This window comes from Longimycelium tulufanense (assembly GCF_014645795.1).
In the GTDB taxonomy this organism is placed as follows: Bacteria; Actinomycetota; Actinomycetes; order Mycobacteriales; family Pseudonocardiaceae; genus Longimycelium; species Longimycelium tulufanense.
Genome location: NZ_BMMK01000003.1, coordinates 204,050 through 314,318 on the forward strand (window position 1 = coordinate 204,050; position 110,269 = coordinate 314,318).

Consider the following 110,269-nt stretch of genomic DNA (forward strand, 5'->3'; position numbering starts at 1 on the left):
TAAGCCCCGCATGGCACAAGTCGTGCCGAAGCGGATCCAGCGGGGGAGCGTGCGTTGAAGCTGCTCCGCATGGTGGCCTCACCGCCGTCCGGGACTCCAAGAACCCCGACGGCCCCATCCTCTCCTTCTCCCCCGGCGCCTTCTCGTCCTTCCTCCATCACATCCGGGCTGGGCGGCTCGATCTTCATTGAGCCTCAGCCCAACTTCTCATCCGCCATCGTGTGGTGGGGTACGTGCTCGGCGGGGATCGTTCCGAGCCTTCCCGCCTGGTAGTCCTCGACCGCCTGGATGATCTCTGCGCGGGTGTTCATCACGAACGGCCCGTACCGCGCGATCGGTTCCCGGATCGGCAACCCGCCCAGCACAAGCACTTCCCAGCCCCGCGCATTCGCCTGCGGCTGCGTGTCCGCTGCCCGCAACGTCACCGCTTCTCCCCCACCGAACACCGCAAGCTCGTGCGCATCCAGCGGCCGCCCCTCCACACCAACGGTTCCGCGCCCGGACAACGCATACACCAGCGCGTTGAAGTCCCTCGGCCACGGCAGCGCGAGCCGCGCCCCAGGGCTGACCGTCGCATGCAGGTACGTGATCGGTGTCCAGGTCACACCCGGCCCCTGGTGTCCCGCCAAGTCCCCGGCGATCAACCGCACCAGGGCGCCACCATCATCACTCGACAGCAGCTTCACGTCCCGCGGCCCGATGTCCTGGTAGCGCGGCGGCGTCATCTTCATTTCCTTGGGCAGGTTCACCCAGAGCTGCACGCCGTGGAACAGGCCACCTTTCACCACCAGTTCCTGCGGTGGCATCTCGTTGTGCAGGATGCCGGCTCCCGCCGTCATCCACTGCGTCCCACCGTCCGTGATCACGCCACCGCCACCGATGGAGTCGGTGTGCTCCATCGCGCCATCGATCATGTACGTGACCGTAGCAGGAACGGGTCCGCCAACGACAGGTCCATGCCGGGGAACGGACGATGTACCAGGAAGCCCTCACCCTCGAAGTACTGGCGGGCCTGCACCACCTTGTGCACCGACCGCCACTCCGTTCCGGTGTCGGCCAGGCCGGGCAGGCGCGGCAGGGCGAGGGTGTCGGCGGTCACCGCGGGCATGGTTGCCTCCAGCGCTCCGGGGCCGTGCGGCTACGGCCCACTTGTCAGCGGACAACCTTATTGAAGGTTCAATTATTCCCGCGACGCGTGCCATGGTCGGGGTCACCGGGACCAGCTGGGCCGCCCAGCCGCCGCAGTCCACCGCGACGATGTCGGCCCCGCGGTCCTGCCGCGGGTTCGTGGCGGGCCCCGCGTGGAGGCGACCTGCTACAACGAGTCGGACGACCCGCTCTGGGCCCGCCTGGTGGTGCGCTGCAGTGCTGGGACCGTTGCCGTGACCCCGTGGACGCGAATACCCGCCCACGACTCCGCAACCTTGGGCGCCGAGCGCCCGAACGGAACCCCGGTCTCGATCAGCATCACCTTCCAGCAGGGCTGACGCTGGGACGTCCCTGTCGGCCCGGTGTCAGGCTGCCGCGGGGTAGCAGCGTGCGTCGAGGTAGCGGCGCACGACGAGATCAACGACGCGGGAGTGCGCGCCGAGCGGGTCGGCGACCGCGTCGGCCCGGGCACCGAGCAGTACCCGATGGAACACGCCGGGTGCGAGCAGCCACGAGGCGATCAGCACCCGGTCGTAGCGCTTCCGGGCGTCGGCCACCGCCTTACCCACCTCGGGCTCGACGGTCGTGACGAACGCCGTCCGCACCGCATCTCCGAGGCGGGCCGACAGCAGGGCCGCCGCCCGCCGCACGTCCGCCACCGCGCGCGGGTCGGCCGAGCCGGCCGCGGCCAGCACCACCCCGTCGCCCGGTCGCCATCCGGCCGCGAGCAGCCGCTCGTGCGCGGCCGCCACCAGCAGCGGGTGCGGGCCGAGGCCCGGCGTCACCAGCGCATCCGGTCGCGCACTCTCCGCGACCTGGTTCGGGACGTCGACCCGCACGTGGTAGCCGGCCGCCAGGAAGGCCGGGACAACCACCGCGGGCCCGTTGAGCTCGCGCAGCACCTCGCCGACCGTGGGCCTGGCCACGTCCGCATAGGCCACGCGCACCGGTACCGAGTTCAGCCGCTCGCGCACCGCGGCCGCGACCCGGCGGATCACCATTCCGCCCGCCGGGTTCCGGGAGCCGTGTGCCACCAGCACCAACGTCATTCGTCCATCCCCCGTCCCGTCGCCGTTTCCACCGCGAGCCGGTAGCCCCGCTTGACCACCGTCTGCACCAACCTGGGCTCACCCAGCGCCGACCGGAGCCGGCCGATCGCCGTCTCCACGGCGTGTACGTCGAAGTCGGCATCGCGCCCGGAGTTGCCACGCAGCGCCGCGAGCAGTGCGGTGCGGGGCGCGACCCGGCCAGCCTTTGCGGCCAGCACACGCAGCACGGCCATCGGTGCGGGCGCCACGGGACGCAGTTCACCGTCGATCACGGCTGCGTGTCCGCGCACCTCGAAGTCGTGTCCCGCAACGCGCAGTCGCGTCGCCCGCTCGGGCAGCAGCTCCACCACCTTGCGGGCGAGGGCACCGATGCGGCCGCGCTCCGGCCAGACCGTCGGAATTCCCGCGGCCTGCAGCGGTCCGGCGGTGACGGTGCCGACGCAGGCGGCGAGCACACCGGACCGGAACGCGGCGACGAGGCGCTGGTAGCGGTCGGTCTCCTCGGCGCGGGCAAGCATGTTGGCGGCGGCCGGTGCGCTGGTGAAGGTGACCGCGTCGACCTGGCCGAGCAGCGTGGCGTCGATCAGCCTGTCCAGCGGCCCCGGATCCTCCGGTCCCAGCCAGCGGTAGACGGGCACCTCCACGACGTCGGCGCCGGCGGCGCGCAACGGTTCGACGAACTCCGGCAGCGGTGCGCCGTGCAGCTGCACCGCGATCCTGCGGCCTGCCACTCCTCCGGTACCCATGAGGTGTTCCAGGACCTCAGAGGAACACTCCGAGTCGGGCGACCATGCTTCGACGAGTCCCGCGGCACGCACCGCGCCCTTGGCCTTCGGCCCGCGCGCGTACACGGTGGCGGTGGACAGCCGCTGGACGAGGGAACGTCCCACACCCCATCCCTCGGCCGCCTCCATCCAGCCGCGGAACCCGATGCCGGTGGTGGCGACGACGATGTCGACAGGCTCGGCGAGCACCGCGCGGGTGGCGGTGAGCAGGTCGGTGTCGTCGGCGAGCGGGATGATCCGGATCGCTGGCGCGTGCAGCACGCTGGCGCCGCGTCGTTCCAGTAGTGCCCCCAGCTCGTCGGCGCGACGCGCCGCGGTGACACCGACGGTGTAGCCGGTCAGTGGCTGCACCGCCGGAGTTGCCGTGCGGGTCGCGCCGGTCACCTGCCGGCCACCTCCACCATGCCGTCCGCGACGCGCACCGGGTAGGTGGGGATGCACGTCTCGGGGTTGTCGAGACACTGTCCGGTGCGCAGGTCGAACGCCTGCTTGTGCATGGGCGAGGCGACCATGGGTACGCCACCGCGGTCGCCGACGATCCCGCGCGCCAAGACCATCGCCTGGCTGAACGGGTCCAAATTGGACACCGCGTACGCCGTTCCGTCCGCCACGCGGAACAACGCGATCTGCGTGCCGTCGGGCAGCAGCGCCGCGACGCCGTTCTCCGGCTCCAGCGCGGCATACTGGCACACCGGTGTCCATGTCAGGTTCTCGGCTACAGCGGTCACTGCTTCACCTCCGCGACCTCGTTCGTCTGCCCGACCGTCGGCACGGGCAGCAGGACCGGCACCTTCTGTCCCCGCTCCTCGCGGAAGGAGATGCTCGGGTCGGGTATCCCGGGCGCGTTGACGAAGGAGGTGAAGCGGGACAGCTTCTCCGGGTCCTCCAACACACCGCGCCATTCGTCGCTGTAGTTAGCCACGTGCTCGGACATGGCTTCCTCCAACTCCGCGCAGATGCCGAGGCTGTCGTCGACGATCACCTCGCGCAGGTGGTCCAGGCCGCCTTCGAGCGACTCCAGCCAGGTCGACGTGCGCTGCAACCGGTCCGCGGTGCGGATGTAGAACATCAGGAACCGGTCGATGAGCCGGATGAGCGTTTCCTTCTCCACATCGGACACGAGCAGGTCGGCGTGGCGGGGCCGGAAGCCGCCGTTGCCGGCGACGTAGAGGTTCCAGCCCTCCTCCGTGGCGATCACGCCGAAGTCCTTGCCACGCGCCTCGGCGCACTCGCGTGCGCATCCCGACACCGCGGCCTTGATCTTGTGCGGTGAGCGCAGGCCGCGGTAGCGCAGTTCCAGTTCGATGGCCAGGCCCACCGAGTCCTGGACGCCGTAGCGGCACCAGGTGCTGCCCACGCAGGACTTCACGGTGCGCAGCGCCTTGCCGTAGGCGTGTCCGGACTCGAAGCCGGCGTCGACCAGCCGTCGCCAGATGTGGGGGAGCTGGTCGACGGTCGCACCGAACATGTCGATGCGCTGCGCGCCGGTGATCTTGGTGTAGAGCCCGAAGTCCCGAGCTACCTCGGCGATCACCAGCAGCTTCTCGGGGGTGATCTCGCCGCCCGGGACGCGCGGGATCACCGAGTAGGTTCCGTTGCGCTGCATGTTGGCCAGGAACCGGTCGTTGGTGTCCTGCAGTGTCGCCTGCTCGCCCTCCAGCACGTGCCCGGCGCCGAGCGAGGCGAGGATCGAGGCGACCGCGGGCTTGCAGATGTCGCAGCCGCGGCCCCGGCCGTGCTTCTCCACCAGTTCGCTGAAGGTGCGCACGCGGGTGGCGCGAATGATCTCGAAGAGTTCGGCGCGCGAGTACTCGAAGTGCTCGCAGATCGCCTTGGACTGCTCCACGCCGCAGGACGAGAGCAGCTGCTTGAGCATCGGCACGCAGGATCCGCACGTCGTGCCGGCCTTGGTGCAAGCCTTGATCCCGGCGACGTCGGTGCAGCCGCCCACCACGATCGCGTCCTTGATCGTGCCCTTGGTGACGGCGTTGCAGGAGCAGACCTGCCCCTCGTCGGGGAGGGCGTCCACGCCGATGCCGGTGCCGGCGCTGCCGGCGGGGGCGATCAGGGCGCCGGGATCGGTCGGCAGCGCCTGCCCGACCAGGGGGCGCAGCGTGGCGTAGGAGGTGGCGTCGCCGACGAGAATGCCGCCGAGCAGGGTGCCGGCGTCGTCGGAGATGACGAGCTTCTTGTAGCAGCCGGAGACCGGGTCGTTGTGCACGACCTCGAGCGCGCCCCCGGTGCTGGCGTGTGCGTCGCCGAAGCTGGCCACGTCGACGCCGAGCAGCTTGAGCTTGGTGGACATGTCGGCGCCGGGGAAGGTGGCGGTGCCGCCGAGCAGCTGGTCGGCGACCACCTCGGCCATGGCGTAGCCCGGCCCGACCAGGCCGTAGCAGCGGCCGTGCACCGCGGCGACCTCGCCGATGGCGTACACGTTGGGGTCGCAGGTACGGCAGGCGTCGTCCACCAGCACGCCACCGCGCTCCCCCACGTCGAGGCCGCAGGCGCGGGCCAGGTCGTCGCGGGGGCGCACGCCGGCGGAGAACACCACCATGCCCGTGGTCAGCTCGGTGTCGTCGGACAACACCACGCGTAGGCCGTCGGGCGCCTCGGCGATCTCCTTGGTGGAGACTCCACAGTGGACGCTGGGGCCGAGGTCCTCGACGAGCCGGCGGAGCAGTGCGCCGCCGCCCTCGTCCACCTGCAGCGGCATCAGCCGCGGTGCCATCTCGACGATGTGCGTGTCCAGGCCGAGCTGACGGAGGACGTTCGCGGCTTCCAGCCCCAGCAGGCCGCCGCCGACGACCACACCGACGCCGCCGCCCTCGGCCGCGGCGCGGATGTCGTCGAGATCTTCCACCGTGCGGTAGGTGAAGCAGCCGGGCAGCTCGTGGCCGGGCACGGGAGGCACGAACGGGCGTGACCCGGTGGCCAGCACCAGCGCGTCGTAGCCGCGGACCAGGCCGCTGGCCGTGGTGACGGTGCGTGCGTCGCGGTCCACCGCGACCACCGGGTCGCCCAGGTGCAGCTCGACCAGGTCATCGCCGGCATGGTCGGCGTTCTCCAGGGCGAGCTTCCCGGCGTCCCAGTGGTCGACGTAGGAGGAGAGCGCGACACGATCGTAGGCCGGCCGCGGTTCTTCGGCGAGGACCACGACCCGCCAGGTCCCCGCGGTGTCCCGGTCGCGCAGCGCCTGCACGAGCCGGTGTCCCACCATGCCGTGTCCGACGACGACGAGTGTGCGCGTCATCCACTTCCCTCCCTTGCTCAGTCCGAATGCTGCGTTGCCGGCGTGTCACCGCCTTCACCTCGGTGTGACAGCGGTGTTACGACCTCCGCACCCGCTGTCCGGGTGATGCGTGCGTCGGCCGTTCGGCCGTGTCCGGTGGGTCACACCTGGGCGTGGGCGAGGCTCGGCACGCGCGCGACCAGAACCCGACGCCGCAGGTAGAACCACCAGGTCACGCCGATGCTGACCAGGTAGACCGCGAGGAACGCCCACAGTGCGGGCGCGATCGTTCCCAGGTTCACGTGCGAGATGCGGAACACCTGGTTGATGAGGAACCCACCGAACGCCCCGATGGCGCCCGCGATCCCGATGACGGCGGCCGAGTGCCGCTTGGCGACCGGCACCACGCTGTCCGGGTCGCGGCCCTCCTCCAGTGCTCGCGCGCGGGCCTGGGCGCCGAAGATGGCCGGAATCATGCGGTAGGTGGAGCCGTTGCCGACGCCGGACATCACGAACAGCCACAGGAAGGAGCCGAGGAACACCGGGAACGAGTGCGTGTCCAGGCCCACCAGGACACCGACCGCGCCGATGGCCATGCCGGCGAACGTCAGCAGGGTGACCCGACCACCCCCGAGCCGGTCCGACAGCCAACCGCCCAGCGGACGCGTGACAGAGCCGATCAGGGCGCCGGCAAAGGCGAGAAAGCCCAACTTCACCAGCAACGGGATGTTCACCAGCTCGGGGAAGTTGCTCTTGATGAGCAACGGCAGCGCGAACGAGTAGCCGATGAACGAGCCGAAGGTGCCGATGTAGAGGAACGACATCACCCAGGTGTGCTTGTTGGACAGCGCGGTGACGTAGGAGCGGCGGTCCGTCTTGGCGACGGTGAGGCTGTCCATGAAGAACCACGCGCACACGCCGGCGAGGATCACGAAGGGCATCCACATCATGCCGGCGTACGCCAGGTGCACCCCGCCGCCGATGGAGATGACCAGTGGCACCAGGAGCTGGGTGACGGCGACGCCGATGTTGCCACCGGCCGCGTTGAGGCCGAGCGCGAAACCCTTCTTCCCTTCGGGGAAGAAGAAGGAGATGTTGGCCATCGACGAGGAGAAGTTGCCGCCGCCAAGGCCGGCGGTGGCCGCCGCCAGCAGGAAGAACCAGTACGGGGTGCTGGTGTCCTGGACGGCGACGATCAGCAGCAGGCACGGAATCAACAGCAGGCTGGCACTGATGGTGGTCCACGCCCGGCCGCCGAACCGCGGCACCGCGAAGGTGTAGGGGATGCGCAACGCCGAGCCGACCAGGTTCGGCAGGGAGATCAACCAGAACAGCTGGTCGGCGCTGAAGTCGAAGCCGGCCGGGTTCAGGCTGACCACGACCATGCTCCACAGGATCCAGACGTTGAATCCCAGGTGCTCGGCAAGGACCGAGAAGAACAGGTTGCGGTGGGCGACGCGGCGGCCGGTGCGCTGCCAGAACTCGGGGTCCTCGGGTCGCCAGTCGTCGATCCAGCGGCCACGCCGGGCCGCTGGCGCGGTTGCCGGAGTCGGGTCCAACTCGAGCGTGCTGCTCATCGATGACCTCCGGGGACTACAGGGGAACTGGGGCGAAACGGTAGGGAGGGCGCATTACCCGGGAGTGCCGTCGCGTGACGTGGGCGGGAACTCCTGCTCACCTGGTCGGCCGCCCACCGTGAGAACGAGCCTTGCTGGCCGAAGCGGGGTCGTATCCGCGCCCGAACGCGACGCTCGCCTGCCGCCTGACGGGCGACAGATGCGCGTCCCTGTGTCGTGTGGTGGTTCGTTCGTGTCATATGGCGGTTCGAAACATGCGTCATCGGCGTCGGAAATGCCCATCACTGCGGCAGAAACGTGGAACGTGACCAACATCGGTGGCGGTCTCGGCGTCATCTCGGGTGCGTCACACCCGCATGAGGCGGGAGCGAGGGCGTCGTGGCGGTGGATCCCGGTGGCCCGCGCATCCGGATGTGGTGTCTTCACTTGTGGTGGGAGAGAGCCACCGGGCCGGGTGCTCCCTCAGCGGACCCGACCCGGCGGGGTCAGGAGGCGGTGCGCCCGGCGGTCGCGGCGTCCTGGTCCGGGTCGACCTCGGCGAGCCACTGGGCGATCCCGCACACCGCCTCGCGGCAGCTTCCGCAGCCGGTGCTGGCCCTGGTGGCGTCGGCCAGTGCGCTCACGCTGCGGGCTCCGGCCCGCCACGCGGTCATCAGCTGCCCCTTGCTGACGGTGTTACATCGACAGATCACCGCGGAGGAGGGCAGGTCTGCCGGGGAGGCGCCGGTCGCGCCGCTGGGCAGCGCACGGCCCAGCAGGAGCGCCAACCTGTCGGACGGCGCGGGCATCCCGCGGTCGTAGAGCTGGGTGACCATCGCCGCGGCGTCGGGCGTGCCCAGCATGATCGCACCGGTGACCTTGTCGTCACGGAGGACGAGCTTGGCATAGCGGCCGCGCGCCGGGTCCTCCAGCCGCACCACTTCGGCGTCCGGGTCGTCCAACTCGGCGTGCACCTCGCCGAGCGCGGCCAGGTCGATGTCGCGGGCCTTCAGCCTCGTGACGACGGGGGTACCGGTGTAGCGGGCCGCGGAATCGGCGCCGGTGAGCAGGTCGGCGACCACCGCCGCCTGCTCCCATCCCGGCTGCACGAGGCCGGAGATCGTGCCGGGATGCTGGGCGCAGTCGCCGATCGCGTGGATGCGGGGGTCGGACGTGCGCAGGGCGTCGTCGACGACCACGCCGCGGTCGATGGTCAGGCCGGCGTCGCCGGCGAGCCCGGTCTCGGCACGGACACCGGCGGAGACGACCACCAGGTCGGCGGGAACGTGGCTGCCGTCGGCCAGCTTCAGGCCGTCGCCGGGCACGTAACCGCTGGCGAGCACGTTGAGCCGGAACTCGATGCCGAGCTGGGCGAGGGTGCGGGCGAGCACCCGGCCGGCCGCCGGGTCGAGCTGGCGTTCCATGAGGTGCCCGACGGGGTGCACCACGGTGACCCGGTTGCCGCGGCCGGCGAGTCCGCGGGCGGCCTCCAGGCCGAGCAGGCCACCCCCGAGCACCGCCACCGGTGCGCCGGGGCGGGCCGTGGCGAGAATGCGTTCGCAGTCGTCGAGGGTGCGGAACGCCACGACTCCCGGCGCCGGCTCGCCGTTCTCGTCGCACAACCCCTCGGTCGGTGGGAGCCAGGCGCGGCTTCCGGTGGCCAGGACGACGGCGTCGTAGGGCAGTACGTCGCCGTCGGCCAGCGTGACGGTGCGCACCACGCGGTCGATGCGGCTCACCCGGGTGCCGGTTCGTACCGTCACCCCGTACCGATCCGCCCATGCACCGTCGTGGAGCGTGACCGCGTCCGTCGCCATCGCGCCGGCCAACACGCTGGAGAGCAGCACCCGGTTGTACGCGGCATGTGTCTCCTCGCCAACGATGGTGAGGGACACGCGCTCGCCGGCGGGGTCGCGCCGTCGCACCTCCTCGGCGAAACGGGCGCCAGCCATGCCATAGCCGATGACGACGACCTGTTGGGGACGCATCAACTCTCCTCCCCGGGGGCCGGCTCCAGGCGCACGGCACACACCTTGAATTCCGGCATCCGGCTAATCGGGTCGAGTGCGGGGTTGGTGACGAGGTTCGCGCGCTGGTCGCCGGCGAAGTGGAACGGCAGGAACACCGTGTCCAGCCGCATCGACGGCACCACGCGCACGCGCGCCACGGCGGTGCCACGCCGCGAGACGACGCGGGACAGCTGTCCCTCGGCGAGCCCGGCGCGGGCGGCGGTGTCCGGGTGGACTTCGACGTAGGACTCGGGAACGGCCTTGGCCAGTTCGGCGACACGCCGGGTCTGCGCGCCCGACTGGTAGTGCTGCAACACGCGACCAGTCGTGGCGAGCAGCGGGAAGTCGGCGTCGGGTGGTTCGGCGGGACCGCGGTGGTTCACCGCGGCGAACCGGGCGCGCCCGTCGGGGTGGGCGAAGCGGTCCAGGAAAAGTCGTGGCGTGCCGGGGTGGTCGACCGCGGGCACCGGCCAGTGCAGTTGCTCGCCGTCGCGCAGTCGTTCCCAGCTCACGCCGGAGTAGTCGGCCACCCCACCCGCGGAGGCACGCCGAAGTTCCTCGAACACCGTCTCGGCGTCGGTCGGGAAGCGTTCCGCGGGCTGGCCAAGACGGGTTGCCAGACCGTGCAGCACATCCAGGTCGCTGCGCACACCCTGGGGAGGTTCAATCGCCCGTTCCCGCAATAGGATGCGACCCTCAAGGTTGGTGAGGGTGCCGTCTTCCTCGGCCCACTGCGTCACCGGAAGTACCACGTCGGCGAGTTCCGCGGTCTCCGACAGCACAAAATCCGCCACCACCAGCAGATCCAGTGCGGCCAGGCGTTCGGCGACATGTGCCGCGCGTGGCGCGGAGACCACCGGATTGCTGCCGAACACCAGCAACGCGCGCGGGCCGTCCGCGCCGCCGAGGGCGTCGAGCAACTCGTAGGCGGAGCGGCCGGGGCCGGGCAGCTCCGCGGGGTCGACACCCCACACGGCCGCGACGTGCTCCCGTGCGGCCGGGTCGTCGATCTTGCGGTAGCCGGGGAGCTGGTCCGCCTTCTGGCCGTGCTCCCGCCCGCCCTGGCCATTGCCCTGGCCGGTCAGGCATCCGTAGCCGGATCCGGGTCGGCCGGGCAGGCCGAGCGCGAGTGCCAGGTTGATCCATGCCGAGGCGGTGTCGGCACCGCTGGCGTGCTGTTCGGCGCCGCGCGCGGTGAGGACGTAGGCGTTGTGGGCGCGAGCCAGAAGTCGTACCGCGGCACGCTGATCCGCTGCCGACACACCGGTGACGCGTTCGACGCGCTCCGGCCACCACTGCGCGGCGATGCGCCACATCTCCTCGAAACCGTTGGTACGCGCGGAAATGTAATCGTGGTCCAGGTGGCCGTCTGCGACCACGGCGTGGAGCATGCCCAGCGCCAGCGCGAGGTCGGTGCCGGGTGCGGGCTGAAGGTGCAGCGCAGCCTGTTCGGCGGTTGCGGTACGGCGTGGGTCGATCACCACCAGCCCGCCGAGATCGACGGCGCGCCGCAGGTGTTGGCTGAAGGGCGGCATGGTCTCGGCGACGTTGCCGCCAACCAGCAGCACGGCGTCGGCGTCGTCGAGGTCGGTCACCGGGAACGGGAGCCCGCGATCGATCCCGAACACCCGGATTCCCGCGGCTGCGGCCGAGGACATGCAGAACCGGCCGTTGTAGTCGACCTGCGAGGTGCGCAGCGCGACGCGGGCGAACTTGCCGAGCGCGTAGGTCTTCTCGTTGGTCAGGCCGCCACCGCCGAACAACGCGACGGCGTCGAGTCCGCGCTGTCGCTGGATGTCACGGATCCGTTCCGTGACGTAGTCGAGGGCCTCGTCCCACGACACCGGGTGCGGGGGCGCCTCCCGGCTCCGGCGCAGCAGCGGTTGCGTGAGGCGTCCCGGGGTGGTCAGCACGGCGGCCGAGGTCCACCCCTTCTGGCACAACCCGCCGCGGTTCGTGGGAAAGTCGCGGGGCTGGACAACGACGGAGCCACCTTCGGACGAGAGGTTCATCCCGCATTGCAAGGCGCAATAAGGGCAATGTGTCTTGGTGATCGTTAACGCAGACGTCGTCAACGGCTCCGCCATAACACCTACCTCCCACTCCCAGCGTGCACGCACGCGCTTCCGACGCCAGATCTTGAGCGCTACATCACGTAGTCGGGCGTGTACACAGAGGCACGAAAACGACATGCAGGGAGTAACTTCCGGCCCCGCTCAGTGACGTTAGGGCCGGGCTGTTACCCCGAAGTGGCGGTCTGTTTCGTCCGTGCGAACTTGCCCGCGCAACGATGTACGCCGTCGGTGAGTCGGTGTACGGGTCGGTGCGTCAGAGCAGCGGGGCGATCGTCTGGTAGGCCCGCTGCAGGCCCTCCAGGGACTCCGGGGTGGCCATGGGGTGTAGGGCGTTCACGGCGAGCCGGAACAACATCGCGCGCAGCAGCACCTGCGGCCAGTCGGCCAGGTGCTGCCACCGCTCGACAAGGCCGGTGTCCGCGCCACCCCAGGCCAGCGAGTCGACCGCGACGACCGCGGCGGCCCATTCGGCCGGGCGCCAGTAGGGGGTGAAGTCGATGATGCCGGGGGCGGTGTCCCCGGCGAAGAGCACGTTGCCGAACAGGTCGCCGTGCACGACCTGGGGCTGCAGCCCGATCGGCTTGCGGAGCACGGACAGCATCTCGAACAGCCGGCCGCCCTTGGTCGGGTCCAGCGGCTCGTCGTCCTCGTCCCAGGCCAACCGGTCGGCCACCGAGAACACGTCGCGGCGCGCGTCGACGAACCGGGGGCGTTGCAGGTCGGCCGTGGCCCCGTGCAGCCGCAGCGAGACGGCGATGACCTCGTCGTGCCGGGGTTCCGGGCGGCCCTCCAGGTGCCGGGTCGCCGACCAACCGGCCACCACCCACCGGCCGTCGGTGGACCGCAGCGGGCGGGCCAGCCGCAGGTCCGGCACGCGTAACGCGTCCAGGGTCTGCGCGATCCAGGCCGCCTCCGCGGGGTTGCTGGCCGGCCGGAGCACCACCTCCCCGCACAGCCACGCCGGCCCGCCGTCGAGCGGCTCGGGCTCGACGCCACGCACGCCGAACGCCGCGCACACGTGTGACGGGGGTGGTTCCGGTCTATGGCTCACGGCTGGGGACGGTACCGCCTGCCAGGCGCGGAACGCGGTATCCCAGGCCGAAGAACCCTCACCTCTACCCGAGCGGAGCCACAAAAGCCCTGCTCCGATGGGTTGCCGAAGCAGGGCGTCACCGGATCGCCCGCCCTCACCCGGCCTTCGCCGGCACCGACTCCCTCATCGCGTTCGCACTGCTCGACTGGATGGTCCGCTGCTGCCGGGCGCTGAGGTACCGGCGCGGAGCACCGCGCGCTCGGCGGGAAGGCCCAAGAACCGGGGCCCTTCGGACTGTGGTCCGAAGGGCCCCGGGTGGCGCGGGTTTCGTCAGTGTGGGTTGGTCAGTAGGTCGGCAGGCTCTGGTCGACCTCGCGGGCCCAGCCGAGCACGCCACCGCCCACGTGCACGGCATCGGCGAAACCGGCCCGGTGCAGTGCGGCCAGCGCCTCGGCCGAGCGCTGCCCCGACTTGCAGTGCAGCACGATCGGCCTGTCCTGCGGCAGCTCCGGCAACGCGACGCCGGACAGGATGCGGTCCTTGGGGATCAGCACCGAACCGGGGATCCTGACGATCTCGTACTCGTGCGGCTCCCGGACGTCGACGAGCAGGAAGTTCTCGTTCCGGTCGAACTTCTGCTTCAGCTCCAGCGGGGTGATGGTGTGCCCGGCGGCCGCCTGCTGCGCCCCGTCCGAGACGACGCCGCAGAACGCCTCGTAGTCGATGAGCTCCTGGACCGGCTCGCCCTCCGGGTCCTTGCGGATGCGGATGGTGCGGTAGCTCATCTCCAGCGCGTCGTACACCATCAGCCGGCCGAGCAGGGTCTCGCCGATGCCGGTGATCAGCTTGACCGCCTCGGTCACCATGATCGACCCGATCGAGGCGCACAGTACGCCGAGCACGCCGCCCTCGGCACAGGAGGGCACCATCCCGGGCGGGGGCGGCTCCGGGTACAGGTCGCGGTACTGCGGCCCGTGCTCGGCCCAGAACACGCTGGCCTGCCCCTCGAACCGGAAGATCGAGCCCCACACGTACGGCTTGCCCAGCAGCACGCAGGCGTCGTTCACCAGGTAGCGGGTGGCGAAGTTGTCCGTGCCGTCGAGGATCAGGTCGTAGTCACCGAAGACGTCGAGCACGTTCGACGAGTCCAGGCGCAGCTGGTGCAGATTGACCTTGACGTACGGGTTGACCTCGGCGATCGCGTCCCGCGCCGACTCGGCCTTGGGCCGGCCCAGGTCGGACTGGCCGTGGATGACCTGTCGCTGCAGGTTGGACTCGTCGACCACGTCGAACTCGACGATGCCCAGTGTGCCCACGCCCGCGGCGGCCAGGTACAGCAACGCCGGGCTGCCCAACCCGCCGGCGCCGACCACCAGCACCCTGGCGTTCTTCAGCCGCTTCTGCCCGTCCACCCCCACGTCCGGGATGATCAGATGGCGGCTGTACCGGGCGACCTCCTCCTTGGTCAGCTCCGCGGCGGGCTCCACGAGCGGCGGCAGCGGCATCTGCGCTCCTCCTCGTCACGACGGCGAACTCCCAGTCTCCCGCAACGAACAACGTCGCTGGCCATCGCGGTCTTCCCCGCTCCCAATCCCTGGAACGGCCCTGGTCAAAGCGCCTGCACAGGGGCGGGCACGGGCAACACCCCGCACGGCGCCCGCACCGGGTGCACCCCCGGGCGCGTTGGAGCTGCCGGCGAGGCGTCAACCGGCCTTGGCAGTCGGATACGGCCAGGCGTTGGCCTTGCACACCTTGCCGTCGGCCGTGACGCCACCGTCGGTGCCCAGCGTGGCCAGGTAGTCGTTGGAGACGCCCCAGCTCTGCTGCATCATGATCGGCGCCAGCCCGCCGTTCTCGCCGCACGGCTTGTGGCCGAACCCGAGGCCGTGCCCGACCTCATGGTTGATCACATACTGCTTGTACTCGACGTAGGAGCCCTGGAACGCCACCGCGCCACGCACCCACCGAGCGATGTTGATGACCACGCGGCGCGACACCGGGTCGTAGCAGGATCCCTCGAACGGGATCTCGAAGCCGCAGATGTCCCGGGTCGTCATCTGCGACGTGAGGCTGATCCGCAGGTCCGGCTCCCCGGAGTCGACCCGCTGGAACCCGTGCTGCTCGTCCGCGATCCAGCTCCGCGGGTCCCGCAGGATGTTGTCGACGTCCCGGCCGAAGGTCTCCGGGCCGCCGGTGACCTCGACGCCGCGCTCCACCTCGACGGTGTAGCGGAACAGCTTGGGGCCGCCGAAGCGCTCACTGGAGCCCGGCACCACGTCCCACTTCTTCTCGCCGCGCTCGGTGAACCTGCCTCCGGGCGGCAGTTCCGCGGCCGCCTTGGCCTCGGCGAACTTCTGCGGATCGGGGTTGGGCACGCCGGGTGCGCGGCTGGTCGGGCCGGTGTTGGCGAGGTTGCCCACCCCGGTCACCGAGGACCCGTCGGTGGGCTGCTCGGTCCCCTTGAGCACCGCGAGCGCGGTGACCACGACGAGCACGGGGAGCGCGTAGACGCGCCAGCCGTAGGTGGCGAGCAGGCCCTTCTTCCGCTCTCGGGACGCCTCTTCCCGCCGTCTGTGGGCGAGGGGATCCCAGGAGGCGGCTAACGGCTCGGCGTCGGTGCGCCGGGAGCCGCGCTGGTACCGCGCCTCACCGCGCCGTCGGGTGACGTGCCGGCTGCTCGCGGCCGCGCCCGTGGACGACGTGGATGCACGCTTGGCTACTGCCTCACGAGGTCCCTGCGGCGTCCGGGTCACGCGCTTCAGGGTGCCACAGCACCCGTTCGGACTCTGTCAACGCCACGTCACCACGTTCCGCGATCAACGGCCGCCAGCATCCCCAGCACGGCCCGGGCCACGGTCCGGGGACGTTCCATCTGAGCGACATGCCCGGTTCGGGGCAACACGAGCAGGCGGGCGCGCGGGATCAGGCGCGCGGTGCGCGGTGCCTTGCGCACGCTGACGACCCGATCTTCGGTGCCCCAGATCACCAGCGTGGGCGTCCTCACCCGGGGCAGGGCGCGCCACAGCGACTCCGCCCGCGGCGCGAGCCACGACCGGATGAGGCCGAGCGTGGTCTGCAGCAGGGCCGGGCCGGCCCAGGGCATGGCGTAGCGCTCCGCGTACTCCCGGCTGGCCTCGGCGACGCGATGTTCGGGCACGTCGTCGGGGTTGGCGAAGCACAGCCGTAGCATCTGCTCGACGCGTTCCCGCGGGGTGACGGCGGCGAGCAGCTCCCGGTAGCGCCGGCCGAGCGGGCCGGGCAACGCCGCCAGCGGGAACCGGCGGTCCGACAGCCGGGCGGGGAACGGCCGAAGGTCGGGCACGGCGGGTGACACCAGGGTCAGGGTGCGCACCAGCTCGGGGCGCCGGGCGGCGGCCAGGATCGCCACGGTGCCGCCGAAGGAGTTGCCGAGCAGGTGCACCGGACCGCGGGCCGGACGCGCCTCGCGCAGTCCCTCCAGGAAGCGCACCAGCACGTCGATGTGGGAGGCCAGCGAGAAGTCGTGCCCGTCGACCGGCGGGGTGCGGCCGAAGCCGGGCAGGTCGACGGCGATGCCGGCGCACCGCACGGCGAGCTGGCCGGCCAGGTCGGTCCAGTTCGTGGCCGAGCCGGCGAGGCCGTGCACGTAGACGGCGGTCTCGGTGTCGGGGCCCGGCGTCCGGCGCACGTGGAGGCAGACTCCGCCGCAGGTGTGGAAGTGACCGGGCCACGCCGGTGTGGTCGCGTCGACCGGGGGCAACGGACCCTGGAAGAAGGGCACCCTGGTGAGCGGGGCCCGTTCCGGCGGCGCCCCGGGGTCGCGGGCAGGCTGCGTCAGGGTCATGTCTCACAGCATGCTCCGGGCGGCCCGACCCCGCCGGTGAGCAGGGGCACGGAACCACGAAGTCGGGAACACTACTACCAGCGAGTAAGGTCATGGAACCCGGCCGGGTGCCGCGGCGCGGCCACCCGGCGGGACGACGTGGCTGGAGGCAGCAGCGATGACGGAGACGGCACAGCAGGGCACCGGACCGGTGGGACGCGGGGTGCGGTTGCCGCGGACAGCGCGGCGCGCCCAGCTCCTCACCGCGGCCCAGGAGGTCTTCGTGGCCAACGGCTACCACGCCGCGGCCATGGACGAGATCGCCGAGCGGGCCGGGGTCAGTAAGCCGGTGCTCTACCAGCACTTCCCCGGGAAGCTGGAGCTGTACCTGGCGCTGCTGGAGACACACGTCGACCAGCTCACCCGGCAGGTGCGGGAGGCGATCGAGTCCACCCACGACAACAAGCAGCGGGTGCACGCGGCGGTGGCCGCCTACTTCGACTTCGTGGCCGACGGCCAGGCGTTCCGGTTGGTCTTCGAGTCCGACCTGCGCAGTGAGCCGGCGGTGCAGGAGGCGGTGCAGCGCTCCACCTCCGCGGCCATCGAGGCGATCACCGAGACGATCACCGCCGACGCCGGCCTGGACGAGGAACGGGCCCGCCTGCTGGCGGTCGGGCTGGTCGGGCTCAGCCAGGTCACGGCGCGGTTCTGGCTGGACGCCGGCCGGCAGGTGCCCAGGGACGAGGCGATCTCGCTGATCTCGACGCTGGCGTGGAAGGGCATCGGCGGGGGTTTCCCGCTGCAGCCGCACTGATCTCCCGGCGGGGAGCGTCCCCGCCGGGAGATCGGGTGTGCGGTGCCGGGCCAGGGCCCGCTACTCGCCGGCCGCGACTGCCTTGCGTCGCCCGGTCCGGCGCTTTGTTGTGCTCTTCCGGGTGGTACCCGCCGCTTCGGACCCGGCCCGCCGGACCATCGTCGCCAACTCGTCGGCCAGCTGCCGCGACCGCTCGTAGGGCAGCATGTGGCCCGCGCCGCCACAGATCCGCAGCTCCGCCCCGGGGATGGCGGCGGCGATCACCCGGGAGTGCCCCGGCGGGGTGAGCCGGTCCTGTCCCCCGGCGAACACGACCGTGGGAATCCCGGCGAAGGTCGCCAGCGCGGCCCGTCGCTCGTGCTCGTCGAACGCCCTCCTGATCTCGGCGTAGGTGCTGGGCTGGCAGGAGGCGACCTGCTCGGCCGCCTCGGCCAGGTCGTAGCGGCCCGGGCGCTCGCCGAACAGCAGCCACCGCAGGAGGGGACGCAGCGGCGCGGACCGGCGGAACAACACCGAGCCGCGGGACCGCCCGATCAGCCGGGTCACCCGCCGCTCCACGGCGACCACGATCCGGCCGACGATCCCGGGCAGGCCGAGGGTGATGCCGGTCAGGCCGCCGCTGGAGGTGTTGACCAGTAACACCCCCGCGACCCGCGAGAACAGCTCCGGGTGCTGCTCGGCCAGGGCCATCAGGGCCATCCCGCCCATGGAGTGGCCGACCAGCACGACCGGACCGGTGGGTGCCTCGGCCTCGATCAGCTCCGCGAGGTCCTCGGCGACCCGCGCGATGCTGGCCGAGCCCCGGGGCGTGGGCCGGGAACGCCCGTGCCCCCGGTTGTCGGGCCGCACCACGCGCACCGCGCCCCCAGCACCGGCGAGGAGTTCGTCGGTGACCCGCCGCCAGGTGTCGCCGGTGAGTGCCCAGCCGTGCAGCAGGAACACGGTGACCGGCGCGTCGGCCGGGCCGGTGCTCGTGACGTGCAGCTCGGCACCGTCGGAGGTGCGGAACCGCGCCCCGGTCACGGAATCAACAGCGACTTGCGCCATAGCTTCACCACGGACTTTCCGATCATCCCGAGCTCGTCGAGGTAGGCCATCAGCCGTTCCCCGCCCCACCGCATCGTCTGCTGCCAGTGCGGGTTCGCCAGTGCCATGCGCAGCCCGTCCCGTGGGTCAAGTCCCAGGGGCCGGAAGGTGTCGAGCGGGAGGAAGGCCCGCGACACGTAGAAGGCGACCACGGCGGTGATTGCCCGGTGCAGTGCCAGCTCGGCCTTGCCCGCCTGCTCGATCGACCGCACGATCTCCTCGCGGGCGTAGCGGACGTGCCGGGCCTCCTCCACCACGTGGATGCGGTTGACCATGCGCATCATCGGCTGCACCCGGTCGTCGTTCATCGCCGCTCGCTGGAACCTGTCGACGATCTCCTCGCCGAGGAGGGTGGCAGCGTACATCGAGGGGCCCCAACCCACGGCCTTGAGCAGGTTACCCAGCTCGCGGGGCACGAATGGCGGCTTGTAGTGCGGGGTGCCGAGCTTTTCCATCATGCGGCCGAACATCACGATGTGCCGGCACTCGTCGGCGACCTCGGTCAGCACGTACTGCGGCTGCCGCTGGCGCGGGTCCACCCGGTACACGTGCCGGAGCAGCAGCTGCATGAGGATGCTCTCGAACCAGATGCCGCTGCTGGCCACCCCGGCGACGAAGTGCCTGGAGTGCTCGATCCGCTGCTCCGGCGTGGCCCGCTCCCACCAGGACGTGCCGTAGAGCGGCAGGCGCTCGGGCACGAAGTAGAACTTGTCGTCCGCAAGGGGGGCGTTCCAGTCGAGGTCGAGCTCGGGGTCGTAGGAGTTCTTGGCCGAGGAGGCGAGCAACCGTTCTGCGGTGCGCTCCCCGTCGGCCAGGTGTGCTGCTTGTGCGGTCATGGCCCGGTCACCTACTCGATGTCCGTTCAGGGGGAGGGAATTCCCGATTTCGTTCGGGGGAAGGGTTTCGTTGCGCCGCCCGCAGCATCTGCTGGGCGAGCGGCACCGAGTCGTAGTGGCCGCGGGAGACGTCGTAGCGGTGTCGCAGAAGGACAATGCGGTCCGCGCTCTTGGGGAACATGCGTGCGAGGCGGATGCAGGCACCGCCCCACCACGTGGTTCCGGTGTCGCGGGGTGGCCGGTGGGCAGCCAGCGTCCGAACGAGGGTGTTGACGACGTGCTTCTCGCGTTCGGCGGGCACCTTGCCTTCCAGCGACAGCCCGGCCCGCCGGCTGGCGTCGTGGATGGGGGTGCGGACGTACCCCGGGTACACGGTGGTGACCTTCAGCCGCTTGCCGTACTCGATGCGCAGGCAGTCCGCGTAGGCGGAGAGGCCGCGCTTGGTCACGACGTAGGCGGAGGCGAAGGGCACCGTGACGAAGGCGAGGCCGGAGGAGACGAACACGGCGCGGGGGTCGCGGGAACGCAGCAGCTCCGGGAGGGCCGCCGCGGTGATGCGCCAGCCACCGAGCAGGTTGACCTCGACCGTGCGGCGCACCGCATCGTCGACCGGACCACCGCTGTCGGCGGGGAGCCCGATCCCGGCGTTGCTCACCACCGCGTCCAAGCCGCCGAGCCGTTCCACGGCGGCGGCGACGCCCTCCCGCACCGACTCCTCGTCGGTGATGTCGCAGGGAATGACATCGCCCACCGGGGCCACGTCGAGCCCGGCAACGTGGGCCCCACGTTGCCGGAGTGCGGCCGAAGCGGCCGCGCCGAAGGCTCCGGCGGCGCCCGTGATGAGAATTCGACAGCCGACCAGGGACCGTTCTCCCATCGCACCTCCTCCACGGTCGGTGGGTGCACCGACCGATCGGGTGTTATTGGGTATCTGTTACCTTAAGTAACAGGTACTCGTGGTAGCGTGCGTCACATGGGGCGATCTGTCAAGACGCAACCGGGTGAGGGCGGCGACCGGTCGGACGCGCGCAAGGAACGCTGGCGGGCGCACCGGGAAGCGCGCCGGGCGGAGTTCGTCGACGCGACGATGTGCGCCATCAAGAAGCACGGCGCCGACGTCGGCATGGACGAGATCGCCGCCGAGGCCGGCGTGAGCAAGCCGGTGCTCTACCGGCACTTCGCGGACAAGGCGGACCTCTACCTCGCGGTCGCCCAGCGCGGCACCGACGTCCTCATGGAACGGATGGCCCCCGCGCTGGATGCGTTGGCCCACGACAAGGTCACGCCACGGCAGTGGATCCGCGGCACCGTCGACACCTACCTCGCGCTGATCGAGCAATACCCCGAGATGTACCGGTTCGTGGTCCGCGGCCAGTTCGTCGACCGGCCGCCGGACCGTGACCTGGTGGCCGAGGACAAGCGGGCTCTGGCCAGCGCGATCGCCCGGATCTTCGGCGACTATCTGCGTGCCTTCGGCATGGACTCCGGTGGCGCCGAGGTCTGGGGCCACGGCGTGGTCGGCCTGGTGCAGGGCGCGGGTGACTGGTGGCTGGACCGGCAGTCGATGAGCCGGGAGGCGGTCACCGACTACCTGACACAGATCATCTGGGCCGCCATCGAGGGCGTGTTGCGGTCCAGCGGCCTGCACCTGGAACCGGATCAACCGTTCGAGGAGGGCGTTGCCCGGGCGCTCGCCGAACGGCCCGTGCTGCGTGTCGTCTCCGACGCCGACCAGGCCGGCACCGGGACCACGAGCAGCGGCGGCTGACCTTCCTTTCGCCGCGACAGGGCCGTTCCGACCGCACTCCGCCGGCCAGCGGGCCGTACATCGTGTCCACCGACGAGCAAGGACGAGGAGCTGCCGATGAGCGAGGGTCACGAGCACCACGAGGAGGAGTTCGCCGGGCCCGCCACCCTGGTGGCCCAGGACGCCGAGGTGACCGCCCAGGTGCGCCTACGCGGTTTCTTCCAGCCGATCGACGGGCGTTTCCACTGGTACGGGCGGGTCTCGGCGGATCCGGCCGTGGTGGAGCTAGCCGGCAAGGGTATGCGCAAGATCCTGGTGCGGACCGCCGGCGGCGAGGCCGAGGCGGTGCTGAGCGAGCCCGACACCTGGGGTCGCTACCGGATCACCGGGGTGGGCCGCCCGCCCTTCCCGGTGGAGACCGACATCCCGGATGGTGCCGAGTAAGGCCGCTGTCGCAGATCTCCTCACGCCTTCGAGATAGCCCGAGAGGGTGACCGGCGCGGTGACAAGCGTCTCGCTCGGGACCGCGCGAACCCCGGACGTGACGGGGCGGCTCCGGCTGAAGACGAAGGAGCCGCCGGGGCACCCTGGCCCGGCGGCTCCTCGTCGTCTGCTGTGCCGACCCGCGGGCGGCTCAGCTACCGACGGCGAACCCGATGGGTCGCCGGTCGGCCGGCGCGATCTCCACGTAGGCGACCTTGGCGGCCGGCACCATGTAGCGTCGGCCCTTCTCGTCGACCAGGGTCAGCAGGCCCTGTGGGCTGCGCAGCGCGTCGTTGACCAGCGCCTCGACCTCGTCCGGCGCCTGACCGCTCGATACGACGAGCTCGCGCGGGCTGTCCGCGACGCCGATCTTGACCTCCACCCGGACCTCCGGTCAGCTCGAACAAACTGATGGCTGCTCGTCAGGCTAGCCGAGCAGGGCCGGGCATCCGGCGCCGACGGCTCCGCCGTGGGCGAACGCCGGCGCCCGGCGCACCGTCGTCAGCCCAAACCCAATGCCTGCATGCGCCTGCCGTGCAGGCTCTGCATGCGCTTGAACAGCGCGGCGATCCCGGCGAGGTCGCCCGAGCCGCTGATGATCAGCTCGGCCAGCCCGTCCCGCTCGGCCACCACGTGCTGGGCCTGGGTGAGCGCCTCGCCGAACAGCCGGCGACCCCACAGCGTCAGCCGGTCCCGCACCTTGCGGTCGGCGCAGGCCGCCCGCACCTCGCGCTCGGCGAACGCGGAGTGCCCGGTGTCGGCCAGCACGGTGAGCACCAGCTCCCGTGTCTCCGGGTCGAGCCACTCGGCGACCTCGCGGTAGAAGTCGGCGGCCAGCCCGTCGCCCACATACGCCTTGACCAGCGACTCCAGCCACGACTTCGGTGCGGTGGAGGTGTGGAAGGCGTCGATCGGCCGCACGAACGGGGCCATCGCCTGCTCGACCGGCACCCCGCGCTCGGCCAAGTGCCGCTCCAGCAGCCCATAGTGCCCCATCTCGGCCGCGGCCATGCTGGCCAGCGCGGCCCGCCCGGCCAGCGTCGGCGCGCTGCGCGCGTCCTCGGCCAACCGGTCGAACGCCGACAGCTCCCCGTAGGCCAGCACTCCGAGCAGGTCGATGACACCCTCGCTGACGGCCGTAGGCCGCTGCTCCGCCTCGCTCATGTTGCGGAGCGTATCCGCCCGCCGCTCGACGCGGCCCCGGCGGAGGGACATCCCGGCAGGTAGACTGCGCTCCGATGCCCCAATCACCGGCCAGTAGCACGGTGAGCGCCATCCGCCCGCGCGTCATTGCGGCGGGCCGGCGTCGCCGGACCTGACCGGAAGGAGGCATCGGCGTCGCCGAGACGACCGCGGCCGGAACCCCGGCCCGCCCGTGGCGTGGCCCCGAGAGCCGCCCCGCCAGCAGCCGCGATGCCGCAGTAGACGTAGACGAGGGTGCGCGCACCGCTACATCGGCCCTCCCGCGCGCCGCCGGGACACCCGTGTCCGCGGGGCGGAGGCGTGGTCGAGCGCCCGTCAGGGCGTGCGCGCTGGTACGAGAGAGGCGATCACCCTGACCGTCAGCCACACCCATCCGGATTCCCTCGACCCCCGCTCGCTGGATCACAGCGAGGCCGGGCTGGTCGACGACACCGACACATCCGAACCGTTGCACGCGGCCGCCCCGGTCACGCCGGAGGCGCCGACCTTCGCCGAGCTGGGCGTGCGGCCGGAGATCGTGCGCGCGCTGGCCGACGCCGGCATCGAGCGCACGTTCGCCATCCAGCAGCTCACCCTGCCCCTCGCCCTGCGCGGTGAGGACGTCATCGGGCAGGCCCGCACCGGGACCGGCAAGACCCTGGGCTTCGGCGCCCCGCTGCTGCACCGCATCACCACCCCCGGTGACGGCGTCCCGCAGGCGCTCGTGGTGGTGCCGACGCGCGAGCTGTGCCTGCAGGTCAGCCACGACATCACCGACGCCGGCAAGTACCTGGGGGTGCGCGTGCTCGCCGTGTACGGCGGCCGCCCCTACGAGCCGCAGATCGAGGCGCTGCGGGCCGGCGTGGACGTCGTGGTCGGCACCCCGGGCCGGCTACTGGACCTGGCCGAGCAGCGGCACCTGGTGCTGGGCAAGACCTCGATCCTGGTGCTCGACGAGGCCGACGAGATGCTCGACCTGGGCTTCCTGCCCGACGTCGAGCGAATCCTGCGGATGGTGCCCGACCAGCGGCAGACGATGTTGTTCTCGGCCACCATGCCGGGCCCGATCATCACCCTGGCCCGCACCTTCCTGACCCGGCCGACGCACATCCGGGCCGAGGAGCCACACAGCGGCGCGGTGCACGAGCGCACCCAGCAGTTCGTCTACCGGGCGCACGCCCTGGACAAGATGGAGCTGGTCGCCCGCGTGCTGCAGGCCGAGGACCGCGGCCTGACCATGATCTTCACCCGGACCAAGCGCACCGCGCAGAAGATCAGCGACGACCTGACCGAGCGCGGCTTCGCGGCCGGCGCGGTGCACGGCGACCTGGGCCAGACCGCCCGGGAACAGGCGTTGCGGGCCTTCCGCTCCGGCAAGGTCGACGTGCTCGTGTGTACCGACGTCGCGGCCCGCGGCATCGACGTCGAGGACGTGACGCACGTCATCAACTACCAGTGCCCGGAGGACGAGAAGACCTACGTGCACCGGATCGGCCGGACCGGCCGGGCCGGCAAGACCGGCGTGGCGGTCACCCTGGTCGACTGGGACGAGGAAGCGCGCTGGAAGCTGATCAACGACGCGCTGGGGTTGGACCAGCCGGATCCGGTGGAGACCTACTCCACTTCCGAGCACCTGTTCGCCGACCTGGGCATCTCGCACGACGCCACCGGCCGGCTGCCGCTGGCCAAGCGAACCCGGGCCGGGCTGTCCGCCGAGCCGGTGGAGGAGGACGAGCCGCGCAAGGGCCGGCGGCGCCAGCGCAGCCGGGCTCGCGCCGGCAACGGCGTCCAGGCACCGGCGCGCCAGGCACGGGCCCAGGGCTCCGACGAGGAGCAGCCGGCCCGCCGGCGGCGCCGGCGGCGCACGCGGGACGGCGGCGAGGCCGCGGCCCAGCCCGCCGAGGGCCGGCAGGACGGCGGCCAGGGCGGGGACGGCCAGCGGCCCCGGCGGCAGCGGCGGCGCCGCACCCGGGCCGGGCAGGAGGCGCCGAGCGGCAGCGCCCGGGCCGGTGACGGCGGCGGTCAGGACGCCGGTTCCGGCGGCCCCACCTGATCCCCACAGCGCGGCTGGGATGATGGCGCCCGTGGTTCGACCCGAGCGCCGGAAGAAGGCCGACCTGATCGCGGTGGTGTTGATCATCGTGACGGTGCTGGCGGCGGGGACGACGTTGTGGTGGCGCAGCGACGCGCGCGCGACGACGTTGCAGACCGGTCCGAGCGGGCTGGTCGCGCCGCCCCCGCCAGCGGCGATGCCGCCGACGCTGGCCGAGGTGTGGCGGGCCCCGAGCGGGGCGACCCCGGCACCGGTGGTCGTGGGACCGACCGTGGTCACCGGCGATCAGGGCGAGGTGGTCGGCCGGGACCCGCTGACCGGGGACGTGCGCTGGCGCTACTCCCGCGGCCTCGGACTGTGCACGGTCGGTGCGGCGTGGGGCAAGGCGCTGGCCGTCTACCACAAGTCCCGGAACTGTAGCGAGGTCACCGCGTTGGACGGGGTGACCGGCGAGCGGGGCGCGCAGCGCAACGGCGACGCGGAGCTGGGCACCCGGCTGCTCGACGACGGCGTGCACGTCACGGCCACCGGGCACGAGCTGATCGAGGTGTGGCGCTCGGACCTGGTGCGCACGCTGCAGTACGGCGAGGTGCCGGCGGTGGTCAACCCGAACAAGCAGCCGCGGCCGGAGTGCTCCTACGGGTCGATGGCGGTGACGAACAACCGTCTGGGTGTGGTCGAGCGCTGCCCCGGGGAAACAGGTGACCGGCTGACGATCCTCAAGCCCAACCCGAAGAAGTCCGAAGAGCCCGAGGAGCTGGGCAGCACCCTGGTGGGTGAGCGGGGCTCCCGGCTGGTGGCGCTCAGCGGTGAGCTGGCCGCGGTGCTCACCCCGAATCCGCCGCGGTTGGCGGTGTTCGGCGACGCCGGGGACCAGGTCGGCGAGTACCCGCTGGACATCCCGGCCGACGAGGCGTCGGGCGACCCGCCGGGCCGGGTGGTGTCGACGGCCGTGGGCACCGGGGTCGTCTACTGGTTCACCGGGTCCCGGACCATCGCCCTGGCCGCGTCCGATCTCCATCCGATGTGGACGGTGGAACGGACGTTGGGTCCGGGCACCGTCTTCGCCGGGCGGCTGGTGCTTCCGGTGCCCGGGGGTCTGGCGGTGCACGACGCCACCACGGGCGCACGGATCGGGGAGATCCCGGTGGATCGGGGCGGCTACGACGGTCCGATCGAGCTCGGCTCCCTCGGACCGGTGCTGTTGGAACAGCGGGGCGCGATGTTGGTCGGGCTCCGCTGAAGTTGAGCAGCGCCACACTGTCCGGGCGCTCCGCTGGCGGTTGTGCTGCGGCACACTCGGAAGACGTGAGCCTTCCCTCGTCGCAGATCTCGCCGCACCGGGCGTCCCGGGTGGAACTGTCGGGTCGCTGGGGGCCGCTGGCCGCGCTGCACCGGCCGGCACGTGCGACGGGCAACGAGGACGGGACCGACGACGGCGGGACGAACCTCGGGGCGGTGGCCCTGCTGGTGCCGGGCTACACCGGTTCCAAGGAGGACTTCGCCCCGTTGCTGGACCCGTTGGCCGAGGCCGGGATCGAGGTGCTCGCGGTCGACCTGCCCGGGCAGTACGAGTCGGCGGGTCCGGCCGACGAGCCGGCCTACCTGCCGGGTCCGCTGGGCGCGACACTGGTGCCCCTGGTCGAGGCGCTGGCGGGTGGGAACGGCCTGCCCGGCCGGGCGGCCTTCGGGCCGCGGCCGGTGATCCTGGTCGGCCACTCCTACGGCGGGCTGGTCGCCCGGGGCGCGGTGCTGGCCGGGGCACCGGCGTCCGGCCTGGTGTTGCTGGATTCGGGGCCGGGGCAGTTGCCCGACGGCGAGCGCCGGCAGGCACTGGAGCTGGCCGAGCCGTTGCTGCGCGCCCAGGGGATCGAGGCGGTGCAGCGGCTTCGCGAGGCGCGCGAGGCGGCCCACCCGCGGTGGGCGAGACTGCCGCTGGAGCTCAAGGACTTCTACCGGCGGCGTTTCCTGGCCTCCCATCCCGCGGCGTTACTGGGGATGGCGCACGGCCTGCGGTCCGAGCCGGACCGGGTGGAGGCGTTGGCGGACCGGTTGCGTGCTCGCGGGGTTCCGTGCCTGGTGGCCTGTGGCGCGGAGGACGACGCGTGGTCGGTGGCGGCGCAACGGGAGATGGCGGAGCGCCTCGGCGCCGATTTCGCGGTCATTCCGGGTGCGGCGCACTCCCCCAACGTGGAGAACCCGGAGGGCCTGCTCGCCACTCTGCTTCCCACACTGCGTTCCTGGCTGGCCTGACGCGAAGCACAACACGTTGGTGTGCGGGCAACCGTGGGCGTGCGACCCGCCTGCGGGCGTCTAGCGGTACCAGCCGAGCCAGAGGACGGCGGCCGTGATCGCGACGACGACGAGAGCACCGAGCCAGCCGAACGCACCACGACGCCGGTCGAAGACGCGCTGTGCGACCACCGCCACGGTGGCACCGGCGAGATGACCGAACACCACTTCCCAGCCGGGACCGATGCTGCCGTTGTGGATGGCGTAGAACTGCGCGGCCACCAGGAATGTGGCGAGCACGCCGAGACCCAGCGCGAGCGAGCCGGTGAGCCCGCGCAGCCAACGCCCGCGTCTCGGACGGTCCGGGCGGGGCTGGGGTTCGGCCTTCGGTTCGTCCACTGTGGTCGTCCCGTGCACTTACCGCTCCAACCGGATCATGGGGCCAGCAACGCCCACGGTTCCAACTCGGGTGACGCCTGCCGGCCCTCCGCACAGTGTTGCCGGAAGTCGCACCACGCGCAGTGCCGGCCGGTGCGGGGCGGGAACAGCACGTCGGGGTCGCCCCCGGCGGCCAGCGTGTCGGTGGCCAGTTGCAGGTCGTCGGCGGCCTCCTCGGCCCGACGCAGGTGGCGGGCCAGCGACTCCTCGGTGTGCTCCCAGGTCAGTACCCGGCCGGTCGGAAGGTGGTGCAGCTCGACCCGCCGGCAGGGGCGACGCAACGTACGGCGGGCGGCCAGCGCGTACAGCGCCAACGCCTGGGAGCCGCGGGCGTCGTCGACGGTGAGCGCGTGCCGGCCGGTCTTGTAGTCCACCACGACCAGCTCACCGTCGCGGTCGTCGATGCGGTCCACCCGGCCCTCGGCGATGATGCGGCCGGCCGGGGTCGACACCCAGCGCTCCAGCCCGACCGGTTCGTCACCGGTGTCCAGCTCGGCCACGTAGTCGGTCACCCAGTCCTGGGCCCGCTCCCGGTGCTCGGCGGCCTGCTGGGGGTCCCGGAACCCGTCGTTCTTCCAGTGCCGGCGCACGAGGGCGGCCGCCGCGTCCGGGGTGCGGCGCTCCGCTGGCAGGTCGAACAGGGCACGCAGGGCGTTGTGCACGACGGCACCCAGGGTGTTGTGCGCCCACGCCCCACCGCGGCTCGGCGCCGGCCGGTCCAGGTAGGCCATCCGGTAGCGGCGCTGGCAGTCGGCCCAGGTGGCGAGCCGGGCAGGGGTGACCCGCACCAGCTTGCGCGGCATGCCTTCCAGGCCGAGCTGACCTTCCACGGCATCCACCGTACGCATCCCGTCCCTCATAACGAACAGCAGGTGTTCCTCCTACCTGAGAGGACGTGTGAGCTGCGTTCGGGTGGCCTGGAGCGGCCAAGACGAAGCCCCAAGGGCGACCCGGAGGTTCTCTGTGACCTAACCGAACGGCAACGCGGGGGCGGGAGCGTACGCTGCCATGGGCAAGCACGACAAGCCGTGTCCCGCCTGCAACGGACAGGGATGGGTGTGGGGCACCATCATCGACAGGGAAACAGGATCTCGGAACCCTCATCGTGAACCGTGCCCCGGCTGTGGAGGGACGGGAAGGGGATAGAGTGAAGTTCAGCCAAGCCGACCGGTGCTCCTATCACCATTACCGCCCGATCCTGGCACAGGAGATGGCGGACGCGTTGGCAACGGAGTCTCTACGGCGCCTGGAACCCGTGTGGTGTCCGATCAGCGGAGGTTGGCACATCTGGGCGCCGGAACTGGAACGGGGAACCATCACGAGCCTGGACCGACTGTAGGGCACAGACCCCGAACAAGAGCGAAGCCCCCGGTCTCGGGGGCTTGCTGCTGAGCTGACAAGGTTCTTACGTCAGTGTCGGTCGAGCCGACCGGACTTCACCGCGCCCACGAACGCCGCGAACGCGGCCCGGCGTAACCGCAGCACCGGACCGGTACGGTTCTTGCTATCCCGGATCACGGCACCGTCCGGGGGTAAGCCCGCCACTTCAACACATGTACCCGTGTTGACGGTACGACTACTCAGACGCCATCGCGTTTGCTTCACAGGGACTCCAAGTAGGTGACTCGGTTGGCGATCCAACCCAGGGTGTCGGGCAATTCCATAGACGTCGTCAGAAGCTGGTCGATGCGCTCCTGGAACGAGGCAACGTCTTTCGGGCGATGGAAGAACAAGCTTGAAATCTGGTTCTCAGAGGTTGCAATCGGATCATCACTCTCGAAGGTGATCACAGCGAACTGCCCTTCGAGAAGTGGATTCCAGTCTGACTCCTGCGACACGAGACGAAGTGTGATGTTCGGCTGCTGCCCCCACTTCAACAGAAACCGCAGCTGGTCAATCATCACGGACTTACCACCTATCACCGCCCGCAAGGCAGCCTCACCGATGATAGCGGTGAAATGAAGTGAGTTTCGATGGAGTACATCACGTCGACCCACGCGCATCGCGACACGCGTTTCCACCTCGGTACGCTTCATGCCGCTGGCGGTCATCATGGATCGTGCGTAGTCCGCCGTTTGCAGTAGTCCGGGCACTATCAGCGGAGTGACCTCGGTGATCGTGCGGGCCCTGCGTTCGAAGTCCATCAAGGCAACGAGCTGTTGCGGCGGCGCCGGCATTCCGACCGCAATCCAGTGCGGACCGTCTGTCGACTGCGCGAGATCGAGCAGCTCCTCGCGTCGCGCGCCGTCAACCTCCAGCGCGTCCAGGCAACGCACCACGTCTTCCAGCCTGGGCGAGCGCTCGCCGGTCTCCCACTTGCCGATGGTGCTGAACGTTGTCCCCATCTTCTGCGCCAGATCTCGGAGACTGAGCCCAGCTTCCTTGCGTACGCGGCGAAGTTGGGCGCCCAGCGCGCGTGCCCGTGGCGTTCCGCTCATGCGATACAGCGTAGGAGCTGATCACAGCGCCGTAGCTCGCACCTGATCAGGGGATGGCAGCGTTGTAGACGATACATCTAATGTCGCCGTCTACGCACCTTCCTTGGAAGGCGTCCGAGCCATCGACCGTCGAGGTGATGATCTTGAACCATCTTCCCTGGTCAGTCATGTTGCATCCGCATCGGGTGAGCTACTACCGCGTCGTTCGGGTGCGCCGGGTGCTCGTCGCGGTGGAGGATGTCGACGACTACGGCTTCTATCTGGGCTGGAACCGCAAGCGGGAACCCGTCTCCCACACGGCGGAGCCCTACGCCGCCGCGTTGTTGGAGGACCACCTGGCCGCACGGTCGTGGCCGCACCGGCCGAAGTCCGGCGAACGCTGGCGCGTGGTGGTGGAGCGGATCCGGGATGGTGACCTTGAGTGGCTCTGCGAAGCCGCTGTCTCCGTGCAGGTCATCAACGAGCGGATCGCAACCCACCTCAATCACGTCCACGGCAGGGCATGCCGCTGCGGCAGGACGGAGGCCGCGTCGTGATGACCATTCTGTTCTTCGGTGTCCTTCTGGCCCTCACCGGCGCCGTCTGGATCTACCTGTCGTATCACTACGCGACCGCTTCGCCGGCCGGCAGACACGCGCCGGGACGCAACAAGGTGCCCGTGTCCGAACTGGTCCGACGATCGGGGGTCACGGCATGAACGCGCACCCAACCGCTCTGGACGGCTCAGCCGATGAGCAGACGGTCCGGGTGGACACGGTCCAGCAAGCGTTCGAACTGTTCCGGGTGGGTGGTCTCCGCTCCGATGGCGGTCGTCTTGTTGTCGCCGTGGTAGTCGCTGGAGCCCGTGACCACGAGGTCGAGTTCCTCGGCGAGCGCACGGAGTTCCGCACGGCTGGCCGCGTCGTGGTCGGGGTGGTCGACCTCCAGTCCCGCCAGGCCGTGGGCGGACAGCTCGGCGATGACCTCCGCGGTCACCACCGGGCCGCGGGCACGGGCGAAAGCGTGTGCCAGCACGGTTGCGCCGCCCGCCGCGTTGATCATGTCGATCGCGCGGTGCACCGGGGTGTCGGTGCGGCCGAGGTAGTACGGCCCACCGCTGGCCAGATAGCGCTCGAACGCCTCGTCCACAGTGGACACGACGCCGGCCTCGAGCAACGCACGGGCCAGGTGCGGACGGCCGGCCGTCGCCGTCGGGGGCAACTCGGCCATCAGCTGGTCGACGTCGATGGGGAACCCGTCGTTCGCCATGCGCTCGGCCATCCGGCGCAGCCTGGTACGCCGCTCGGCCTGCAGCCGGATCTGCTCGGCCACCACCGCCGGCGACTCCGGGTCGAACAGGTAGGCGAGCAGGTGCACCGGGACCTCGCCGCCACGGCCGTCCGGGGCGAGACAGGACAGCTCCGCCCCGGGCACCAGCCGCAGCCCCGCGGGCAGCGCGGCGGCGGCCTCGGCCCAGCCCGCGGTGGTGTCGTGGTCGGTCAGGGCGATGACGTCCAGGCCGCCGTCCGCGGCCGTACGGACCACCTCGGCGGGCGTCTCGGTCCCGTCCGAGGCGGTCGAGTGGACGTGCAGGTCGATGCGCACTCTTCCAGTGTGCGGGACGAGCGGACGATGGCGCCGTGGCGCACTGATCTCCGCCGATGTTGATGAGAGGCAGGTCATGTCCGGCTGCTCGTGGGCTGACGCGGCCCGACCCGCTGTCCGGGCACCGGCAGCACGGCAGCCACCCCGGACGCCTCCTCGAGCGCTCACGAACATGGCCCTGCCGGTGCACGGCAGGGCCGACTTCCGAACGCGGCGTCAGCCGGCGGCGGCCTTCTTGGCCTTCAGCATCGAGAACCGCTCCGCCTGCTTCTTCTTGTCGCCGAACACCAGCTCGGAGATCGCGTCGTAGACCTCCTCGGGGTTCGGCAAATACTCGATCTTGTTGAGTGCCTGGATCTGCCCGGCCGACTCCACCACCAGCGTGCCGTAGCCGAACAGGCGGCCCATCAGGCTGCGTTCGTAGGTGAGGTCGGTGACCTTGGTGACCGGCATCATCGCCACCTTCGTGGTGAAGACGCCGCTGGTCAGCATGAACCGCTTGTCCGTGACCACGATGCGCTCCACCCACCACTCCAGCACGAAGTAGGAGAACCGCAGCACCACGAACAACGCCGCGTACCAGAGCAGGTTCTGCAGGACCCACGCCCCGGGCGGCAACAGGTAGGAGATCATCACGGCGCCGGCCAGCAGGGCGACCGCCTCGAAGATGTCCCACAGCATGCTCGCCCAGTGCCGGCGCACCCGGATGACCCGCCGCTCCGTGGGGAGCAGGTACTCGTCCGGATCCCGGGGTGCGAACACGGCCCCTCAGCCCCTCCGGGTTGTCGTCAGAACAGCGACCGCACGAACGTGATCAACGCCTCGGCCGCCTCCTTGAGGGTACTCAGGATGTTGTTGACCAGGTCGGCGGACTGCGTCGGCTGGGTGATCAGGAAGAACAGCAGGAGGGCGATCCCGGCCCACGTGAGAATCTTCTTCAGGTTCACGATGACCAACCCCGTCCCTTACCTGCGCCGTGCTGGCGCCTGCGTGATGTTTGTACCGCACTGAACCGCTGGACGGCAGCTTTGTACCGCACTTGGGGCAGCGCGCGTCGAGCCCCCGACCGGCGCGTTACCGTGAGTAGCCATGACGGGGAGTGAGCACCTGATCATACGGTGCGTGGGCGCCGTCGTCTTCGACCCGGCGGGCCGGTTACTGCTGGTACTGCGGGGACGCGAGCCCGGTCGGGGGCTGTGGTCACTGCCCGGCGGACGGGTGGAGCCGGGCGAGTCGGACGCCGCCGCGGTAGCCCGGGAGGTTCACGAGGAGACCGGACTGACGGTCACGGTCGGCGCGCCGCTGGGCAGCGTACGCCGGCCCGCCCCCACCGGTACATACCTGATCGTCGACTATCGGGCGGAGGTCACCGGTGGTGCACTCCGTCCGGGGGATGACGCGGACGAGGTTCGGTGGGCCGACCATGTGATCTTCGATGCACTCGATCAGGGTGATCTCCTCACGGAGGGTCTCGGCGAGACGTTGCGGGCCTGGGGCTGCACACCTCACCCCCGTCACCCGTGAGATCGACCGAATCCGCAGGTCAGGCCGCTACTATCGGCCACTGGACAGCCCGGTCCAGGCGTTGTCCGAGCAGCCCGGTTCGAGCGAGTAATCGCACCTCCGGGCGATCACCTGTCTAGTGGACAAGACCGGCTACGCCCACGCAAAGTCCACCCGGTGGGGTGGCCAGGTCGGACCGCCTCGGCGGCACGTGGTCGAGCCCGCACCGACGGGCCTCGTGGCACATCCACCACAACGGTTGCTCCGCATCGATCCCGGCCAGGATGGCGACGAGGGCGTCGCGCCCCGCGGAGTCGAGGTAGGCCAGCGCGCGGAAACCGGGGTGCCGGCCGGGCCGGCACCCCGGTTTCCGTGGCAGCGAGCGGGTCAGGACTTGGGGGTGGGGCGTCCGGGCTGCTCACCGCCACGGGTCTCGCCGTAGCTGCGCTTGGGGACCATCACCTTGCGCCGGAAGACACACACCACGGTGCCGTCCTGCTTGTAGCCACGGGTCTCCACGTAGACGACGCCGCGATCGTCCTTGGACTTCGACGGCGTCGTGTCCAGCACCTCGGTCTCGCCGTAGATGGTGTCGCCGTGGAAGGTCGGGGCGATGTGCCTGAGCGACTCGACCTCCAGGTTGGCGATGGCCTTGCCGGAGACGTCCGGCACGGACATGCCCAACAGCAGCGAGTAGATGTAGTTGCCGACCACCACGTTCCTGCCGAAGTCCGTGGTCTCCTCGGCGTAGTGCGCGTCCATGTGGAGCGGGTGGTGGTTCATCGTGAGGAGACAGAAGAGGTGGTCGTCGTACTCGGTGACCGTCTTGCCAGGCCAGTGCTTGTAGACCGCGCCGACCTCGAACTCCTCGTAGTAACGCCCGAACTGCACCCTGACCTCCTGCGAATGTGACCGGCACCCCGTCGGCCGGGCAGGACATCTTGGACCTGTTCCGAGTAATCTCGACAACCGGTCTGTGAGCGACTCCACCCGTCCGTGGGTCCGGCTCGAGGAGGTGAGGAACGCGGTGGGTAGTGCCGATAGTGCGCCTCCTGGCAGTAGTACCCGCGTCCTCGCCGGAGGGACCGAGCGGATCCGCTAGGCCCCGCGGTACCGGCCGGGACGCCTCCGCGACGCCGGAGCGTCCGCTCCGGCGTGTCGTTTGCCCGGAGACGACCGTCTGGAGGCTCGAGATGCCGTCGCTGCCCAACCTCGGCCTGCGTGGCCGCGCCCGTAGCAACGGGCGCCCCATGCCGCCCATCCGCGTCCCGCTGTCGGCCTACGTGGTCGACTGCGCGGTGTACGTGGACGGTCGCCGGTTGCCGGGGCGGTTCAGCCACTCCGAGGCGGTCCGCACGGTCCGGGACCGGGGCGAGGGGTTCGTCTGGATCGGCCTGCACGAGCCGGACTCGGTGCAGATCAAGGGTGTGGCGGACACGTTCGGCCTACACGAGCTGGCGGTGGAGGACGCCGTCCACGCGCACCAGAGACCGAAGCTGGAGCGCTACGACGACACGCTTTTCATGGTGTTGAAGACGGTCAGCTACGTCGGCGCCGAGGACCCCACGATCGCCAGCGAGCTGGTGGAGACCGGCGAGATCATGGTGTTCGTCGGCAAGGACTTCGTGGTGACCGTCCGGCACGGCAAGCACTCCGGGCTGGCGCGGGTGCGGCGGCACCTGGAGGCCGATCCGGAACAGCTGAAGCTGGGACCGGCCGCGGTGCTGCACGCCATCGCCGACCAGGTCGTCGACACCTACCTGGAGGTGACGCAGCAGGTGGAGGAGGACGTCGACCGGGCCGAGGCCGACGTCTTCGCCAAGCGCAGCCACCTGTCGATGGAGCAGCTCTACACGTTGAAGCGCGAGGTACTGGCCTTCCGGCGCGCCGTGCAGCCGCTGGCGCAACCGTTGCGCCGGCTGGCCGAGGGCTACACGCCGATGGTGCCGGCGAACGTGCGCTCGTACTTCCGGAACGTGGAGGACCACCTGACGGCGGTGGCCGAGCGGGTGACCGGCTTCAACGAGCTGGTGGACACGCTGATCGACGCGGCGGTGGCCAAGATCAACCTCCGCGCGAACACGGACATGCGCAAGATCTCGTCGTGGGTGGCGATCATCTCGGTGCCGACCATGATCGCCGGAATCTACGGGATGAACTTCCCCAACATGCCGGAGATTCACATGAAGTACGGCTACCCGGTGGTGCTGATCGTCATCCTCATCGCGTGCGTAACGCTCTACCGAATATTCCGACGTAACCGTTGGCTGTGACGCGCCGCACAGCCCATGACAGCCGCCCCCTACCCACCCCAGCCCAGCACGACGGGAGGTCGTTCGACGTGGCTCGCCTGCTCACCAACCTGCGATTCTGGGTCCTGACGGTGTGTGTCGCCTGGGTGACCGCCGTTATCGTGATGATCCACAACCAGCAGCCCTGACGACGCCGGCCAGCCACGGGACGGGTCCGACCATCCGGGCACAAGATCACCCGATGGTGTAGATCCTTGCTGCACTGTTCCTGGCAGCAAGCGAACCATCCGCCTGAAGTCCCTTGCCGTTCTCGGTGCGATGATCGGTTCGCTCCGCACCCTGACGCCCACCGCTTCCGCCCGCGAGGTCGGTGGGCCGAGCCTTGCTGCCGCCGGGGGTCAACGACGACATCGTGGCCAACGGCCACGCCTCAACGGTCGCGGCTGGATCTCCTGCCCCAGCAACCCTTATGTCGGTGAGTTCTTCTTCGGTGTCCAAGTGCAGCGCAGCCGCTGGTACGGCGGGGAGACAAGCCCAGCAGAGCTGCTACTTCGCAACCGGAGATGCCTTCGACACCCAGTGGTTCGTGTCCTGACAACTGCTCGGGCACCGAGCGGCATGACCCCGGGTCGGGGTGTACACGAAGAAGACGCGTCAGCAGACCTTCAGCAGGACCGGGTACGCCAGCCAGATCCCAAGGCTGCTGACCGAGGGCTCGTGGTGGCGCTGTTGCGCCGCCACGAGCCGTCAGAGGTCTTCCTCGTCGTTGCCGACACGCCAGCTCACCGAGCTGATCCCGGGTTCCAGCGACAGCCGGCTCACCGCCTGCTCCAGTTGCCCGGAGTCCTGGCCGTGCCCGGTCAGCCGCGCGGTCACCGCAACCTTTCCCGTGTTGTCGATGTCAGCACTGTCCAAGGCGTGCAAAGAGAATCCGCCCGCGGTGAGTGACTGCACGACCAACGCACGGATGTGCGCCTCGTCCGCATCCCGCCCCACCGCACGGAACCGGTAGTGCCGCGGGTTGTTGGTGCGTCCGGTCTCCCGCCGATCCACCTGCCGCGCCACGGACCTCAACAGCACGTTGGCGAGCACGATCGCTGCCGCACCCAACACCGCCACCGTGAAGTACCCGCCACCGGACATCACACCGACCCCGGCTGTGCCCCAGATCGTCGCGGCAGTGTTGAGGCCACGCAGGTTTCCCCGGTCCCGGATGATCACGCCGGCCCCGAGGAAACCCACACCGGAGACCACATACGACGCGATCCGGGTCGGGCTGTTGTCGTTCGGGATGAGCACGCTGAACATGACGAACAACGCTGCTCCCGTACACACCAGGGCGTTGGTGCGCAGGCCCGCCATGCGGGAACGCCACTGCCGCTCGAAGCCGATCGCGGCGCCGAGCACCAACGCCACCCCGAGCCGGGCGGCGGCCTCCCACCACGCCAGCGCCATGCTCACCCCTCCTTCGTGTCCCCCAGCACCAGCGAGTCACCGAGCACGAGCTCGGAGTCGACGGCGTCGTGGTCGAACAGCTCGCCGTAGCGGCCCCAGTCGACGGCGATGGCCAGCTGCCGGTTGGCCTCGGCGTCGGAGAACCCGCCGCTGAGCAGGTCGCGGAAGAAGGAGTCGCGCAGCCGTCCGTTGCGGCTCCGCCGCAGTGCCCGGCAGATCACCCGGACCAGCGGGGCGTGCCGTAGCGCGAGCCGGGCGAACAGTTCCTTGCTGGTGGGGATGTCGGCGCTGGCCCACCGGAGTCCCTCGGCCGTCAGGTAGACATCGGCGTCGGCAACCTCCAGCAGCCCCAACAGGGCCGCCGCGTCCACCAGTGGCATCAGGTCGTCGACCTCGAAGGTCAGCTCGGCGGCGACCACCGGCAGATCGGCCTTGCCGCCCCGGGCCGCCAGCAGCTCCACCAGACCGGCCATACCGCCCACGCTGGCCGGCGGGAGCGGCCGGTTGAGCGGGGTGGCCTCCGGCTGCACCGCGGGGTCGGCGCCGGTCAGCTCGGCGTAGATCTGGTCGACCAGGGCCTGGAAGCCGGCGCTGCGGCGGTCCCGCGGCCGCGGCAGGCCGATCGTCAGCTCCGCCTTGATCCGACCCGGGTTCGCGCCCAGCACCACGACCCGGTCGGCGAGCAGCACGGCCTCCTCGATGTTGTGCGTGACCAGGCAGATCGACCGGGTCGGGAAGTCCTCGCTGCCCCACAGCGAGGTCAGCTCGGTGCGCAGGTTCTCCGCGGTGAGCACGTCCAGCGCGCTGAACGGCTCGTCCATCAGCAACGCCTCGGGCTCCAGCACGAGCGCGCGGGCGAAGCCGACCCGCTGCCGCATCCCGCCGGACAGCTCCTTGGGGTAGGCGTTGGCGAAGCCGTCCAGGCCGATCAGGTCGATCACCCGCTCGGCGCGACGGCGCCGCACGTCCGGGTCGAGACCGCGGGCGCGCAGGCCGAGCTCGACGTTCTCCTGCACGGTGAGCCAGGGCAGCAGGGCGAAGCTCTGGAACACCACGGCCGTGCCGGGGTTGGAGCCGGTGAGCGGCTCGTCGCGGTAGCGGACGATGCCGTCGCTCGGCGGGATCAGGCCGGCGATCGTGCGCAGCAGCGTCGACTTGCCCGAGCCGGACTTGCCGAGCAGGGCGACGATCTCCCCCTCGCGCAGCTGCAGGTTGATGTTGTCCAGCACGCGCAGCGGCTCGCCGCCGCGCACGGCGAACTCCTTGCTGACGCCCTCGACGCTGACGATGGTGCGGCCGGTGCTGACGGCGGTGGTCATCTGGACCAGGGTCATGACTGTCCTCCCTGGAGGGTTGGGGCGGCTGGCTAGAGGGCGAAGCGGGTGTGGGCCCAGCGTTGGAGCGGCCGCCACACCAGCCGGTTGAGGGCGACGACGAAGGCGCTCATGACGACGACGCCGACGAAGATCCGGGGGTAGAGGCCGGCCTCGGTGGCGGCGGTGATGTAGGCGCCGAGTCCGGTGGCGTGCAGGGTCGTGTCCCCGTAGTCGGCCACCTCGGCCACGATCGAGGCGTTCCAGGCGCCGCCGGCGGCGGTCAGCCCACCGGTCACGTAGGCGGGAAGCACCGCCGGGAGTACCAGGTACCGCCAGCGCTGCGCCGGGGACAGGCCCAGGTCGACGACCGCCTCGCGCAGGTCGGTCGGGATCGCGCTGGCGCCGGCGATGACGTTGAACAGGATGTACCACTGGGCACCGAGGCTCATCAGCGCGATGCCGCCCCAGTCCAGGCTCACGTGCGTGGCCAGCAACAGCGCCGTGGCGAACGGGAACAGGAAGTTCGCCGGGAAGCTGGCCAGCACCTGGACCACGGGCTGGGCGAACCGGGTCACCCTGGGGTTCATCCCGATCCAGACCCCCAGCGGTACCCAGACCAGCGAGGCGAGGGCGAGCACGATCAGCACCCGGCCGAAGGTGACCAGGCCGAGGGCGCTGGCGTGCACGACCTCCGACCAGCCGACGGTGGTTGTGACGTAGTCCAGCGCCCACCAGGTGCCCGGCACGAGCACGGCCAGCAGCGCCACGCCGAGCACCGTGTCTCCGGCAACGCGGCGGCCGCGCGGGGCGGGCCAGCGGGCGCTGGTGCGGCCGAGCACCCGCCCGGCCCGGTCCAGCGCCTCACCGAGTGGGCGCAGGGCCTGGGCCAGCCGGCGCGGCAGCCGGGAGCGGCGCAGCAGGTCGAGTACGACGCTGCGGGGCGCCTGGTCGGCCTCGGCCTCCTCGACCCGGAACCGCTCCGCCCAGGCGGTGAGCGGCCGGGCGAACAGGGTGTTGACCGCGAGGATCACCAGCACCATCACGGCGATGGCCAGCAGCACCCGGTCCATCCGGGCCTCGCGGGTGGCCAGCAGGACGTAGCTGCCCAGGCCGGGCAGCGTGTATTCCTTGTTGGCCAACGTGATCGCCTCGGAGGCGGACAGGAAGAACCAGCCGCCGGCCAGGCTCATCAACGCGTTCCAGGTCAACGGGATGACGGTGCTCGGTGCGTCCACCTTCACGAACCGCTGCCAGCGGGTGAGGCCCATCATGCGGGCGGCCTCGTCCAACTCACGGGGTTGGGTGGTCAGGGCCTGGTAGACGGCGAAGGCCATGTTCCACGCCTGCGAGGTGAAGATGGCGAACACCGAGGCGGCCTCCAGGCCCAGCGTGGAGCCGGGGAACAGCCCGATGAAGAAGGTGACGGTCACCGACAGGAAGCCCAGGATCGGGACCGACTGCAGGATGTCCAAGGCCGGTACCAACAGCTTCTCCGCGCGGCGCGACCGGGCGGCCGCGATGCCGACGGCGAAAGCGAAGATGGTGGAGAAGACCAGGGCCACGAACATGCGCAGCATCGAGCGCCCGGCGTAGTAGGGCAGGTTGGCCGGGTCGGTGTTGATGGCGCTGCTGGTCTCCCCGGCGGTGATCGGGGCGGTGGTTCCCGCGGCCAGCTCGACGAAGACCCACAGCAGCACCAGAACCCCGACCGCGACGACCACGTCGGCGAGGACGGTGCGTGCGGGCCTGGTGGGCGCGGCACGCCGAATCAAGGGCAGCACGTTTCTTCCTCCCTGTTCCAACAGGGTCGGCGGCGCGCGTTGTGGAGACATACGGGACAGGAGAACGCAATTCCCCTGTGCCATATGAGTGCACAACGCCGACACGAACGCAGCACTAATCACCGGAGTCGCGACGGCGAACATCCGGAACGGATAAATGCGGCGATCCGACCGAAACGGTCAGGTTAGACGGGGCGCGGAGCGCGCCAGAAAGTTGTCTCAGCGACAACTACTGGGAGGATCGCCAAGAGTCACAGCGATCACCTCCCATCGTGCTCGGCACAATTCCTGCGCCACAATAGCACCGGCCGCCGCACGCCATTTGGGGGAAGTGGCCGGCGTCTCAGCATCGGCCTTTGTGGCGGGTCCACGGACGACCCGGATCGACTCAGGTCCAGGGCCGCACGTCCCAGCTGAACGGGATGCCGTGGCCCCCGCCGCTGCCCAGGTAGAGCGAGTGGCCGGCCGGCCACAGCCGCAGCAGCAGGTCGAAGCGCCACCGCGACGGCCCCTGCCCGCCCGCGGTGCGCCGGGGCTCGTACACCAGCAGCGCCAGCGGGGCTTCGGGGGTGGCCTTGGTCGCGGCGGCGGCGAGGACGGCACGGCCACGAGCCCGGTCGCCGGGCGACACGTACTGCCACACGATCGAGTGCCACACGACGGTGAGCAGCCCGGGCCGGCGCTCGGCGAGCCGGCGGGCCAGCCAGCTCGGGCCGGGGGCCGCGGCCACCCGCACCGGGTTGGTGGCGGCCAGCCGCAGCGCGGCCTGCAGCCGGCGCCAGCGGTCCAGCATGTCCGGCCAGACGAAGGACGACAGGTGCAGCCGGCCGTCTTCGGTGGTGATGTCCACCGGGTTGGCGTCACAGCCGGCGCGCTCGATTACACGCAGCGGCGCGTCGAGGTCGGCCGGGGGTAGGCCGGCCCACTCGGTGGGCAGCCGCAGCGGACTGTCCGGGTCGCCGAGCGTACGGCCGCCGGGCAGTTCCAGCGCCACCCGGTCGGGGCGGAGGTTGAGACCGCCGCTGGCGCCGACCTCGAGGAGCCGGATGGGGAACGGCTCGGCGTGGCCGGCGGCCTCGGCCGCGCGCTGCGCGGCCACCAGCAGGCCGCCGTGGAGCGGGGCCATCCGGCCCGGCTCGTTGGTTTGCACGACCGTGGCGCGGACACGGCGGCGCAGGACGTCGACGTGCTGGTGGAGCACGGGTTCGGTGTCCGTCCACAGCTCGTCCAGTACCGGGGTGCCGCCGACGGTGGGATAGTGCCGGGCCAGGCGGGGGGCGCGGCCCTCCAGGACCAGGCGGTGCACGGCCCCGGCGAATCGCAGGCCGGGAACGCTCCCGCCGCGGTCCCGTTCGGTGCCGGCCATCACCTCCGCCGTGACGCCGCCGGCCTGCAGATCCTCGGCGGCCGCGGACAACAGCACATGGGTGAGCGGGCTTCCGGCGGCGGCATTCCGCGCTGCGTCGCGGAAGAGTTCCGGAAGCTCGCAGAGCGCTGCGAGCACGCTTCCGACGCTAACCCTCCGTCGGGCGGCACGGGCACCCCCCGGGTGGCTTAACTAGGTCACACGACTACCTGACACGACCGCATATCGAACGACAGCCCGCATGCGGCGAAGCCCCGACTCGGGTGAGCCCGCATCACCCGGTTCCACGCGGCCCGGCACCCGCCGCTCGGCGGCTGTAGCGCTCCCGCTGGACGCGCCCCCGCCCACCCGGGTCTGCGCAGCCCACGGCGAGCCTACTGAGGTGCGAAAACGCGAAGCAAGAACGAGATCGTGAACTGTGGACAGATCCTGGGGCTGTGGATAGCTGGGCTTGTCCGCCCGGCAAACCACGCCTCCTCCCTCGGTTGCCCGCCGTCCACTCGGGCCTCGAGTTCAGCCCGTTCCAGGTTTTCCGCGTTGCTGTTTTCCCAAGCCACCGGCATCGGATCCACACTCGAGTCCAGACGTTGGAAGCGGATTCGGTTGGCGTATGTCCTGGAGCTTGAGCAAAGGTGCCCGCCTGCCACACAGCCAGATTCCGCCATCCGACGAGAACTCGGCGTCGATTGCCCCCTGACACTCCACATCTCATGGCCACCTGCCGCGAGATCATCGGGATGAGTTGCGTGCAGTTGGACCGCGTCGTCGCTGACGCATTACTCGCCAAAATTCTCACGTCGGCTTGGTAAGGCGCGTGCGGGTGCTGTCGGCCTACCCTCGACTTCATGGCCCGGGTGCTCGCGGTGTCGGACGAGGTCGTCGAGCAGCTGTGGACCGACAAGGTCCGCGAGCTCGACGTCGACCTCGTCCTGGCCGCCGGCGACCTGCCCTTCGACTACCTGGAGTTCCTGGTCGACGCCCTGGACCGGCCCGGGGTGCTCGTCCCCGGCAACCACGACCCGGACCTGACCGGCTACCGGAACGTGCGCGGGCTGTGGACCCGGGCCGGGATGCCCGCCCGCTGGCCCGGTCCGCGCGGCTGGGTCGACGCCGACGGTCGGGTGGTGGAGGTCGGCGGACTGCGCATCGCCGGCTTGGGCGGCTCGATCCGTTACCGGCAGGGCCCGAACCAGTGGACCGAACGCCAGCAGGCCCGCCGGGTGCGCCGACTTGTCCGGCGCTCCGGATGGCGGCGGCCGCAGGGCCGACGGGGCATCGACGTGCTCCTCACCCACTCCCCGCCGCGACACTGCGGCGACCGCGAGGATCCGGCGCACCAAGGCTTCGAATGCCTGCACCAGGCCGTACAACGACTGCGGCCACGCGTCCTGCTGCACGGGCACATCCACCCGCACGGCGAGGAGACACCCGACCGCGCCCTGCACGACACGTTGGTGCTGAACACCGTCGGCTACCGGCTGTTGGAGATCACGCCGGCGACTACGGAGGTGACCGGTGCGCGGTGACACCGGCTTCCCGTGGGCCGACGCGGAAAGCGACTTCCTCCGGGCCCGACGCCGGCAGGTCCTCTCCAGGCTGGCCGCCTGGCTGCGCCGGGTACCCGACGACGTCAACATCATGCTGCCGTTCGACGAGGTGGTCACCGCGCTCGGCCGCACCGGGGAGAAACGGCTCGGGCTCCAGGTCATCCGGCTGGACACCATCGTCGGCAGCGTGGACCGCACCCGGGACTTCGACCGCCGCTTCCGCCCGACCTCGACACGGGTACGGGAACGCTGGCAGCGGCTGGCGCTGGCGGAGCGTCGGGGCGAGTCGATCCCGCCGATCGACGTCTATCGCGTGGGCGAACTGCACTTCGTGAAGGACGGGCACCATCGTGTCTCGGTTGCACATGCGTTGCGGCGCAAGACGATTGACGCCTATGTCACCGAGGTGTTGACGAGAATCGACGCACACGGCATCCGGTTTCGCGGGGACCTGATCGTCAAGGACCTGCGCCGTATCTTCCTGGAGCGCGTCCCGTTGCCCGGGCAGGCGCGGGCAGCGGTCGTCTTCGGCGATCCGTGGAACTACGCGGAGCTGGGTGAGTCGGTGGAGGCCTGGGGATTCCGGTTGATGCAGGATGAGCGCAGGTTCCTCGATCGCGTCACGGTCGCCGAGCGCTGGTACGTCGAGGAGTACCAACCCGTGGTGCGGATGCTGCACCAGGCCGACCTCATCGGTCATCGCACGGAGGCCGAGGCGTACCTGTGGGTGGTGTGCGAGCGGTACCGGCTGATCCGCACACACCGCTGGGACGACGAAATCATCAGTGCGCTACGAGCACGCCGTTGACGCCTCACGTTTTCCGCTGCGGCGGAAGCGGTTTGGCGTTGTCCATCACGCGTTGCGCGTGCATGTCGAGCATCCGCGTGCCCGCCTGCTGCGAATAGCCCAGCACAACCGCCCAGAGCAGGAGGGCCGGCCTGGTTTGCGGGCTGATCGCCGTGCCCACGATGTCCGCGCCGAGGGCGAGCAGGCCGACGACGGCGAGTGTCGAGCCGAGCAGAACTTTGATCACGCCCTGGTAGCCGCCGAGGCGGTAGGAGGTGAGGCTGGGCCGTTGCCGCGCCAGCATCACCACCACGCCGACCACCGACCCGAGAATGCCGAGTAGCTGCACCAACCAGACGTCGTGCCGGCTGGGGCCGCCCGGCCCGCTCGGGCAGATGGTGTGGTCCGGCCCCACGCACAACGGAAGCAGGCCGGGCCGCAGCATGCTGAGCACGCCCACCAGCACGTTGAGCAGTACCAGGGCGAAGGACGCCAGTACGAGCTTGTTGCGTAACGCGCGGACGGCGTTGTGCGCGTCGTCCGCGGCGTCGAACGAGGCGCGTAGCGCGGCCTCCACCACCGCCCGCACGCTCACTACAGGCTGCTCGTCGAGGTTCAGCTCTTCCAGGGCGCGGCGGCGCATGTCGTTGGGGGGCAGGTGCTTGGCGACCCGTTGCCGGAGGTCGACGAGCCGGCCGGCGAGGTCCGGGCTGGCCGCGAGCAGGCGTGCCTCGGCGTCGTGCAGCGCGCGCCAGCACCGCTCGATGTGCCAGCCGGACCACCAGGCGCCCAGCCGCCGCCGGCCCCGGGTTGCCGCTGCCTGCTCGAGGGTGCGGCGGACCACCTCCAGCGCGCCGGAGACGGCGAGGTCGGTACCGCCCTGCCGCATGTGCTCGGCGGACAGGACGCGCAGCCGGTCCTCCACGGTCAACCGCCAGTCGGTGGTGACCCGGCTCCGCTTGCGGGCCCGCTCCTGCCGTCCGGGCGCCGCGGGACCGGCCGGTCTGGTGGCCGCGCCGGTCACCGGCGTGGCCGGCGGCTCGGGGGCTCGTGGCGGGCTGGGGGGTGGCTCGGGTGCGGTCGTGGTGGCGGTGGGCTCGGACGGACTCGACGGGACACCATTGCTGGACACGACACCCCTTCGTCAGCCGGTCTGCCGCGACCCGCCGATGATGGCACCTGCCGCAACCTGCCGGGGCCGGATTCGGTGATCTACCCGGCCGGGTGGTGGGGTCCGGGTTACGGCAGCCCAGCGGCCGTCCCGCTGCCCGACCCGGTTACCGGTGTCCGGCGGGCCGCACGCGACGCAGGATCACTCCATGGAGCAGTACCGGACCGCCCGGAGGGTCGGAAACGGCTCGGCTCCGCGGTTCGACTGGCGCTGCCATCCCCCGACGCCCCGCTCGGGACCTGGGCAATTGTGATCAAGGTGGGCCGTCCCGGCCCGCTGACGAACATCAGGTGGGCTCACGTCGCCAGAATCTTGGACCGGAGTCCTGGAAAGGGCACCGGTTCCGGGTTGCTCACCGAGATCCCCAGGTCTCGCCCGTGTCATCGACGCCGGGCTTCGGGCTGCCCCGTGTCGTCCAGTGCCGCACCGCTCAGCCGCCCTGATAGGTCAGGTTGCGTCCGCTGTTCGGGTCGAACAGCTGCACCTGGTCCGGGTCGAACCACACCTCGACCCGCTCGCCCTCCCGCGCCTGCGAGGCGGCCGACAGCCGGGTGACGAGCTGTCCGCCGCCGGAGGGCAGGTCGGTTACCCCGGCGTCGGCCGCCAGCTCCTCCAGCTGCGCCGAGCTGGCCCGCTCCCCACCGAGCGAGAAGTAGGCGTACTTGTCCGAACCCATCGACTCCAGCACGTCCACCTGTCCGCGGTAGACCGCGCCGCCGGCCCGCGCGTGCTCCTCGACCAGCGCCGCGTCCTCGAAGTGCTCCGGCCGCACGCCCATGATCACGTCGCGGGGCGCCTCGGCCTGCTCCAGCAACCGCCGGACGCGGTCGGTCAGCGGCAGCTCACCCAGTTCCGTGTGCAGGCGGTCCCCCTCGACCCTGGCGGGCAGGAAGTTCATCGCGGGCGAGCCGATGAAGCCGGCCACGAACAGGTTGGCGGGGTGCTCGTAGAGGAACTGGGGAGCGCCCACCTGCTGCACCTCACCGCCCCGCAGCACCACGACCCGGTCGCCGAGTGTCATTGCCTCGGTCTGGTCGTGCGTGACGTAGACGGTTGTGGTGCCGAGGTTCTTCTGCAGGCGGGACACCTCGGTGCGCATCTGCACCCGCAGCTTGGCGTCCAGGTTGGACAGCGGCTCGTCCATGAGGAACGCCTTGGGGCTGCGTACGATCGCCCGCCCCATCGCCACCCGCTGCCGCTGCCCGCCGGAGAGGTTGGCGGGCCTGCGGTCCAGGTGTTGGGTCAGGTCCAGGATGCGCGCGGCCTCCTCCACCTTGCGGTTGACCGTCTGCTTGTCGAGCTTGGCCAACCGCAGCGGAAAGGCCATGTTCTCCCGCACGGTCATGTGCGGGTAGAGCGCGTAGGACTGGAACACCATCGCGATGTCGCGGTCCTTGGGCGCCCGGTCGTTCATTCGCTCGCCACCGATACGCAGTTCCCCGGAGGTGATGTCCTCCAGTCCCGCGATCATGTTGAGCGTGGTGGACTTCCCGCAGCCCGAGGGGCCGACCAGGATGATGAACTCGCCGTCGGCGATCTCGACGTCCACCTCCCGGACGGCCAACGCGCCGTCCGGGTACCGCTTGGTCACCTTGTCCAGCACGATGTCGGCCATTGGCTTCACCCCTTGACAGCGCCGGACGTCAGGCCGGCGACGATACGGCGCTGGAAGAACAGCACGAACACGATGATCGGGATCGTGATCACCACGGCGGCCGCGGAGATGGTCCCGGTCGGGTCCTCGAACTGGGAGGCTCCGGTGAAGAACGACAGCGCCGCCGGCACGGTCCGCGCCCGTTCGGTTGAGGTCAGCGAGATCGCGAACAGGAAGTCGTTCCAGGCGAAGATGAACACCAGGATCGCGGTGGTGAACACACCGGGCGCGGCCAGCGGCGCGATCACCTTGAGGAACGCCTGGGCCGGGGTGGCCCCGTCCATCTTGGCCGCCTTCTCCAGCTCCCACGGGATCTCCCGGAAGAACGCCGAGAGCGTGTAGATCGCCAGCGGCAGGGCGAACGTGATGTAGGGCAGGATCAGGCCCGGCCAGGTGTCGAACAGCCCGAGGGCGCGCTCGATGTCGAACAACGGCGAGACCAGTGACACCTGCGGGAACATCGCGATCAGCAGCGAGACGCCGATCAGGGCGCGCTTGCCGGGAAAGTCGAGCCGAGCGACGGCGTAGGCCGCCATGGTGCCGAGAACGACCGCGATCAGGGTGGCGATCAGCGCGATGCCGATGGAGTTCACCAGGGCACGGACGAACTCGGTCGTCGTGAAGATCTCCTGGTAGTTGTCCAGTGTCCACTCACGGGGGACGAAGTTGCCGTCGGTGATCGTGCCCTTGGTCTTGAACGACAATGACACGATCCAGAGCACCGGCACCAGCGCGTAAACCACGACGACCACGTCGAGCAGCGCCCACTTCGCCTTGCGGGCAGGGGTTTCCGCCCCACCGATGACGGCCATCAACGCCTCCCCTCCCGGTCACTGCCCGGCGCCGCCGTACCGAACACCTTGATGAAGACGAACGCGATCACCGCCACCGCAAGGAAGATCAGTACCGACATGGTCGCGCCGATCCCGAGGTTCAACCCGCGAATCAGGTTGTTGTAGGTCAGGATCGAGACCGAGGACGTACCCTGTGCTCCACCGGTGAGCACGAAGATGTTGTCGAAGATGCGGAACGCATCCAGGGTGCGGAACAGCAGCGCCACCAGGATCGCCGGCTTCATCACCGGGATCATCACTTTGGTGAACCGCTGCCAGGCGTTGGCTCCGTCCATCGCCGCGGCGCGCAACAGCTCGTCGGGCACCAGCGCCAGTCCTGCCATCAACAGCAGTGCCATGAACGGGGTCGTCTTCCACACCTCGGCCAGCGCGATGATGGCCAGCGAGGCGAACCGGTCGGTGAGCGGAGCCTCCCCCTGGGCGAATGTCTCGGCCAGGTAGCCGGTGTTCGGGCTCCAGGCGAAACGCCAGCTGAATGCGGCGACGACGGTGACGATTCCGTACGGCACCAGGGTCACCGTCCGTACCAGGCCACGGCCGACGAGTGCGCGGTGCATGATCATCGCGAGTGCCATTCCCAGTACCAGCTCGACCGCCACCGTGACCACGGTGAGTCCGACAGTGACCCAGAACGCCTGCCACCAGTACTGGTTGCTCAGCACGATCACGTAGTTCTGGAGCCCGACGAACTCACGTTGCGCCGGGAAACGCAGGTCGTATCGCTGCAGGGAAAGCCAGACCGAGTAGGCGATCGGGTAGCCGGTCACCGCGACCATCACCAGGGCCGCGGGGGCACACAGCAGCCAGGCCAGGCGGCGCTCGGCGCGCTTGCCCGCACTGGGTTTCCGGCCAGTTCTCCCCCGAGCCTCCTCGGCCGCCGAGGGTGTGCGGACGATGCTCACGGCAACACCCCCTTGGATTCCAGGGCATCCTGGAGCTCGGTGCGCATCCGCGCGGCGGTGCGCTCCGGGTCTATCGCGCTCGGCGGTGAGAGAAGGGTGGACAGCACGGTCGACACGTTCTGGTAGGCCGGTGTCACCGGGCGCAGCGCGGCGTCCTTCAGCTCCTCCCGGATGGTTTCCTTCATCGGGTATGCCTCGGCGATCTCGGGCTCGTCATACACCGATTCGATCGTGGGCGGGACGCCGTCCTTGACCGCGGAGAACTTCTGGTGCTCCGGATTGCGAAGGCACAGGGCGGCCTCGAACGCCTCGCCGGGGTGCCGGGAGTAGGAGCTGATCGCGTAGTTGGCGCCGCCGATGGTGGCGCGTCCGGGCTGGCCGGGGTCGACTCCCGGCAGCCGCGCCCACTTCATGTTCCTGAAGACGTCCGGGTTGCCGGCCTTTGTCGCGGGGTGGACGAACGGCCAGTTGATCTGGAAGGCACCGTCGCCGGCCTGGAAGGCCAGGCGGACACCGTCCTCCTTGTGATTCTCCAGTGCGGGGTTGGTGACCCCGGAGGTGGCGAAGTCCTTGAGCACGCGCAACGCCCGTACGGCGCCGTCGTCGACCACGGCCCGCGTGCCGTCCTCGGAGACGATTCGACCACCGGCAGAGGCGACGAGGTTGTTGTAGTTGACGACGAGGCCCTCGTACTGGGCGCCCGTGATCAGGATCGCGCTCGGCTTGCCCTGTTCGGCGAGCCGTTGCGCCACCTGGATCATCTCCGACCAGGTGCGTGGTGGCTGGTCCACCAGGTCGGAGCGGTACCACAGCAGTTGGACGTTGGTGTTCTTGGTGACGGCGTAGACCTTGCCGTGCCACCGGGCGGATTCCAGCGGTCCGGGGAGGACGTCCCGCGCGGCCGCCGCCTTCGTCTCCCCGGTCCACTCCCGGATCCAGCCGGCCTCGGCGAACTCCGCGGTCCAGGTGGTGTCGAGCCCGAGGACGTCCAGTTCGGTGTCCCGGGCGGCCAGCCGACGCACCAGTTGCTCCCGCTGGCCGTCGGCGTCCCGCGGCAGCTTGTGGTAGACGATCCGGTACCGCCCGGCCGCCTCCCGGTTGCAGTCGTCGACCACGGTCTGCAGGTTCTGTTCGGGCGCGTGGTAGAGGTTGATCGTGGGCGGCCCGGAATCCTGGGCCCCGCACGCCGCCAAGGCCGGCGCGGCGAGCAACGCGACCCCCAGCAGCGCTCCTCTTCGTCGCCCCCTGCGCGCGGGGCACTCCATCGCTGTCCAGCCTCCTTCCCGGGCGCCGCCGGGAACGAGCCGCGGCGGGCCGCACGACGCGCGCCGCCACCGGCGCGTCGCTCCTGCCCCGACCGGGGGAAGTACCGCTGTGCGGTGGGACACACCCCGGCCGGTGGACCGAACCTAAGACGCTTGATCAGCGCCCGCAACCGGTTCCGGCAATCAGCCGGACCACTCGGCGTTGCAGTCCGGTCACAGCCGGAGAGCGCGGCGCGGCGCTCAGCTCTGCCCCGGTGGTCGCATCGCGAGCCGGGCGAGCATGTCGCGGCCGCGCTCGGCGTTGCGCGGCTGGCACAGCACGTCGTAGCGGCCGGCCACGAGCTGGCTGGCCGAGCTGAAGTCACGCACGCCGCGTGCCGAGGCGTAGCCGGCCGCGGCGAAGATGATCCCGAACACCACGCCGACGGCCAGGCCGACCAGGATCGGACCGAAGGTCGGACCGGGCGTGCCGCTGAACAGGCTGAGCAGGACGCCGACGAACAGGCCGAACCAGGCGCCGGAGGCGGCACCGGTGCCCAGCACGCGCCCCCAGCTGAGCCGGCCGGTGACCCGCTCGACGAGCATCAGGTCGACGCCGACGATCGTGACGTCCTGGACCGGGAAGTTGTTGTCGGCGAGGTGATCGACGGCGCGTTGTGCCTCCTCGTAACGGCTGTAGGAGCCGATCGGCCAGCCGGTGGGCGGGGTCGGCAGGCGCGGCGGGCCGGCGGCCGGCCGGTTCGGGCCGGTGAACGGGCTCGACACTTCCATCACCTCCGGGGGCTACCCCCATCCTGCCAACGACGTCGATCGGTGGCAGCGCCAACCCGGCAAACCGGACGGAGCGCCGGGTACCGGGACGTTCACGCCCCTGTGTACCCGGCGCTCCGTCGAGGTGATCAACCGCGTTGCCGGTACTCCCGCAGCAGGCCCCGGCTGATGATCATCTTCTGGATCTCGCTGGTGCCCTCGCCGATGAGCAGGAAGGGTGCCTCCCGCATGAGGCGCTCGATCTCGTACTCCTTGGAGTAGCCGTAGCCGCCGTGGATGCGGAACGCGTCCTGGGTGACCTCGGCGCAGTACTCGGAGGCCAGCAGCTTGGCCATGCCGGCCTCGACGTCGTTGCGCTGGCCGGAGTCCTTCAGCCGGGCGGCGTTGACCATCATCAGGTGCGCGGCCTCGACCTTGGTGGCCATCTCGGCGAGCTTGAAGGCAACGGCCTGGTGTTCGGCGATGGCCTTGCCGAAGGTCCTGCGCTGCTGGGCGTAGGCCACGGCGAGCTCGAAGGCCCGGATCGCGATACCGCAGGCGCGGGCGGCCACGTTGACCCGGCCAACCTCGACGCCGTCCATCATGTGCCGGAAGCCACGGCCGGGGACGCCGCCGAGGACGGCGTCCGCGCCGATGCGGTAGCCGTCGAGCACCAGTTCGGTGGTGTCGACGCCCTTGTAGCCCATCTTCTCGATCTTGCCGGGGACGATCAGTCCCGGGGCAACCTCGCCGTAGCCGACCGGCTTCTCCACCAGAAAGGTGGTCAGGTTCTCGTGTGCCTTCTCCGCGCCCTCGTCGGTACGGACCAGCAGCGCGACCAGGTTGGCGGTGCCGCCGTTGGTCAGCCACATCTTCTGGCCGTCGACGACGTAGTCGTCGCCGTCCCGCTTGGCCCGCGTCTTGATGGCGGCCACGTCGGAGCCCAGGTCGGGCTCGGACATGGAGAAGGCACCGCGCAGCTCGCCGGTGGCCATCCGGGGCAGGAAGTGCGCCTTCTGTTCGTCGGTGCCGTGCCTGCCGATCATGTAGGCGGTGATGAAGTGGGTGTTGATCACGCCGGAGACGCTCATCCAGCCGCGGGCGATCTCCTCGACGACCAGCGCGTAGGTGAGCAGGGACTCGCCGAGCCCGCCGTACTCCTCGTCGATGGTGAGGCCGAACAGCCCCATCTCCTTCATGCCCTCGACGATGTCGGTGGGGTAGGCGTCGGCCTTCTCCAGCGCCTGGGCGTGCGGGATGACCTCCTTCTCCACGAAGTCGTGGACGGTGGCGAGGATCTCCTGCTGCACATCGGTGAGACCGGCAGTCCGGGCGAGCCGGGCCATTACGCGCTCCCCTTTCGTCGCGTGGCGCCGCCGGGCCACGGGCGGCGCGGGCCCGGCGCTGGGTTACCGGCGAGTATCTGCCACTCCAAGGCCGTAGGGAAGGCTCCCGGACGGTTGAGGCGCAGGTCACGGGCGGTGGCCAAGGCCCCGACCGAGGGTAGGAGCACCAAGCGCCGGTGGGACGGCCCCCTCCCTCCCGGGGGCTGACGCCCCGCGTCCAGCGTAGTGAGTGGCGAAACAGCAGGTCAAAGCGCTGTCCACAGGGTCGGGGGCTTATCCACACCAGATCAGAAAGCCTTGACAAGCGGCCGGGAAGGCCGGTGGGTGGCGCTGCCCGGCGGCCGGGGGCTCCCCCGGGACGCGCCACCCGCGTTGAATTGCTCGTCTCCGGGCTTCGCTGCGCACCTTGTCACCGCGTCGCGACGCTCGCTTCGCCCGTCACCGAGCGTGGCCGGTTCAGCTCGCGACCAGTTCCAGGCTGTAGCCGCAATGCCGGCAGGTCGCGGCGAAGACGTGAACCTGCTCGCCGCAACCGTCGCAGGGGCGCAGGCTGCGCTCCAGCAGGTCGTCGGGGCGGCGTCGGGGGAAGAGGCGAAGGGCGCGACGCAACGCGCCCACGGGATGTTCGGGGTTGGACATGGCGAGCAGCCTGACCCGAAACCACATCCCGGTGACAACTCGACGAATGGTGGTGTGCATGATCTCACCACCCGTTTTGACAAGACGCGTTTCGCCGATGGCGGACAGTAGTTCGATCAGTGACGCTACCCACTGATTCGCACTGTGTGTAACGCGAGCTCGGCGACCATGTACGGGTTGTCACCGCAACACGCTCCGCAACGTCGGCGCCACTGTCTACCAGCAGGCTATTTCGCTCGGTGAAAATCTGACGAGCCCCGGTCGGCACGGGGGTGCAACTTGCTCGCCCACAAACTCCGCGTGAAATATGCCGCCAATTCCGACATTCCCTCTCGCCTCATCCGGAACGATCAAGCAGAATCGTCGTCACGAACCCAGGCCGCGTCCCCCTGGACCTGTGGAGGCACGGTGACGCAGATCGCGATGTCGCCGGAGCACGGGCGCCCGAAACACGCGCAGTCAGACATCCCCTTCGCTTGGAAGCCGGTGGCGCCGGTCGCGGCCGCCGTCGGGCTCGTCCTGGCACTGACCATCACGCGGTACGGCTACGACGGTGACGAGATCTATTTCGTGGCCGCCGGCCATCACCTGGACTGGGGTTATGTCGACCAACCCCCGCTGCTTCCCCTCCTCGCCGGGATGCTGGACGCGCTGGCCCCGGGGAACCTGGTCGTATTGCGCATTCCAGCGATCTTGTTGACCGTCGCCGGGGTGTTCCTGACCGCGGCGATCGCGCGAGAATTCGGCGCACAGGCCAGGGCACAGGTGATCGCGGCAGCAACCTATGCCGTCTCACCGTTCATGCTCTATTTCGGCCACTCCTTCACCACAACAACCGTCAACGTCTTCCTGACGGCACTCGTCACGTGGCTGCTGGTCCGCTGGACACGCCTGCGACACGACGTCCTGCTGCTCTGGGCGGGCCTGGCCACCGCGGTCGCGCTGCTGGCCAAGTACCTGATCGTGTCATTCTGGGCGATCGCGATCACCAGCGTGCTCGTCGTGGGTCCGCGGGACCTGCTCCGGCGACCCCGGCTGTGGGTCGGCGGGGCGGTGGCCCTGCTGGCCGCGGCGCCAAGCCTCATCTGGCAAGCCGACCACGGCTGGCCTCAGTTCTCCATGACCAAGGCGATCGCGCTCGAGCAACAGACGTACTTCTACGGGCGACTGGGTTTCGTGCCGATGGTGCTGGTGAACGCCGGCCTGCTGGTGGGTGCGGTCCTGTTCTGCTACGGGCTGTGGCGGCTGCTGAGGGCCCCCCGATTGCGGCCTTACCGGTTCCTCGGCTGGACGTTCGTCGGACTGCTGGTCGTCTTCCTGTGGACCAACGGACGGGCGTCCTACCTCATGGGCGTGCTCCCGGTGCTGTGGGCGGTCGCCGCCGCGGAGATCCAGGTCCGCAAGCCGGCGATGTGGTGGCGCTGGGCGCCGACCTGGCCCGTCTACGCCCTGACCGGTGTGCTGTCGGTGGTCGGAGCACTGCCGGTGTTGCCGGTGTCCACCGCGGCCCAGACCGGAAGCCTCGCGCTCCTACAGGACGGGTGGCCGAGCCTGGTCGAGACCGTGAGCAAGGCGTACCACACGCTTCCTGTCTCGGCCACCGACAAGATCGTGCTCGTCGGCGAGACCTACCAGTACGCCGCCGTTCTCGACCAACTCGGCCCACGGCACGGGCTTCCCCCCGTCTATGGCGGGCATCGCGGGTACTGGTACTTCGGTCGGCCATCCGACGACACCAACGCCGTGATGGTTGTCGGCGGTGACGGATCCGCGCTACGCAAGCACTTCGCGCAGGTGCAACTCCTGGCGCAGTACAACGATGGCAAGCCGTCGCCGAACCCGGCGTTGGGCGCGCCCAGGGTCTGGCTGTGCACCGGTCCACTCCAACCCTGGCCCCAGCTCTGGGAGGACTTCTACCACCTCAACCTTCCGCCCGAGCTACTCCACCGCACGCCAGCGGAGCGGCGCAGCTGACCCCGTGCCGGATCACGACCAGGCGGACAAACGAACGAAACGCGCCCGCAGGATGTTCGTGAACCATGTAACTCCCTGGAACATCGGCGAAATTCTGGTGGCGGAACGTGTCGTACCCGACCCCAGATGCCCCCAGAACCGGAACAGCCAAACAGACTCGGATCGGCATCCCCCGACAAGATCGTGGAGAAGCGGTGCACCTACCGGTGGAGTCGCAGAGCGCGGAACCGACAGTCCCACCGTTCGCATGGAAGTCCGTGTCGCTGGTGGCGGCGGCGGTCGCTGCACTCCTGCTGGGGGTTGTCACGCGTTACGGCTACGACGGTGACGAAACCTATTTCTTGGTGGCGGGGCATCACGTGGACTGGAGTTATGTCGACCAGCCCCCGTTACTTCCCCTCCTCGCCAGGGCGCTGGACTCCCTCTTCGGCGGCGGTCTCATCGCGTTGCGGCTGCCCGGGATCCTTCTGGGCGCCGGTGGAGTGTTGCTGACCGCGTCGATCGCACGTGAGCTCGGTGGCGGCCGCCGGGCACAGGTGATCGCCGCGGCGTCGTCCGCGGTGTCCCCGTTCATGCTGTACAACGACCACGTCCTGACCACCATGACGGTCGACGTGTTCCTGTGGACGCTCATCACGTGGTTGCTGGTTCGCTGGGTGCGTGTGCGGCGCGACGGCCTGTTGTTGTGGGCAGGGCTGGCCACGGCCGTTGCCATGCAGGGCAAGTACCTGATCGCCTCGTTCTGGCCGGTCGTGATCGCCAGTGCGCTCGTGGTCGGACCACGGGAGCTGGTGCGTCGTCCGTTGCTGTGGGCCGGTGCCGCCGTGACGGTGCTCACCGCGGCACCCAGCCTGATCTGGCAGGCCCGGCACGGGTGGCCCCAGCTGGCGATGACCACGGTCATCGCCGGGGAGCAGGAGGCGCTCTTCGGCGGCCACGCGCGACTGTGGTTCGTGCCCTTCGTGCTGGTGAGCGCCGGTCTCGTGGTGGGCACCGTGCTGTTCGGCCACGGCCTGTGGCGGCTGCTGCGGTCCGACCGCCTGCGCCCGTACCGCTTCCTCGGCTGGGCGTTCCTGGGGCTGCTCGCCCTCCTGCTGTGGAGCGACGGCCGAACCGCGTACGCGGGCGGTATGTACCCGCTGTTCTGGGCCGTCTCCGCGGTGGAGCTGCAGTTGCGGGAGCCCGCGCGGTGGTGGCGCTGGGTGCCGACGTGGCCGGTCTTCGCCCTCACCGCTCTGCTTTCCGCACATGCGGTTCTTCCGGTGTTCCCCGTGTCCGAGGCGGCGAAGGCGGGGAACCTCTCACTGCTTCAGGCGGGGTGGCCGAAGCTCGCCGACACGGTGAGCGACGCGTACCACGCGCTGCCCGCCCCGACGCGTCATCACCTCGTGCTGATCGGTGAGACCTACGAGTACGCCAGCGTTCTCGACCGGTTTGGTCCCCGGCACGGGCTTCCCCCCGTCTACAGCGGCCATCGCGGATACTGGTACTTCGGAAGGCCGGCCGACGACGTCAATGCGGTCCTGGTCGTTGGGGGCGACGAGGGTTTCCTGCGTCAGAACTTCGCCGACACTCGGCCGGTAGCCCAGTTCGACGACGGCCGGAGACCACCCAACCCGGTCCTGGCGGCGCCGAAGGTCTGGCTCTGCACGGGACCACGAGAACCGTGGTCCCGGCTCTGGCCGAAGTTCTACCACCTCCGCAACCCCCCTGAGATCACCGAGCGGGTCTGACGGCACGCCGGCAGCCCACGCGCCGGTCTGGTGACCCACGCCGTACGTCCGGCCTGGTCACCGATCACCGCCGCGGTGCGCAGTCCACCAGCGGACCCCAGTCCTGGTCGTCGGGGTCCTCGGCGATCTGGCGGCGCTGCAAGGCGCCGTCCACACCGTCGGGTGTGGTGTCGTCGCCCGGTGAGGCGTCCGCGGGCAGCGGTGGGACGACAATGGTGAGCAGCCGCGGGTTGACGCGGTAGGTGTCGTTTCCGAGGTGTTGGACGTGGCCGAGATCGACGAGCTCGCGCAGCCATGCCTGGACCTCCTCGACCTCCTCGAGCACGGCGTCCGGGGCGAGCAGTCCCTGGGCGGTCACCGGGGACAGGTCGTCGGAGCGGTTCACGAGGGTCATCAGGACGCCCTGGGCGCCGAGGGAGAGCGTGCCGGGCGGTAGGGGAGCGATCTGGACGATCGAGCCGTCCCGGCGTTCGATCCGCAAGGGCGCGATGTCGGTCATGGCCAGATGCTGGCGGGCCGCCCCCGCCCCGCGCTCCTGCTACGGCCCAATGCTCACCGGACGAGTGAACCGCCGTGTTGGTTCGGCTGCCTGGCCGCGCTACCTGGCCGAGTTGTCCGGCCGGGGTTCTCCGGTCTCGGTGGGGGTAGGGAAAATCGCAGGCCGTGGCCGCATGTCGGACCGCGCGGGTCAGGCCGAGACCTCGTGCCGCTCGGCCACTTCGGACTCGGCCGGGCTCCCGGCGGCGGGCGGGAGGACGTCAACCACGCTGACCAGCACGGACACCACGTAGCTGGCGGCCACGCTGGCGATCACCAACCACCAGCCCGCCGGCACGCCCAGTCCGGACAGCACGAGGGCACCGCCGAGGTAGGTCCCGAGGACACCGAGCACGGCCATGACGCGTGCCCACCCGCGCATCCAGAAAGCGGCAATCCAGGTGAGCACGCCGGCGACCACGGTCACGGCCAGTGGTCCGAGCACGAGATCCCAGAAGGCCCCGAGGAATCCCAGGATGATGACGACGACGGCGAGAAAGGCGAACCACACCGGCCGGCGCCGCCCGCCCGTGGGCACCCTTCGCGGAAGCACGAGCCGGCCACGGGCCAGCGCGAGAACCCCGGTAACCACGGCCAGTACCGCGATCACGGCGCGCCAGGCGTCCCATTGCGTCTGCTCGCCGGAGAACACCAGCAACAGTGGTGACCATGCGGAGCCTATGTCCGCATTGGACCATCCCGTACCGAGGAGCGTGGCGAGTGCCGTCGCCACGACGAACAGCAACCGTTCCGGAGCGGTGAGGGCAAGCATCGTGGTGAGCCACAACGGCTTTGTTCCGGTCATCGCCACCCGGACCGCCACCGGCAGGGGTGTCCAGCCATCCGGCTTCACCGCTCGGTAAGCAACGAGCCCGAGCCGCATGCCCATCCGGGTCAACCGACCTTCGCCGAGATCAGGCAAGCGTTGCCGGCTGACCTCGTACCGCTGTACCGCGGCCCGCAGCGGCTCGGGTGGTTCCGGCGCCGGCCGAATCGGCTCGGGATCGGAGCCCAGGCCAACCGCCCCGACGTAGGGCAGTTCGACAGCCGCGATGCCCCAGTGGATGCGCTCGGTGAGGGACGCCTTGGTTTCGGTGAGCGGATGGTCGCCATCCGGCTGTTCGAACAACGCGCGTAGCTCAGCCCGAACCTGGTCGACGCGGCTTTCCCAACGCCGCAGGAAGAAGTCGCTCCACTGCTGGGCATCCGCGCCGGTACCCAGTTCGTCGTCGGCGAGCGGCCTGGTCACGATGTCAGCCACCGCGGCCAGCACGTCCTCCGCCGATCGTCCACTGTGGAACCTATGGAGCCGCTGCGGGTCGATGAGCAGCGCCACCAGGCTGGCCGTCGCGTCGAGCCGGCCCCACATCCAGTCGTTGGCCCGCCACTTCGCCGACAGGAAGGCGCCGAAGCCGTCCAGGTCGACGCCGCGCAGCTTGTCCCGCGGGGTGAGCGTTCCGTCCTTGCCCCGCAACGCATCGAAAGGCAGGTCGGTACGGCCGTCACTCGCCACGCGAAGGAAGGCGATACGACCGTTGGTTGGGTCACCGAGCAGGAGCGGGGCGGTGAGCGTCAGCAGCTGGCTCAACAGCCGCGGGCGTTGCTCGGGCTCGGCCGACTCCAGCATCGCGTGGCCGATCAGCTCCGGGTTGCGCGCGGGATCCACCATCGACCCCAGCCGGATGTCGTGCACCGGACGTTCGAGCACCGCCTCCGCGAGCTCGTTCATCAGTTCCCACAACCGTTGCCAGGCGGCGTGCACGGCGTCGACGGGCCCGGGCCGGTGGGACGCCGCCTCGGCCCGCAGGGCGTTCGCCAGGTTGATCAGCCCCTGCTGGAACTCGCTGTCCGAGCCGTCGCGGAGCGCCTCGGCCAACGGTTCCCGCACCCGTTCGCCAAGTGCGTGTTGCCGCCTCCGGCGCTCGGCTATGACGCCGTCGGCCCAGTCCGCGATCCCGGCGGGGTCGTGCACCGGATGCTCGACGGCGGCTGACCACCAGCGTTGGTCCACATATTCGGCGAGCACCGACACCACCTGCTGGAGTCGGTAGAGCCGGCCCTTGACCGTGCCTATGCGACCCAGCCGGGGCGGTTCCGCCCACCGTTCCAGTTCCCTGGCCCAGCGCAGGCAGAACTCGACCGCCTCGGCGGCCGTGCAGACGCCGGTGAAGACCCGCTCCGGTTCGGCCCGTGCCGCGCCGGAAAGCCGGTCGGCCAACCGTTCGGGCAGGATGCTGCGCGCGGCGGCCGACCAGCCGGCGAGAGGGTCGGCCGGTATCGGTTCGAACAGCGGCCCGGGGGCACGGAGGTAGGGCTGGGTGAGCAGGGTCAAGGCGGTCTCGGCGTCGACGCGGGCCCGCACCTCGGCGTGCTCGGTGCGAACCTCGTCGACGAGTTCGGCGAGCCGGGCGGGACGGTCGGCCGGCCCGACCGCGACCAGCGGTGCGAACAACGCCGCGGCTCGCAGCTCCCGCCGGCTGACGTCCTGGTTGTAGGCGGCCAGCTCGTCGATGTCGGCCAGCAGGCTCTCCTGGTCCAGCCGCGCCCGCAACGCCCGTAGGCCCGTGGGGATCGCGCGCGGACGGGCCTGCGGGGCTGGTGGCGCGCTCGGTCCCAGGCTCGGGTCCGGGTTGAGGTAGAGCAGCCAGCGCTCGGTCGGGGTGTCCGCCGGCGCTTCGGCCACCGCGCGAATCGCCGCGCCGACCGGGATGTTGTCCAGCACGCCGCCGTCGACCACGTGGAATGGTGGCGCGTCTTCCGCCCCGGTCTCGGAGAACACCCCGGTCATGTCGACGGCGTCCGGTGGTGGGTCGGGTCGCGAGTGGACGGTCGCGGGTTCGAACGCCACCGGGAAGGAGGCGGTGGCACGCCCCGCGAGGGCGAGCTGGTGCAGCGTGCGCGCGGCGGTGTTGCGGGGCGCGAACCCGGAGAGCGGGTCACCCGGCTGGCCGCGATGCCGGAACCGGAACCAGGCACGACGACGCACCTCGTGCAACGCGCCCAACCGGTCGTCCCGACGAACCACGGAAACCCCGTCCAGCAACGTGGCGCTGAGCCCCAGATCCAGTCGGCGCGCAGCGGTGGGCGGGTGCTCCGGCGCGGCGGCGACGAGCCGGATCAGCTCGGCGCCCAGCCGTTCCTGGAAGTAGTCGTCTCCGGCGAGGATCGAGGCGGGGCGAGGGAACAGCCGCGGCGGACGGGTGGCGAGCAGGCCCGGGACCGGGCGGGACATCGCTTCCAGGTCGGCCAGCCGGACCCACACGTCCCGCATTGCCGTGAACGGGAACCCGTAGACCAGGCTGGCCGCGAACAACGTGCCGTTGACGCCTCCCGCCGACGCGCCGGTGAGCACGTCGACGCGCACCTTGTTGTAGCCGGCCAGGTCGGCCAGTGCGGCCCAGGGGTGTGCCGAGCCGGTCCCGGCGGTCCGGCGCAGCTGGTCGATCTCGGCCAGCGCGCCACTGATCCACACCGCAAGGCTCGATCCGCCGCGCATGGACAGTGCCAGGCGGAGTTCCTGCCGGTTCCAGCCGGGGGCCACGGGTGTGGCGCGAAAGGGATCCACGCCCTACAAGGTGGACTCGCGCCGGTGGGCAACGGCCCACCGGCGCGAGGAAAGAAATCTGAAAGAAAGCAGAAATCACCCTGTCGGCGGCAGCGCGCCGCCTCCGTTTCACTCCTCGGGAGGCGTCCAGCGGTTGGTGCGCCGCATCCCGGCGGCGCGCCCTTTACCGGCGATCACGAGCGCCATCTTCCGCGACGCCTCGTCGATCATCTCGTCCCCGAGCATCGCGGCACCGCGCTTGCCGCCCGCCTCCGAGGTGAACCACTCGTAGGCGTCGAGGATGTTCTCGGCGTGGTCGTAGTCCTCCTGCCGCGGGCTGTACACCTCGTTGCAGGCGTCGATCTGGCCGGGGTGCAGGCACCACTTGCCGTCGAAGCCCAGCGCCGCGGAGCGGCCGGCCACCCGGCGGAACCCGTCGATGTCGCGGATCTGCAGGTAGGGGCCGTCGATCGCCTGGACGTCGGTGGCGCGGGCCGCCATCAGGATGCGCATGAGGATGTGGTGGTAGGCGTCGCCGACGTCGTAGCCGGGCGGCTGCTCCCCCACCACCAGCGACTTCATGTTGATGGAGGCCATGAAGTCGGCGGGGCCGAAGATGATGGTCTCGATGCGGGGCGAGGCGGTGGCGATGGCGTCCACGTTGACCAGGCCGCGGGCGTTCTCGATCTGCGCCTCGATGCCGATGCGGCCGACCTCGTGGCCCATGGTCTTCTCGATCTGGGTGAGCAGGATGTCCAGGGCGTGTACCTGCTCGGCGGTCTGCACCTTCGGCAGCATGATGCAGTCGAGGTTGGCGCCGGCGCCCTCGACCACCTCGACGACGTCCCGGTAGGTCCACTCGGTGGTCCAGTCGTTGACCCGGACCACGCGGACCTTCTCGCCCCAGCCGCCCTCGTTGAGCGCGGCCACGATGGTCTTGCGGGCCTCCGGCTTGGCCAGCGGCGCGCAGGCGTCCTCCAGGTCGAGGAAGACCTGGTCGGCGGGGAGCCCGCGGGCCTTGTCGATCATCTTCGGGCTGGAGCCCGGGACCGCGAGGCAGGAGCGGCGGGGGCGCTGGCGGTCGACCACGTTCGGGACCTCCCTGTCCTGGTGCCGGCCGTGCGGCGCGGGGCCGGGCCGAACCGTACCGACGAGTAACCGATGATGCGGCGAATGCTGGCACGGTCGGTCCGCACCCGCTATCCGCTGAGGTGACTTTCACAGCCTCGCACCGACAGCGCACGGCAAACGTGTCGGGCACCGACCGGCCGCCGCCGTCGCGCTGGCGCTGCGGCCGCCCGTGCGATTCTGGTCGGGTGGAGACGTCTCGTGTGCTCGACGCGGCGCTACGCAAGGCCGGGGCGGTGTGGGTCGTGGTCGACGAGCATCCCGCGCGTCTGGTGTGGACGGTGTGGCGGGCCGGGGCCCTGTGGGTGGCGGTCGGGCCGGACGAGCAGGAGGTTCCCGGGCTCTCCGACGGCGTGCGTTGCCAGGTGACGCTGCGCTCTCCCACGACGCACTCGCACCTGCTCGACGTGCCGGCCGTGGCGCACCGGGTCGAGCCGGACGAGGAGACCATGGCCGCGCTGGCCGCGGCCCGGCTCAACGCGTCGCCCCGGTGGGCCGAGGTCTACCGCCTCGACCCGGCCTGACCGGCGCACCCGAGCCCGACAGGACTACCCGGTCCCGATGCCGACCGGGCAGCGTGAGCGGGCACACACGACCAACCGCACAAACCGGGCGAGAAACGCCAACAGCAACGGAAACTTGAGCTGGTGGCCCCGTCCCGGTCGTGTCCCGCCGGCGCAACCGGATACCGGATGCTGCAGACGCCGGCTCGGAGCGGCTGGCGGGGAAACGGTCCAGCCGGAGGCATCACGTGCGGCGGGAGTGCTCACACAAGGGCCGCTACCGGACGAGTCCGCCCGGGACCGGGCCTCCCATCAGGCGACCAGGCCGCCGGTGTGGAGATCACCGAGCAGCTCGACGATGGCCGGCGCGGTTTCCGGGTGTGCGAGGTACTCGTCCCGCGTAACCAGCGCCAGCTCCGCCACCTCGGCGGAGGGCGCCGGTTCCCCGGCCAGCTCGGCGGTGTAGCAGGAGAGGTCCACGAGCACACCGTCGCCCTCACCGTAAGCCGGCGCGAGGTAGCGGCGGTGGCCGCGCACCGTACCGTTGACGAGCTCCACACCGAGCTCCTCGCGTACCTCGCGACGCAACGCCTCGGGCTCGGTCTCTCCCGGTTCGAGCTTCCCGCCGGGAAGGTAGAAGGCGGCCTTGCCCCGCGGCCGCACGAGCAGCAGGCGACCGTGCACGACGTGGAGGAGGCCGACCGTCCGGATGGTCTCGGGTTCGGTCACGGAACCACTGTCGCACCCGGCGAAACGGGATCAGGCACTGGACCGTCGTACGGGAGGCGCGTGCACCTCCCCGTCGGCGAGCCGGGTACAGGTGCGGTTGAGCGAGTCGAGCTCGTGCCGGTCACCCACGATGGCGACGAAGTGGCGGACGATTCCGGACAGGTGTGTGCTGGACGCGGTGCGCAACCGCTCCATCCCCCGCCTGGTGAGCACCGCGACGACCCCCCGTCCGTCCTCGTCGGCCCGCTCCCGGACCACCAGCCCGATCCGCTCCAGGCGGTCGACCAGGCGGGTCACCCCGGAGCGGGACAGCAGGACGGCGTCGGCGAGCTCGGTCATGCGCAACCGCCGTTCCGGCGCCTCGGCGAGCTGGACCAGCACGTCGTAGGCGGCCAGCGACAACCGCTGCTCCGCGATGAGCTCGGCTTCCAGGCGGCGAGTGATCCGGGCGTGCGCCCGGAGGAAGGAGCGCCATGCGGTCAACTCGTCGCGCGTTGGTAACCGGGCAGTTCCGGTCTTGGACACAGTGCAAATGTTACGGAGCGCGTCCAGACGGTCGCACAGTGCCCCCATGGCGCCCCAAGCGCAACCCACGGCACGGGCACAACACCGCCCTCGCGGTCGCCATCACGAACCCGCCGAGTCCCGTCGGCCCCCCGGCATCGGGTTACCCGAGAGTCACCTTGACCGGACGAACGCGACTAGCATGGCATTCGACAAGATCCGACCGCAGCGAGTTCGCGGTCGCCGTCGCCGTCGGAAGGTCGCCGCGTGACCAGCAACCAGATCGCCACCACCGAAGCCGTGCGCGAGGCGTTGTCGCGCGTGCGGGACCCGGAGATCGGACGGCCGATCACTGAGCTGGGCATGGTGAAGGACGTCACCGTCGCCGAGGACGGCGCGGTGGCGGTCGCCATCTACCTGACGGTGGCCGGCTGCCCGTTGCGGGACCGGATCCAGCGCGAGGTCACCGAAGCCGTTGCCGGGCTGCCCGGCGTGCGGGCCGTGGACGTCGAGCTGGACGTGATGAGCGACGAGCAACGCACCGAGCTGCGCCGCAAGCTGCGGGGCGACCGCGACGACCCGGTCATCCCGTTCGCGCAGCCGGGTTCGCTGACACGGGTCTACTGCGTGGCGTCCGGCAAGGGCGGCGTCGGCAAGTCGAGCGTGACGGTGAACCTGGCCGCGGCCATGGCGGCCCGCGGGCTGTCGGTGGGCGTGGTCGACGCCGACATCTACGGCCACTCGGTGCCGCGCATGCTCGGTGCGGACGGCCGGCCAACCAAGGTCGAGTCGATGATCATGCCGCCGCAGGCGCATGGCGTGAAGGTCATCTCGATCGGGATGTTCACGCCCGGCAACACGCCCGTGGTGTGGCGGGGTCCGATGCTGCACCGCGCGCTGCAGCAGTTCCTGGCCGACGTGTTCTGGGGCGACCTGGACGTGCTGCTACTCGACCTGCCGCCGGGCACCGGCGACGTGGCGATCTCGGTGGCCCAGCTCATCCCGAACGCGGAGATCCTGGTTGTCACCACGCCGCAGCAGGCCGCGGCGGAGGTGGCCGAGCGGGCCGGCGCGATCGCGTTGCAGACGCGGCAGCGGCTGGCCGGTGTGATCGAGAACATGTCCTGGCTGGAGATGCCCGACGGCAGCCGGATGGATGTCTTCGGCACCGGCGGTGGCCAGGTGGTGGCGGACTCGCTGAGCCGGGCCACCGGCGCCGAGGTGCCGCTGCTCGGCCAGGTTCCGCTCGACCCGCGGCTGCGCGAGGCCGGCGACGCCGGGACGCCGCTGGTACTCGGGGAGCCGGACGCGCCCGCCGCCGTGGTCCTGCGCGAGGTGGCCCACCGGTTGTCCACGCGGGCCCGTGGCCTCGCCGGCCGCCTGCTGAGCGTCAGCCCCGCCGGCCGCTGACCTCCGCGTCCGGCCCGCGTCGGGCCGAGGCGGCTCGGGGAGATCTCCGAACAGGTTCCTGCCTGTCGGGACAAGAACGCCGGTGGTGTGGAGTGGGCGCCACGAGACGGGCGGGATCCTGTGATGTGCCAAACAGATCTGGGTGGCTCCGGCAGAAGGCGGCACGAGCCTCAGCCGGCCACTGAATGCGTTCGTGGTTCAGCCGTGGAGAACCCGGCTGTCTGCTCTGGTGCGCGCACCGCCGAACCGGCTGCGGTATCCGGAACCCGGTGCGCTGCGGCGTGATCGCCCGACTCTTCCGTGCTCGCGGGCCGGTGGCGGGTCAGGTCGCGTCGGGGTCGAACGGCGGGCGCTCGCCCGGCTGGAGCGGCTGTTGGGTCGGGCGCCTGGGCTTGTCGTAGTCGGCGTACCCGTTGGAGCTCGGCGTCGCGTAGTCCGGCCCGTCGTCGAGCAGGTGCCGGGTGACCGCGCGCTTGGGGTCGAAGTTCCGCAGCTCGCGCAGGTCTTCCAGGGGCTTGCGGAGCTGGTCGAACTCCGGGCCGAACTCGTTGCGCAGCTGGTCGTGCGCGCCCGTGGCGTACTCCCGGATCTGCCGTACCGTGCGGCCCAACCAGGCCGCGGCCTGTGGGAGCCGCTCGGGCCCGAGGATGAACAGGCCGGCCACGACGAGCACGAGGATCTCGCCCCAGCCGATGTTCTCCAGCACCCGGCACCTCCCCGTCGTGGCCGCGTCCAGGGTAACCCGTGCCGAGCCCCCGCCGGACGGCCAGCGACAGCGCCGAGCTAGTCGGACCTCAGCGTCGCTTCCAGCGTGATGGGCCGGCCCTGCCGGATCAGTTCCACCCGTACCTGCTGCCCGATCTGGTGCTGGTGCTCGGCCACGACCAGCTCGTCGGCGCTCTGCACGCGCCGCTCGCCCAGCTTCACGATCACGTCGCCCTCGGTGATGCCGGCCTCGGCCGCGGCACTGCCCTGCTGCACGTTCTGCACCTGGGCGCCGCTGCCGTTGCTGTCCATCACCGTCTTGGTGTTCACGCCCAGTTCAGCGTGCTTGACCTGTCCGTTGCGGATGAGTTCCTCGGCGATTCGCCGGGCGTCGTCGATCGGGATCGCGAAGCCGATGCCCACCGAGCCGCCGCCCTCGCCGGCCGTCTTGATGGCGGTGTTGATCCCCACCAGGGCGCCGCGGGAATCCACCAGCGCACCGCCGGAGTTGCCGCGGTTGATCGAGGCATCCGTCTGCACGGCATTAATCACGACCGGCCCGCTGCCCTCGCCTTCCAGGCGCACCGCGCGGTCCCTGGCACTGACGATGCCCTCGGTGACCGTGCTGGCCAGGCCGAGCGGAGAGCCGATCGCGATCACGCCGTCGCCCACGCGCAGATCGCTCGACCTGCCCATCTGGATCACGGTGGGATTGCGAACCTCGACCTTCAGCACGGCCAGGTCGGTCTTGGGGTCGCGCCCCACGATGCGGGCCCGCGCACGGGTGCCGTCGTGGAAGACGGTGAACACCTTCGCGTCCTGTGCCCGGCTGGCGTCCGCGACGACGTGGTTGTTGGTCAGCACGTAGCCGTTGCCGTCGATGACCACACCCGAGCCGGTGCCGCCGCCGGTGCCGATCTGTACCTCGACCGACACCACGGCGGGCAGCACCCGGCTGGCCACGTCCGACACCGAGCCGGGCGGGCGCTCCTTGGCGTCCTCGACCTGGGCCAACGTCACGTCCGGATCGGTGAGCGGGCTGCCGCCCTCGGCGGTGAGCCGGCCGAGGAGCCCACCCGCGGCCCCGATCAACAGGGCCGCCCCGAACAGGGCGGCCAGCGCCGTCGGCGCGACCCGCCGGCCGAACAGCAGCTCGCGCAGGCTGAGCCGGGCGCCCTCGGCGTTCGGCGCGGCCCCGTCCTTCCCCGGGCCGGTGTCCTCGACGGCCGGGGGGCCGAGCACGGCCGCGGCACCGGGGTCCCGCCACGGGTCCCGTTCCGCGCCGTCCTTCCAGAACGTGGGCTCGGCCGACGTCGTGCCGTTGTCGGAGCGCGCACCGGGCGGCCGCTGCAGCGTCTCCTGGCTGCCCTCGGGGCGGTGGAACGCCTGGCGCAGGGGTTCCGGTGGTGGCGCGGCGCGTCGGCCGTCGCCTTGCTGGCCGTTGTCGGAGCGGACCGCTCCCGGCGGTGGGGCGAAGGAACCCGCCACACCCTCCGGCCGGGCGAACGCCTCGGCCTGGGCGGGGTCGACCGCGGGCCGCTCCAGCGGGCGCGGGCGCAGCCGGGGCCGTTCGACGTCGGCCGAGTCGTCGCGGCCGTCCGCCGGGTCGGGCTGGTAGGGGCTGGGCTGCTGGCTCATCGCTTCCCGGTCAGGGCACTACTGGACGTGGTCGGGGCGCGCCGGCCGGCGGCCGCACGCACCCAACCATCCTGCAGAAGGAACGGTGAAGTCCACGTAGCGGGTGCCCGGTCGCCGCCCCGCACGCGCACTCCGAGGTCATCAGCATGCCGGCGAAGGCGCTTGATCACCCGGATGACCAGCCTGAGCCGTCAGGTGCTCCGTTCGGGAGGCGGTCGGTTGCCGATGACTCAGTGGCCGCCGGGCATGAGCTGGGGGGCCAGTGGCGCCCGCGGGAAGTACGAGGGAGTGGTCAGGTCCTGGTGGGTCCGGGGGCCGAGGTCCGCCGGATCGGCCGCCGCACCGGCGCTCGCCGGGGCCGGGATCGGGCGGGAGGGCGCGGGAACCCGGGTCTCCTCGCGGCGGGCGGTGGCGGGCCCGGCGTTGGCCGGCTGCACCCGCGGCGCCTCCGGTTGGCCGGAGCCGGCGGCCGGCGGCTGCACCCCCCAGTTGACCAGCGCGAGCGTCCCGAGCACGAGGCCGGAGACGACGACGCCGGCGCCCTGCCGCACACGGCGGCCGGTGCGCCGGCCAAGAACATGGGGGCCGTTGCCCAGGGGCGCGCTCGACCCGATCCGGGGAGCACTGCCGATGGGTTTGTTCTCACCCTGGTCACCGGATCGCCCGGATGATCGGAGCATCGCGACGAGCTGGCCGTCCTCGGTGACCGCCAGGTTGTCGGGCGAGCGCGGCAGGTCGACGTGCTGCGGGATGTCGCGCAGGGCGGCGAGCAGGCCGGCCGGCGTGGCCGGCGTCGGTGCCCCACGCACCGCGGCCCGTGCCTGCCGTTGCGCGGCCGCCTCCGCGGCGCACAGCGGGCACCGGGCGAGGTGCGCCGCGGCCCGGTCCCTGGCCATCGGCGACAGCTCACCGTCGACGAACGCCACCACGGCATCCGGCGCCAGGTGCTGTGCCCCGAGCGCCCATCCGCGCAGGTCGTTCATGCTGCCTCAGTCCTCCCGAGCACCACTGCGGCGGCGCTCCAGCGCCGCCTTCAGGGCCTGCCGGCCACGGTGGATCCTGCTCCGGACGGTGCCGAGCTTCACCCCCAGTGTGGCCCCGATCTCCTCGTAGGACAGTCCTTCCACGTCGCACAACACCACGGCGGCGCGGAACTCCGGCGGCAGCTCGTCCAGTGCCGCCTGCAGATCCGGGTCCAGGTGGGTGTCGGCGTAGACCTGCTCGGGGCTGGGCCCGCCGCCTGGCAGCCGGTCGGTGTCCTCGGGCAGGCCCTCCATGCGCAGCCGCGCACGGCGCCGCGCCATGTCCAGGAACAGGTTGGTGGTGATTCGGTGCAGCCAGCCCTCGAAGGTGCCGGGCTTGTAGGCGGCCAGGGAGCGGAAGACCCGGATGAACGTCTCCTGGGTCAGGTCCTCGGCGTCGTGCTGGTTGCCGGTGAGCCGGAAGGCGAGCCGGTAGACGCGGTCGGCGTGCTCCCGGACCACCTCGTCCCACGACGGCGGCGTCCAGCCCGCCCCCTCGCCTGGGGCGGCGGTCGGGATGGCGCTGGGCGCTGCGGTGGTCTGCGTGCGCATCGTGCGGTAGGGCACCTCCTGGCGGGCTGGTCTGCCCTCTCGTGAACGTGCACGGGGAGGCTGGTGTTCCCGTGCTCCCGCTCGGTGGCTGTCGGGTCGGTGACGTCACAGTGGCAGCGTCATGACGTCGAGCCCAGCTTCCCCGCTGGTGGTGAGGCGACCGTGAGAGCCACCTGAGAACAGCCTGAGAACTACGCGGCCGGCTGTCGTCGGGGTTTCCCCGGGCGTTGTCCCCGGTTTCGGCCCTGACCCCCGCTAACCTCACTTTCGTGACGCCCGGAACGCCGACCACCACCGCTCCCGCGGTGTGGGACTACGTGGAGTCCTACCTCGGTGAGGACGAGGTGCTCCAGGCCGCGCGTGCGCGTGGCGTCGAGCTGGGGTGTACCCCGATCGGGCCGGGCGGTGGCGCGGCGTTGCGGTTCCTGGCCGCGGCGCTGCGGGCCAGGGCGGTGGTCGAGGTGGGCACCGGCTGCGGGGTGAGCGGGCTGTGGCTGCTCCGCGGGATGGCCCCGGACGGGGTGTTGACCTCGATCGACGTCGAGCCGGAGCACCAGCGGGTGGCCAAGCGGGCGTTCACCGAGGCCGGGGTGGCGCCCAGCCGGGCCCGGCTGATCATGGGGCAGCCGCTGGACGTGCTGCCGCGGCTGACCGACGGCGGGTACGACATGGTGTTCGTGGCCTACGGGGTGACGGAGTATCCCCGTTACCTCCAGGCCGGGGTGCGGCTGCTGCGCGACGGTGGCGTGATCGTGTTCGATGACGCGTTGTGGCACGGGCGGGTCGCCGATCCCACGCACCGGGACGCCGAGACGGTGGCGGTACGGGAGATCAGCCGCGCGATGCGGGAGGAGGAGAACCTCGTACCGGCACTGCTGCCCGTCGGTAATGGACTCCTCGCCGCCGCCAAGCTGGGCTGACGACTTCTCGCCTTGTCGATAATCGCCGGATCGGACACTGCGTTCGCTCTATTCAGGAGGCGCGGTACATCACGTGTAGGTCTACGCGGCCCAGGGTTGGATGTGCGAAGGCGCTGGGAACTGTTCCGATCACGCTGGAGCCGAAACGCTCGTAGAGCGCGACGGCCGAGTGGTTCGACTCGGCCACGGCGTTGAACTGCATCCTGCATATCCGCGTTCCTGCGCCCACTCCAGCGCAAAGCGACACAACGCCGTACCCACACCCCGCCCCCGAGCATTGGCGGCGACCATGAAGCTCGCCGTCGACACATGCGATCCGGGGCCGGGACGGTTCGTTTCCATCTTGGCGGTGCCGAGGACACGTCCACCCTCGACCGCAACCACAGTCAGTCCCGGCGGCCTCTCGATCCAGATGTCGTGCGCCTGCTCGGCAGTCATGGCCGGGTCGTACGGGAACGTCTCCGCCGCCTGCACGATCTCCCGTACGATCGACCAGACCCGAGGCCAGTCGGCCGCGACGAATTCCCGGATCCGCACGGCGGGCATGCTGTCCGCCACCGTCGGTGCAGGCGATCGATTTCGTGGAGGTGCCCGGCCATACGAGCACTCGCTCACGGTGCATCGGGGCTCCGCTGGGGTTCGCTCCGGGTCACTCCACGCGGGCGCCCTTGCCAAGGACCGCGACCCCGCCGCCGCTGACCGTCCACTGTTCACGGTCATATTCCGGGTCGACTCCGACTTGGGCTCCCTCGCACACCACCGCGTTCTTGTCCAGGATCGCCCGGCGTACCACCGCACCCTTTCCCACCCGCACACCCGGCAACAACACCGCGCCCTCGACCTGCGCGCCCGCCTCCACCACCACGTCCGAGCCGATCACCGAATGCCGCACCGTCCCACCCGAGACGATCGCCCCCGGCCCGACGACGGACTCCTGGGCACTGCCGCCCTCGACGAACTTCGCCGGCGGCAGCGGCGGTGACGCGGTACGAATCGGCCACTGCCGGTTGTAGAGGTTGAAGACCGGGTGCACCGACACCAGATCCATATGCGCGTCGTAGTACGCGTCCAAGGTGCCGACATCCCGCCAGTAACCACGGTCGCGCTCCGTCGCGCCGGGCACCACGTTGTCGGCGAAGTCGTAGACCGCGGCCTCACCGCACTCCATCAACATCGGAATGATGTCGCCGCCCATGTCGTGGTCCGAGTCGGGGTTGGCGGCGTCCGTGCGCAACGCCTCCAGCAAGACCTCCGTGCTGAACACGTAGTTGCCCATCGACGCAAAAGTGACCTCCGGGTCGTCCGGCACGTGCGGCGGGTCCGGCGGCTTCTCCACGAAGCGGGTGATCCAGCCCGAAGCGTCGACATCGATGCAGCCGAAAGCGCTCGCCTGCGAGCGGGGGACGCGGATCCCGGCGACCGTCACCCCGGCGCCGCGTTCCACGTGCTGCTCGACCATCTGCGCCGGGTCCATCCGGTACACGTGGTCGGCGCCGAAGACCACGATGTGGTCGGGGCATTCGTCGTAGACCAGGTTGAGCGACTGGAAAATCGCGTCGGCGCTGCCGGTGTACCAGCGCGGCCCGAGCCGCTGTTGGGCCGGCACCGGGGTGATGTACTGCCCGAGCACGCTGGAGAGCCGCCAGGTGGTCGAGATGTGCCGGTCGAGCGAGTGTGACTTGTACTGCGTGAGAACGCAGAGTCGGTGGTAGCCGGCATTGACCAGATTGGAGAGCACGAAATCGATCAGGCGGTAGTTCCCCCCGAACGGCACGGCCGGCTTGGCCCGGTCGGCGGTCAGGGGCCAGAGCCGTTTGCCTTCGCCTCCCGCGAGCACAATCCCGAGGACGTGGGGCTGGCTCTTCACGACCGCCGACCCTAGCCGGGGTCCGCAGGCCCGGCCACCGACCACCCGGGGACACCTCCGGCTGGAAGGAACGGGCCGGGCAACGTTCACCCGGGCGCAGCACACGAGGTGCGGCGCCACGGCCCACGACCACCGCTAGCCTCCCCCACGTGCGCATCGGTCTGCTGACCCGCGAGTACCCGCCCGAGGTCTACGGCGGCGCGGGAGTGCACGTGGGTGAGCTCGTTCGTGGACTACGCGCGTTGGTCGACGTCGACGTGCACTGCTTCGGCGGTCCACGGCCGGATGCCCGCCCCCACGCGCCGGCACCGGATCTGACCGCGGCGAACACCGCGCTCACCACACTTTCGGTGGATCTGTCGATGGCGTCGGCGGTCGCGGACGTCGATCTGGTCCACTCGCACACCTGGTACGCGAACCTGGCCGGCCACCTGGGCAAGCTGCTGCACGACGTCCCACACGTGGTGACCGCGCACTCGCTGGAGCCGCGCCGGCCGTGGAAGGCCGAGCAGCTGGGCGGCGGCTACCAGGTGTCCTCGTGGGTGGAGCGGACCGCCTACCAGTCGGCCGACGCGATGATCGCGGTGAGCGACGGCATGCGCGCCGACCTCCTCGACTGCTATCCCGAGCTGGACCCGCGCCGGGTTCACGTGGTGCGCAACGGGATCGACACCAAGGCGTACCAGCCGGTGACGGAGACCGAGGCGCTGGTCCGGTTCGGGGTGGACCCGTCGCAACCCATCGTGGCGTTCATTGGACGCATCACCCGACAGAAGGGTGTCGGCCACCTGTTGGCGGCAGCGCATCACTTCGCACCGGAGGCACAGCTCGTGTTGTGCGCGGGAGCGCCCGACACCCCGGACATCGCCGCGGAGACGGAGAACGCGGTCGCCGAGCTCGCCGGGCGGCGGGACGGCGTGTTCTGGATCCAGCGCATGCTGGAGCCCGATGAGGTGTGCCAGGTGCTCTCCCACGCCACGGTGTTCGTCTGTCCCTCGGTGTATGAGCCGCTGGGCATCGTGAACCTGGAGGCGATGGCGTGCGGGACCGCCGTGGTCGCCTCGGACGTGGGCGGCATCCCAGAGGTTGTCGACGACGGTCGCACCGGCCTGCTGGCGCACTACGACGCGGAGAACCCCGAGGAGTACGAGGAAGCGCTGGCGGAGGCGGTGAACGAGCTGCTATACGACCCGGAGCTGGCCGCCGTCATGGGCGCGGCGGGCCGCCGGCGCGCCGAGGAGGAGTTCTCCTGGGCTTCGGTCGCGGAGCAGACCGTGGCGGTCTACCGCTCCGTCCTCTGCTGACTGGCCCGCGTCGCCTTCCCGCCACGGCCGCGCCGGGGACGAACCGGCTCCTGTCAGGAAGGCGCCCGCGTCCGGCCACATCGGACCCGGAGGAGCGGCAACATGTGGTGCGCGCCCGCACCGACACCGCCACGGAATGCGCCGAGTCCGCTAGCTGCGCGACGGCGACGTCCCGGTCCTGCTCCGCGGTGCTACCCCGGCCAGTTCCCGGACTCAGCGGTAGGAGCGGGCGAGCTCCACGAGGGTGCGGGCGGCGAACCCGGTGCCGCCGGGGTTGACCTCGTCGTAGGGGCGGTCGGCGCGGGCCGGGCCGGCGATGTCCAGGTGCGCCCACGGCAGATCGGCGGTGAACTCACGGAGGAAGAGGGCGGCGGTGATGCCACCGGGACCGGGCGGGCACTGCCTGAGGTCGGCGATGTCGCTGCGGACGTCGTCGGCGTGGTCGGCCAGCAGCGGCATCCGCCACCACGCCTCACCGACACGATCCCCGGCCGCCGCGATCCGGCCGGCCAGCTCGTCATCGGTGGCGAAGAACCCACCGGTGCGCAGGCCCAGGGAGACCTTCATCGCCCCGGTCAACGTGGCGACGTCGAGCAGCAGGTCGGGCTTGTGCCGCCGCACCGCGTAGGCCAGCGCGTCCGCCATGACCATGCGGCCCTCGGCGTCGGTGTTGGTCACCTCGGTCGTGCTGCCGCCGAAGTGCCGCACCACGTCACCGGGCCGGTAGGACGAGCCGGAGACGTGGTTCTCGGCGCACGGCACGAGCCCGGTCACCCGCACCGGCAGCCGCAGCTCGGCGATCGCGAGAAGGGCGGCGATGACCGCGGCGCCACCGGACATGTCGGTGCGCATCAAATGCATGCCCTCGGCGGGCTTGATCGAGATGCCGCCGGTGTCGAAGGTGATGCCCTTGCCGACGAACACCAGGTGCGGTGCCCCGGCCGCACCGCGCGGGCGGTAGGACAGCTCCAACAGCCGTGGCGGGCGCACCGATCCGCCGCCGACGGCGAGCATCCCGCCGAAGGCGTGCTCGGCCAACCACTTCTCGTCCCGCACGACCGCGGACAGGCCGGTGGTGTCCGCGGCGAGCCGGGCACCCGTGCCGGCGAGCCAGTCGGGGTCCTTGACGTTGGACGGGGCGTTGGCGAGGTCCCGCGCCAGGCCGGTGGCCGCGGCCAGGGTGCGGGCCGCCCGCACCGCCTCGGTGAGGTCTTCGTGCTCGGTGGGCACGACCAGCCGCAGCTCCCGCAGCCGCGGCGTGCGCTCCGCGGTGACCTTGAACGCATGGCTGCCCACGATCGCGCCGAGTGTGAACGCGGCAGCGGCCTCGGCGTCGACGTCCTCGGGCAGCAGCACCTGTACCGACCGCGGCGGTTGCTCGCCGGAGCCGTTGCCGTTCGCGGCCCGGCCGTTCACGGCGCGCAGCAGCGCCGCACCGGCCGCCCGCCAGTCCCGGGAACCGCCCGAACCGACACCGAGCACCCAGCCCGGGCCCGGCACCGGGTGTACCTGTCCGGCCCTGCCGGTCACGCCGAGGCGCTCCAGCAAGCCGGGCTCGACACCGAGCACGTCCGCACCCGGGCCCAGCCCGATGGTGTCCGCACCGTTGCCGGCAATGACGGCCAACGGCACGCCATGTCGCGCCGCGGTCGCGACCCGGACGTCGACCAGCGGCGTGGGCACCGTGGGCAGTGCCCGTCTGGCGGATGGCACGCGAACTCCCCCTCGACGACGTGGTCCGGCCCCGGCGCCACCGGACACGGCACGACCGGCGTCGCGCGCGCCAGAAGCCGGGGCCGGGATGGTACTTCGGCCGGTCGGCGGTGCCGACGGTGTCAGCCCGCGGCGGCCTTCAGGGCGTCGCCCAGCTCGCTGGCCTCCTCCGCCGACATCTCGACGACGAGGCGCCCACCACCCTCGAGCGGGACGCGCATCACGATGCCGCGTCCCTCCTTGGTGACCTCGAGGGGACCGTCGCCGGTCCGGGGCTTCATGGCCGCCATAGCGTGCTCCCTCCGTCAACTCTTCCCCGCCCGGCACACCGCCGGAGCGCACCGGGTGCGGACCTATTCTCCCCCATTCGTACGCACCGAGGAAACTGAACGATCATTTCGTGTCCCGTGTCGGCCAGGTTCACGCAGGTCACACCGCTGCCCCGGCACTGGTCGAGCGAGCGCGGGCCTGCCACACTCGGCCGTCGTGCGGGCTCGATCAGCGTTGTTCGACGTCTACGGCGGCTACCTGCGGCAGCGGGGTGGCGCCGCCACCATCGCCGCCCTGGTGAAGCTGCTCGAACCGCTGGGGTTCGCCGCGCCCGCGGTGCGCACGGCGGTTTCCCGCACCGTTCGGCAGGGCTGGTTGCGCCCGGTGCGGCTGCCCGGCGGTCCCGGCTACGCCCTCACCGCGCGTGCCGAGGTGCGCCTGGACGAGGCGGCGGCGCGCATCTACCGCACCCGTCCGTCCACCTGGGACGGTCGCTGGCACGTGGTGGTGTTGGAGGAGCTGCCCCCGCGTCCGGCGCGGGACCGGCTCACCTCCTCGCTGCACCTGCTCGGTTACGGGGAGCTGGGACCGGCGACCTGGGTGGCGCCCCGGCCCTCGCCGGAGCTGGCCGACCTGCTGGCCGCCGAGAAGGTGGCGGCCCGGACGTTCCACGGCGAGCACGATGGCGACGACACCGAGCTGGCGGCCCGCGCCTGGGACCTGGCCGGGCTGGGGCGGGACTACGCGAGTTTCGTGCGGGAGTGGGAACCGCGAGTGTCCGGTGTGGACGCCGCGTCACCGCCCGCCGCGTTCGCGGCGTCGCAGCAGATGCTGCACGCCTGGCGCAACTTCCTGTTCCGTGACCCGGGTCTGCCGCCGCAGCTGCTGCCCGAACAGTGGGCGGGGCGTCGGGCCGCGAAGTTTTTCGACCACAACACCGAGCGGCTGTCCGGCGCCGCGAACCGGTTCGTGGAGTCCTGCTTGACCAACCAGAGCAAGCAGTGAGGGTTTTGGGGATTCGGAGGTCCACTGTGTCCGAAGTGCTGCTGGTCAACGATGCCGACGGTGTGCGCACCCTCGTCCTCAACCGACCGGACGCATACAACTCGATGACGTCGGCGCTCAAGGAGGAACTGATCGCGGCGATACGGGCCGCGGCCGGTGACGGGTCGGTCCGTGCACTGGTGATCACCGGGGCGGGAAAGGCGTTCTGCGCCGGGCAGGACCTGCGGGAGCACATCAAGCTGCTGCAGGCGGGCGACCCGGCACCGCTGCGAACCGTGGAGGAGCACTACAACCCACTGATCACCACGCTGATGGAGTTGCCCAAGCCGGTGATCGCGGCGGTCAACGGGACGGCTGCCGGTGCCGGGGCGTCCCTGGCCTACGCGTGCGACCTTCGTGTGGCCACGGAGTCGGCGAAGTTTCTGATGGCCTTCGCGAACGTGGGCCTGACCGCCGACTCGGGCGCGTCGTGGACCTTGCCACGGTTGATCGGTTACGGCCGCGCAATGGAGATGATGTTGCTGGGCCAGCCGGTACGTGCCGAGGAGGCGTTACGGATCGGCATGGTCAACCAGGTCGTGCCCGACGGCGAGGCGCTGAAGGTGGCGCAGGAGCTGGCCGGCCGGATGGCGACCGGGCCCACCACGGCCTACGCCAAGATCAAGGAGGCGATGCGGCGTTCGGCCGCGGCAGCGTTGTCCGAAGCGCTCGAGGTGGAGGCCCGCACCCAGGCCGAGGCCGGGGCGACCGCGGACCACCGGGAGGCGGTGCAGGCGTTCGTCGAGAAGCGGGAACCGCGATTCACCGGGCGCTGATCGTGGCCGGCGTCCCCGGTTCGGCCGGAGGGCGCACACGGTCGTGACGAGTGGGCACCCCGCCAGCGGACCGGGAATCGGTTGCTGGCGGGGTGCCGAATGCGGGCCCCGGCGCGGTTGCCGGGTTCAGCCTCGTTCGGGTCAGCGCCGCCAGCAGCCGGCCAGGTGGTCGTTGACCATGCCGGTGGCCTGCATGAGCGCGTAGCAGGTGGTCGGGCCGACGAAGGCGAACCCGCGACGCTTCAGTTCCCTTGCCATCGCCCATGATTCCGGCGTGGTCGCCGGCACGTCCGCGAGGGACTTGGGCACCGGCTGTGAGTCCGGGTCCGGTGCGAACGACCACAGCAGCTCGTCGAGTGGAACGTCGAGGGACTGCACGGCCCGTGCGTTGGCGATGGCAGCCTCGATCTTCCTGCGGTTGCGGATGATGCCGGCGTCGCCGAGCAGGCGCTCGACATCGGCCGGGCCGAAGGCCGCGACCCACTGCGGGTCGAAACTGGCGAACGCCCGCCGGAAACCCTCCCGGCGGCGCAGGATCAGCAACCACGACAGACCCGACTGGAAGGACTCCAGGCACAGTCGCTCGAACATTCCGACCACGCCACGCAACGGAACACCCCACTCGGTGTCGTGGTACTCGACGTAGTCCGGGGCACTGGCGCTCCAGCTGCAGCGCGCCCTACCGTCCGGCCCGACCGGGGTGTCGCTCATCTCCGGTGCCTCCGGCAGAACTCGGCGAAGTGGGCCAGCGACCGGCGTAGCCTCCGGTCGAACAGCGGCCGGACCAGCGGCCACACCAACTCTCCCACCCGGCCCAACGGCGGCTCCAATCGTTCCTCCCACACCAGTTCGGCCCCATCGGCGGTGGGCTGGACGGTGAAGACACCGGTGCCCCGCACGAGCCTTCCGGTATGCCGCACCTCGCACCGGTGCGGTGGTTCCCACCCGACGATCTCCATCGTGTCGAGGAATCCCACGGATCCGACACCGGTGAACGCGGCCAGCTCCGACCCCACACCGGCACCGTCGCCGGCCGTGACGAACACGGTGGTGCCCACGACCCACTCGCCCTGCCGGGGCCAGTCGGTGACGGCGGCCCACACCGTCTCCACCGACGCGGGCACGGCGACCGTGTGGCGGGTGGTGATCATCCCTCTCGTCCCGCCCGCGTCTCGGCCAGCTCGCCCTCCAGCTCGCTGATCCGCTCGCGCAGCTGGTCCAGCTCGTCGGCCACTCTGTCCAGCACCCAGTCCACCTCGGACATCCGGTAGCCGCGCAGCGCCTGCTGGAAGCGCACCGTCCGGACGTCGGACCCGGTGAGGTCGGTCGGCGGCAGCCGGGTCGGCGAGGCCCCGGGTGGCAGCGGCGCCAGCTCCTCGCCCCGGCCGAACACGGCCGATGCGAGCAGGAACACCACCGCCGCCACGGCGACCATGACGACGAGGTAGATGAGCGCGGTGGTCACCTCCGCATCGTGACACGTCACGCTGGGTGCCGTCGCACTCCTGCCAGGTCGTCTGGTCTTTCCGCCGGAACCGGCCGCGCCCGCGACGGTCGGCAGGGTTCGGCCGGGCGAACGAGGTCGCTCAGGCCACGAGCACGAAGCAGCGACGGGCCTGGCTCACCAGGCGCGCCGTCACCACCAGGCTGAACACCGTGGCCACCAGTACCGGCGGTGGGAAGCCGCCGGTGCCCAGCCGGGTCACGGCGACCAGGATCGCCAGGTGGGTGGCGAGGGTGAACACGTAGACGCCGACCGCGCCCACGGCCCACGCGCTGGCGAGCCGGCCCACCAGGCGGGTGTCACCGATGCGCCGGGCGAGCACCCGCCAGGCGAGCAGGATCACCGCCGCGGTCACCGCGATCACCCAGGAGGTCAGGTCGGCGGCCTGGGCGACGGTTCGGGCCCACTCCGGGCCGCTCGCCCAGCCGCCGATCCAGAAGACCCGGGTGAGCTCCCAGACCACGTGCATGATCGGGATGACCAACAGCAGGGAACGAATGAAGCGCACGCCGTGGGCGACGGCCAGTTCTGCCTGGTAGTCACGGGCAATGCGGCCGATGGGGCCGAAGTCGGTGACCGCGCGGCGTTCGGCCTCGCCGGCGGGAAGGCCCGCCGCCCGGTAGCTCTCGGCGGCGTCGTGCAGCCCGTCCCGGGCCTCGGCCAGCAGGTCGCGGCGCACGGTGGCCGGCCCGCGCAGTCGCGCGTCGAGGGTGAGCAGGTAGCGGTCGATCACGCCTTGGCCGGCCATGGTCCGCTCCCCAGCACGCCTTCGATGGCCGTGGTGAACTCGCGCCACGCCGCACGTTCGGCGCTCAACGCCTTCCGGCCGGCGGACGTGAGCTGGTAGGTGCGGCGCTGCCGCCCGGAGACGGTGGTCCACTCGCTACGCACGTAGCCGGCACGCTCCAGCCGCCGCAGGGCGGGGTAGACGGTGCCGGTGGGCAGGTCGAGCGCCCCACCACTGCGCAGCTGAAGTGCCTCGATGATCGCGTACCCGTGCAGCTCCCGACCATCGAGCGTGGCCAACAGCAGGGCGTCCAGGTGCCCCCGCAGCGCGTCCGCCTTCACGCGTAGTGAGTCTACGGATAGGGAGGCGGGAGATCCCTGCCGGTTCCGCCGTTCGGCCGCGGCGGGCCGGAACAGGGCGGTGGAAGACGACCGGGACATTGCGCCGTTGGAGTGGATCTCCGATCGTTTCCGACCTCTTTCGTCGGTGGAGGGTCGAGACTGCCCGATTACCGGGACCGAACTCGATCACGGCTGGGGGTCCGAAGATCATGACCGCGGAGTCACTCTCGTCATCGGTGTCCGGCAGTACCCCGTTCAGCACGACCAGGATCGAGGCGCCCCAGCTCGACGACGAGGCGACCAGGCACCTGTCCGTCGCCGCGCACATCGACGAGGAGTTCGCCGACCGCGCCGTCTCGGAGTTCGTGGCGGAGCCGCGGCGGGCGGTTCCCCCGTCGCCGGGTGTGGACGCGGCCGCGGTGCTGCGGCAGGCGCTGGTGGCCTCCCGCCGCCGGCTGGTGCGGGACGCGGTGCTGGTCGTCCTGTTCGTGCTGCTGTTGGTCGTCAACGTCGTGACGGCCATGACGTGGCTCTTCCTCGGGCTGGTCTGGGCGCTGGTGGCGCTGTTCTCCCGCCGGGCCCAGGGGCAACAGACGCGGGCGCAGCGCGAACCGGGGGAGCGACCGTTCCCCGTGACCGGCGCGATCTTGTTCGCACTGTTCGGGCTCTGGGCGCTGCTGGGCACAGACCTGTACCTGCTCCTGCTGCGGATGTTCGCCCCACTGTTCTACAGCCCCAGGGAACTGCGCAGCCAGGTGATCCCCATGGGCGACATCACGCCCGGGCCCGGTGTTTTCCTGATCCTGCTCGCCGCACTGGCGGTGCTGGTGCTGGACCGCTTGGGGGTGCGACACCTCCTGCTGCGGCACTTCCGGTACGGCGTCTACCGTTCCGACCAGCGGGCGGCGTCGTGGTGGGACCGGCTGCTGCGCGACTGGGGGTGGCGCCCCTATTCCAGGCGCATCGAGCAGGTGGCCGCAACCGCGGAGCGGGGCAACCTCGTGGTCCACGACGGGTGGCGCGCCTTCGTCGGGTCGGGAGACCTGGCCCGCTCGTGGTCGATCGCGGTGCGGCTCCGCACCGAGGAGGACGAGGAACCGCGCCCCCTGTCACCGACGACGCTGTACGAGGCGGTGGCCTCCGAGATGGAGTCCATGCGGTCGTCGGATCAGCTCGCGCCGGGTTTCCGGTTGCGTGGCCTGTCCGGTACGCCGCACGCGGTGGTCTCGGCGCACTCCCTGATGCGGTACCGTCATGAGCCGTTGGCCCGGAACATCCTGCCCGATCCGGAGTCGTCCCCGACGACGTCGCTGCCGGGCGACGTGATGCGGGAGATCACCGACCGGAGCCCGGAGTGGATCCGGCATTACCGGTGCTACCGGGTGGAGAGCTGGCACAAGGAGCTGGTGTCGTCGTCGTACCTGCACATCGGGTGTGACGAGCGGACGCTCTACGTGGAGTGGAACGCCTTCCAGCTCAACCCGGTCCATCCCTACTACGGCCGGGAGGACTGGTGGGAGGCGCGGCTGCCCAGCGCGTTGGGGCAGGCGCTGGTGGACTTCCTCGCACTGCCGGCGAGCCTGTTCCGGCGGATCCGGCTCATGATCCGTAGCGCGGCGATCGCCCTCCGCAGTGTGGGTTTCGGGGGTCGGATCGTGCCGTCGACCTACGGGGCGCGGAACAGCATTCGGGAGCTGGTCGCCGCGTACCGGGGCGAGACCTACTTCCAGGACATGGATGCGATCCGGTACGTGAAGTTGATGGAGCGCAAGGCGTTCTCGGCGATCATCAACTGCCTTCGCGACCACGGCTACTCCACCGAGGAGTTCGAGGGCAACGCGAACGCGGTCATCAACAACACGATCATCAACGGCAGCAAGGTGAGTGGCCTGGTCATCGGGGGCAAGGAGAACCAGGTGACCGTCGGTGGGGCGAACCCGGGCCAGGCTGCTGCCGGCGTGGGAGCGCCGAGCCGGGCTGGTGGAAAGGGTTGATGTGACCGGCAAGCGGGAGCACGGGACGCACATCGAGGGAAGCACCGTGGTCGGTGCGGTCTTCGGTGGGCGGAACAACCGGGTGCGGGTTGGCGAGGTCCGGGTGGGAGACGGTGCGGACGGCCTGGCCGAGCTGCGGAAGCTCGTCGCGCGGCTGAGGCTGGAGCTGGCGGCGCGTCCGGAGGACCCGACGCACGTGCGGGCCGAGGCGCACGCGGAGTCGCTGGCGGCCGAACTCGACCGTGACGAGCCGGATATGGGGCGGGTCCGCAGCGGCTGGAAACGCCTGCGGGGCTTGCTCACCGGCCTGGCCGCCGGCGGCGCGCTGGCCGAGATCGTGGACGCGATCAGCGGGTTCCTGTGATCGGTTCCGCTCAGCGGCGGGCGAGGACCTCGCGCATCGGTGGCCGGTCGGCGACCGCGACCTCGGTCGTGTCCGGCAACCACTCCCCGGCCACCTGAAGGAACTGCGTGAAGTCGCCTCCACTGTCCGACATGCCGCAGCGGCTGAGCGCGGTACCCAGAATCTGCCGCGCCATCACCCCGAGCGCACGCAGGGACCGGTTGCGGTGCTTACGAACTCCAAGGTTCACCTGGGCGATCGCATCCAGTCCATGGGCGTCGTGGGTGTCCAGCAACAACCCGATCTCCACCCCGTACCCGGCAGCGAACGGCACCGACTCCAGCAGTTCGCGGGTCCCCGCATACTCACCGCCGAGCGGCTGCACCACACCGGAAAGCTCCGGGCGCAACGCGGCGATCAGCGGCCGGGCGAGCAGCTCCGTGACCCGCCCCCCGCCACTGTCGGTCTCGCTCCGCTCCATCCGCAGCGGGCGCCGGTAGAACCCCTTCACCAGGTGCACGCCCCTGCCGGTGAGGAGCGGACCCAGCAACGCGGGAACGAACCCGGTGTCGACCTCGACCAGATCCGAGTCGAGGAAAACCACGATGTCACCACTGGTCAGGGCGAGCGAGCGCCACAACACCTCACCCTTGCCCGGCACGCAGGGCAGCTCGGGCAGCACGTCCTCGCGCCGCGCCACCCGGGCGCCGGCCGCCCGCGCCACCTCCACCGTCCGGTCGGTGGAACCCGAGTCGACCACGACGAGCTCGTCCACGAGCGGCCCGCCACCTCGCCCGGGCCGGGTCAGCGGCAGGACGGCCGAGACCACCCCACCGACCGTCGCTTCCTCGTCCAGTGCCGGTAGCACCACGCTGACCGTGCGGTTCCCCTTGACCGCCAACAGGTCTCGTACTGTCCACTGTGGATCCTGGACCGTACGGTCGGCGAACCAGTGCTGGATGGCTCGGCTCCGGGCTTCGCTGCGCACCTTGTCACTCGCGATGCTCGCTTCGCCCGTCACCGAGCGGTTCTCGACGTCGGGGCGCATCAGGCCAGCGCCCGCAACACTCGGGCGGGCGGCCGGCTGCCGGCGATACTGGCGACCATCTCGAGCACCTGACGCGTCCGTCTCACCTCGTGCGCGCGGAACACGCGTGCCCCGGCCCACGCGGCCACGGCGGTGGCGGCGAGGGTGCCGTCCACCCGCTCGGACAGCTCGACGTCCAGCGTCTCGCCGACGAAGTCCTTGTTCGACAACGCCATCAGCACCGGCCATCCGGTGCCGACCAGCTCGTTCAGCCGGCGCAGCAGCTCCAGGCTGTGCCAGGTGTTCTTGCCGAAGTCGTGGGTGGGGTCGACCAGGATCCCGTCCCGGGGCACCCCCTGCCGGACCATGCCCTCCGCGCGTCGGGTGACCTCGGCGACCACGTCGGCCACCACGTCGACGTAACGCACCCGGTGCGGGTCGGTGCGGGGCGCGAGCCCGCCGGTGTGCGAGCAGACGATGCCCGCGCCGAACTCGGCGGCGACCTCGGCCAGCCGGGGATCGGCGCCCGCCCAGGTGTCGTTGATCAGGTCCGCGCCGGCCTGGCAGGCCAGCCGGCCGACCTCGTGCCGCCAGGTGTCCACGCTGATCACCACGTCGGGGTGCCGGTCGCGGACCGCGGCCACGAAAGGCACCACCCGCCGGATCTCCTCGGCGCCGTCGACGGTCTCGCCGTGCGAGCCCGCCCGCACGCCCCCGATGTCGACGATGTCGGCCCCCTCGGCGATTACCCGGTCCACGGCGGCCAGGGCCGCGTCGTCGGAGAAGGTCGCGCCCCCGTCGTAGAAGGAGTCGCGGGTGCGGTTGACGATCGCCATGACGAGCGCGCGGTCCTGCCGGACCTCGCGCCTGCCGAACCGCAGCGTGCTCACAGCATCCGATCGTGCCAGGCGGTGGCCGCCGACCACGACCTCCGGCGGCCCGGCGGGCGGCCTCGCCCGGCGGGACGGCCCGCATCCGCGGCAGTACCTGTTACTCAACATTTCACCTGTTTGGTGACGAGCATCCAGCGGAGAGAAGTTCCGCCATCCGCATTAGCGCTGGCCACGGGATCGATCTGGTTGCGAGCTGCGCACGGTGATGTTGCTCACAGTGATGCCTCTCACGTGATGTCGACCACCCACTATTACCGACGAGTAACCACGAAGAAACTTCACATTAAGGAGGTCAAGGATGCGCAGGATTCCCCTGCTCCTGCTGGCAGCCCTGACCACGCTGCTCGCGCTCGTTGCGCCCCCCGCCATCCTGGCCGCCCCCGGTTTCACGACGAGCTACGAGACGATCTCCGGCGATGGCGGCATCCCCCTGAAGGCGTTCGTCATCAGGCCGACCGGACGCGGGCCCGGCCCGCACCCGCTGCTGGTCATGCCGGCGAGCTGGGGCACACCCAACATCGAGTACGTGGGCTCGGCATGGAAGCTCGCCTACGGCTCCGGCTACGTGGTGGTCAGCTACACCACTCGCGGATTCTGGGACTCCGGGGGCGAGATCGAGGTGGCCGGCCCCAAGGACGTGGCCGACGCCCGCAAGGTCATCGACTGGGCGGTGGCCAACGCCGGAGGCGACCCGACCCGGGTCGGCATGGCCGGTATCTCCTACGGCGGCGGCATCAGCCTGCTCACCGCCGCGGCCGACCAGCGGGTGCGCGCGGTGGCCGCGATGAGTGGCTGGGCGGACCTCGCCGAAGCGTTGTACCCGAACCGGACCGCGAACCGGCAAGCGATCGAGCTGCTGCTCGGGCTTGGCAAGCTCACCGGCCGACCCGGCGCGGAGTTGCGGCAGGCCGAGCGCGACTACCACGCGGGTGCCTACGAGAAGCTGCTCCCGCTGTCCCCGGTCCGCTCCGTGTCGAGCAAGCTCGACCAGATCAACCGCAACGGCACGGCGATCATGATCGCCAACACCTGGCAGGACGGAATGTTCCCGGCCAACCAGGAGATCGACTTCTACCGCAAGCTGACCGTGCCCAAGAAGATCATGCTCGGCCCAGGCGACCACGCCACCGCCGAACTGTTCGGCGCGGCCGGCTTCTCCAACGAGGTCTGGACGACAACGACCCGATGGCTGGACCGCCACGTGCGGGGTGAGCGCAACGGCGTCGACGGTGAGCAACCGGTGCTGCTCAAGCCCTCGAACGGCGGCGGCTACGAGGGATTCGCCGACTGGCAGCGGAACGAGAGCACCTACTACCTCACCAGGCCGACGAGGAGCTGGACCTCGCCACAGACCACGGGTTCGCTCGCCGGCGGCCCGTCCACGGGGTGGTCGCACCGCATCAACGCGGGCTGGGACACGGTGGCCGGCAGCGGCACCATCATGATCACCGGCATCCTGCAGGGCTGGCTCAACATCCCGACCGGCGTGTGGATGCCGGCGGTGAACCGGTCGGCCGCCGCCGTGTGGTGGGGTCCGGACAACCCGCGGGCGGTGCAGGTGAACGGACAGCCCAGGCTGCACGTGACCGTGACACCCAGCGCCCCCGACGTTTCCCTGTTCGCCTACCTCTACGACGTCAACTCGCTCGGTGCTGGCTCACTGGTCTCGCACAAGCCGGTCACGCTCCGGGATGTGCGGCCGGGTGTTTTACAGACCGTCGACATCGCCATGGAGGCCAACTCCTGGCGGCTCCCGGCGGGTCACCGGCTGGTGTTGGTCGTCGACACCGTGGACCCGCGGTACCGCGACCACAGCCAACGGGGCAGCACGGTCACGTTCGACTCCCCGGCACATGACCCGTCCTGGTTGCGGGTGCCGTTTGCCCCTGCCAAGTAAGGAGGTTCGTCCCGGAACCGCCTGAATGAACCCCTGCACGGGAGAACCCCGGCACTGACCGGGGTTCTTCTGTGTGGCAGCGGGGCTGTCCCGTGTTACGGCGACTTGACCCCGGGAGCCGGACGCCCTTCAACAGGCCGCCCGATCAACATGCTCCCGGAACACGCCCCGCGGTGACGGCGCCGGTTTCGCGATCAGCTCGCATCGCTGGCCGCGCAGGCATCCAGTGCCGAGTCGATATCGCCGACCACCGTGAGCGCTTCGAGGGATGACCTGTAGGCGAATCCCCGCTCGCACAGCTCGTCAATCCACGCCAGCAGCCCGTCATAGTGCCCGTCGGGGTCGAGCACGACCACCGGGCGCGAGTGCATCGCCAGGAAGCGCGAGGTCCACACCTCGAACAGCTCCTCGAGCGTGCCCAAACCACCCGGCAACGCAAGGAAAGCCGTGGCGTGTGCGTCCATCAATGCCTTGCGGTCACGCATGTTGTCCACGACCAGCAGCTCGTCGGCATCCTGGTCGGCCAGCTCACGCGTCATCATCGCCTGCGGGATGACGCCAACCGTGCGCGCACCACCGGCACGTGCCTCGCGTGCCACCTCGCCCATCATCGAGACACGACCGCCGCCCCACACCAGGTCCCACCCGCGGGCGGCGATGGCCTTCCCGACCTCGCGGGCCAGCTGCAGGTAGCGCTCGGGCACGTTCCTGCCGGAGGCGCAGTAGACGCAGACGGTGGTCATCAGTGCGTCTCCTCCCACGCCCGGTAGGCGTCCTCGACGAGTGCGACCGCCTCGTCGACGTCGTCGGTGAGGTGGAGCAACGCCATGTCCCGGTCGCTGATCTTGCCGCCGCCGAGCACGTTGTCGCGGATCCAGCCGTACAGCCCGTCCCAGTACCTGGTGCCGAACATGATCACCGGGAACTTGGTGACCTTCTTGGTCTGCACCAGGGTCAACGCCTCGAACAGCTCGTCCAGCGTGCCGAAGCCGCCGGGCAGGCAGATGAACGACTGGGCGTACTTGACGAACATGGTCTTGCGGGTGAAGAAGTAGCGGAAGTTCACGCCCAGGTCGACCCAGGGGTTGAGGCCCTGTTCGAAGGGCAGCTCGATCCCGAGCCCGACCGACAGCCCGCCGGCCTCCGAGCAGCCGCGGTTGACCGCCTCCATGGCGCCCGGCCCGCCCCCGGTGATCACGGCGAACCCGGCGTGCGCCAGCGCGGCACCCAGCTGCCGGCCGAGCTCGTACTCGGGGTGGTCGCGCGGGGTGCGCGCGGAGCCGAACACGGTGGTGGCGCGGGGTAGCTCGGCGAGCGCGCCGAAGCCCTCCACGAACTCCGCCTGGATCCGCAGCACCCGCCACGGGTCGGTGTGCACCCACTCGGAGGGGCCGCGGGTGTCCAGCAGCCGCTGGTCGGTGGTAGTGGGCTCCTGCCGGCGGGCCCGCCGCAACACGACCGGCCCGCGTTGCTTCTCCCGCGGGTGTTCCTCGGAGACCGTCTCGTCGAACGGGAGCGGCTCGGCCGGCTCGGCAGCGTCGTCGGTGGCCATACGGCCACCCTATTGGCGTTCTTCCCACGGCCAAAGGCAGGGGATTTCCGCCGGCGCCCCACCTCTGCGTCGGGGAACACGAGTTGGGGCTCAACAGTTGTTGCCCGGTGGCGCCGCGGTAGCCACGGCACCTGTCGGCCGGTGCCGTGGCTACCGCGAGCAAGGTGGAGCCTGGCCCGGCTCGTCCGCCGATGCCCGGTCCGTCCGGGCCGGAGCCCCGGTCGAGGTGAGCGGCACCACGCCGCAGGACGTTGCCGACCGGTAGTTGCGAGCGGCAGTATCTTCGGCAGAAGGTTTAAACTTCAACCAATACGGAGGTCGCGATGACCGAGCCGGTGAAGGTCGCCGTCGTCTACTACAGCTCCACGGGCAACACCCACACGCTGGCCGAGGCGGTCGCCGAGGGCGCGGAGAAGGCCGGAGCCGAGGTCCGGTTGCGCCGGGTGGCCGAGCTCGCCCCGCCGGAGGCGATCGCCGGCAACCCGGCCTGGCAGGCACACCACGACGCCAGCCGGGACATCGCGGTGGCCAGCCCCGCGGACCTGGTGTGGGCGGACGCGGTCGTCCTCGGCACCCCCACCCGCTTCGGCAACGTGGCCAGCCAGCTCAAGCAGTTCCTGGACACCCTCGGCGGGCAGTGGAGCCAGGGCCAGCTGGCCGACAAGGTCTACTCGGGGTTCGTCTCCACCTCGACCCCGCACGGCGGTCGCGAGTCCACGCTGCTCGCGCTGTACAACACCGTGCACCACTTCGGCGGCATTCTGGTCACCCCCGGCTACACCGACCCGATCCAGTTCGCCACCGGCACCCCGTACGGACCGTCGCACCACGACGCGCAGGGTCAGAACCCGTTGACTGAGGAGACCAAGGAGTCGGCGCGCTACACCGGCAAGCGCGTGACGCAGGTGGCCGCGCAGCTCAAGACCGGCCGGGCCGTTACCCACGACTGAGCGCTCGTCGCATCAGCTGTGCACGGGCCCGCCGCGGTGATCCGCGGCGGGCCCGTGCCGCAGGTGGTCACTCCGAACCAAACCGCCGCAGCGAACCGGGTTGCCGGGTGATCACGCGGTTTCGGTCGCTGACCAGAGTGAGCGCAGGATCGCCATGCCCGAGTGTCGGGCTTGCACCGAGGAGTCCTCGTCAGTGCACGAACTGGGTGAGGACCTCCGCACAGCGCCGGATGTCCGCCGCGGGCACGTGCTCCTCCCGGGTGTGGGCAAGCGAGGGGTCGCCGGGACCGAAGTTCACCGCCGGCAAGCCGAGCGCGGCGAACCGGGCCACGTCAGTCCATCCCAGCTTGGCCACCGGCTGGCCCCCCGCCGCGCGCACAAAGTCCCGCGCGACCTGGTGGGACAGGCCGGGCAGCGCACCCGCGGCCAAGTCGACCACGCTGACCTCGTAGCCGGCGAACACCTCGCGCAGGTGCGCCTCGGCCTGTTCGGGCGAGCGGTCGGGCGCGAATCGGTGGTTCACCGTCACCACGCACTCGTCCGGCACCACGTTGCCTGCCACACCGCCCTCCACGCAGACGGCCTGCAAACCCTCGTGGTACTGGCAGCCGTCGATCTCGACCTGCCGCGGCTCGTACTCGGCCAGCCGCCGCAACACCTCGCCCGCGGCATGGATCGCGTTGACGCCCAGCCAGCCACGGGCGGTGTGCGCCCGCTTTCCGTTGGTGCGCACCGTGACCCGCATCGTGCCCTGGCAGCCCGCCTCCACCACGGCGTTCGACGGCTCGCACACCACGGCCAGGTCGCCCGTCAGCCAGTCCGACAGCTCCCGCTCGATCCGGGTCAGCCCGTTGCGCGCGGCCTCGACCTCCTCGCAGTCGTAGAAGACGAAGGTGAGATCGTGCCGCGGCTCGGTGGCGGTGGCGGCCAGGTGCAGCATCACCGCGTCGCCGGCCTTCATGTCGACGGTGCCGCAGCCGTGTAGCACCAGGTCCGCCCCGGCTCCGGTGCGACGCACTGGGAGGTTGTTGTTGATCGGGACGGTGTCCAGGTGGCCGGCCAGCACGACCCGGGTGGGGCGGCCGAAGCGGGTGCGCGCGAGCACCGCGTTGCCGCTGCGCACCACCTCGAGGTGGCGCGCCTGGGAGCGCAACGCGTGCTCCACCGCGGCGGCCAGGGCGGCCTCGTTGCCCGAGACGCTGGGTACGTCCACCAGCGCGGCGGTCAGCTCGACGGGATTGGCGGCAAGGTCCAGGGCCAGGGTCACCACTGCACCGTACCGAGCTGCTGGCCAGCCGTGACGGCGACCGGGACCCGCACGTGAGCAGTTGCACGCCCCGGCCGGCACAGGCCGGCGGCACGGCGATTACCGTGGGGCCTCGTGAGCGAGGCAGTGCAGCACCCTGAGGAGTACCCGGACGCCACCACGATCGGCGCGCACGGCGTCGGCCTGGCCACCGTCGCCGACGACGGCACGGTGCTGGATACCTGGTTCCCGACGCCCAAGCTCGGCATGCCCGAGCAGGCGGGCACCGTACGGCTCTCCGTGGACGAGGCCGCGGCCACGCTCGGCCCGGCCGCGGTCGAAGTGATCGGCAAGGACGAGGCCCGCGGTGTCGAGGTGGTCGCGGTGCGCACCGGCATCGGGCGACTCTCCGACGCGCCGGCCGACGCGCACGACGCCTACCTGCGGTTGCACCTGATCTCCGGGCGTCAGCTGCTCCCCCACGGCTGCAACCTGGACGGCGTGTTCGGGCTGCTGGCCAATGTCGTGTGGACCAACCACGGGCCGTGCCGGGTGGACGGCTTCGAGGCGACCCGGCTGCGACTGCGGGCACGCGGCCCGGTGACCGTGTACGGGGTGGACAAGTTCCCGCGCATGGTCGACTACGTGCTGCCCGGCGGGGTGCGGATCGCTGACGCCGACCGGGTGCGGCTGGGCGCGCACCTCGCCCCCGGCACCACCGTGATGCACGAGGGCTTCATCAACTTCAACGCCGGCACCCGGGGTGCCTCGATGGTGGAGGGACGGATCTCGGCCGGCGTGCTGATCGGCGACGGGTCCGACGTCGGTGGTGGCGCCTCGATCATGGGGACGCTGTCGGGCGGCGGCACCGAGGTCATCGCCATCGGCGAGCGGTGCCTGCTCGGCGCGAACTCCGGCATCGGTATCTCGCTCGGCGACGACTGCGTGGTGGAGGCCGGCCTCTACGTGACGACAGGCACGAAGCTCACGCTTCCCGACGGGCGGCTGGTCAAGGCGCGTGACCTGTCCGGGCAGTCCGGGCTGCTGTTCCGCCGCAACTCGACGACCGGTGCGGTGGAGGTTGTCCACCGCCGGGGCAGCGGGGTCGAGCTGAACGCCGCGCTGCACGCCAACGACTGACCCCCGACGGGCGAAAGGGGCGTCTCACCGAGGTGGGGCGCCCTTTTTGCATTCGTTGGTCGGGTGGCGCCCGGCTGGTTCGGACCTACCGTGGGCATATGTCTAGTCCAGCTCGCGCCGCGCGGACAGCCACGCGGACGGCGCCGACGCCCCGCCGGCCGGCCGGGGCGTGGCGCCCGGCCGAGCTGGGCCTGCCCGAACAGCCACTGCGCGTGCGTCGGAAGGCGGGGCTGCTCGAGCACGTACGGGCAGCACTGGACCAACGGCTTCGGGCGTTGCTGGCGCATGAGCCGGGCACCCGGTCCGGTCAGGATCCGGAGGACCTGCACCAGATGCGGGTGGCGGTGCGCCGGATGCGGGCCGTGCTGCGGGCGGCGCGGCCAGCCCTGGACCGCGGGTGGGCCGACGAGTTGCGGGCCGAGTTGGGGTGGCTCGGCCGCGCGCTGGGGCCGGTGCGGGACCTGGACGTGCTGATCGAGCGGTTGCGGGAAGAGGCGGCGGAGTTCGGCGCCGACGAGCGGGCCGCCGTGGAGCGCCTGCTGGAGGGCTTGGTGGATGAACGGGAGCGGGCCCGGGAACAGATGCTCGGGGTGTTGGACGACGAGCGTTACGGGGCGCTGCTGCGCCGGCTCGCCGCGGTGGCGGGCGATGAGGTGCCGACGGGCGAGCGTACGGACCTGGACCTGCGGGAGCTGGTGCGGGCGGAGTTCCGGAAGGTGCGGCGTGACGTGCGCCGGGCCGGGCCGCAGCCGCCCGACGCCGAGCTGCACGCGTTGCGGATCCGGGTGAAGCGCCTGCGCTATACCGCGGAGCTGGCCGACCCGGTGGTGCGGACGAAGCGGCTGGTGAAGGCCGCCGTCGCGGTGCAGGACGTGCTGGGCGAGCACCAGGACTCCTGCGTGGCCGAGGAGCGGGTGCGGGAACTGCTGTCCGGACGGTCCGATGCTCCCCAGCAGGTCGCCTTCGCCGCGGGCCGACTGGTGGAGCGGGAACGGACGCGCCGGGCCGCCTGCCGCGCGGGCTGGTGGAAGCGCTGGGACAACCTGGCGAAGATTGCGAGGAAGATCTGAGTGGGAACGATCCCTCGCCGAAACCCGGTTCGCCGACTGCACTCGCAGTCCAAACTTGCAACAACCACGGAGGTTCGCGGGTCGGAACTCCCACCGGTCGACAACGGGACCACTGATCGCGCTTGCGAACCGCACTTGTAGTCCGCACTGTCAGCCTGCGGGGTTCCAGTGCCCCGTCGCCGCGCAGGGTGTTCAGGCGCGAACCAACCCGCACACTCCATTTCGTACCGCAATTGCAGTGCGCAGGTGCGGTTCCCCGGGCGCGGGCACGGACCAGGGCGGGGCCGGTCAGCTCAGGCGCGCGACTGCGGCGGTGACGCGCTCGTCAGGTGCGGTGAGGCTGATCCGGACGTGCTGCGCTCCGCCCGGGCCGTAGAACGTGCCGGGTGCGACCAGGATCCCGCGGTCGGCGAACCAGTCCAGGGTCGTCCAGGCGTCCTCGTCCCGGCTCACCCAGAGGTAGAGCCCGGCCTCCGAGTGGTCCACCCGGAACCCGGCGGTCAGCAGCGCCCGCTTCAGCTGCGCCCGCCGCCGCCCGTACAGCGCCTTCTGCGCGCTCACGTGCTCGTCGTCGAGCAGCGCCGCCGTCATCGCGGCCTGCACCGGCCGTGGCATGATCATGCCCGCGTGCTTGCGGACCTCCAGCAGGCCCCTGACCAGCTGGGGATCCCCGGTAACGAACCCCGCCCGGTAGCCGGCCAGGTTCGACGACTTCGACAGCGAGTGCACCGCCAGCAGCCCGTCGAGCCGCTCCCCGCGCACGCTCGGGTGCAGCACCGACACCGGCTCGGCCTCCCAGCCCAGGGCCAGGTAGCACTCGTCGGAGGCCACCACGGCACCGGCCTCCCGCGCCGCCGCCACCGCGGCGACCAACGCGTCGGGGGACAGGGTTCGCCCGGTCGGGTTGGACGGGGAGTTCAGCCAGACCAGCCTGGTGCCCGCGGGTGGCGCCGCGCCGTCGGCCAGCCGCACCACCTCGGCGCCGGCCAACTGCGCCCCCACCTCGTAGGTGGGGTAGGCCAGTTCCGGGATGGCTACCACGTCACCGGGCCCGATGCCGAGCAGGGTCGGCAGCCACGCCACCAGCTCCTTGGAGCCGATGGTGGGCAGCACCGCGTCCGGGTCGAGCCCGGTCACCCCGAACCGTCGCTCGAGCGCGCCCTCCGCGGCCACCCGCAGCGCGGGCGTGCCGTGGGTCGCCGGGTACCCGGGCTGGTCCGAGACGTCGCCCAACGCCCGCTGCACCACCTCGGGTACCGGGTCGATCGGCGTCCCCACCGACAGGTCGACCACCCCGTCCGGGTGGCTGCGCGCGTGCGCGGCCTGCGTGGCGATCGTGTCCCAGGGGAAGTCCGGCAGCCGCGGCCCGGGGCGCGTGGCCTCCAGGGTCACTAGTGCGCCGCCTCGTCCCGCTTCGGCTGCTGTGCCACGAGCGGGGCGTCGGCGTTCACCTTGCCGACCTTGGACGCGCCACCCGGGGAGCCCAGCTCCTCGAAGAAGTCGGCGTTGGCCTTGGTGTACTCACGCCACTCGTCGGGCACGTCGTCCTCGTAGAAGATCGCCTCCACCGGACACACCGGCTCGCAGGCACCGCAGTCGACGCACTCGTCTGGGTGGATGTAGAGCATCCGGTCACCCTCGTAGATGCAGTCGACGGGGCACTCCTCGATGCACGCCTTGTCGAGCACGTCGACGCAGGGCTCGGCGATCACGTAGGTCACGGCGGGTCTCCTGCTCCCTCATCCGGTCACCGCTGGCAGCCCTACTCGACTGCCATGGCTGGCGACAGTATCCCTCCTGCCTATGGGGGTACCGAAAGCGGTGTCCCAATTCACGGGAAAAGCCCCGTTCACCCGGAAGAATGAAGACAGGATCGGGTGCCGTGACCCCCGCGGAGCAGCTCGAAGTGGTGTGTGCGGGCGCCTGGCCGGCCCTGGTCGGCCCCGAGGCCGCTTGCGCGTCCCGGGGCTGGCCGCCCAGCGGGAGGTGTGTCCGGTCACGGGGTGATGGCCGTGATGTCGAAGCCGATCCGGAACGGCGCGTTGACCTCGACCCGGTCGGCGAACACGCGCTCGTTGCCATAGCTTCCCTCGACGAGCTCGTAGGCGTAGACCACCGGGCGCTCGTCGGGGCTCTCCTCGATCCGCCACAGGTGCGGGATGCCGGAGTCGGCGTAGAGGGCCGGCTTGATGACCCGGTCCCGTTCGGTGGACTCCGGCGAGACCACCTCGACGGCGAGCAGCACGTCGGTCGGATCGTAGACGCTGCGCCGCAGGCTGAAGGCGTCGGCGTTGATGATCAGAACATCGGGCTCGGGCCGGTTGCGGCCGGAGTTGCGGCGCATCCGCACCGACTTCTCCCGCATCACCACCGCGTCGGCCGGGGCGAGGTCCTCCAGGATGCGCAGGAGCCGGTCTACCACGCGGTCGTGGTAGGGGCTGGTGACCATCACGTGCGGAACTCCGTCGATGAGGTCGATGTGGTGGTACGGGATCACGTGCAGATCCTCGAAGGTCCACTCCCCGGGGGGCTTGTAGGACCACCAGGGGTCGGGCTCGGTCAGGGCCTCGCCCATGCGGTTTCCTCCTGCTGAGCGACAGATGGGTTCCTCGACGAACCGCCAGTGCCGGTGGATATCGCCTTCGATGCTACGTCTGGTGCTCAGCGTGCCTCGGCCCCGTGTCGCTCGATCCACTTCCGGCCGAGCTTGACCGCGCGCCGCATCGCGGAGCGCTCGGCGAGATAGGCGCCGAGGAAGCCGACCAGCGGGATCATGCTGATCGCCTGGTAGAGGAGCCGGCCCTGGGGGCGCTTGCCCAACTCGTCCTCCAGCGCCCAGAAGCCACGGCCGAGCTTCCACACCGCCCCGCCGATCACCGCGACACCCGCCCGCGCGCCACGCCTGCGGGTGGCGGCGAGATCCGCGGTCAGCCGGGCCGTCCGCCGCTCCTCCTCGGCTCTGCCCTCCGCCACGCCCGACCGGTCTCCCGCGGTCCCGGCGGCGCCCCGCGGGCCGGCCGCGAGCTGTGGATCAATATCGCGTTCGAAGAGCACGGCGGCGAGCAGCCGCACCCGGTCGGGTAACGGCAGCCCGTGCTCACCGGCGATCGCGCACAGCACCAGCCCCTGTCCCGCCGCGCCGGCGGCATCGCGGACCGGGAGCCAGGCGGACAACGCACCGCCCAACCCGGGCACCGCCGCGACCAGCGCGGTCGCCCGGCCCACCCGGTGCAGCCACCACCGGTCGCGTTGCGCCACGGTCATCGCGGCCCACCCGGCGGTTCCCGGGACGCGGATCGCCGCGACCCGGTCCAGGAACCTGCGCGCCACCGTCCGCGCCGGGTCCGCCGCCCGCCCGGGTGCGGAGTCCCGCAGCCCCGGCAGCCGGGCCTCGCGCACCGCGTCCAGCACCGGCCCGGTCGCGCGAACGAACGGCCGCAGGGCGGTGACAACGTGCCGATCGGTTATTGCCTCGGCCAATGTCTCACCCCCATGGCGGCTGTGCGTCGGGCGGGCGCCCGAGCACCCGGCCGAGGGCGACCGCGGCCGTCACCGCACCCACCGCGAACAGCGCGAGGCTGCGCCAGTCGTTGGTCAGCAGGCGGTCACCGCCCGGACCGGCCAGCCCCAGGATGGCGAGGGCGAGCAGCCACGCCAACAGCGGGGCCGCGGCCACCGCCACCCGGGGGGAGAGTTCTCCGGCCGAACGGACCAGCCACGGCGTGGCCACCAGGGCCAGCAGCAGGCTCAGCGGGACCGGCCAGGTCACCACCGAGTCGGGCAGCCAGCCCGGCGCGGTGTGCAGGCCGAGATCCTTCACCCGTAGCGGGAGGAACAGCAGCTCCACGGCGGCCAGCAGGACGGCGTCCAGCACCAGCACACCGAGCAGCAGCCGGTCGCCCGCTCCCCTCACCGCGTCCCCTGTGCGTCGGCGTCCCGGCCGTCGAACAGGCCGCCGAATAGGTCGGTCTCCACACCGGTCGCCTCGCCCGCGGCGAGTACGTAGAACTCGCGGCCGAGCACGGGTTGGGCGATGCCGTTGGACAGGGCGTAGGAGGCGGCGTAGGAGTCGCTGCCGTTGCCGGACTGCCACACGCTCACCTGGGTGGCGTGCGCGCGGAGGGCGCTGAGCTTGGCGGGCAGGTGTTCGGACACGTCCACCGCGGTGGTGATGATCTCGTCCGGCACGACCGCCAGCTCACCAGGCTCCGGCAGCCGGAACGGCAGGTCGGGAAGTTCGCTCAGGGCCCGCACCCCGGTGGCGGCGGCGCCCTGGCTGGCCACGGTGTGGAAGAACCGGTCGATGTCGGGCACCCGGGACACCACCTCGGTGGTGATTTGGTGGGCGCGGATGTGGTCGGGGTGGCCGTAGCCACCGTTGGCGTCGTAGGTGACCACCACCTGCGGACGCACCTCCCGCACGATCGTCTCCAGCGCCGCCACCTGTTCGTCGAGGTCACCGGCGACCAGGGCACGCGGATGGGCGTTCGCGCCGGTGCCCGCCATGCCGGAGTCCCGCCAGCGGCCGAGCCCGCCGAGGAAACGGTGGTCGGCCACGCCCAGCGCGGCGCACGCCGAGCGCAGCTCGCCGACCCGGTAGCCGCCGAGCTGGTCGGCGGCGTCCACGGCGAGCCCGCGCAGCCCCTCCGGGATGACCTCGCCCTCCTCGCCGAGGGTGCAGGTGACCACGGTCACGTGCACGCCGTGGGCGGCGTAGCGGGCGATGGTCCCGCCGGTGGTGAGGGTTTCGTCATCCGGGTGGGCGTGCACCAGCAACAGCCGGGGCGGGGCGGTCAGCGTCACCGGATCAGGGTAGAGCAACACGCCGACGCGCATCGGCCGGTTCGCGCAGGGTGAGCACCCGAACCGGTGACGTGGCAACGAAGAACGCGGCGCGGCAGGACCCGGCGGAGGTGTCCCGCCGCGCCGGCCACTCACATGAGCTCGCGGACCTCCGCGAAGTGGCACGCGGACAACGTGCCGCCGGTGCGGTGCACCAGCTTCGGTTCCTCGATGGCACAGATGTCCTGCGCCTTCCAGCAACGGGTGCGGAACCGGCAGCCCGAGGGCGGGTCCACCGGGCTGGGCACGTCCCCGGTGAGCACGATCCGCTGGCGCTGCCGCTCCCGTCGCGGGTCGGGCTCGGGCGCGGCCGACAGCAACGCCTGGGTGTAGGGGTGGGTCGGCCGCAGGTAGATGTCCTCCCGCGGGCCCATCTCCATGATCTTGCCCAGGTACATCACCGCGACCCGGTCGGAGATGTGGCGCACCACGGACAGGTCGTGCGCCACGAAGAGGTAGGCGAGGTCGAACTGCTCCTGCAGCTCCTCGAGCAGGTTCACCACGCCCGCCTGCACGGAGACGTCCAATGCGGACACCGGTTCGTCGAGCACGACGAACTTCGGGTTCAGCGCCAGCGCGCGGGCGATGCCGATGCGTTGCCGCTGGCCGCCGGAGAACTCGTGCGGGTACCGGTTGCGGTGCTCCGGGTTGAGGCCCACCAGCTCCATCAACTCGTTGACCCGGTGTTGCGTGTCGCCGTTCCCGCCGACCCCGTGGATCCGCAGCGGCTCGGCGATGATGTCGTTGACCTGCCAACGCGGGTTCAACGACGCGTACGGGTCCTGGAACACGATCTGCATGTCCCGTCGCAGCGGGCGGAGCTGCTTGGTGTTGAGCGTCGTCAACTCCTGTCCCCCGAACCGCACCGAGCCCGAGGTGGGCCTGTGCAGCTGGAGGATGGCGCGCCCGGTGGTGGACTTGCCGCAGCCGGACTCGCCCACCAGGCCCAGGGTCTGGCCGGCATCCAGGTCGAAGCTGACGCCGGAGACGGCCTGCACCTGCCCGACGGTGCGCGGGATGATCCCGCCACCCCGCACCGGGAACTCCTTCACCAGGTCGTGGACCTGCAGCAGCGGCTGGGACGACGTCCCGGTGGTCCCGGGCTGCCCGCTGGTCATGGTCTCGGTGCTCATCAGCTCGAGCCCTCCTCCTCGTGCAGCCGGGTCTCCACCGCCGCGACGTCCTCTGCCGCCGCGAACTCCTCACCCAACGCCCTGGCCAGTTCGGCCGGGTTCTCCACCGTGCCGGCCTCGGCGAGGAACAGCTCCTGCGGCTGCGCCAGGGAGGCCAGGTGCTCCCAGCGGTGACAGCGGGTCAGGTGCCCGGGCAGGTCGGTGTCCGCCAGCGGTGGCTCGGTCCGGTGGCACACGTCGATGGCCAGCGGGCACCGCGGCGAGAACGGGCAGCCGTGGGGCAGGTTGACCAGGGACGGCGGCGCGCCCTTGATCGGGGTGAGCCGCTTGCCCAGCATCGCCGGGTTCGGCACCGAACCCAGCAACCCGACGGTGTAGGGCATGCGCGGCGACTCGAAGATCTCCTCCACGCCACCGGACTCGACCACGGTGCCGGCGTACATGACCTGCACCCGGTCGACCATCCCGGCGACCACGCCGAGGTCGTGGGTGATCATCATGATCGCGGCCCTGGTCTCGTCCCTGATCTTGAGCAGGGTCTCCAGGATCTGCGCCTGCACCGTGACGTCGAGCGCGGTGGTCGGCTCGTCGGCGATGATCAGCTCCGGATCGTTGATGATCGCCATGGCGATCACCACGCGCTGCCGCATTCCGCCGGAGAACTCGTGCGGGTACTGGTCGACCCGGCGGTCCGGTTGCGGGATGCCGACCATCCGCAACGCCTCGACCGCCTTGGCCCGCGCGGCCCGCCTGGACACGTCGTGGTGGGCCCGGTACGCCTCGGCGAGCTGCCAACCCACCGTGTAGACCGGGTTCAGCGAGGTCATCGGGTCCTGGAAGATCATCGAGATCTGCTTTCCCCGCACCGGTTGCATCTGCTTGTAGGTGCGGCCGACCAGCTGCTCGTCGTGGAACCGGATCGACCCGGTCACCCGCGCGCTGCCGGGCAGCAGGCCCATGATCGCCATCGCGGACACCGACTTGCCCGAGCCGGACTCGCCGACGACACCGAGCACCTCGCCGGCGCCCAACCGGAACGACACGTCGCGCACGGCACGCACGTCACCGTCGTCGGTCGGGAACGTCACCGAGAGGTTCTCGACGTTCAACACATCGGACATCACGCACGCACCTTCGTCTGCCGCGGGTCGAACGCGTCGCGCAGCCCGTCCCCGATGAAGTTGATCGTCAGCGAGATCAGCACCAGCACCAGGAACGGCGCCCAGAACAGCCAGGGCCGCATCATCACCTGCGTGTAGTTCTCCCCGATGATCACGCCCAGCGAGGTGTCCGGGATCTGCACGCCCAGGCCGAGGAAGGACAGCGCCGCCTCGGTCAGCACGGCGGTGGCCACCGTCAGGGTGGCGTTCACCGTGATGCTGCCGACCATGTTCGGCACCAGGTGCTTGAGGATGATGCGCCAGGTGCCGGCGCCCGAGGCGCGTGCGGCCTCGACGAACTCCCGCTCGGACAGCGACAGCGTCTCGCCGCGGGTGATGCGGGCGATCTGCATCCACAGGAACGCCGCCACGGTGAGCGCGACGACGAACCAGGCGCCGGAGATGGCGCGGATGACGATGGCGGCGACACCGATCAGCGGCAGGATCAACAGCAGGTCGACCACCCGGTTGACGAGGCTGTCCACGAACCCGCGCAGGTAGCCGGACAGCGCCCCGAGCAGGACACCGAGCACGGTCGCGGCCAACGCGGCCAGCAGCCCGATCTGGATCGAGTACTGGGTGCCCCGCATCAGCAGCGCGAGCAGGTCCTTGCCCACCTGCGTGGTGCCCAGCGGGTGGTCCGGGCTCGGCGCCAGGTAGGAACCGCTGCTGGTGTCCTCGTAGCTGAAGGCCCAGAACACCGGGCCCACGTAGGCCATGACGATGAGCAGGACCAGCGTGGCCAGGCTGGTCATCGCCAGCTTGTGCCGGAGGAACCGGCGCAGCACCAGCTCGCCCTGGCTGCGGGCCTTGGTGGCGTCGAACTCGTGCGCCCCGGCGGCCCGGGGGCCGGATGTGGTGGGAGCGGTCAGGTCAGCCAAGGCGGATCCTCGGGTCCAGGAAGACGTACAGGATGTCGGCGATCAGGTTGAACACGACCACGGCGATCGCCACCACGACCAGCCATCCCATCAGGATGTTGGGGTCGAACTGGCGGACCGCGGTGACCAGCAGCGAGCCCATGCCGTGCCAGCCGAACACCGTCTCGGTCAGCACCGCCCCGGTGAACAGCGTGCCGAAGCTCAGCGCGGCCAGCGTGGTCACCGGGATCAGCGCGTTGCGGAACGCGTGCCGGAAGATCACCCGGGCCTGGGAGATGCCCTTGGCCCGCGCGGTGCGCACGTAGTCGGAGTGCAGCGTCTCCAGCATGGAGGCCCGCTGGAACCGGCTGTAGGCGGCGAAGCTGATCAGCATCAGGCTGATCGTGGGCAACAGGAACGTGCCGGTGTAGGAGAAGACGACCTCGCCGAGATCGCCGGTGTAGCCACCGGTCGGCGGGCCGGCCGTGGTGAGCCAACGGTCCAGGCCCAGCGACACCAGCAGGTTGTTGAGCTGGATGCCGTAGCTCTTGAGCAGGATGGCCACGCAGAACACCGGCATGGAGAACATGAGGAACGCCAGGCTGGTCGCGGTGTAGTCGAAGATCGAGTACTGTCGAACCGCGGCCAGCACGCCCACGGCCACGCCCAGGATGATCGCGAGTACCTGTGCGGCGATCACCAGTTGCACGGTGACCCACAGCGCGTCGGTGACCATGGTGTAGACATCGGCGCGGGCGGTGCCCAGCGCGACGCTGGTGCCCCAGTCACCCTGCACGAACCCGGTGAGCCAGTCCCAGTAGCGGACCAGTACGGGCTTGTCCAGGCCGAGCGCGTGGGCGGCGGCCTGCACGTCGGCCTCGGTGACGCCGGGCTTGGCGCGCAGCTCGGACAACGGGTCACCGAGGCTGGTGACCATGACGTAGGACAGGAAGGTCCCGACCAGCAGGACCGGTATGGAGATGAGTAGGCGACGGATGATGTAGCGGATCACGGGACTCTCCTCGTCGGGCCCGGCGGCCTGGTTGAGGCCGGCGCGAGACCGGTACCGGGCCGGTGGTTCCCCACGGGTGGGGGCACGCACCGGCGGGAGGGGACCGAACTACGGTGTCCGGCCCCCTCCCCGGTGGGGTCAGCCGCACCGGGCGGCCAGGTCGACTACGAGGTCTTCTTCTGCCACTCGTTGGCGTTCCAGAGCGTGCCGTAGTAGCTCTGGAAGTACACCCTGTCGAGGTCCCGGAACGCCCACATGCTCGGCATCTGGAACAGCGGCAGCGACCCGTAGGTCTCGGCGAGTGCCTTGTCCGCCTCCTGGTAGTACGGGATGGCCGCCTCCTGGCTGGTCTGGGTGACCGCCTTCTCCAGCGCCTCGTCCGCCTTCGGGCTGCTGAGCTTCTGCCAGTTCTGCGAGCCGCCGGAGATGTAGATCGGCTTCTTGTCCGCCTTGAACGGTCCACCGGACCAGGCGAACAGGGCGATGTCGTAGTCACCCTTGTCCACCCGGCCGGACAGGAAGTTCGCGTCGGTGTTGTCCTCGACCTCGATACCGGCGTCCTTGCACTGGCCCTGGATCAGCTCGACGGTCTGCTTGCGGCGCGGGATGTCGGTGTGGCTGATGGACAGCCTCAGCCGTTGCCCGTCCTTGACGAACACCCCGTCGGAGCCCTGCTGCCAGCCGGCCTCCTGCAGCGTCTTCTTCGCCGCCTCGGCACCGCCCTTGGTCTTGTCGCTGTAGACGTCCTGGTAACCGTCGTCCTGCGGGAAGAAGAGCAGGCTGTTCAGCGGCTTGATGTCCGGCTCCACGCTGCCGATCAGCTTGTTGGCGATCTCCTCGCGGTTGACGCACTGGAAGAACGCCTTGCGCACGGCCTCCTGCGCGAGCAGCGGCCGGGCGAAGTTGAGGTCCAGGTGCTCGAAGGCGAGCCCCGGCGCGGCCCCGTAGGTCACGCCCTGGGCCGACAGCCCGCGCAGGCGGTCGGCGGCGTTGATGTCGGGCTGGGCCGCCGACATCACCTGGTTCTCGTTGTTCTCCAGGGCCTGGGCCTGGGCGACCGAGTCGGGAATGGCCTTCAGGGTGATCCTGGACGGGCCGGCCTTGGCACCGGCCCACTTCGGGTTGCGTTCCAGGGTCACCGACACGTTCTGCTGCCAGTCGGTGATCATGTACGGCCCGGAGGCCGGCATGACGTCCTTCTTGAAGCCCCGCCACCCGGTGTTCCAGAACTCGCCCGCCCTGGCGAGCTCGGCCGGGTCACCGTCGGGCTTGAGCTGGGTGATGTCGGCGATCCCGGTCTGCTGTTCCAGGATGTGCGCCGGGGTGATGGAACCGTTGTTGAACAGGCCCTTCCAGTCCGGGTAGGGCGAGCTGTACTTGGTGACGACCGTCTGCGGGTCCGGGCACTCCACCGACTCGATCAGGTCGTACCCGGAGGTGCCGGCGGCCAGGAACGCGGTGCCGCCGTCCGGCTTCTTGGCCTTGCCGCTCTGGGCCAGCCAGGTCAGGTAGAAGTCGTCACAGTCCCACGGCTCGCCGTCGGACCAGGTGACGCCCTTCTTGATCTTGTAGGTGACGGTCTGCGGGTCGGTCGAGGTCTCCTCGACCGAGTCCATCACGTCCTTGTTGAGCAGGACCTTGTTGTTCCCGTTCAGCGTGAACGCACCGATCTGCACCTGGACCAGCGCGAAGTTGTTGTAGGAGCTGTTGGCGTCGGTGGTCTGGTTGTTGTAGGCGGTGAAGGGCTTGTCCGTGGAGACCGAGATGGCTCCCGCGTCGGACACCTCGGGCGCGGTGTAGTTCCCGTCGTGCTGCCCCTTGGCCACCGCCATCGCGGCGACGTCGCTGTCGCCCCCGGTGCCGCCCCCACCGCCGCAGGCGGACAGCACCAGGGCTGCGCCCGACAACAACGCGACGGCGGAGACGAACCTCGCTCTCCTCATCGACACGTGCCCTCCTCGCACGGGGCTGCGCGGCCGGTCCGGCCGCCGCTCGCCCGCAATCACGTCTTCGGCGCGTCCAACCTCGACCCACGCGCCGTCGGAGGGACGCTAGGAAGCACGGATGGCCCAGGTCACGACCGCTTCCATGATCGTGACCAAAGGGTAACCCAGCGGTAGCCCATTGCAATCGCACGAGCACCGAACGAACACGTTCGTTTTTCGAACGTCCGAAAAAGGTGCACTACCTGCACTAACGGGCATCGCGGCGCCACTGGGCGGCGTCCGTGAAGGGGGAGACCAGGGGTGGCCCCGGCTGCACGCCGGTGACCTCCGGACGGCTCACGAGCACGTCGGACAGCTGGAACAGCGGGAGGGCCACGGCCTGCCGCCACAGCGCCGACTCCACCCGGCCCAGCGCCTCGGGGAGCGGGAGCTGGCCGGTCAGGGCCTGTTCGATCGTCGGCTGCAGCTCGGGGTCGCAGAACCCGGCCGGGTTGGGCGGCGCCTGTCCCCCGCCGCCGGGCAGCGTCGCCCGGCAGCCGAACGTCGAGGCCAGCGAGCTCGCGCCATCGGCGTCGACGGGACGGGCCACGACCGCGATGTCGACACCGTTGCCCTCGCCGTCGGGCGAGGGCTTGGTGAGCATGTCGTAGAACCGGGTGGCGTCCGGCGTGATGACGTTGGTGGTGATGCCGGCCGCGGAGAGCTGGCGTTGCAGCAGCGTCGCCAGGGTGTGGTAGGGCTCCTGTTTGCCCGGGGCGGCGATGACCAGGCTCAACGCTTGGCCGTCCTTGGTCCAGCCGGCCGCGTCCCTGGTGTAGCCGGCCTCGGTGAGCAGTTGCTCGGTGGCCTTCGGGTTCGGTTTGGCGGGCGCGCCGGCAGGGGCGGTCGGCTGGTAGCCGGGCTGCGAGGGCGCGAGGACCTGCGCGTCGGCGACCAGCTTCGCCGAGGGGCCGTTGCCGGTGCCCGCGGCGATCAACGCGGGTCGGTCCAGCGCGGCCGCCACCGCCGACCGCACCTTCGGATCGGCCAGGCGGGAACTGCTCGGCCGCAGCAGCAACTGCACGACGGTCGGCCGGGGAACCTCGTGCAGCTGGATGTTCTCGCCCAGCTCGCGCAGCATGCGCATGGCCACCGCATCTGCCTGCACCACCGCGGCCTGGTCGTCCCCGCTGCCCACCGCCCGGGCGAGCCCACCGTGGTCGGCGGCGCGCAGCACGATGCGTTCCAGGACGGCCGGTTTCTCCCAGTACCGGTCGTTGCGCTCCAACACGATCTCGCCGCGGTCCCGGTCCAACGACCGGACGGCGAACGGCCCGCCGTAGACCGGGTAGCCGTCCTTCAACGCGCGGGCCCAGCCGCCGGGTGCGTCCTTGAGCAGGTGCGCGGGGAGCAGGTTGTCGAACAGCGAGCGCCAGCCCGGGTAGGGCTTGTCGAAGACGACCTCGACGGTCTTGCCACCCTCCCGCGAGTTGACCTTGCTGATCAGGCGGTAGCCGGCCGGGTCGACCACCCCGGGCTCGGACCGCATCCGCTCCCACAGGTAGACGAAGTCCTCGGCGGCGATGGGCGCGCCGTCGGACCAGGCGGCCTGTTGCCGGATGGTGTAGGTGACGGTGAACGGCTCGCTGCGGGTGACCTCGGCCGAGGCCATGAGCGTGCGGTCCAGCTGCGGGCTGCCGTCCGGGCCGGGACGGAACGGCGAGGGCAGCAGCACCGAGGCCAACGCCCAGCTGGTCTGGTTCTGGTCGGACAGGGCGTGCGGGTTGAGCCCGCCCGCCACGGTGTCCACGCCCACCACGACCTCGTTGAGGTTCGGTTGCCGGGTGGGCGAGGTCTCCGCGACCGGTGAGGTCACCAGCGGTGGTGGCGGGGAGTTCGTGCAGCCGGCCATACCGGCGACCGCCGCGAGCACGACCGCGCCACGGCGCATCAGCCGCGGCGTTCCTCGTCGGGCGGAGCCCACGCGGACGACCTCCCCTCACCGTGGGCAGGCGCCCACCATGGCGCCAGCGCCCCTTGCGACCGGGCGGGCGGCGCGTCGACGCGATCCCCTGCCGCGCACCGGAATGATCCGGGGTCGAGGTTGCCAGATGCGGTGGAGGGCAGTGTCATCGGCCTGCCCTCGGCTTCCACCTGCTTCCTTCGACTCCCATCGACCTCACCGCCGGCCGCCGATCGGCTTCGCCGCGAACCACGCCCTCAGCTCCGTCATCGGCGTCATCGGCCACGCCACCGGCGCCAGGATCCGGTTCACCGACACGGAACCGCTCGCTTCCAGAGACGTACGAACCGTGCGTCGCGTTGCCCGACGCGCAGAACCTCACCGCATACCGCGGAAAACCCCTGGGCCGCCCCCAGCGCAGCCCCCGCCCTCTCCGGGGGGTGCGGCCCCAGGCCAAGCCTATCGGCGCGCGGGGTCCGGCCAAACTCGCCATCCACAGGCCGGCGGCGTTATCCACAGGCCGGCGGAAAGCGCTTGCCATGGGCCGGCGACGCGTCCGATGCGTCACACCTGGGTCACACCTGGGCGCGGTCACGGGCCTTGGCGCGGGCCTGCTCCCGCTTGCGGTTGGCGGCGTCCAGCACCACCTTGCGCACCCGCACCACGCTCGGCGCGACCTCCACGCACTCGTCACCGGCGCAGAACTCCAGCGCCTCCTCCAGGCTCAGCGCGCGGGGCCGGGCCAGCCGCTCCAGCTCGTCCGCGGTCGAGGAACGCATGTTGGTCAGCTTCTTCTCGCGGCAGACGTTGACGTCGAGGTCCTCGGCACGCGGGTTCTCCCCCACGACCATGCCCTCGTACACCTCGGCGCCCGGCTCCACGAAGAACGTGCCGCGGTCGGCGAGCTGCAGCATCGCGTACGAGGTGACGGCGCCGGCGCGGTCGGCGACCAGCGAGCCCCTGTGCCGGGTGCGCAGCTCGCCCGCCCACGGCCGGTAACCCTCGAAGACGTGGTGGGCGATGCCGGTACCCCTGGTCTCGGTGAGGAACTCGGTGCGGAACCCGATCAGGCCGCGCGCGGGCACGCTGAACTCCAGCCGGATCCGGCCGGTGCCGTGCCCGCCCATGGTCTCCATCCGACCCTTGCGGTTGGCCAGGAGCTGGGTCACCGCGCCCAGGTACTCCTCGGGCACGTCCACGGTCAGGTGCTCGTAGGGCTCGTGCACCCTGCCGTCGATGGTCCTGGTGACGACCTGCGGCTTGCCGACGGTGAGCTCGAAGCCCTCCCGCCGCATGGTCTCCACCAGCACGGCCAGCGCCAGTTCGCCGCGGCCCTGGACCTCCCACATGTCCGGCTTGTCGGTGGGCAGAACGCGCACGCTCACGTTGCCGACGAGCTCGGCGTCCAGGCGGTTCTTCACCAGCCGGGCGGTGAGCCTGGTGCCGCCGCCACGGCCGGACAGCGGCGAGTTGTTCACCCCGATGGTCATCGAGATGGCCGGCTCGTCCACGGTGATCCGGGGCAGCGGGGTGGGGTCCTCCGGGTCGGCCAGCGTGTCGCCGATGGTGATGTCCGGGATCCCGGCGATCGCGACCAGGTCACCGGCCGCGGCCTCCTCGGTGGGCACCCGCTCCAGCGCCTGGGTGACCAGCAGCTCGGTGACCCGGGCCCGCTCGACGGTGGTGCCGCCCGCACCATCGGCACGGCACCACGCCACGGTCTGGCCCTTGCGCAGCCGGCCGGCGTGGATGCGGCAGAGCGCGATCCGGCCGAGGAAGCTGGAGGAGTCGAGGTTGGTGACCAGGGCCTGCAACGGCGCGTCCGGGTCCACGGCCGGGGCCGGCACGTGGCTGAGCAGCACGTCGAAGAGCGGGTCGAGGTTCTCGCTGTCGGGCAGCTCGCCGTCTGCCGGCTGGGTCAGCGAGGCCCGGCCGGTCACGGCCGAGGCGTAGACGACCGGCAGGTCGAGCACGGAGTCGTCGGCGCCGACGTCGGTGGCCAGGTCCAGCAGCAGGTCGTGGGTTTCCTCCACCACCTCGGAGATCCGGGCGTCGGAGCGGTCGACCTTGTTCACCACGAGCACGACGGGTAGCCCCGCGGCCAGCGTCTTGCGCAGCACGAACCGGGTCTGCGGCAGCGGGCCCTCGCTGGCGTCGACCAGCAGTAGGACGCCGTCGACCATGGCCAGCCCCCGCTCGACCTCGCCACCGAAGTCGGCGTGGCCGGGGGTGTCCACGACGTTGATCGTCACGCTGCCGCCGGGGGCGTCGGGCACCTGCCGCCGAACGGCGGTGTTCTTGGCCAGGATCGTGATGCCCTTCTCCCGCTCCAGCTCGCCGGAGTCGAGCACCCGGTCGACCGGCTCGGCCCGGGCCGCGAAGGCGCCGGACTGCCGCAGCATGGCGTCGACCAGGGTGGTCTTGCCATGGTCGACGTGCGCGACGATGGCGACGTTGCGCAGGTCGACGCGGGCCTGGACGCTGGGCTCGGTGCTGGTGGGCACGCGCGTGCTCCTGACGGAGTCGGAACGGGGATGGTGGTCGCCGGCAGGGCGCACACGCGACCGGCGACCAGGTTATCCCGCCCACCCGGGTGACCGGGCACACATGCCGATCAGGTTAGCCTTACCTTACGGTTACCAGCCGACCGGAACCGTGGGAGCAGACGTGGGCAAGGACAAGGACAGGGCGAAGAAGCTCGAGAAGCTCAAGCGCAAGGCCAGGAAGTGTTGCAGGTCCAAGCCGCGCTGCAAGAAGTGTCCGGTGGTCCGGCTGTTGGAGCTGCGGGCCAAGGAAAGGGCGAAGGAAGCGAAGAGGAAGGCCGCCTGACCGGATCATCCCACGACCATTCCGGTGACCTCCGCCCTCACCCGTCGGTTGTAGCGCATTCCCACAGGTACGGTATTTCCCAGAAATCGACAAAGAGAAGTTCAAGTACGTCGACGACGACCTGTCACGAATTGCGCGAACAACACACGAGAGGGGATCTCGCGCGTGCCGGGAGCGACCGGGCGACGCGGTGGGCTAGCTGGCGACGGCCTCGTTGAGCGCGAGCATCCCCGGGGCGGTGCGGGTCGCGTCGAACTGGATCACCTCGTACCGAGCCAACCGCTTGACCACCAACGGGTCCGTGGCGAGCAGGGCGTCCACCCGACCCCGCGGCATGCCGGCGATGAGGATCACCCGGGCGGCGTCGCGGTGCACCCGACCGGAGGCCAGAAACCGCCCCCGCTCGTGTTCGGCGGCGAGCCATTCGGCGTGGTCGGGAAGCACCAGGTCGACTTCTTCCACCGTTGCGGTGAGCTTCAGCAGCGCGATGTACATACCAAAAACGCTAGACCCACCCGACCCCAGAATCACGGGTATACGGAAACTCGACGTGTTATTGATGCAACAGTGACCCGAATTCCGGACCATTCGGTCATTCCGCCGGGTCGGCGTAGGCGGCGAGCGCGGGGGCGGTGCGGGTCGCGGAGAACTCGATCACCTCGTACCGGACGAGACGACGAACCACGAACGGATCGGAGGCCAGGATGGCGTCGAGCTGCCCGCGCGGCATCGCCCGCGCGATGATCACGCCACCGGTGCGGGGCTGGCGACGGCCCGACGCCAGGAAGTGGCCCTCCGCGTAGTGCACGGCCAGCCATTCCGCGTGGTCCGGCAGGTACGTGTCGATCTGATCCAGCGGTGCGGCGTAGTCCAGCAGCACGACGTACACGGATCGAGGGTAGTGCGCTGGACCGCTCTCTGCCGAGGGACGGTATGCTCCCCGTCATGCGTGTCGCGTCGCTACTTCGCACCTGGTGGGCCGCCTGACGGCGGCCCGGCGTTGACGCGCTCATATCGGAACCGGAGGTCGCCCGTCGCGGCGGCCTTCTGGTGACCAGGGCCTTCCCCGGCGGGTGACGGGGAAGGAGACACCGGATGACCCGGCTCTCGGCGGTCAAGCCCAGCGGGCACGTGCAGCTCGGCAACTATCTCGGGGCGATCCGGCGGTGGGCTGACGAGCACGGTCCAAACGACGTGTTCTTCATCTGCGACCTGCACGCCATGACCGTCCCGCACAATCCCGGCCGACTACGCGCACTCACCAGGGAGCAGCTCGCCATCCTGGTGGCCGCGGGCGTGGACCCGGAGGTCGCCTGCGTCTACGTGCAGTCCGACCTGGTCGACATGCACGGCGCGCTGACCTGGCTGCTGGAGTGCACCTGTACGTATGGCGAGGCCATCCGCATGATCCAGTTCAGGGAGAAGGGCGCTGGGCAAACATCGGTACGACTCGGGTTGCTCACCTACCCGGTGCTGATGGCCGCCGACATCCTGCTGCATGGCACGGACGAGGTGCCCGTGGGCGAGGACCAGTCACAACACCTGGAGCTGGCACGCACCCTGGCGAAGCGTTTCAACCACTCCTATGGCGAGGTCTTCACGCTCCCGCGTGCGGTGCTGCCCACCGTGGCGGCTCGGGTGCGCGATCTTTCCGACCCGACGCGAAAGATGGGGAAGTCGGCGGGTGATTCGCCCGGCGTGGTGTATGTGCTCGATCCGCCGGACATCGTGCGACGCAAGATCCGGCGTGCTGTGACGGACGACCGGGCGGCGGTGCGCTACGCACCGGACGAGCAGCCCGGGGTGGCCAACCTGCTGGAGATCCTGGCCGCGTGCACGGGCACCAGCCCCTACACGCTCGCCGGCACGATCTCCTCCTACGCCGAGCTCAAGGAGTCGGTGGCGGACGCCGTCGTGGAAACCCTGCGCCCGGTGCGGGAACGGGCCGCGGAGTTGCTGGCCGACCCGGCCGAGCTGGACCGGGTTCGCAAGCTCGGGGCGGAGCGGGCGCGCACGCACGCCCGGTCCCGGCTCGACGCCGCGCTCGAGGTCGCTGGTCTGCGCTGAGACTGGGGATGCCGGTGAGGCCGGTCCGGCTCATCTGTTGCTGACGGTGGTGTCCCGAGTCCTTCCCGGCCCGCACCGAGCCTTCTGGCTGTTGCTTGTGCTTGGTGTGGGCCGGTTTGCTACGCGGATCGTTGCCGGGTGAGCAGTTGACGTAGGTCGTGGACGAGGACGCGGTCGGCGGGTAGCCACGGGACGGTGCCGAGGTCGGGAGCGCGTAGCCAGCGCACCGCGTGGTGGTCGTGGGCGACCGGCTCCGCGTTCGGATCGGCGAGGGTGGCGGAGAGGACGCGCAGTACCATGCCGTTGTGTAGCGGGATATCCGGGCCGATCTGCTCGCCGGCGACGATCTCGACACCGAGTTCCTCCCGGCATTCCCGCACCAGCGCGGCCTTGTCGGTCTCCCCTGGCTCGACCCTGCCGCCGGGTAGTTCCCATTGCCCGGCGTGCTCGGCCGGGTAGGACCGTTGCTGCGCAAGCAACTCGCGGTCCCGCACCAGTGCCGCGCCCACCACGACGGGCGCGGCGGCCAGCTCCTCCGACCGGGCCCGCAAGGCGCGCACGCGTTCCCGGAGCACCCGGGACGCGAGCCGGCGCGCGGCCACGGAGTCGATCAACCAGCCGAGCAATCCCAGCGGTGAGACCCATTCCAGGCTCTCGTCCACCCGGCTGCCGTGCGCGGTCTCGGTGATCTCGACCTTGTGCCGCAGGCGCGGCAGCGGGCCGGCGACGAGCGTGGTGCTCATGCCGTCGGTGCCGATGCGCAGGACGCGGGTGCGCAGCCGGATTCCAGGCAACAGCCGGATGGCGAAGTCGACCTCGTCGCCGGAGGCGAGGAAGCCGTTCGCTTCCGTCGGCACCGTCATGTCGGCGACGAGCGCCGCGACGCGGCGTGCCAGCTCGGCGTCGAGCAATGCGCCAGCCACGGCTCGTGGCGGGGCGGGGGTGGAGAAGGTGCTGCGCAGGATCGGCACGGCTGTCCATCCTCGCAGGTAGTTTCACCAGCATCACGTCGGCGTGGCCGTGATGGTGAAGCCTCCGGCGCAGAGTGACGCGAAGCGGCCGGGCAACGGGCGGGGGATCATAGGTGGCTCGAGCAGTCGTGCCAGGTGTCGATGTCGAGCGTGCGGTGTGCCCGGACGAAGACTTCGAGAGCGTCGGGAAGACGCCGTAGCCGCTCAACGTGCACCAGCCCGTGCGCGGCCTCCCACGGCTTGCGGGCGTTCGTCAGTGGTTGAGCACGTCGGGGTCGACCCACCGGGCGGCGGGCATCGCGTTCAGCGCCTCGGCCAGCGCACGGATCTCGTCGCGGGTCGCGGGCGGCGGAAGCCGTTCTCCCTCCGGCAGGTCGGTCGCGGCCGTGCGCATCCGGGCGACCGGACGCAGCGCGCGGCCGGTGGCGAACCAGATCGTGATCCCGACGACGACGGTGCCGACCAGGACACCGAGCCAGAGGCCGGCGATGCCGGGGCCCACGTCCCCGAATGCCTCCGTCCCGGCGACGACGAGCCGCTGCGTGCCGTCCGGTGTGGTGACCACCTCCCCCGCCCACCGCATCGGCACGTGCCCGCGGGAGTCGGGCACCGCCTCGCCCGCCTTGAGCTGGTTGATCAGGTGTGGAGGCGGTCCGAGGCCCACCACTGCCGTGGCGGCGGGCCGGAGCGGGGGCGAGCTGGCGTCGCCGCCTAGACGAGTAATTCCGAAGTCGGGGTGGTCCCTGGAGACAGGCGAAGGGTGTCCAAGATCGGGTTGTGAC

The 110,269-nt window shown here is 70.7% G+C and carries 108 protein-coding genes and 1 pseudogene (1 of these 109 only partly in view); 30 read left to right on the forward strand and 79 right to left on the reverse strand.

The genetic code is table 11. The features are described 5' to 3' along the window. Window positions 1-191, forward strand: the 3' portion of a protein-coding gene (locus tag IEY55_RS05620) for a DUF397 domain-containing protein (RefSeq protein ID WP_189054637.1). It extends 142 nt beyond the left edge of the window; the window shows 191 of its 333 coding nt (coding positions 143-333); its start codon lies off the left edge, out of view; its stop codon occupies window positions 189-191. Window positions 192-194: 3 nt separating this feature from the next. Here IEY55_RS05620 and IEY55_RS05625 read toward each other — a convergent pair whose 3' ends face one another. Both IEY55_RS05625 and IEY55_RS32735 read right to left on the reverse strand, forming a co-directional pair. Further along, the gene (locus tag IEY55_RS05625; protein WP_308424724.1) at window positions 195-914 is read right to left on the reverse strand and encodes a pirin family protein; all 720 of its coding nucleotides are present in this window, start codon (window positions 912-914) and stop codon (window positions 195-197) included. Further along, window positions 911-1,108, reverse strand: coding sequence for a hypothetical protein (locus IEY55_RS32735; protein WP_308424725.1), 198 nt, complete (start codon window positions 1,106-1,108; stop codon window positions 911-913). Before IEY55_RS32735 ends, IEY55_RS05625 begins: the two co-directional genes overlap by 4 nt. 193 nt (window positions 1,109-1,301) lie before the next feature. Here IEY55_RS32735 and IEY55_RS05630 point away from each other — a divergent pair, with 193 nt between their 5' ends. Then, complete coding sequence (locus IEY55_RS05630) at window positions 1,302-1,487, forward strand: hypothetical protein (protein WP_189054639.1); 186 nt, start codon at window positions 1,302-1,304, stop codon at window positions 1,485-1,487. A gap of 27 nt (window positions 1,488-1,514) precedes the next feature. On the opposite strand, the gene IEY55_RS05635 is transcribed toward IEY55_RS05630, so the two are convergent. The 11 genes from IEY55_RS05635 to IEY55_RS05685 form a co-directional block, all read right to left on the reverse strand. Further along, a complete protein-coding gene (locus IEY55_RS05635) occupies window positions 1,515-2,198 on the reverse strand; it encodes a sirohydrochlorin chelatase (protein ID WP_189054641.1) in 684 nt (227 codons plus the stop codon). Beyond that, window positions 2,195-3,367 carry a uroporphyrinogen-III synthase gene (locus tag IEY55_RS05640; protein WP_189054643.1) on the reverse strand — a complete coding sequence of 391 codons (1,173 nt, stop codon included), beginning with the start codon at window positions 3,365-3,367 and terminating at the stop codon, window positions 2,195-2,197. Before IEY55_RS05640 ends, IEY55_RS05635 begins: the two co-directional genes overlap by 4 nt. Beyond that, the gene (nirD, locus tag IEY55_RS05645; RefSeq protein WP_189054645.1) at window positions 3,364-3,711 is read right to left on the reverse strand and encodes a nitrite reductase small subunit NirD; all 348 of its coding nucleotides are present in this window, start codon (window positions 3,709-3,711) and stop codon (window positions 3,364-3,366) included. Before nirD ends, IEY55_RS05640 begins: the two co-directional genes overlap by 4 nt. Continuing rightward, the gene (gene nirB, locus IEY55_RS05650; protein WP_189054647.1) at window positions 3,708-6,233 is read right to left on the reverse strand and encodes a nitrite reductase large subunit NirB; all 2,526 of its coding nucleotides are present in this window, start codon (window positions 6,231-6,233) and stop codon (window positions 3,708-3,710) included. Before nirB ends, nirD begins: the two co-directional genes overlap by 4 nt. 140 nt (window positions 6,234-6,373) lie before the next feature. Beyond that, on the reverse strand, window positions 6,374-7,789 hold the full coding sequence (locus IEY55_RS05655) for an MFS transporter (protein ID WP_189054649.1): 1,416 nt from the start codon (window positions 7,787-7,789) through the stop codon (window positions 6,374-6,376). A gap of 485 nt (window positions 7,790-8,274) precedes the next feature. After that, a complete protein-coding gene (locus IEY55_RS05660; protein WP_189054651.1) occupies window positions 8,275-9,756 on the reverse strand; it encodes an FAD-dependent oxidoreductase in 1,482 nt (493 codons plus the stop codon). Continuing rightward, window positions 9,756-11,864: a molybdopterin oxidoreductase family protein gene (locus IEY55_RS05665; protein ID WP_189054653.1), complete on the reverse strand. Its 2,109-nt coding sequence runs from the start codon at window positions 11,862-11,864 to the stop codon at window positions 9,756-9,758. Before IEY55_RS05665 ends, IEY55_RS05660 begins: the two co-directional genes overlap by 1 nt. Before the next feature lie 241 nt (window positions 11,865-12,105). Then, complete coding sequence (locus tag IEY55_RS05670; RefSeq protein WP_189054655.1) at window positions 12,106-12,903, reverse strand: TIGR02569 family protein; 798 nt, start codon at window positions 12,901-12,903, stop codon at window positions 12,106-12,108. 326 nt (window positions 12,904-13,229) lie between these two features. After that, the gene (moeZ, locus tag IEY55_RS05675) at window positions 13,230-14,390 is read right to left on the reverse strand and encodes an adenylyltransferase/sulfurtransferase MoeZ (RefSeq protein WP_189054657.1); all 1,161 of its coding nucleotides are present in this window, start codon (window positions 14,388-14,390) and stop codon (window positions 13,230-13,232) included. 198 nt (window positions 14,391-14,588) lie between these two features. After that, window positions 14,589-15,638: a DUF3152 domain-containing protein gene (locus tag IEY55_RS05680; RefSeq protein WP_229686081.1), complete on the reverse strand. Its 1,050-nt coding sequence runs from the start codon at window positions 15,636-15,638 to the stop codon at window positions 14,589-14,591. A 47-nt stretch (window positions 15,639-15,685) separates the two neighbouring features. Then, window positions 15,686-16,708: an alpha/beta fold hydrolase gene (locus IEY55_RS05685; RefSeq protein WP_189054659.1), complete on the reverse strand. Its 1,023-nt coding sequence runs from the start codon at window positions 16,706-16,708 to the stop codon at window positions 15,686-15,688. Window positions 16,709-16,865: 157 nt separating this feature from the next. Between IEY55_RS05685 and IEY55_RS05690 the strand changes: the two genes are divergently transcribed. Next, complete coding sequence (locus tag IEY55_RS05690; protein ID WP_189054661.1) at window positions 16,866-17,501, forward strand: TetR/AcrR family transcriptional regulator; 636 nt, start codon at window positions 16,866-16,868, stop codon at window positions 17,499-17,501. 60 nt (window positions 17,502-17,561) lie between these two features. Here IEY55_RS05690 and IEY55_RS05695 read toward each other — a convergent pair whose 3' ends face one another. Genes IEY55_RS05695 through IEY55_RS05705 form a run of 3 tightly spaced genes read right to left on the reverse strand, consistent with a single transcriptional unit; the run spans window position 17,562 to window position 20,300 of the window. Further along, window positions 17,562-18,548 (reverse strand): alpha/beta fold hydrolase, encoded by a 987-nt coding sequence (locus IEY55_RS05695; protein WP_189054663.1) that lies wholly within the window; start codon window positions 18,546-18,548, stop codon window positions 17,562-17,564. Continuing rightward, window positions 18,521-19,423 carry an AurF N-oxygenase family protein gene (locus IEY55_RS05700; RefSeq protein WP_189054665.1) on the reverse strand — a complete coding sequence of 301 codons (903 nt, stop codon included), beginning with the start codon at window positions 19,421-19,423 and terminating at the stop codon, window positions 18,521-18,523. Before IEY55_RS05700 ends, IEY55_RS05695 begins: the two co-directional genes overlap by 28 nt. A 7-nt stretch (window positions 19,424-19,430) precedes the next feature. Continuing rightward, window positions 19,431-20,300, reverse strand: a complete 870-nt coding sequence (locus IEY55_RS05705) for an SDR family NAD(P)-dependent oxidoreductase (RefSeq protein WP_189054667.1) — start codon at window positions 20,298-20,300, stop codon at window positions 19,431-19,433. 96 nt (window positions 20,301-20,396) lie between these two features. Between IEY55_RS05705 and IEY55_RS05710 the strand changes: the two genes are divergently transcribed. Further along, window positions 20,397-21,191, forward strand: coding sequence for a TetR/AcrR family transcriptional regulator (locus tag IEY55_RS05710; RefSeq protein ID WP_189054668.1), 795 nt, complete (start codon window positions 20,397-20,399; stop codon window positions 21,189-21,191). Between the two features lie 96 nt (window positions 21,192-21,287). Next, entirely contained in the window at window positions 21,288-21,614 is a 327-nt protein-coding gene (locus IEY55_RS05715; RefSeq protein ID WP_189054670.1) for a DUF4873 domain-containing protein, read from the forward strand. Window positions 21,615-21,804: 190 nt separating this feature from the next. Here IEY55_RS05715 and IEY55_RS05720 read toward each other — a convergent pair whose 3' ends face one another. Continuing rightward, window positions 21,805-22,035, reverse strand: a complete 231-nt coding sequence (locus IEY55_RS05720; protein ID WP_189054672.1) for a DUF3107 domain-containing protein — start codon at window positions 22,033-22,035, stop codon at window positions 21,805-21,807. 119 nt (window positions 22,036-22,154) lie between these two features. After that, complete coding sequence (locus tag IEY55_RS05725) at window positions 22,155-22,817, reverse strand: ferritin-like fold-containing protein (protein WP_189054674.1); 663 nt, start codon at window positions 22,815-22,817, stop codon at window positions 22,155-22,157. 361 nt (window positions 22,818-23,178) lie between these two features. On the opposite strand from IEY55_RS05725, the gene IEY55_RS05730 reads away from it, so the two are divergent. The 3 genes from IEY55_RS05730 (at window position 23,179) to IEY55_RS05740 (ending at window position 27,141) form a co-directional block, all read left to right on the forward strand. Continuing rightward, on the forward strand, window positions 23,179-24,888 hold the full coding sequence (locus IEY55_RS05730; protein WP_189054676.1) for a DEAD/DEAH box helicase: 1,710 nt from the start codon (window positions 23,179-23,181) through the stop codon (window positions 24,886-24,888). A gap of 22 nt (window positions 24,889-24,910) precedes the next feature. After that, on the forward strand, window positions 24,911-26,131 hold the full coding sequence (locus tag IEY55_RS05735; RefSeq protein WP_229686102.1) for an Rv3212 family protein: 1,221 nt from the start codon (window positions 24,911-24,913) through the stop codon (window positions 26,129-26,131). Between the two features lie 65 nt (window positions 26,132-26,196). Further along, window positions 26,197-27,141, forward strand: a complete 945-nt coding sequence (locus IEY55_RS05740) for an alpha/beta fold hydrolase (RefSeq protein WP_189054680.1) — start codon at window positions 26,197-26,199, stop codon at window positions 27,139-27,141. Between the two features lie 60 nt (window positions 27,142-27,201). Here IEY55_RS05740 and IEY55_RS05745 read toward each other — a convergent pair whose 3' ends face one another. From IEY55_RS05745 to IEY55_RS05760, 4 genes are all read right to left on the reverse strand, one after another. Continuing rightward, the gene (locus IEY55_RS05745) at window positions 27,202-27,537 is read right to left on the reverse strand and encodes a hypothetical protein (RefSeq protein WP_189054682.1); all 336 of its coding nucleotides are present in this window, start codon (window positions 27,535-27,537) and stop codon (window positions 27,202-27,204) included. A 17-nt stretch (window positions 27,538-27,554) separates the two neighbouring features. Beyond that, window positions 27,555-28,406 carry a RecB family exonuclease gene (locus tag IEY55_RS05750; RefSeq protein WP_229686082.1) on the reverse strand — a complete coding sequence of 284 codons (852 nt, stop codon included), beginning with the start codon at window positions 28,404-28,406 and terminating at the stop codon, window positions 27,555-27,557. 562 nt (window positions 28,407-28,968) lie between these two features. Continuing rightward, window positions 28,969-29,163: a DUF397 domain-containing protein gene (locus IEY55_RS05755; RefSeq protein ID WP_189054686.1), complete on the reverse strand. Its 195-nt coding sequence runs from the start codon at window positions 29,161-29,163 to the stop codon at window positions 28,969-28,971. Further along, window positions 29,160-29,996, reverse strand: a complete 837-nt coding sequence (locus IEY55_RS05760; RefSeq protein ID WP_189054688.1) for a helix-turn-helix domain-containing protein — start codon at window positions 29,994-29,996, stop codon at window positions 29,160-29,162. Before IEY55_RS05760 ends, IEY55_RS05755 begins: the two co-directional genes overlap by 4 nt. A gap of 137 nt (window positions 29,997-30,133) precedes the next feature. Between IEY55_RS05760 and IEY55_RS05765 the strand changes: the two genes are divergently transcribed. Then, entirely contained in the window at window positions 30,134-30,532 is a 399-nt protein-coding gene (locus IEY55_RS05765; protein WP_189054690.1) for a hypothetical protein, read from the forward strand. Continuing rightward, the gene (locus IEY55_RS05770) at window positions 30,532-30,693 is read left to right on the forward strand and encodes a hypothetical protein (protein WP_189054692.1); all 162 of its coding nucleotides are present in this window, start codon (window positions 30,532-30,534) and stop codon (window positions 30,691-30,693) included. The genes IEY55_RS05765 and IEY55_RS05770 overlap by 1 nt, the downstream gene beginning before the upstream one ends. A 26-nt stretch (window positions 30,694-30,719) precedes the next feature. Here IEY55_RS05770 and IEY55_RS05775 read toward each other — a convergent pair whose 3' ends face one another. The 3 genes from IEY55_RS05775 to IEY55_RS05785 all read right to left on the reverse strand — a co-directional run bounded on the left by IEY55_RS05775 (window position 30,720) and on the right by IEY55_RS05785 (window position 32,527). Beyond that, window positions 30,720-31,580: a PHP domain-containing protein gene (locus IEY55_RS05775; protein WP_229686084.1), complete on the reverse strand. Its 861-nt coding sequence runs from the start codon at window positions 31,578-31,580 to the stop codon at window positions 30,720-30,722. A 216-nt stretch (window positions 31,581-31,796) separates the two neighbouring features. Then, a complete protein-coding gene (locus IEY55_RS05780; protein ID WP_189054696.1) occupies window positions 31,797-32,342 on the reverse strand; it encodes a PH domain-containing protein in 546 nt (181 codons plus the stop codon). Between the two features lie 26 nt (window positions 32,343-32,368). Next, entirely contained in the window at window positions 32,369-32,527 is a 159-nt protein-coding gene (locus tag IEY55_RS05785; protein WP_189054698.1) for a hypothetical protein, read from the reverse strand. A gap of 142 nt (window positions 32,528-32,669) precedes the next feature. Here IEY55_RS05785 and IEY55_RS05790 point away from each other — a divergent pair, with 142 nt between their 5' ends. Beyond that, window positions 32,670-33,104, forward strand: a complete 435-nt coding sequence (locus IEY55_RS05790) for an NUDIX hydrolase (protein ID WP_189054700.1) — start codon at window positions 32,670-32,672, stop codon at window positions 33,102-33,104. 366 nt (window positions 33,105-33,470) lie between these two features. On the opposite strand, the gene IEY55_RS05795 is transcribed toward IEY55_RS05790, so the two are convergent. After that, window positions 33,471-33,974 (reverse strand): MaoC family dehydratase, encoded by a 504-nt coding sequence (locus IEY55_RS05795; protein WP_189054702.1) that lies wholly within the window; start codon window positions 33,972-33,974, stop codon window positions 33,471-33,473. 302 nt (window positions 33,975-34,276) lie between these two features. On the opposite strand from IEY55_RS05795, the gene corA reads away from it, so the two are divergent. Further along, complete coding sequence (corA, locus tag IEY55_RS05800) at window positions 34,277-35,356, forward strand: magnesium/cobalt transporter CorA (protein WP_189054704.1); 1,080 nt, start codon at window positions 34,277-34,279, stop codon at window positions 35,354-35,356. Window positions 35,357-36,082: 726 nt separating this feature from the next. On the opposite strand, the gene IEY55_RS05805 is transcribed toward corA, so the two are convergent. The 4 genes from IEY55_RS05805 to IEY55_RS05820 form a co-directional block, all read right to left on the reverse strand. Further along, window positions 36,083-36,790, reverse strand: coding sequence for an MgtC/SapB family protein (locus IEY55_RS05805; protein ID WP_189054706.1), 708 nt, complete (start codon window positions 36,788-36,790; stop codon window positions 36,083-36,085). Window positions 36,791-36,792: 2 nt separating this feature from the next. Then, window positions 36,793-38,124 carry an ABC transporter ATP-binding protein gene (locus IEY55_RS05810; protein ID WP_229686085.1) on the reverse strand — a complete coding sequence of 444 codons (1,332 nt, stop codon included), beginning with the start codon at window positions 38,122-38,124 and terminating at the stop codon, window positions 36,793-36,795. 32 nt (window positions 38,125-38,156) lie between these two features. Next, window positions 38,157-39,887 carry an ABC transporter permease gene (locus IEY55_RS05815; protein WP_229686086.1) on the reverse strand — a complete coding sequence of 577 codons (1,731 nt, stop codon included), beginning with the start codon at window positions 39,885-39,887 and terminating at the stop codon, window positions 38,157-38,159. 388 nt (window positions 39,888-40,275) lie between these two features. Further along, the gene (locus IEY55_RS05820; RefSeq protein ID WP_189054710.1) at window positions 40,276-41,391 is read right to left on the reverse strand and encodes a DUF2332 domain-containing protein; all 1,116 of its coding nucleotides are present in this window, start codon (window positions 41,389-41,391) and stop codon (window positions 40,276-40,278) included. Window positions 41,392-42,098: 707 nt separating this feature from the next. Between IEY55_RS05820 and IEY55_RS05825 the strand changes: the two genes are divergently transcribed. Next, window positions 42,099-42,779, forward strand: coding sequence for a metallophosphoesterase family protein (locus tag IEY55_RS05825; protein WP_189054712.1), 681 nt, complete (start codon window positions 42,099-42,101; stop codon window positions 42,777-42,779). Then, complete coding sequence (locus IEY55_RS05830; protein ID WP_189054714.1) at window positions 42,769-43,608, forward strand: chromosome partitioning protein ParB; 840 nt, start codon at window positions 42,769-42,771, stop codon at window positions 43,606-43,608. Before IEY55_RS05825 ends, IEY55_RS05830 begins: the two co-directional genes overlap by 11 nt. Window positions 43,609-43,612: 4 nt before the next feature. On the opposite strand, the gene IEY55_RS05835 is transcribed toward IEY55_RS05830, so the two are convergent. The 8 genes from IEY55_RS05835 to IEY55_RS05870 all read right to left on the reverse strand — a co-directional run bounded on the left by IEY55_RS05835 (window position 43,613) and on the right by IEY55_RS05870 (window position 52,228). Then, entirely contained in the window at window positions 43,613-44,719 is a 1,107-nt protein-coding gene (locus IEY55_RS05835; RefSeq protein WP_189054716.1) for a hypothetical protein, read from the reverse strand. 469 nt (window positions 44,720-45,188) lie between these two features. Then, entirely contained in the window at window positions 45,189-46,373 is a 1,185-nt protein-coding gene (locus IEY55_RS05840) for an ABC transporter ATP-binding protein (protein ID WP_189054718.1), read from the reverse strand. 5 nt (window positions 46,374-46,378) lie between these two features. Then, on the reverse strand, window positions 46,379-47,224 hold the full coding sequence (locus IEY55_RS05845) for a carbohydrate ABC transporter permease (protein ID WP_189054719.1): 846 nt from the start codon (window positions 47,222-47,224) through the stop codon (window positions 46,379-46,381). After that, a complete protein-coding gene (locus IEY55_RS05850; protein ID WP_229686103.1) occupies window positions 47,224-48,162 on the reverse strand; it encodes a carbohydrate ABC transporter permease in 939 nt (312 codons plus the stop codon). The genes IEY55_RS05845 and IEY55_RS05850 overlap by 1 nt, the downstream gene beginning before the upstream one ends. A 2-nt stretch (window positions 48,163-48,164) precedes the next feature. After that, on the reverse strand, window positions 48,165-49,433 hold the full coding sequence (locus IEY55_RS05855) for an ABC transporter substrate-binding protein (RefSeq protein ID WP_189054721.1): 1,269 nt from the start codon (window positions 49,431-49,433) through the stop codon (window positions 48,165-48,167). Between the two features lie 240 nt (window positions 49,434-49,673). Continuing rightward, complete coding sequence (locus IEY55_RS05860) at window positions 49,674-50,204, reverse strand: general stress protein (protein WP_189054857.1); 531 nt, start codon at window positions 50,202-50,204, stop codon at window positions 49,674-49,676. A 128-nt stretch (window positions 50,205-50,332) separates the two neighbouring features. Further along, window positions 50,333-51,529, reverse strand: coding sequence for an acyl-CoA dehydrogenase family protein (locus tag IEY55_RS05865; protein WP_189054723.1), 1,197 nt, complete (start codon window positions 51,527-51,529; stop codon window positions 50,333-50,335). Between the two features lie 456 nt (window positions 51,530-51,985). Further along, window positions 51,986-52,228 carry a hypothetical protein gene (locus IEY55_RS05870; protein WP_189054724.1) on the reverse strand — a complete coding sequence of 81 codons (243 nt, stop codon included), beginning with the start codon at window positions 52,226-52,228 and terminating at the stop codon, window positions 51,986-51,988. A 348-nt stretch (window positions 52,229-52,576) separates the two neighbouring features. Between IEY55_RS05870 and IEY55_RS05875 the strand changes: the two genes are divergently transcribed. Further along, window positions 52,577-54,142, forward strand: a complete 1,566-nt coding sequence (locus IEY55_RS05875) for an ArnT family glycosyltransferase (protein ID WP_189054726.1) — start codon at window positions 52,577-52,579, stop codon at window positions 54,140-54,142. Between the two features lie 194 nt (window positions 54,143-54,336). Beyond that, window positions 54,337-55,875, forward strand: coding sequence for an ArnT family glycosyltransferase (locus tag IEY55_RS05880; protein WP_229686087.1), 1,539 nt, complete (start codon window positions 54,337-54,339; stop codon window positions 55,873-55,875). A gap of 64 nt (window positions 55,876-55,939) precedes the next feature. On the opposite strand, the gene IEY55_RS05885 is transcribed toward IEY55_RS05880, so the two are convergent. From IEY55_RS05885 to IEY55_RS05895, 3 genes are all read right to left on the reverse strand, one after another. After that, the gene (locus tag IEY55_RS05885; RefSeq protein WP_189054727.1) at window positions 55,940-56,374 is read right to left on the reverse strand and encodes a hypothetical protein; all 435 of its coding nucleotides are present in this window, start codon (window positions 56,372-56,374) and stop codon (window positions 55,940-55,942) included. A gap of 189 nt (window positions 56,375-56,563) precedes the next feature. Further along, window positions 56,564-59,977, reverse strand: a complete 3,414-nt coding sequence (locus tag IEY55_RS05890; protein WP_189054728.1) for a patatin-like protein — start codon at window positions 59,975-59,977, stop codon at window positions 56,564-56,566. A 108-nt stretch (window positions 59,978-60,085) separates the two neighbouring features. Next, complete coding sequence (locus tag IEY55_RS05895; protein ID WP_189054730.1) at window positions 60,086-61,045, reverse strand: HpcH/HpaI aldolase/citrate lyase family protein; 960 nt, start codon at window positions 61,043-61,045, stop codon at window positions 60,086-60,088. A 227-nt stretch (window positions 61,046-61,272) separates the two neighbouring features. Here IEY55_RS05895 and IEY55_RS05900 point away from each other — a divergent pair, with 227 nt between their 5' ends. Beyond that, a complete protein-coding gene (locus tag IEY55_RS05900; RefSeq protein ID WP_229686088.1) occupies window positions 61,273-61,608 on the forward strand; it encodes a hypothetical protein in 336 nt (111 codons plus the stop codon). A 291-nt stretch (window positions 61,609-61,899) separates the two neighbouring features. On the opposite strand, the gene IEY55_RS05905 is transcribed toward IEY55_RS05900, so the two are convergent. Both IEY55_RS05905 and IEY55_RS05910 read right to left on the reverse strand, forming a co-directional pair. Next, on the reverse strand, window positions 61,900-62,316 hold the full coding sequence (locus IEY55_RS05905; protein ID WP_189054732.1) for an NUDIX hydrolase: 417 nt from the start codon (window positions 62,314-62,316) through the stop codon (window positions 61,900-61,902). A gap of 30 nt (window positions 62,317-62,346) precedes the next feature. Then, on the reverse strand, window positions 62,347-62,841 hold the full coding sequence (locus tag IEY55_RS05910) for a MarR family winged helix-turn-helix transcriptional regulator (RefSeq protein ID WP_229686089.1): 495 nt from the start codon (window positions 62,839-62,841) through the stop codon (window positions 62,347-62,349). A 246-nt stretch (window positions 62,842-63,087) separates the two neighbouring features. On the opposite strand from IEY55_RS05910, the gene IEY55_RS05915 reads away from it, so the two are divergent. Beyond that, the gene (locus IEY55_RS05915; RefSeq protein WP_189054735.1) at window positions 63,088-64,230 is read left to right on the forward strand and encodes an Mrp/NBP35 family ATP-binding protein; all 1,143 of its coding nucleotides are present in this window, start codon (window positions 63,088-63,090) and stop codon (window positions 64,228-64,230) included. A 322-nt stretch (window positions 64,231-64,552) separates the two neighbouring features. Here IEY55_RS05915 and IEY55_RS05920 read toward each other — a convergent pair whose 3' ends face one another. The 4 genes from IEY55_RS05920 to sigE form a co-directional block, all read right to left on the reverse strand. Next, window positions 64,553-64,936 (reverse strand): sec-independent translocase, encoded by a 384-nt coding sequence (locus IEY55_RS05920; protein WP_189054737.1) that lies wholly within the window; start codon window positions 64,934-64,936, stop codon window positions 64,553-64,555. A 77-nt stretch (window positions 64,937-65,013) separates the two neighbouring features. Further along, window positions 65,014-66,573: a S1C family serine protease gene (locus tag IEY55_RS05925; RefSeq protein WP_189054739.1), complete on the reverse strand. Its 1,560-nt coding sequence runs from the start codon at window positions 66,571-66,573 to the stop codon at window positions 65,014-65,016. Window positions 66,574-66,803: 230 nt separating this feature from the next. After that, window positions 66,804-67,556, reverse strand: coding sequence for a zf-HC2 domain-containing protein (locus IEY55_RS05930; protein WP_189054741.1), 753 nt, complete (start codon window positions 67,554-67,556; stop codon window positions 66,804-66,806). Between the two features lie 6 nt (window positions 67,557-67,562). Then, window positions 67,563-68,147: an RNA polymerase sigma factor SigE gene (gene sigE / locus IEY55_RS05935; protein ID WP_189054743.1), complete on the reverse strand. Its 585-nt coding sequence runs from the start codon at window positions 68,145-68,147 to the stop codon at window positions 67,563-67,565. A 269-nt stretch (window positions 68,148-68,416) separates the two neighbouring features. On the opposite strand from sigE, the gene IEY55_RS05940 reads away from it, so the two are divergent. Then, a complete protein-coding gene (locus tag IEY55_RS05940; RefSeq protein WP_229686090.1) occupies window positions 68,417-69,067 on the forward strand; it encodes an O-methyltransferase in 651 nt (216 codons plus the stop codon). Window positions 69,068-69,119: 52 nt separating this feature from the next. Here the strand turns inward: IEY55_RS05940 and IEY55_RS31900 are convergent, their stop codons facing one another. The 3 genes and pseudogenes from IEY55_RS31900 to glgC all read right to left on the reverse strand — a co-directional run bounded on the left by IEY55_RS31900 (window position 69,120) and on the right by glgC (window position 70,934). After that, window positions 69,120-69,269 carry a GNAT family N-acetyltransferase gene (locus IEY55_RS31900; RefSeq protein WP_229686105.1) on the reverse strand — a complete coding sequence of 50 codons (150 nt, stop codon included), beginning with the start codon at window positions 69,267-69,269 and terminating at the stop codon, window positions 69,120-69,122. A 65-nt stretch (window positions 69,270-69,334) separates the two neighbouring features. Continuing rightward, a pseudogene (locus IEY55_RS32740) lies at window positions 69,335-69,787 on the reverse strand (GNAT family N-acetyltransferase); the annotation flags it as partial. Continuing rightward, entirely contained in the window at window positions 69,717-70,934 is a 1,218-nt protein-coding gene (gene glgC, locus IEY55_RS05950) for a glucose-1-phosphate adenylyltransferase (protein WP_189054745.1), read from the reverse strand. The pseudogene IEY55_RS32740 and the gene glgC, both read right to left, overlap by 71 nt. 149 nt (window positions 70,935-71,083) lie before the next feature. On the opposite strand from glgC, the gene glgA reads away from it, so the two are divergent. Then, window positions 71,084-72,238, forward strand: a complete 1,155-nt coding sequence (glgA, locus tag IEY55_RS05955; RefSeq protein WP_189054747.1) for a glycogen synthase — start codon at window positions 71,084-71,086, stop codon at window positions 72,236-72,238. A 213-nt stretch (window positions 72,239-72,451) separates the two neighbouring features. Here glgA and IEY55_RS05960 read toward each other — a convergent pair whose 3' ends face one another. Then, on the reverse strand, window positions 72,452-73,951 hold the full coding sequence (locus tag IEY55_RS05960) for a leucyl aminopeptidase family protein (protein WP_189054749.1): 1,500 nt from the start codon (window positions 73,949-73,951) through the stop codon (window positions 72,452-72,454). 122 nt (window positions 73,952-74,073) lie between these two features. Then, a complete protein-coding gene (locus IEY55_RS05965; protein WP_189054751.1) occupies window positions 74,074-74,241 on the reverse strand; it encodes a DUF3117 domain-containing protein in 168 nt (55 codons plus the stop codon). A 196-nt stretch (window positions 74,242-74,437) separates the two neighbouring features. Between IEY55_RS05965 and IEY55_RS05970 the strand changes: the two genes are divergently transcribed. Continuing rightward, window positions 74,438-75,226: a PaaX family transcriptional regulator gene (locus IEY55_RS05970; protein WP_189054753.1), complete on the forward strand. Its 789-nt coding sequence runs from the start codon at window positions 74,438-74,440 to the stop codon at window positions 75,224-75,226. Between the two features lie 26 nt (window positions 75,227-75,252). Then, on the forward strand, window positions 75,253-76,041 hold the full coding sequence (locus tag IEY55_RS05975; protein WP_189054755.1) for an enoyl-CoA hydratase-related protein: 789 nt from the start codon (window positions 75,253-75,255) through the stop codon (window positions 76,039-76,041). Between the two features lie 141 nt (window positions 76,042-76,182). Here the strand turns inward: IEY55_RS05975 and IEY55_RS05980 are convergent, their stop codons facing one another. The 5 genes from IEY55_RS05980 to IEY55_RS06000 all read right to left on the reverse strand — a co-directional run bounded on the left by IEY55_RS05980 (window position 76,183) and on the right by IEY55_RS06000 (window position 78,613). After that, entirely contained in the window at window positions 76,183-76,752 is a 570-nt protein-coding gene (locus tag IEY55_RS05980; RefSeq protein ID WP_189054757.1) for a DNA-3-methyladenine glycosylase I, read from the reverse strand. Beyond that, window positions 76,749-77,192, reverse strand: a complete 444-nt coding sequence (locus IEY55_RS05985) for an SRPBCC family protein (RefSeq protein WP_189054759.1) — start codon at window positions 77,190-77,192, stop codon at window positions 76,749-76,751. The genes IEY55_RS05980 and IEY55_RS05985 overlap by 4 nt, the downstream gene beginning before the upstream one ends. After that, the gene (locus tag IEY55_RS05990; RefSeq protein WP_189054760.1) at window positions 77,189-77,506 is read right to left on the reverse strand and encodes a DivIVA domain-containing protein; all 318 of its coding nucleotides are present in this window, start codon (window positions 77,504-77,506) and stop codon (window positions 77,189-77,191) included. Before IEY55_RS05990 ends, IEY55_RS05985 begins: the two co-directional genes overlap by 4 nt. Window positions 77,507-77,627: 121 nt before the next feature. Then, window positions 77,628-78,293, reverse strand: a complete 666-nt coding sequence (locus tag IEY55_RS05995; RefSeq protein WP_189054762.1) for a permease prefix domain 1-containing protein — start codon at window positions 78,291-78,293, stop codon at window positions 77,628-77,630. Then, a complete protein-coding gene (locus IEY55_RS06000; protein WP_189054764.1) occupies window positions 78,275-78,613 on the reverse strand; it encodes a PadR family transcriptional regulator in 339 nt (112 codons plus the stop codon). The genes IEY55_RS05995 and IEY55_RS06000 overlap by 19 nt, the downstream gene beginning before the upstream one ends. Window positions 78,614-78,849: 236 nt before the next feature. Between IEY55_RS06000 and IEY55_RS06005 the strand changes: the two genes are divergently transcribed. Together IEY55_RS06005 and IEY55_RS06010 are read left to right on the forward strand one after the other, a co-directional pair. Beyond that, window positions 78,850-80,607, forward strand: a complete 1,758-nt coding sequence (locus IEY55_RS06005; protein WP_189054766.1) for an AbeC-like domain-containing protein — start codon at window positions 78,850-78,852, stop codon at window positions 80,605-80,607. A 1-nt stretch (window position 80,608) separates the two neighbouring features. Further along, entirely contained in the window at window positions 80,609-80,971 is a 363-nt protein-coding gene (locus tag IEY55_RS06010) for a hypothetical protein (RefSeq protein ID WP_189054768.1), read from the forward strand. Window positions 80,972-80,981: 10 nt separating this feature from the next. Here IEY55_RS06010 and IEY55_RS06015 read toward each other — a convergent pair whose 3' ends face one another. Together IEY55_RS06015 and folP are read right to left on the reverse strand one after the other, a co-directional pair. Next, window positions 80,982-81,998 (reverse strand): glucosyl-3-phosphoglycerate synthase, encoded by a 1,017-nt coding sequence (locus IEY55_RS06015; RefSeq protein WP_189054770.1) that lies wholly within the window; start codon window positions 81,996-81,998, stop codon window positions 80,982-80,984. After that, the gene (gene folP / locus IEY55_RS06020) at window positions 81,998-82,867 is read right to left on the reverse strand and encodes a dihydropteroate synthase (RefSeq protein WP_189054772.1); all 870 of its coding nucleotides are present in this window, start codon (window positions 82,865-82,867) and stop codon (window positions 81,998-82,000) included. The genes IEY55_RS06015 and folP overlap by 1 nt, the downstream gene beginning before the upstream one ends. Before the next feature lie 301 nt (window positions 82,868-83,168). On the opposite strand from folP, the gene IEY55_RS06025 reads away from it, so the two are divergent. Further along, window positions 83,169-84,767: a CocE/NonD family hydrolase gene (locus tag IEY55_RS06025; protein WP_189054774.1), complete on the forward strand. Its 1,599-nt coding sequence runs from the start codon at window positions 83,169-83,171 to the stop codon at window positions 84,765-84,767. 194 nt (window positions 84,768-84,961) lie between these two features. Here the strand turns inward: IEY55_RS06025 and IEY55_RS06030 are convergent, their stop codons facing one another. Together IEY55_RS06030 and IEY55_RS06035 are read right to left on the reverse strand one after the other, a co-directional pair. Then, complete coding sequence (locus tag IEY55_RS06030; protein ID WP_189054776.1) at window positions 84,962-85,510, reverse strand: LOG family protein; 549 nt, start codon at window positions 85,508-85,510, stop codon at window positions 84,962-84,964. Next, the gene (locus tag IEY55_RS06035; RefSeq protein WP_189054778.1) at window positions 85,510-86,319 is read right to left on the reverse strand and encodes an LOG family protein; all 810 of its coding nucleotides are present in this window, start codon (window positions 86,317-86,319) and stop codon (window positions 85,510-85,512) included. The genes IEY55_RS06030 and IEY55_RS06035 overlap by 1 nt, the downstream gene beginning before the upstream one ends. Window positions 86,320-86,642: 323 nt before the next feature. Here IEY55_RS06035 and wrbA point away from each other — a divergent pair, with 323 nt between their 5' ends. Then, window positions 86,643-87,269 carry an NAD(P)H:quinone oxidoreductase gene (wrbA, locus tag IEY55_RS06040; protein ID WP_189054780.1) on the forward strand — a complete coding sequence of 209 codons (627 nt, stop codon included), beginning with the start codon at window positions 86,643-86,645 and terminating at the stop codon, window positions 87,267-87,269. A 190-nt stretch (window positions 87,270-87,459) separates the two neighbouring features. Here the strand turns inward: wrbA and dapE are convergent, their stop codons facing one another. After that, window positions 87,460-88,536, reverse strand: a complete 1,077-nt coding sequence (gene dapE / locus IEY55_RS06045; RefSeq protein WP_189054782.1) for a succinyl-diaminopimelate desuccinylase — start codon at window positions 88,534-88,536, stop codon at window positions 87,460-87,462. 114 nt (window positions 88,537-88,650) lie between these two features. On the opposite strand from dapE, the gene dapD reads away from it, so the two are divergent. Both dapD and IEY55_RS06055 read left to right on the forward strand, forming a co-directional pair. Further along, entirely contained in the window at window positions 88,651-89,655 is a 1,005-nt protein-coding gene (dapD, locus tag IEY55_RS06050; protein WP_229686091.1) for a 2,3,4,5-tetrahydropyridine-2,6-dicarboxylate N-succinyltransferase, read from the forward strand. 98 nt (window positions 89,656-89,753) lie between these two features. Next, the gene (locus IEY55_RS06055; RefSeq protein WP_189054784.1) at window positions 89,754-90,725 is read left to right on the forward strand and encodes a CHAD domain-containing protein; all 972 of its coding nucleotides are present in this window, start codon (window positions 89,754-89,756) and stop codon (window positions 90,723-90,725) included. Between the two features lie 288 nt (window positions 90,726-91,013). Here the strand turns inward: IEY55_RS06055 and dapC are convergent, their stop codons facing one another. From dapC to typA, 13 genes are all read right to left on the reverse strand, one after another. Next, window positions 91,014-92,117 (reverse strand): succinyldiaminopimelate transaminase, encoded by a 1,104-nt coding sequence (dapC, locus tag IEY55_RS06060; RefSeq protein ID WP_308424726.1) that lies wholly within the window; start codon window positions 92,115-92,117, stop codon window positions 91,014-91,016. Continuing rightward, complete coding sequence (gene fdxA / locus IEY55_RS06065; protein ID WP_189054786.1) at window positions 92,117-92,446, reverse strand: ferredoxin; 330 nt, start codon at window positions 92,444-92,446, stop codon at window positions 92,117-92,119. The genes dapC and fdxA overlap by 1 nt, the downstream gene beginning before the upstream one ends. Window positions 92,447-92,721: 275 nt before the next feature. Beyond that, a complete protein-coding gene (locus tag IEY55_RS06070) occupies window positions 92,722-93,300 on the reverse strand; it encodes a Uma2 family endonuclease (RefSeq protein WP_189054788.1) in 579 nt (192 codons plus the stop codon). An 86-nt stretch (window positions 93,301-93,386) separates the two neighbouring features. Then, a complete protein-coding gene (locus IEY55_RS06075) occupies window positions 93,387-94,205 on the reverse strand; it encodes a hypothetical protein (protein WP_189054790.1) in 819 nt (272 codons plus the stop codon). 4 nt (window positions 94,206-94,209) lie between these two features. Then, complete coding sequence (locus tag IEY55_RS06080) at window positions 94,210-94,638, reverse strand: hypothetical protein (RefSeq protein ID WP_189054791.1); 429 nt, start codon at window positions 94,636-94,638, stop codon at window positions 94,210-94,212. Further along, window positions 94,635-95,528: an N-acetyl-1-D-myo-inositol-2-amino-2-deoxy-alpha-D-glucopyranoside deacetylase gene (mshB, locus tag IEY55_RS06085; RefSeq protein ID WP_189054793.1), complete on the reverse strand. Its 894-nt coding sequence runs from the start codon at window positions 95,526-95,528 to the stop codon at window positions 94,635-94,637. Before mshB ends, IEY55_RS06080 begins: the two co-directional genes overlap by 4 nt. A 131-nt stretch (window positions 95,529-95,659) precedes the next feature. Continuing rightward, window positions 95,660-96,700, reverse strand: coding sequence for an ABC transporter ATP-binding protein (locus IEY55_RS06090; protein WP_229686092.1), 1,041 nt, complete (start codon window positions 96,698-96,700; stop codon window positions 95,660-95,662). After that, window positions 96,700-97,821: an ABC transporter ATP-binding protein gene (locus IEY55_RS06095; protein ID WP_189054795.1), complete on the reverse strand. Its 1,122-nt coding sequence runs from the start codon at window positions 97,819-97,821 to the stop codon at window positions 96,700-96,702. The genes IEY55_RS06090 and IEY55_RS06095 overlap by 1 nt, the downstream gene beginning before the upstream one ends. Further along, window positions 97,821-98,741 carry an ABC transporter permease gene (locus tag IEY55_RS06100; RefSeq protein ID WP_373289968.1) on the reverse strand — a complete coding sequence of 307 codons (921 nt, stop codon included), beginning with the start codon at window positions 98,739-98,741 and terminating at the stop codon, window positions 97,821-97,823. Before IEY55_RS06100 ends, IEY55_RS06095 begins: the two co-directional genes overlap by 1 nt. Next, window positions 98,734-99,732 carry an ABC transporter permease gene (locus IEY55_RS06105; protein WP_229686093.1) on the reverse strand — a complete coding sequence of 333 codons (999 nt, stop codon included), beginning with the start codon at window positions 99,730-99,732 and terminating at the stop codon, window positions 98,734-98,736. The genes IEY55_RS06100 and IEY55_RS06105 overlap by 8 nt, the downstream gene beginning before the upstream one ends. 164 nt (window positions 99,733-99,896) lie before the next feature. Then, window positions 99,897-101,675, reverse strand: coding sequence for an ABC transporter family substrate-binding protein (locus IEY55_RS06110; RefSeq protein ID WP_189054797.1), 1,779 nt, complete (start codon window positions 101,673-101,675; stop codon window positions 99,897-99,899). Between the two features lie 250 nt (window positions 101,676-101,925). Further along, the gene (locus IEY55_RS06115) at window positions 101,926-103,641 is read right to left on the reverse strand and encodes an ABC transporter family substrate-binding protein (protein ID WP_308424727.1); all 1,716 of its coding nucleotides are present in this window, start codon (window positions 103,639-103,641) and stop codon (window positions 101,926-101,928) included. 554 nt (window positions 103,642-104,195) lie between these two features. After that, on the reverse strand, window positions 104,196-106,124 hold the full coding sequence (typA, locus tag IEY55_RS06120) for a translational GTPase TypA (RefSeq protein ID WP_189054799.1): 1,929 nt from the start codon (window positions 106,122-106,124) through the stop codon (window positions 104,196-104,198). Window positions 106,125-106,287: 163 nt separating this feature from the next. Between typA and IEY55_RS06125 the strand changes: the two genes are divergently transcribed. Further along, window positions 106,288-106,449 (forward strand): hypothetical protein, encoded by a 162-nt coding sequence (locus tag IEY55_RS06125; RefSeq protein ID WP_189054801.1) that lies wholly within the window; start codon window positions 106,288-106,290, stop codon window positions 106,447-106,449. Window positions 106,450-106,644: 195 nt separating this feature from the next. On the opposite strand, the gene IEY55_RS06130 is transcribed toward IEY55_RS06125, so the two are convergent. Together IEY55_RS06130 and IEY55_RS06135 are read right to left on the reverse strand one after the other, a co-directional pair. Beyond that, complete coding sequence (locus tag IEY55_RS06130) at window positions 106,645-106,944, reverse strand: YciI family protein (RefSeq protein ID WP_189054803.1); 300 nt, start codon at window positions 106,942-106,944, stop codon at window positions 106,645-106,647. A gap of 97 nt (window positions 106,945-107,041) precedes the next feature. Beyond that, entirely contained in the window at window positions 107,042-107,338 is a 297-nt protein-coding gene (locus IEY55_RS06135) for a YciI family protein (RefSeq protein WP_189054805.1), read from the reverse strand. Between the two features lie 206 nt (window positions 107,339-107,544). On the opposite strand from IEY55_RS06135, the gene trpS reads away from it, so the two are divergent. Beyond that, entirely contained in the window at window positions 107,545-108,516 is a 972-nt protein-coding gene (trpS, locus tag IEY55_RS06140) for a tryptophan--tRNA ligase (RefSeq protein ID WP_189054807.1), read from the forward strand. Between the two features lie 119 nt (window positions 108,517-108,635). On the opposite strand, the gene IEY55_RS06145 is transcribed toward trpS, so the two are convergent. Together IEY55_RS06145 and IEY55_RS06150 are read right to left on the reverse strand one after the other, a co-directional pair. Further along, window positions 108,636-109,487, reverse strand: a complete 852-nt coding sequence (locus tag IEY55_RS06145; RefSeq protein ID WP_229686094.1) for an NUDIX domain-containing protein — start codon at window positions 109,485-109,487, stop codon at window positions 108,636-108,638. A 253-nt stretch (window positions 109,488-109,740) separates the two neighbouring features. Continuing rightward, the coding region (locus tag IEY55_RS06150) for a HAMP domain-containing protein (protein ID WP_189054809.1) at window positions 109,741-110,269 on the reverse strand (529 nt) is incomplete at its 5' end.

What these genes read in the sequence shown, in the direction of transcription:
- IEY55_RS05750 (WP_229686082.1), bottom strand. Translation starts at nt 28,406, where the DNA reads ATGCGTACGGTGGATGCCGTGGAAGGTCAGCTCGGCCTGGAAGGCATG.
- IEY55_RS05790 (WP_189054700.1), top strand. Translation starts at nt 32,670, where the DNA reads ATGACGGGGAGTGAGCACCTGATCATACGGTGCGTGGGCGCCGTCGTC.
- IEY55_RS05735 (WP_229686102.1), top strand. Translation starts at nt 24,911, where the DNA reads ATGGCGCCCGTGGTTCGACCCGAGCGCCGGAAGAAGGCCGACCTGATC.
- IEY55_RS05925 (WP_189054739.1), bottom strand. Translation starts at nt 66,573, where the DNA reads ATGAGCCAGCAGCCCAGCCCCTACCAGCCCGACCCGGCGGACGGCCGC.
- IEY55_RS05985 (WP_189054759.1), bottom strand. Translation starts at nt 77,192, where the DNA reads ATGATCACCACCCGCCACACGGTCGCCGTGCCCGCGTCGGTGGAGACG.
- IEY55_RS05995 (WP_189054762.1), bottom strand. Translation starts at nt 78,293, where the DNA reads ATGGCCGGCCAAGGCGTGATCGACCGCTACCTGCTCACCCTCGACGCG.
- IEY55_RS06090 (WP_229686092.1), bottom strand. Translation starts at nt 96,700, where the DNA reads ATGAGCACCGAGACCATGACCAGCGGGCAGCCCGGGACCACCGGGACG.
- IEY55_RS06095 (WP_189054795.1), bottom strand. Translation starts at nt 97,821, where the DNA reads ATGTCCGATGTGTTGAACGTCGAGAACCTCTCGGTGACGTTCCCGACC.
- IEY55_RS05765 (WP_189054690.1), top strand. Translation starts at nt 30,134, where the DNA reads ATGATCTTGAACCATCTTCCCTGGTCAGTCATGTTGCATCCGCATCGG.
- IEY55_RS05870 (WP_189054724.1), bottom strand. Translation starts at nt 52,228, where the DNA reads ATGCACACCACCATTCGTCGAGTTGTCACCGGGATGTGGTTTCGGGTC.
- IEY55_RS05845 (WP_189054719.1), bottom strand. Translation starts at nt 47,224, where the DNA reads ATGGCCGTCATCGGTGGGGCGGAAACCCCTGCCCGCAAGGCGAAGTGG.
- IEY55_RS05855 (WP_189054721.1), bottom strand. Translation starts at nt 49,433, where the DNA reads ATGGAGTGCCCCGCGCGCAGGGGGCGACGAAGAGGAGCGCTGCTGGGG.
- IEY55_RS06055 (WP_189054784.1), top strand. Translation starts at nt 89,754, where the DNA reads ATGTCTAGTCCAGCTCGCGCCGCGCGGACAGCCACGCGGACGGCGCCG.
- IEY55_RS05965 (WP_189054751.1), bottom strand. Translation starts at nt 74,241, where the DNA reads ATGGCGGCCATGAAGCCCCGGACCGGCGACGGTCCCCTCGAGGTCACC.
- IEY55_RS05770 (WP_189054692.1), top strand. Translation starts at nt 30,532, where the DNA reads ATGACCATTCTGTTCTTCGGTGTCCTTCTGGCCCTCACCGGCGCCGTC.
- IEY55_RS05685 (WP_189054659.1), bottom strand. Translation starts at nt 16,708, where the DNA reads ATGACCCTGACGCAGCCTGCCCGCGACCCCGGGGCGCCGCCGGAACGG.
- IEY55_RS05710 (WP_189054668.1), top strand. Translation starts at nt 20,397, where the DNA reads ATGGGGCGATCTGTCAAGACGCAACCGGGTGAGGGCGGCGACCGGTCG.
- IEY55_RS05865 (WP_189054723.1), bottom strand. Translation starts at nt 51,529, where the DNA reads ATGGCCCGGCTCGCCCGGACTGCCGGTCTCACCGATGTGCAGCAGGAG.
- IEY55_RS05700 (WP_189054665.1), bottom strand. Translation starts at nt 19,423, where the DNA reads ATGACCGCACAAGCAGCACACCTGGCCGACGGGGAGCGCACCGCAGAA.
- IEY55_RS05860 (WP_189054857.1), bottom strand. Translation starts at nt 50,204, where the DNA reads ATGGAAGTGTCGAGCCCGTTCACCGGCCCGAACCGGCCGGCCGCCGGC.
- IEY55_RS05690 (WP_189054661.1), top strand. Translation starts at nt 16,866, where the DNA reads ATGACGGAGACGGCACAGCAGGGCACCGGACCGGTGGGACGCGGGGTG.
- IEY55_RS05760 (WP_189054688.1), bottom strand. Translation starts at nt 29,996, where the DNA reads ATGAGCGGAACGCCACGGGCACGCGCGCTGGGCGCCCAACTTCGCCGC.
- moeZ (WP_189054657.1), bottom strand. Translation starts at nt 14,390, where the DNA reads ATGCCGCTGCCGCCGCTCGTGGAGCCCGCCGCGGAGCTGACCAAGGAG.
- IEY55_RS05625 (WP_308424724.1), bottom strand. Translation starts at nt 914, where the DNA reads ATGATCGATGGCGCGATGGAGCACACCGACTCCATCGGTGGCGGTGGC.
- IEY55_RS06030 (WP_189054776.1), bottom strand. Translation starts at nt 85,510, where the DNA reads ATGACCACCGTCTGCGTCTACTGCGCCTCCGGCAGGAACGTGCCCGAG.
- IEY55_RS06025 (WP_189054774.1), top strand. Translation starts at nt 83,169, where the DNA reads ATGCGCAGGATTCCCCTGCTCCTGCTGGCAGCCCTGACCACGCTGCTC.
- IEY55_RS05660 (WP_189054651.1), bottom strand. Translation starts at nt 9,756, where the DNA reads ATGCGTCCCCAACAGGTCGTCGTCATCGGCTATGGCATGGCTGGCGCC.
- IEY55_RS05705 (WP_189054667.1), bottom strand. Translation starts at nt 20,300, where the DNA reads ATGGGAGAACGGTCCCTGGTCGGCTGTCGAATTCTCATCACGGGCGCC.
- trpS (WP_189054807.1), top strand. Translation starts at nt 107,545, where the DNA reads ATGACCCGGCTCTCGGCGGTCAAGCCCAGCGGGCACGTGCAGCTCGGC.
- IEY55_RS05930 (WP_189054741.1), bottom strand. Translation starts at nt 67,556, where the DNA reads ATGAACGACCTGCGCGGATGGGCGCTCGGGGCACAGCACCTGGCGCCG.
- IEY55_RS05725 (WP_189054674.1), bottom strand. Translation starts at nt 22,817, where the DNA reads ATGAGCGAGGCGGAGCAGCGGCCTACGGCCGTCAGCGAGGGTGTCATC.
- IEY55_RS05655 (WP_189054649.1), bottom strand. Translation starts at nt 7,789, where the DNA reads ATGAGCAGCACGCTCGAGTTGGACCCGACTCCGGCAACCGCGCCAGCG.
- IEY55_RS05810 (WP_229686085.1), bottom strand. Translation starts at nt 38,124, where the DNA reads ATGACCCTGGTCCAGATGACCACCGCCGTCAGCACCGGCCGCACCATC.
- IEY55_RS06130 (WP_189054803.1), bottom strand. Translation starts at nt 106,944, where the DNA reads ATGTACATCGCGCTGCTGAAGCTCACCGCAACGGTGGAAGAAGTCGAC.
- IEY55_RS05665 (WP_189054653.1), bottom strand. Translation starts at nt 11,864, where the DNA reads ATGGCGGAGCCGTTGACGACGTCTGCGTTAACGATCACCAAGACACAT.
- corA (WP_189054704.1), top strand. Translation starts at nt 34,277, where the DNA reads ATGCCGTCGCTGCCCAACCTCGGCCTGCGTGGCCGCGCCCGTAGCAAC.
- wrbA (WP_189054780.1), top strand. Translation starts at nt 86,643, where the DNA reads ATGACCGAGCCGGTGAAGGTCGCCGTCGTCTACTACAGCTCCACGGGC.
- IEY55_RS32735 (WP_308424725.1), bottom strand. Translation starts at nt 1,108, where the DNA reads ATGCCCGCGGTGACCGCCGACACCCTCGCCCTGCCGCGCCTGCCCGGC.
- IEY55_RS05980 (WP_189054757.1), bottom strand. Translation starts at nt 76,752, where the DNA reads ATGAGCGACACCCCGGTCGGGCCGGACGGTAGGGCGCGCTGCAGCTGG.
- IEY55_RS05635 (WP_189054641.1), bottom strand. Translation starts at nt 2,198, where the DNA reads ATGACGTTGGTGCTGGTGGCACACGGCTCCCGGAACCCGGCGGGCGGA.
- IEY55_RS05885 (WP_189054727.1), bottom strand. Translation starts at nt 56,374, where the DNA reads ATGACCGACATCGCGCCCTTGCGGATCGAACGCCGGGACGGCTCGATC.
- IEY55_RS05715 (WP_189054670.1), top strand. Translation starts at nt 21,288, where the DNA reads ATGAGCGAGGGTCACGAGCACCACGAGGAGGAGTTCGCCGGGCCCGCC.
- IEY55_RS06035 (WP_189054778.1), bottom strand. Translation starts at nt 86,319, where the DNA reads ATGGCCACCGACGACGCTGCCGAGCCGGCCGAGCCGCTCCCGTTCGAC.
- IEY55_RS05695 (WP_189054663.1), bottom strand. Translation starts at nt 18,548, where the DNA reads ATGGCGCAAGTCGCTGTTGATTCCGTGACCGGGGCGCGGTTCCGCACC.
- nirB (WP_189054647.1), bottom strand. Translation starts at nt 6,233, where the DNA reads ATGACGCGCACACTCGTCGTCGTCGGACACGGCATGGTGGGACACCGG.
- IEY55_RS05840 (WP_189054718.1), bottom strand. Translation starts at nt 46,373, where the DNA reads ATGGCCGACATCGTGCTGGACAAGGTGACCAAGCGGTACCCGGACGGC.
- sigE (WP_189054743.1), bottom strand. Translation starts at nt 68,147, where the DNA reads ATGCGCACGCAGACCACCGCAGCGCCCAGCGCCATCCCGACCGCCGCC.
- IEY55_RS05805 (WP_189054706.1), bottom strand. Translation starts at nt 36,790, where the DNA reads ATGGCGCTGGCGTGGTGGGAGGCCGCCGCCCGGCTCGGGGTGGCGTTG.
- IEY55_RS06015 (WP_189054770.1), bottom strand. Translation starts at nt 81,998, where the DNA reads ATGCGCCCCGACGTCGAGAACCGCTCGGTGACGGGCGAAGCGAGCATC.
- IEY55_RS06070 (WP_189054788.1), bottom strand. Translation starts at nt 93,300, where the DNA reads ATGGGCGAGGCCCTGACCGAGCCCGACCCCTGGTGGTCCTACAAGCCC.
- IEY55_RS06110 (WP_189054797.1), bottom strand. Translation starts at nt 101,675, where the DNA reads ATGAGGAGAGCGAGGTTCGTCTCCGCCGTCGCGTTGTTGTCGGGCGCA.
- IEY55_RS05825 (WP_189054712.1), top strand. Translation starts at nt 42,099, where the DNA reads ATGGCCCGGGTGCTCGCGGTGTCGGACGAGGTCGTCGAGCAGCTGTGG.
- IEY55_RS31900 (WP_229686105.1), bottom strand. Translation starts at nt 69,269, where the DNA reads ATGCAGTTCAACGCCGTGGCCGAGTCGAACCACTCGGCCGTCGCGCTC.